The sequence below is a fragment of the Streptomyces sp. NPDC096176 genome (genome assembly GCF_044763255.1).
Classification (GTDB): Bacteria; Actinomycetota; Actinomycetes; order Streptomycetales; family Streptomycetaceae; genus Streptomyces.
Window position 1 is genome coordinate 57,672 of the sequence record NZ_JBIWFV010000008.1, and the last position, 113,541, is coordinate 171,212.

General features: G+C 71.0%; 97 protein-coding genes and 6 pseudogenes (2 of these 103 running past the window's edge). 59 read left to right on the plus strand and 44 right to left on the minus strand.

Annotated features, from left to right (window positions below):
- Nucleotides 1-110, plus strand: the end of a protein-coding gene (locus tag ACIQ7Q_RS22620) for an NCS1 family nucleobase:cation symporter-1 (RefSeq protein ID WP_403864950.1). The gene continues 1,423 nt to the left of window position 1, outside the view; only the last 110 of its 1,533 coding nucleotides appear in the window; its start codon lies off the left edge, out of view; its stop codon occupies nucleotides 108-110.
- Between the two features lie 122 nt (nucleotides 111-232).
- Here the strand turns inward: ACIQ7Q_RS22620 and ACIQ7Q_RS22625 are convergent, their stop codons facing one another.
- Entirely contained in the window at nucleotides 233-1,024 is a 792-nt protein-coding gene (locus tag ACIQ7Q_RS22625; protein ID WP_403864953.1) for an SDR family NAD(P)-dependent oxidoreductase, read from the minus strand.
- 55 nt (nucleotides 1,025-1,079) lie between these two features.
- Here ACIQ7Q_RS22625 and ACIQ7Q_RS22630 point away from each other — a divergent pair, with 55 nt between their 5' ends.
- The 4 genes and pseudogenes from ACIQ7Q_RS22630 (at nucleotide 1,080) to ACIQ7Q_RS22645 (ending at nucleotide 4,279) form a co-directional block, all read left to right on the plus strand.
- A complete protein-coding gene (locus tag ACIQ7Q_RS22630) occupies nucleotides 1,080-2,510 on the plus strand; it encodes an amidase (RefSeq protein WP_403864956.1) in 1,431 nt (476 codons plus the stop codon).
- A 4-nt stretch (nucleotides 2,511-2,514) separates the two neighbouring features.
- Nucleotides 2,515-3,117, plus strand: coding sequence for a TetR/AcrR family transcriptional regulator (locus tag ACIQ7Q_RS22635; RefSeq protein WP_403864959.1), 603 nt, complete (start codon nucleotides 2,515-2,517; stop codon nucleotides 3,115-3,117).
- A gap of 19 nt (nucleotides 3,118-3,136) precedes the next feature.
- Nucleotides 3,137-3,589, plus strand: a pseudogene (locus ACIQ7Q_RS22640) (LuxR C-terminal-related transcriptional regulator); the annotation flags it as partial.
- A 391-nt stretch (nucleotides 3,590-3,980) separates the two neighbouring features.
- Nucleotides 3,981-4,279, plus strand: a pseudogene (locus ACIQ7Q_RS22645) (M15 family metallopeptidase).
- A gap of 152 nt (nucleotides 4,280-4,431) precedes the next feature.
- On the opposite strand, the gene ACIQ7Q_RS22650 reads toward ACIQ7Q_RS22645, so the two are convergent.
- From ACIQ7Q_RS22650 to ACIQ7Q_RS22660, 3 genes are all read right to left on the minus strand, one after another.
- Entirely contained in the window at nucleotides 4,432-4,899 is a 468-nt protein-coding gene (locus ACIQ7Q_RS22650; protein WP_403864962.1) for a winged helix-turn-helix transcriptional regulator, read from the minus strand.
- A gap of 113 nt (nucleotides 4,900-5,012) precedes the next feature.
- On the minus strand, nucleotides 5,013-6,176 hold the full coding sequence (locus ACIQ7Q_RS22655) for a thiolase family protein (RefSeq protein ID WP_403864965.1): 1,164 nt from the start codon (nucleotides 6,174-6,176) through the stop codon (nucleotides 5,013-5,015).
- Between the two features lie 115 nt (nucleotides 6,177-6,291).
- Entirely contained in the window at nucleotides 6,292-7,725 is a 1,434-nt protein-coding gene (locus ACIQ7Q_RS22660) for a DHA2 family efflux MFS transporter permease subunit (protein WP_403864968.1), read from the minus strand.
- Between the two features lie 316 nt (nucleotides 7,726-8,041).
- Here ACIQ7Q_RS22660 and ACIQ7Q_RS22665 point away from each other — a divergent pair, with 316 nt between their 5' ends.
- The 14 genes from ACIQ7Q_RS22665 to ACIQ7Q_RS22730 all read left to right on the plus strand — a co-directional run bounded on the left by ACIQ7Q_RS22665 (nucleotide 8,042) and on the right by ACIQ7Q_RS22730 (nucleotide 22,972).
- Nucleotides 8,042-9,274, plus strand: coding sequence for a cytochrome P450 (locus ACIQ7Q_RS22665; protein ID WP_403864971.1), 1,233 nt, complete (start codon nucleotides 8,042-8,044; stop codon nucleotides 9,272-9,274).
- A 69-nt stretch (nucleotides 9,275-9,343) separates the two neighbouring features.
- Complete coding sequence (locus tag ACIQ7Q_RS22670) at nucleotides 9,344-10,270, plus strand: alpha/beta fold hydrolase (RefSeq protein ID WP_403864974.1); 927 nt, start codon at nucleotides 9,344-9,346, stop codon at nucleotides 10,268-10,270.
- 196 nt (nucleotides 10,271-10,466) lie between these two features.
- Entirely contained in the window at nucleotides 10,467-11,264 is a 798-nt protein-coding gene (locus tag ACIQ7Q_RS22675; RefSeq protein WP_403864978.1) for a thioesterase family protein, read from the plus strand.
- Between the two features lie 73 nt (nucleotides 11,265-11,337).
- Nucleotides 11,338-13,104 (plus strand): fatty acyl-AMP ligase, encoded by a 1,767-nt coding sequence (locus ACIQ7Q_RS22680; protein ID WP_403864981.1) that lies wholly within the window; start codon nucleotides 11,338-11,340, stop codon nucleotides 13,102-13,104.
- Entirely contained in the window at nucleotides 13,101-14,069 is a 969-nt protein-coding gene (locus ACIQ7Q_RS22685; protein ID WP_403864984.1) for an acyl-CoA desaturase, read from the plus strand. The genes ACIQ7Q_RS22680 and ACIQ7Q_RS22685 overlap by 4 nt, the downstream gene beginning before the upstream one ends.
- Nucleotides 14,070-14,072: 3 nt before the next feature.
- Nucleotides 14,073-15,035, plus strand: coding sequence for an acyl-CoA desaturase (locus ACIQ7Q_RS22690; RefSeq protein ID WP_403864987.1), 963 nt, complete (start codon nucleotides 14,073-14,075; stop codon nucleotides 15,033-15,035).
- Between the two features lie 43 nt (nucleotides 15,036-15,078).
- Nucleotides 15,079-15,369, plus strand: a complete 291-nt coding sequence (locus ACIQ7Q_RS22695; protein ID WP_403864990.1) for an acyl carrier protein — start codon at nucleotides 15,079-15,081, stop codon at nucleotides 15,367-15,369.
- Nucleotides 15,370-15,426: 57 nt separating this feature from the next.
- Nucleotides 15,427-16,530, plus strand: coding sequence for a fatty acid desaturase (locus ACIQ7Q_RS22700; RefSeq protein WP_403864993.1), 1,104 nt, complete (start codon nucleotides 15,427-15,429; stop codon nucleotides 16,528-16,530).
- Nucleotides 16,527-17,396 (plus strand): alpha/beta fold hydrolase, encoded by an 870-nt coding sequence (locus ACIQ7Q_RS22705; protein WP_403864996.1) that lies wholly within the window; start codon nucleotides 16,527-16,529, stop codon nucleotides 17,394-17,396. Before ACIQ7Q_RS22700 ends, ACIQ7Q_RS22705 begins: the two co-directional genes overlap by 4 nt.
- Complete coding sequence (locus ACIQ7Q_RS22710; RefSeq protein ID WP_251022369.1) at nucleotides 17,393-17,575, plus strand: rubredoxin; 183 nt, start codon at nucleotides 17,393-17,395, stop codon at nucleotides 17,573-17,575. The genes ACIQ7Q_RS22705 and ACIQ7Q_RS22710 overlap by 4 nt, the downstream gene beginning before the upstream one ends.
- A 159-nt stretch (nucleotides 17,576-17,734) precedes the next feature.
- Nucleotides 17,735-18,922, plus strand: a complete 1,188-nt coding sequence (locus tag ACIQ7Q_RS22715; protein WP_403864999.1) for an acetyl-CoA C-acetyltransferase — start codon at nucleotides 17,735-17,737, stop codon at nucleotides 18,920-18,922.
- Nucleotides 18,923-19,071: 149 nt separating this feature from the next.
- Nucleotides 19,072-20,091, plus strand: a complete 1,020-nt coding sequence (locus ACIQ7Q_RS22720) for a hypothetical protein (RefSeq protein ID WP_403865002.1) — start codon at nucleotides 19,072-19,074, stop codon at nucleotides 20,089-20,091.
- Between the two features lie 233 nt (nucleotides 20,092-20,324).
- Nucleotides 20,325-22,112, plus strand: coding sequence for a gamma-glutamyltransferase family protein (locus tag ACIQ7Q_RS22725; protein ID WP_403865005.1), 1,788 nt, complete (start codon nucleotides 20,325-20,327; stop codon nucleotides 22,110-22,112).
- Between the two features lie 41 nt (nucleotides 22,113-22,153).
- On the plus strand, nucleotides 22,154-22,972 hold the full coding sequence (locus ACIQ7Q_RS22730; protein WP_403865008.1) for an inositol monophosphatase family protein: 819 nt from the start codon (nucleotides 22,154-22,156) through the stop codon (nucleotides 22,970-22,972).
- 682 nt (nucleotides 22,973-23,654) lie between these two features.
- Here ACIQ7Q_RS22730 and ACIQ7Q_RS22735 read toward each other — a convergent pair.
- Nucleotides 23,655-24,455: a nucleotidyltransferase domain-containing protein gene (locus ACIQ7Q_RS22735; protein WP_403865011.1), complete on the minus strand. Its 801-nt coding sequence runs from the start codon at nucleotides 24,453-24,455 to the stop codon at nucleotides 23,655-23,657.
- A gap of 88 nt (nucleotides 24,456-24,543) precedes the next feature.
- On the opposite strand from ACIQ7Q_RS22735, the gene ACIQ7Q_RS22740 reads away from it, so the two are divergent.
- Nucleotides 24,544-25,959, plus strand: a complete 1,416-nt coding sequence (locus tag ACIQ7Q_RS22740) for a phytoene desaturase family protein (protein WP_403865014.1) — start codon at nucleotides 24,544-24,546, stop codon at nucleotides 25,957-25,959.
- A 131-nt stretch (nucleotides 25,960-26,090) separates the two neighbouring features.
- Here ACIQ7Q_RS22740 and ACIQ7Q_RS22745 read toward each other — a convergent pair.
- Together ACIQ7Q_RS22745 and ACIQ7Q_RS22750 are read right to left on the minus strand one after the other, a co-directional pair.
- Nucleotides 26,091-26,366 (minus strand): annotated as a pseudogene (locus ACIQ7Q_RS22745) (aminotransferase); the annotation flags it as partial.
- A pseudogene (locus tag ACIQ7Q_RS22750) lies at nucleotides 26,311-26,699 on the minus strand (oxidoreductase); the annotation flags it as partial. The pseudogenes ACIQ7Q_RS22750 and ACIQ7Q_RS22745, both read right to left, overlap by 56 nt.
- 126 nt (nucleotides 26,700-26,825) lie before the next feature.
- Between ACIQ7Q_RS22750 and ACIQ7Q_RS22755 the strand changes: the two are divergent.
- The 5 genes and pseudogenes from ACIQ7Q_RS22755 (at nucleotide 26,826) to ACIQ7Q_RS22775 (ending at nucleotide 32,288) form a co-directional block, all read left to right on the plus strand.
- On the plus strand, nucleotides 26,826-28,226 hold the full coding sequence (locus ACIQ7Q_RS22755) for an ABC transporter substrate-binding protein (protein WP_403865017.1): 1,401 nt from the start codon (nucleotides 26,826-26,828) through the stop codon (nucleotides 28,224-28,226).
- A 52-nt stretch (nucleotides 28,227-28,278) separates the two neighbouring features.
- Complete coding sequence (locus tag ACIQ7Q_RS22760) at nucleotides 28,279-29,259, plus strand: carbohydrate ABC transporter permease (protein WP_403865020.1); 981 nt, start codon at nucleotides 28,279-28,281, stop codon at nucleotides 29,257-29,259.
- Nucleotides 29,259-30,125, plus strand: coding sequence for a carbohydrate ABC transporter permease (locus tag ACIQ7Q_RS22765; protein ID WP_403865816.1), 867 nt, complete (start codon nucleotides 29,259-29,261; stop codon nucleotides 30,123-30,125). Before ACIQ7Q_RS22760 ends, ACIQ7Q_RS22765 begins: the two co-directional genes overlap by 1 nt.
- Nucleotides 30,126-30,155: 30 nt before the next feature.
- Nucleotides 30,156-31,358, plus strand: a complete 1,203-nt coding sequence (locus ACIQ7Q_RS22770; protein ID WP_403865022.1) for an ROK family protein — start codon at nucleotides 30,156-30,158, stop codon at nucleotides 31,356-31,358.
- Between the two features lie 74 nt (nucleotides 31,359-31,432).
- Nucleotides 31,433-32,288: pseudogene (locus ACIQ7Q_RS22775) on the plus strand (Gfo/Idh/MocA family protein).
- A gap of 53 nt (nucleotides 32,289-32,341) precedes the next feature.
- Here ACIQ7Q_RS22775 and ACIQ7Q_RS22780 read toward each other — a convergent pair.
- The 7 genes and pseudogenes from ACIQ7Q_RS22780 to ACIQ7Q_RS22810 form a co-directional block, all read right to left on the minus strand.
- On the minus strand, nucleotides 32,342-32,941 hold the full coding sequence (locus ACIQ7Q_RS22780) for a DUF4291 domain-containing protein (protein WP_403865025.1): 600 nt from the start codon (nucleotides 32,939-32,941) through the stop codon (nucleotides 32,342-32,344).
- Entirely contained in the window at nucleotides 32,938-33,495 is a 558-nt protein-coding gene (locus ACIQ7Q_RS22785; RefSeq protein WP_403865028.1) for a hypothetical protein, read from the minus strand. Before ACIQ7Q_RS22785 ends, ACIQ7Q_RS22780 begins: the two co-directional genes overlap by 4 nt.
- Nucleotides 33,496-33,508: 13 nt before the next feature.
- Nucleotides 33,509-33,802 carry a hypothetical protein gene (locus ACIQ7Q_RS22790; RefSeq protein WP_403865030.1) on the minus strand — a complete coding sequence of 98 codons (294 nt, stop codon included), beginning with the start codon at nucleotides 33,800-33,802 and terminating at the stop codon, nucleotides 33,509-33,511.
- 116 nt (nucleotides 33,803-33,918) lie between these two features.
- A pseudogene (locus ACIQ7Q_RS22795) lies at nucleotides 33,919-36,907 on the minus strand (RHS repeat-associated core domain-containing protein); the annotation flags it as partial.
- 262 nt (nucleotides 36,908-37,169) lie between these two features.
- The gene (locus ACIQ7Q_RS22800; RefSeq protein WP_403865033.1) at nucleotides 37,170-38,117 is read right to left on the minus strand and encodes a putative T7SS-secreted protein; all 948 of its coding nucleotides are present in this window, start codon (nucleotides 38,115-38,117) and stop codon (nucleotides 37,170-37,172) included.
- Nucleotides 38,118-38,394: 277 nt separating this feature from the next.
- The gene (locus ACIQ7Q_RS22805) at nucleotides 38,395-38,679 is read right to left on the minus strand and encodes a hypothetical protein (protein ID WP_403865036.1); all 285 of its coding nucleotides are present in this window, start codon (nucleotides 38,677-38,679) and stop codon (nucleotides 38,395-38,397) included.
- Between the two features lie 99 nt (nucleotides 38,680-38,778).
- Nucleotides 38,779-39,075: a hypothetical protein gene (locus ACIQ7Q_RS22810; protein ID WP_403865039.1), complete on the minus strand. Its 297-nt coding sequence runs from the start codon at nucleotides 39,073-39,075 to the stop codon at nucleotides 38,779-38,781.
- A 192-nt stretch (nucleotides 39,076-39,267) separates the two neighbouring features.
- Here ACIQ7Q_RS22810 and ACIQ7Q_RS22815 point away from each other — a divergent pair, with 192 nt between their 5' ends.
- Nucleotides 39,268-40,743 carry an AlkA N-terminal domain-containing protein gene (locus tag ACIQ7Q_RS22815; protein ID WP_403865042.1) on the plus strand — a complete coding sequence of 492 codons (1,476 nt, stop codon included), beginning with the start codon at nucleotides 39,268-39,270 and terminating at the stop codon, nucleotides 40,741-40,743.
- A 12-nt stretch (nucleotides 40,744-40,755) separates the two neighbouring features.
- A complete protein-coding gene (locus ACIQ7Q_RS22820; RefSeq protein ID WP_403865045.1) occupies nucleotides 40,756-41,298 on the plus strand; it encodes a methylated-DNA--[protein]-cysteine S-methyltransferase in 543 nt (180 codons plus the stop codon).
- Nucleotides 41,299-41,430: 132 nt separating this feature from the next.
- On the opposite strand, the gene ACIQ7Q_RS22825 is transcribed toward ACIQ7Q_RS22820, so the two are convergent.
- From ACIQ7Q_RS22825 to ACIQ7Q_RS22840, 4 genes are all read right to left on the minus strand, one after another.
- Entirely contained in the window at nucleotides 41,431-42,156 is a 726-nt protein-coding gene (locus ACIQ7Q_RS22825) for an SIR2 family NAD-dependent protein deacylase (protein ID WP_403865048.1), read from the minus strand.
- An 85-nt stretch (nucleotides 42,157-42,241) separates the two neighbouring features.
- Complete coding sequence (locus ACIQ7Q_RS22830) at nucleotides 42,242-43,426, minus strand: hypothetical protein (RefSeq protein ID WP_403865051.1); 1,185 nt, start codon at nucleotides 43,424-43,426, stop codon at nucleotides 42,242-42,244.
- Between the two features lie 152 nt (nucleotides 43,427-43,578).
- The gene (locus tag ACIQ7Q_RS22835; protein WP_403865054.1) at nucleotides 43,579-44,787 is read right to left on the minus strand and encodes a hypothetical protein; all 1,209 of its coding nucleotides are present in this window, start codon (nucleotides 44,785-44,787) and stop codon (nucleotides 43,579-43,581) included.
- Nucleotides 44,788-44,965: 178 nt separating this feature from the next.
- The gene (locus ACIQ7Q_RS22840; protein ID WP_403865057.1) at nucleotides 44,966-45,460 is read right to left on the minus strand and encodes an NUDIX domain-containing protein; all 495 of its coding nucleotides are present in this window, start codon (nucleotides 45,458-45,460) and stop codon (nucleotides 44,966-44,968) included.
- A gap of 172 nt (nucleotides 45,461-45,632) precedes the next feature.
- Between ACIQ7Q_RS22840 and ACIQ7Q_RS22845 the strand changes: the two genes are divergently transcribed.
- The 7 genes from ACIQ7Q_RS22845 (at nucleotide 45,633) to ACIQ7Q_RS22875 (ending at nucleotide 53,395) form a co-directional block, all read left to right on the plus strand.
- Nucleotides 45,633-46,766, plus strand: a complete 1,134-nt coding sequence (locus ACIQ7Q_RS22845) for a glycerate kinase (protein ID WP_403865060.1) — start codon at nucleotides 45,633-45,635, stop codon at nucleotides 46,764-46,766.
- A gap of 1,174 nt (nucleotides 46,767-47,940) precedes the next feature.
- On the plus strand, nucleotides 47,941-48,744 hold the full coding sequence (locus ACIQ7Q_RS22850; RefSeq protein WP_403865063.1) for an ABC transporter ATP-binding protein: 804 nt from the start codon (nucleotides 47,941-47,943) through the stop codon (nucleotides 48,742-48,744).
- Nucleotides 48,741-49,541, plus strand: a complete 801-nt coding sequence (locus ACIQ7Q_RS22855) for an ABC transporter ATP-binding protein (RefSeq protein WP_403865066.1) — start codon at nucleotides 48,741-48,743, stop codon at nucleotides 49,539-49,541. The genes ACIQ7Q_RS22850 and ACIQ7Q_RS22855 overlap by 4 nt, the downstream gene beginning before the upstream one ends.
- A complete protein-coding gene (locus tag ACIQ7Q_RS22860; RefSeq protein WP_403865069.1) occupies nucleotides 49,538-50,428 on the plus strand; it encodes a branched-chain amino acid ABC transporter permease in 891 nt (296 codons plus the stop codon). The genes ACIQ7Q_RS22855 and ACIQ7Q_RS22860 overlap by 4 nt, the downstream gene beginning before the upstream one ends.
- Nucleotides 50,421-51,644 (plus strand): branched-chain amino acid ABC transporter permease, encoded by a 1,224-nt coding sequence (locus tag ACIQ7Q_RS22865; RefSeq protein WP_403865072.1) that lies wholly within the window; start codon nucleotides 50,421-50,423, stop codon nucleotides 51,642-51,644. The genes ACIQ7Q_RS22860 and ACIQ7Q_RS22865 overlap by 8 nt, the downstream gene beginning before the upstream one ends.
- Nucleotides 51,641-52,900: an ABC transporter substrate-binding protein gene (locus ACIQ7Q_RS22870; protein WP_403865075.1), complete on the plus strand. Its 1,260-nt coding sequence runs from the start codon at nucleotides 51,641-51,643 to the stop codon at nucleotides 52,898-52,900. Before ACIQ7Q_RS22865 ends, ACIQ7Q_RS22870 begins: the two co-directional genes overlap by 4 nt.
- 108 nt (nucleotides 52,901-53,008) lie before the next feature.
- The gene (locus tag ACIQ7Q_RS22875) at nucleotides 53,009-53,395 is read left to right on the plus strand and encodes a VOC family protein (RefSeq protein ID WP_403865077.1); all 387 of its coding nucleotides are present in this window, start codon (nucleotides 53,009-53,011) and stop codon (nucleotides 53,393-53,395) included.
- A gap of 207 nt (nucleotides 53,396-53,602) precedes the next feature.
- On the opposite strand, the gene pssA is transcribed toward ACIQ7Q_RS22875, so the two are convergent.
- The 9 genes from pssA to ACIQ7Q_RS22920 all read right to left on the minus strand — a co-directional run bounded on the left by pssA (nucleotide 53,603) and on the right by ACIQ7Q_RS22920 (nucleotide 64,547).
- Entirely contained in the window at nucleotides 53,603-54,460 is an 858-nt protein-coding gene (gene pssA / locus ACIQ7Q_RS22880) for a CDP-diacylglycerol--serine O-phosphatidyltransferase (RefSeq protein WP_403865080.1), read from the minus strand.
- The gene (locus ACIQ7Q_RS22885) at nucleotides 54,447-55,094 is read right to left on the minus strand and encodes a phosphatidylserine decarboxylase (protein WP_356635670.1); all 648 of its coding nucleotides are present in this window, start codon (nucleotides 55,092-55,094) and stop codon (nucleotides 54,447-54,449) included. The genes pssA and ACIQ7Q_RS22885 overlap by 14 nt, the downstream gene beginning before the upstream one ends.
- A gap of 170 nt (nucleotides 55,095-55,264) precedes the next feature.
- On the minus strand, nucleotides 55,265-56,470 hold the full coding sequence (locus ACIQ7Q_RS22890; protein WP_403865083.1) for an acyl-CoA dehydrogenase family protein: 1,206 nt from the start codon (nucleotides 56,468-56,470) through the stop codon (nucleotides 55,265-55,267).
- Between the two features lie 2 nt (nucleotides 56,471-56,472).
- Nucleotides 56,473-56,985, minus strand: a complete 513-nt coding sequence (locus ACIQ7Q_RS22895) for a MaoC family dehydratase (RefSeq protein WP_403865086.1) — start codon at nucleotides 56,983-56,985, stop codon at nucleotides 56,473-56,475.
- Between the two features lie 5 nt (nucleotides 56,986-56,990).
- Complete coding sequence (locus ACIQ7Q_RS22900; RefSeq protein ID WP_403865089.1) at nucleotides 56,991-57,965, minus strand: HpcH/HpaI aldolase/citrate lyase family protein; 975 nt, start codon at nucleotides 57,963-57,965, stop codon at nucleotides 56,991-56,993.
- On the minus strand, nucleotides 57,962-59,974 hold the full coding sequence (locus tag ACIQ7Q_RS22905) for a protein meaA (protein ID WP_403865092.1): 2,013 nt from the start codon (nucleotides 59,972-59,974) through the stop codon (nucleotides 57,962-57,964). Before ACIQ7Q_RS22905 ends, ACIQ7Q_RS22900 begins: the two co-directional genes overlap by 4 nt.
- A 9-nt stretch (nucleotides 59,975-59,983) precedes the next feature.
- Nucleotides 59,984-61,321: a crotonyl-CoA carboxylase/reductase gene (gene ccrA / locus ACIQ7Q_RS22910; protein WP_403865095.1), complete on the minus strand. Its 1,338-nt coding sequence runs from the start codon at nucleotides 61,319-61,321 to the stop codon at nucleotides 59,984-59,986.
- Nucleotides 61,322-61,807: 486 nt separating this feature from the next.
- Nucleotides 61,808-62,668: a TetR family transcriptional regulator gene (locus ACIQ7Q_RS22915; RefSeq protein WP_403865098.1), complete on the minus strand. Its 861-nt coding sequence runs from the start codon at nucleotides 62,666-62,668 to the stop codon at nucleotides 61,808-61,810.
- Between the two features lie 97 nt (nucleotides 62,669-62,765).
- Nucleotides 62,766-64,547 (minus strand): 3-hydroxyacyl-CoA dehydrogenase family protein, encoded by a 1,782-nt coding sequence (locus ACIQ7Q_RS22920; RefSeq protein ID WP_403865101.1) that lies wholly within the window; start codon nucleotides 64,545-64,547, stop codon nucleotides 62,766-62,768.
- Nucleotides 64,548-64,914: 367 nt separating this feature from the next.
- Here ACIQ7Q_RS22920 and ACIQ7Q_RS22925 point away from each other — a divergent pair, with 367 nt between their 5' ends.
- A complete protein-coding gene (locus tag ACIQ7Q_RS22925) occupies nucleotides 64,915-65,484 on the plus strand; it encodes an adenylosuccinate lyase (protein WP_403865104.1) in 570 nt (189 codons plus the stop codon).
- Between the two features lie 589 nt (nucleotides 65,485-66,073).
- On the opposite strand, the gene ACIQ7Q_RS22930 is transcribed toward ACIQ7Q_RS22925, so the two are convergent.
- A complete protein-coding gene (locus ACIQ7Q_RS22930; protein ID WP_403865107.1) occupies nucleotides 66,074-67,108 on the minus strand; it encodes an Rv2578c family radical SAM protein in 1,035 nt (344 codons plus the stop codon).
- A gap of 135 nt (nucleotides 67,109-67,243) precedes the next feature.
- On the opposite strand from ACIQ7Q_RS22930, the gene ACIQ7Q_RS22935 reads away from it, so the two are divergent.
- The 14 genes from ACIQ7Q_RS22935 to ACIQ7Q_RS23000 all read left to right on the plus strand — a co-directional run bounded on the left by ACIQ7Q_RS22935 (nucleotide 67,244) and on the right by ACIQ7Q_RS23000 (nucleotide 83,599).
- On the plus strand, nucleotides 67,244-67,687 hold the full coding sequence (locus tag ACIQ7Q_RS22935; RefSeq protein WP_403865110.1) for an SRPBCC family protein: 444 nt from the start codon (nucleotides 67,244-67,246) through the stop codon (nucleotides 67,685-67,687).
- Nucleotides 67,688-67,899: 212 nt separating this feature from the next.
- A complete protein-coding gene (locus tag ACIQ7Q_RS22940) occupies nucleotides 67,900-70,317 on the plus strand; it encodes an MFS transporter (protein WP_403865113.1) in 2,418 nt (805 codons plus the stop codon).
- A gap of 118 nt (nucleotides 70,318-70,435) precedes the next feature.
- Entirely contained in the window at nucleotides 70,436-71,146 is a 711-nt protein-coding gene (locus ACIQ7Q_RS22945) for a class I SAM-dependent methyltransferase (protein ID WP_403865116.1), read from the plus strand.
- 115 nt (nucleotides 71,147-71,261) lie between these two features.
- The gene (locus ACIQ7Q_RS22950) at nucleotides 71,262-72,506 is read left to right on the plus strand and encodes a hypothetical protein (RefSeq protein WP_403865118.1); all 1,245 of its coding nucleotides are present in this window, start codon (nucleotides 71,262-71,264) and stop codon (nucleotides 72,504-72,506) included.
- Nucleotides 72,503-74,101, plus strand: coding sequence for a substrate-binding domain-containing protein (locus ACIQ7Q_RS22955; protein ID WP_403865120.1), 1,599 nt, complete (start codon nucleotides 72,503-72,505; stop codon nucleotides 74,099-74,101). Before ACIQ7Q_RS22950 ends, ACIQ7Q_RS22955 begins: the two co-directional genes overlap by 4 nt.
- Nucleotides 74,085-74,867 carry a hypothetical protein gene (locus ACIQ7Q_RS22960; protein ID WP_403865122.1) on the plus strand — a complete coding sequence of 261 codons (783 nt, stop codon included), beginning with the start codon at nucleotides 74,085-74,087 and terminating at the stop codon, nucleotides 74,865-74,867. Before ACIQ7Q_RS22955 ends, ACIQ7Q_RS22960 begins: the two co-directional genes overlap by 17 nt.
- A gap of 38 nt (nucleotides 74,868-74,905) precedes the next feature.
- Nucleotides 74,906-75,406: an Lrp/AsnC family transcriptional regulator gene (locus ACIQ7Q_RS22965; protein ID WP_403865125.1), complete on the plus strand. Its 501-nt coding sequence runs from the start codon at nucleotides 74,906-74,908 to the stop codon at nucleotides 75,404-75,406.
- A gap of 68 nt (nucleotides 75,407-75,474) precedes the next feature.
- Nucleotides 75,475-76,125 carry a maleylpyruvate isomerase N-terminal domain-containing protein gene (locus tag ACIQ7Q_RS22970; protein WP_403865128.1) on the plus strand — a complete coding sequence of 217 codons (651 nt, stop codon included), beginning with the start codon at nucleotides 75,475-75,477 and terminating at the stop codon, nucleotides 76,123-76,125.
- A 185-nt stretch (nucleotides 76,126-76,310) separates the two neighbouring features.
- Nucleotides 76,311-77,144 (plus strand): dimethylargininase, encoded by an 834-nt coding sequence (gene ddaH, locus ACIQ7Q_RS22975; protein ID WP_403865131.1) that lies wholly within the window; start codon nucleotides 76,311-76,313, stop codon nucleotides 77,142-77,144.
- Nucleotides 77,141-78,364 (plus strand): ornithine--oxo-acid transaminase, encoded by a 1,224-nt coding sequence (gene rocD, locus ACIQ7Q_RS22980; RefSeq protein ID WP_403865133.1) that lies wholly within the window; start codon nucleotides 77,141-77,143, stop codon nucleotides 78,362-78,364. The genes ddaH and rocD overlap by 4 nt, the downstream gene beginning before the upstream one ends.
- A gap of 126 nt (nucleotides 78,365-78,490) precedes the next feature.
- The gene (locus ACIQ7Q_RS22985; RefSeq protein ID WP_403865136.1) at nucleotides 78,491-79,327 is read left to right on the plus strand and encodes a M55 family metallopeptidase; all 837 of its coding nucleotides are present in this window, start codon (nucleotides 78,491-78,493) and stop codon (nucleotides 79,325-79,327) included.
- Nucleotides 79,320-80,666, plus strand: coding sequence for a M20/M25/M40 family metallo-hydrolase (locus tag ACIQ7Q_RS22990; RefSeq protein ID WP_403865139.1), 1,347 nt, complete (start codon nucleotides 79,320-79,322; stop codon nucleotides 80,664-80,666). The genes ACIQ7Q_RS22985 and ACIQ7Q_RS22990 overlap by 8 nt, the downstream gene beginning before the upstream one ends.
- Before the next feature lie 9 nt (nucleotides 80,667-80,675).
- Complete coding sequence (locus ACIQ7Q_RS22995; RefSeq protein WP_403865142.1) at nucleotides 80,676-82,673, plus strand: LpqB family beta-propeller domain-containing protein; 1,998 nt, start codon at nucleotides 80,676-80,678, stop codon at nucleotides 82,671-82,673.
- Nucleotides 82,670-83,599 carry an LD-carboxypeptidase gene (locus tag ACIQ7Q_RS23000; RefSeq protein WP_403865145.1) on the plus strand — a complete coding sequence of 310 codons (930 nt, stop codon included), beginning with the start codon at nucleotides 82,670-82,672 and terminating at the stop codon, nucleotides 83,597-83,599. The genes ACIQ7Q_RS22995 and ACIQ7Q_RS23000 overlap by 4 nt, the downstream gene beginning before the upstream one ends.
- Nucleotides 83,600-83,712: 113 nt before the next feature.
- On the opposite strand, the gene ACIQ7Q_RS23005 is transcribed toward ACIQ7Q_RS23000, so the two are convergent.
- Complete coding sequence (locus ACIQ7Q_RS23005; protein WP_403865149.1) at nucleotides 83,713-84,672, minus strand: NADP-dependent oxidoreductase; 960 nt, start codon at nucleotides 84,670-84,672, stop codon at nucleotides 83,713-83,715.
- Between the two features lie 92 nt (nucleotides 84,673-84,764).
- Here ACIQ7Q_RS23005 and ACIQ7Q_RS23010 point away from each other — a divergent pair, with 92 nt between their 5' ends.
- Nucleotides 84,765-85,886, plus strand: coding sequence for a GlxA family transcriptional regulator (locus tag ACIQ7Q_RS23010; protein ID WP_403865152.1), 1,122 nt, complete (start codon nucleotides 84,765-84,767; stop codon nucleotides 85,884-85,886).
- Nucleotides 85,887-85,950: 64 nt separating this feature from the next.
- On the opposite strand, the gene ACIQ7Q_RS23015 is transcribed toward ACIQ7Q_RS23010, so the two are convergent.
- From ACIQ7Q_RS23015 to ACIQ7Q_RS23025, 3 genes are all read right to left on the minus strand, one after another.
- Entirely contained in the window at nucleotides 85,951-86,784 is an 834-nt protein-coding gene (locus ACIQ7Q_RS23015; protein WP_403865155.1) for a class I SAM-dependent methyltransferase, read from the minus strand.
- Between the two features lie 128 nt (nucleotides 86,785-86,912).
- The gene (locus ACIQ7Q_RS23020) at nucleotides 86,913-87,980 is read right to left on the minus strand and encodes an adenosine deaminase (RefSeq protein WP_403865158.1); all 1,068 of its coding nucleotides are present in this window, start codon (nucleotides 87,978-87,980) and stop codon (nucleotides 86,913-86,915) included.
- Nucleotides 87,981-88,054: 74 nt separating this feature from the next.
- Complete coding sequence (locus tag ACIQ7Q_RS23025) at nucleotides 88,055-88,798, minus strand: GntR family transcriptional regulator (RefSeq protein ID WP_403865161.1); 744 nt, start codon at nucleotides 88,796-88,798, stop codon at nucleotides 88,055-88,057.
- Between the two features lie 109 nt (nucleotides 88,799-88,907).
- Between ACIQ7Q_RS23025 and ACIQ7Q_RS23030 the strand changes: the two genes are divergently transcribed.
- Complete coding sequence (locus tag ACIQ7Q_RS23030; protein WP_403865164.1) at nucleotides 88,908-89,477, plus strand: GNAT family N-acetyltransferase; 570 nt, start codon at nucleotides 88,908-88,910, stop codon at nucleotides 89,475-89,477.
- Between the two features lie 13 nt (nucleotides 89,478-89,490).
- Here ACIQ7Q_RS23030 and ACIQ7Q_RS23035 read toward each other — a convergent pair whose 3' ends face one another.
- Nucleotides 89,491-89,829, minus strand: a complete 339-nt coding sequence (locus tag ACIQ7Q_RS23035) for a DUF6204 family protein (RefSeq protein WP_403865167.1) — start codon at nucleotides 89,827-89,829, stop codon at nucleotides 89,491-89,493.
- A gap of 234 nt (nucleotides 89,830-90,063) precedes the next feature.
- Here ACIQ7Q_RS23035 and ACIQ7Q_RS23040 point away from each other — a divergent pair, with 234 nt between their 5' ends.
- The gene (locus ACIQ7Q_RS23040) at nucleotides 90,064-92,034 is read left to right on the plus strand and encodes a DUF5107 domain-containing protein (RefSeq protein WP_403865169.1); all 1,971 of its coding nucleotides are present in this window, start codon (nucleotides 90,064-90,066) and stop codon (nucleotides 92,032-92,034) included.
- A gap of 30 nt (nucleotides 92,035-92,064) precedes the next feature.
- Here ACIQ7Q_RS23040 and ACIQ7Q_RS23045 read toward each other — a convergent pair whose 3' ends face one another.
- From ACIQ7Q_RS23045 to ACIQ7Q_RS23055, 3 genes are all read right to left on the minus strand, one after another.
- A complete protein-coding gene (locus ACIQ7Q_RS23045) occupies nucleotides 92,065-92,418 on the minus strand; it encodes a VOC family protein (protein WP_403865172.1) in 354 nt (117 codons plus the stop codon).
- Between the two features lie 138 nt (nucleotides 92,419-92,556).
- On the minus strand, nucleotides 92,557-93,366 hold the full coding sequence (locus ACIQ7Q_RS23050) for a methyltransferase domain-containing protein (RefSeq protein WP_403865175.1): 810 nt from the start codon (nucleotides 93,364-93,366) through the stop codon (nucleotides 92,557-92,559).
- Nucleotides 93,367-93,473: 107 nt separating this feature from the next.
- Nucleotides 93,474-94,976 (minus strand): bifunctional phosphatase PAP2/diacylglycerol kinase family protein, encoded by a 1,503-nt coding sequence (locus ACIQ7Q_RS23055; protein ID WP_403865178.1) that lies wholly within the window; start codon nucleotides 94,974-94,976, stop codon nucleotides 93,474-93,476.
- Nucleotides 94,977-95,142: 166 nt separating this feature from the next.
- Between ACIQ7Q_RS23055 and ACIQ7Q_RS23060 the strand changes: the two genes are divergently transcribed.
- Nucleotides 95,143-96,360 (plus strand): aminotransferase class I/II-fold pyridoxal phosphate-dependent enzyme, encoded by a 1,218-nt coding sequence (locus tag ACIQ7Q_RS23060; protein WP_403865181.1) that lies wholly within the window; start codon nucleotides 95,143-95,145, stop codon nucleotides 96,358-96,360.
- Nucleotides 96,361-96,523: 163 nt separating this feature from the next.
- Complete coding sequence (locus tag ACIQ7Q_RS23065) at nucleotides 96,524-97,552, plus strand: MBL fold metallo-hydrolase (RefSeq protein WP_403865184.1); 1,029 nt, start codon at nucleotides 96,524-96,526, stop codon at nucleotides 97,550-97,552.
- Here the strand turns inward: ACIQ7Q_RS23065 and ACIQ7Q_RS23070 are convergent.
- Together ACIQ7Q_RS23070 and ACIQ7Q_RS23075 are read right to left on the minus strand one after the other, a co-directional pair.
- Complete coding sequence (locus ACIQ7Q_RS23070) at nucleotides 97,532-98,197, minus strand: DedA family protein (RefSeq protein WP_403865187.1); 666 nt, start codon at nucleotides 98,195-98,197, stop codon at nucleotides 97,532-97,534. The genes ACIQ7Q_RS23065 and ACIQ7Q_RS23070 overlap by 21 nt on opposite strands.
- The gene (locus tag ACIQ7Q_RS23075) at nucleotides 98,194-98,976 is read right to left on the minus strand and encodes an MBL fold metallo-hydrolase (protein WP_403865190.1); all 783 of its coding nucleotides are present in this window, start codon (nucleotides 98,974-98,976) and stop codon (nucleotides 98,194-98,196) included. Before ACIQ7Q_RS23075 ends, ACIQ7Q_RS23070 begins: the two co-directional genes overlap by 4 nt.
- Nucleotides 98,977-99,124: 148 nt before the next feature.
- On the opposite strand from ACIQ7Q_RS23075, the gene ACIQ7Q_RS23080 reads away from it, so the two are divergent.
- From ACIQ7Q_RS23080 to ACIQ7Q_RS23090, 3 genes are all read left to right on the plus strand, one after another.
- Nucleotides 99,125-101,269, plus strand: coding sequence for a phage holin family protein (locus tag ACIQ7Q_RS23080; RefSeq protein ID WP_403865193.1), 2,145 nt, complete (start codon nucleotides 99,125-99,127; stop codon nucleotides 101,267-101,269).
- Between the two features lie 84 nt (nucleotides 101,270-101,353).
- Entirely contained in the window at nucleotides 101,354-102,688 is a 1,335-nt protein-coding gene (locus ACIQ7Q_RS23085) for an amino acid permease (RefSeq protein ID WP_403865195.1), read from the plus strand.
- A 17-nt stretch (nucleotides 102,689-102,705) separates the two neighbouring features.
- On the plus strand, nucleotides 102,706-103,746 hold the full coding sequence (locus ACIQ7Q_RS23090; RefSeq protein ID WP_403865198.1) for a zinc-dependent alcohol dehydrogenase family protein: 1,041 nt from the start codon (nucleotides 102,706-102,708) through the stop codon (nucleotides 103,744-103,746).
- A 43-nt stretch (nucleotides 103,747-103,789) separates the two neighbouring features.
- Here ACIQ7Q_RS23090 and ACIQ7Q_RS23095 read toward each other — a convergent pair whose 3' ends face one another.
- From ACIQ7Q_RS23095 to ACIQ7Q_RS23105, 3 genes are read right to left on the minus strand one after another with little or no spacing between them, the layout of a single operon-like run.
- Nucleotides 103,790-105,247: a hypothetical protein gene (locus tag ACIQ7Q_RS23095; RefSeq protein ID WP_403865201.1), complete on the minus strand. Its 1,458-nt coding sequence runs from the start codon at nucleotides 105,245-105,247 to the stop codon at nucleotides 103,790-103,792.
- A gap of 6 nt (nucleotides 105,248-105,253) precedes the next feature.
- Complete coding sequence (locus ACIQ7Q_RS23100; protein ID WP_403865204.1) at nucleotides 105,254-105,745, minus strand: hypothetical protein; 492 nt, start codon at nucleotides 105,743-105,745, stop codon at nucleotides 105,254-105,256.
- A gap of 5 nt (nucleotides 105,746-105,750) precedes the next feature.
- Entirely contained in the window at nucleotides 105,751-106,599 is an 849-nt protein-coding gene (locus tag ACIQ7Q_RS23105) for a glycoside hydrolase family 16 protein (protein ID WP_403865207.1), read from the minus strand.
- Nucleotides 106,600-106,943: 344 nt separating this feature from the next.
- On the opposite strand from ACIQ7Q_RS23105, the gene ACIQ7Q_RS23110 reads away from it, so the two are divergent.
- Entirely contained in the window at nucleotides 106,944-110,807 is a 3,864-nt protein-coding gene (locus ACIQ7Q_RS23110) for a WD40 repeat domain-containing protein (protein WP_403865210.1), read from the plus strand.
- Nucleotides 110,808-110,826: 19 nt separating this feature from the next.
- On the opposite strand, the gene ACIQ7Q_RS23115 is transcribed toward ACIQ7Q_RS23110, so the two are convergent.
- The 3 genes from ACIQ7Q_RS23115 to arsM all read right to left on the minus strand — a co-directional run bounded on the left by ACIQ7Q_RS23115 (nucleotide 110,827) and on the right by arsM (nucleotide 113,374).
- Entirely contained in the window at nucleotides 110,827-111,729 is a 903-nt protein-coding gene (locus tag ACIQ7Q_RS23115) for a hypothetical protein (RefSeq protein ID WP_403865213.1), read from the minus strand.
- Nucleotides 111,730-112,087: 358 nt separating this feature from the next.
- A complete protein-coding gene (locus ACIQ7Q_RS23120; protein WP_403865216.1) occupies nucleotides 112,088-112,411 on the minus strand; it encodes a hypothetical protein in 324 nt (107 codons plus the stop codon).
- 81 nt (nucleotides 112,412-112,492) lie between these two features.
- Nucleotides 112,493-113,374, minus strand: coding sequence for an arsenite methyltransferase (gene arsM, locus ACIQ7Q_RS23125; RefSeq protein ID WP_403865218.1), 882 nt, complete (start codon nucleotides 113,372-113,374; stop codon nucleotides 112,493-112,495).
- Nucleotides 113,375-113,486: 112 nt separating this feature from the next.
- On the opposite strand from arsM, the gene ACIQ7Q_RS23130 reads away from it, so the two are divergent.
- Nucleotides 113,487-113,541: the 5' end (the start) of an ArsR/SmtB family transcription factor gene (locus ACIQ7Q_RS23130; protein ID WP_403865221.1), read on the plus strand. Its footprint extends 323 nt past the window's final position; only the first 55 of its 378 coding nucleotides appear in the window; it begins with the start codon at nucleotides 113,487-113,489; its stop codon lies off the right edge, out of view.

The window sequence follows — 113,541 nt, forward strand, 5'->3', positions numbered from 1 at the left end:
CCTTCCTGAGGCCACTCGCCGACTACGGCTGGGCGGTGGGCCTCGCGGCGTCCCTGGTGCTGTACGTGGCGCTGATGGGGGCCGGGCGGAGCCGGACGACGCCGGCGTGAGGCCGGCTCGGCGCCGGGTGGAGCAGCCCGACGACCCCGGCGTGAGAGCGGCTCGGCGCCGGGTGACCGTGCAGGTGTGAGAGCAGCTCGGCGCTGGGTGACCATGCACGAGCGGGAGCGGCTCAGCGCCGGGCGCGCTGGGCCGCCACCACCTGCCGCAGGGTGCGGTCGCCGGCACCGCCGCGCTGGACGCGCTCGGCGAAGCCCGGGAACTGACCGGCGATCGCGCTCAGCAGCCGCAACTCCACCGGCGCGACGTTGATTTCGGCGACGTCGCGCTCCACGGCCCGTACCACCCCGGCGACGACCTGCCGCGGCGACACGGTCCGCATGCCCGCCGGGGGCTTCGCGCCGGTCGCGGCGAACATGCCGACGTCCCGCACGAAACCGGGCTGGACGATCGACACGCCGACGCCCGTGCCGTGCAGGTCCTGGCGCAGCCCGAGCGCGAAGCCGCGCAGTCCGAACTTCGTCCCGCTGTAGAGGGACGCCGACTTCGTCGCGGCCTTGCCCGAGATGGAACCGACGAAGGCGAGATGACCGCTGCCGGCCTCGACCATGGCAGGCGCAAGCAGGCGCGCGAGCACGGCGGGGGCGCGCAGGTTGACGGCGAAGGCACGGTCGACCTGCTCGGGGGTGTAGTCGAGCAGATCGCCGCTGGAGGGCAGTGCGGCGTTGGCGATCAGGATGTCCGTACCGGCGGCCTCCTCGGCGAGTCGTTCCACATCGGCCGCTTCGGCCAGATCGGCGACGACCGCGCGGGCGCCGTGTCGCTCCGCGAGCGGTTCGAGGGCCTCGGCGCGGCGGCCGCTGACGATCAACTTGGCTCCCCGCGCGGACAGTTCGGCGGCGAGCGCGCCGCCGATACCGCCTGTCACTCCGGTGAGCAGAACGGTTGCTCCGGTGATCCGCATCTGGTTACCCTCCAGTTCTGTTCGTTCGAACGAACAATAGGGAGGCGGTCGCAGCGTGTCCACAGACGAATTCGGCGGACTGGCGGAACACATCAGGGCCTTGGCGGCCGGCGAGACAACGTCGGAGGCGCTCGTCATGGGCGTACTCACCCGAATCCAGGCGACGCAGGGCACCATCAACGCCTTCCGCACCGTCCGATTCGAGCGGTCACTCGAAGAGGCGCGGGACGCCGACCGACGGCTCCTGGCAGGGGAGCGGCTGCCGCTGCTCGGCGTACCGATCGCCGTCAAGGACGACACCGACGTCGCCGGCACGCCCACCTACTTCGGCTGCGCCGGTGACATCCCGGAGGCCACGGCCGACGGCGAGGCCGTCCGCAGGCTGCGCGCCGCCGGCGCCGTCGTCGTCGGCAAGACCAACTCCTGCGAACTCGGCCAGTGGCCCTTCACCGAGGGCCCCGCCTTCGGCGCCACCCGCAACCCCTGGTCCACCGGCCACACCCCCGGCGGTTCGTCGGGCGGGTCCGCCGCAGCCGTCGCCGCGGGTCTCGTGCCCGCGGCCCTCGGGTCCGACGGCGCCGGCTCGATCCGCATCCCGGCCGCCTGGACCCACCTCGTCGGCATCAAGCCGCAGCGCGGCCGCGTCTCCGTCCACCCGTACACCGACTGCTTCCAGGGCCTCACCGTCAACGGGCCCCTCGCCCGAACCGTCGCCGACGCGGCTCTGCTGCTCGACGCGGCGTCCGGCGCGCATCCCGACGAGCCGTACCACCCCGACGCCATCGACGCCTCGGCCGCCGCCCGCCGCGACCCCGGCCGACTGCGCATCGCGCTCGCCCTGCGCCCGCCGCTCACCCTCACCGGTGCCCGCCCGCACCCGGAGGTACGGCGGGCGGTCACCGACCTCGCGGAGACCCTCGCCCGTCTCGGCCACCAGGTCGAGGAGGCCCGCCCCCGCTACGGGCTCATCGGCCTCAGCTTCCTGCCGCGCGCCGCCACCGGCATCGCCGAGTACGCCGACCGGCACCCCGACCCTTCGCTCCTCGACGCCCGCACCCGGTCCTCCACCCGCTCCGGGCACCGGCTCGGCGGCCGTGCCGTGCGAGCGGCCCGCGCACGAGAGGCGGCTCAACACCGGAGGATCGGCGGGTTCTTCGACCACTACGACGTCCTGCTCACCCCCAGCACGGCCACCCCGCCCCCGCGCGTCGGCGCCTTCGACGGACTGTCCGCGCAGCGCACGGACGTCGGCATCGCCGCCGCCTGCCCCTACGCATGGCCATGGAACGTCCTCGGCTGGCCCGGTGTGAACGTGCCGGCCGGCTTCACCCACGACGGCCTTCCCGTCGGGGCCCAGTTGCTCGGGCCGGAAGCCGGCGAGGAGCGGCTCATCTCCCTCGCCGCCCAGCTCGAGGCGGAGCTGCGATGGCACGAGAAGCGCCCGCCCACCCCCGCGACCAGCGAAAGCGTTCCGATGGGACAATGACGGCATGTCCACCGCCGCCCGTTCCGCGCCCACCAGGCAGCGCATCATAGAAGCCGTCCTGCTCATCATCGGCAGGGACGGTGTGGCGGCAGTGACCAACCGGCGCATAGCCAAAGAGGCAGGAGTCTCGCTCGGCTCGGTCACTTACCACTTCGAGACGCAGCACGAACTGCTGCGCGAGAGCCTTCTGCACTTCGTGCGCGACGAGACCCGCCGCTTCACCGAGCTGGCCGACGGATGCCGACGCGAGGGCATCGACATCGCGGGCGCTGCTGCCCTCGCCGGCCAGGTCGCGGGCGGAATCGGCTTCGACAACGGTCACATCGCGACGTTCGAGCTGTACGTCGAGGCCGGCCGCGACGAGCGCCTGCGGGAGGCCGCCGCCGAAGCCTTCGCGGCCTACGACCGGCTGGCCGTGGAGATCCTGACCGGCCTCGGCGTCCCCGGCGCGGAGCGGCTCGCCACGACCACGGTCGCCCTCGTGATGGGCCTTCAGCTGCGCCGGCTCGCCACCGGCGGGCCGGCGGAGGACCTGGTGGACGCGCTGCTGCTGCTCGCGCGTGGCGCGGTCGGCCCCGAGGCGCTCAACCTGCCCACCGGGCAGTGACCAGCCACACCCTCGCCCTTTCGACGCGCTGCGCGCCGGGGCGGCGGGATTCCTGCTCTAGGACGTGGAGCCCGAGGCACTGTTGCAGGCCGTGCGGGTCGCCGCCCGCGGTGACGCGCTGCTGTCGCCGGCCATCACCCGCCGGCTGATCGGCGAGTTCGTCGCCCGCCCACCGGACCGCTCGAGCGCGCCCGGTATGGAGGCGCTCACCCGCCGTGAACGCGAGGTCACGGCGTTGGCGGCGAGGGGGTCGAGCAATGAGGAGATCGCCGCCCACATGGTGATCAGCCCGTTCACCGCCAAGACGCACATCAGCCGCGCGATGGCGAAGCTCGGCGCCAGGGACCGGGCCCAACTGGTCGTCTTCGTCTACGAATCGGGACTGGTCGAGCCGTGCGACCAGCCCGGTCGGGGTGAGCAGCCCCGCCGCGCGGGCGTCGGTGGCGCAGGCCCTCGAAGCGGCGGCCCTTGATGCGCGCCCGCCACCCCAAAATTACCCTGAAAGGGTGCATATCGCTCGCCGGAGCTTCCTGTATGTGCTGGCCGCGGGGCTGCCGCTGGGTCTGCTGCCCGCGCAGGCCTCCGCGACCGCCGTCCCGCGGCTGTCGGCCACCATCAGCGAGGTGTCCGCGGCCCGGCTCGGTGCGAGCCATGAAGCCGGCTGCCCGGTGCCGCCGTCCCGCCTGCGGCTGATCGAGATGAACCACTGGGGCTTCGACGGCCGCATCCATCGAGGCGAGCTGATCGTGCACCAGGACGTGGTCCGGCCCGTGCTGCGCGTCTTCGGCAAGGCCTTCGAGGCACGCTTCCCGATCCACCGCATGCGCAGCATGGCCGAGTACGGCGGCAGCGACACGAAGGCCATGGCGGACGACAACACCTCCGCCTTCAACTGCCGCCGCGTCATCGGTGATTCGAGCCACCTGTCACGGCACTCCTATGGCGACGCCATCGATATCAACCCCGTGGAGAACCCGTACGTGGACCGCGCCGGCGACATCCACCCCCGGCCGGCGAGCAGCACCTGGACCGCGACCGGCACGTCAAAGGCATGCTCAGGCCCGGCGACGTCGTCACCACCGCGATGAACGAGGCCGGTTGGGAATGGGGCGGCCACTGGTCCCCGCCCGACTACCAGCACTTCTCGGCCGACGGCACCTAGGACCGGCGTTGCCCGGCGGCGGTCGGCACTCCGCCCGCGCGCCCGTGGACATGTGCCGGTAGCGTGCCGAGCACGGCGAGCCGGTGAGCCGGTGATTCCGCGGGAGCCGACGGACGTGCCTCGGGCCTGAGGCTGTCGACGCGACCCCGAAGCTACTTCCGCAGACCTGCGTCGTCGGCGGCGAGCACCCCACGACCGGTGGGGGAGTGAACGTTGTTGCGTACGGTGTCGCCGCAGTGCTCGCAGACCACCACCGGTTCGAGGACCTCGCCGCACGCGTGCCGCCAGCGGACGGGCGGGTCGCCGGCGTTCAGATGCCGGTCGCCCCACCGCATGAGTGTCACCAGCACGTCCCCCAACTCCATGCCTGCCGGGCTGAGGTGGTACTCGTATCGGGGTGGACGCTCGCTGTACTGCTTGCGCCAGACGATGCCGAAGGACTCCAGTTTGCGCAGCCGTGTGGTCAGGATGTCGCGGGGAGTCCCGGTGTTGCGGACGATCTGGTCGAAACGGTGCACACCGTGCAGGATTTCGCGGACGGCGAGCAGGGACCAGCGTTCCCCCACCAGCTCAAGGGCGTCCGCGATGGAGCACTCCCGAGGGGCTGTTGACTTCGCCATGGGCCCACTTTAGGTCAGTGAATCTGCTTTTCGAACCTGAAGGGACCGGAGGCGGCGGACGGGGCGCACGTGGTACGTCTCCCGCCCGCCCGCTCCCGGCACGTGGGCGCGTCTCAGAGGCGCTCGATGATGGTGGCGTTGGCCAGTCCACCGGCCTCGCACATGGTCTGCAGGCCGTAGCGGGCGCCCCGGTCCTCCAGATTGTGCAGCAGCGTGGTCATGATCCGGGCGCCGCTCCCGCCCAGGGGGTGACCGATGGCGATGGAGCCGCCGCGCACGTTGAGCCTGTCGATGTCGACGCCGGTCGCCCGCTGCCAGGCCAGGACCACGGAGGCGAAGGCCTCGTTGACCTCGAACAGGTCGATGTCGTCCACGGCGAGCCCTGCCTTGGCCAGTACCTTCTCGGTGGCGGGCATGATGGCCGTGAGCATCATCAGAGGGTCGTCCCCGGCCACGGCGAAGGCCCGGAAGCGGGCCCGGGGCCGCAGACCGAGCCGCTCGGCGACGTCCGAGCCCATGATCAGCAGGGCTGCCGCGCCGTCGTTGAGGGGCGAACTGTTCCCCGCGGAGACGGACCAGCCGATCTCGGGGAACCGCTCCTCCATGTGCGGGTCGTAATAGGCGGACTTGAGGCCGGCCAGCGCCTCAGCGGTGGTCGTCGGCCGTACGGTCTCGTCCCACATGCCGCTCCAGGCGACTTCCCGCTCGAACTCGCCCCGCTTCCAGGCGGCCGCGGCGCGCTGGTGGGAAAGCAGCGCGAAGGCATCCTGCTCCTGGCGGCTGATCTTCCAGCGGGCCGCGATCAGTTCGGCGCTGATGCCCTGGCCGACCAGCCCCTCCGGGTAGCGCTCAGCCAGCTTCGGACCGAACGGATCGCTGCCGGGCAGCACACTGGACCCCATCGGCACCCGGGACATCGACTCGACGCCGCAGGCCACCACCACGTCATAGGCGCCACTCAGCACACCCTGGGCCGCGATGTGGGCGGCCTGCTGGGACGAGCCGCACTGCCGGTCCACCGTCATGGCAGGCACGCTCTCGGGGAACCCCGCGGCCAGCACCGCGTTGCGAACGGTGTTCAACGACTGGTCCCCGACCTGGCTGACGCATCCGCCGACGACGTCGTCGATCAGGGAGGGGTCCACGCCGGTCCGCTCGGCCAGGACGCCGAGCGTCCTGGCGAGCAGGTCCACGGGGTGCTCGCCGTGCAGTGCACCTCCCGGCTTGCCCTTGCCAATCGGCGTGCGAACCGCCTCGACGATCACTGCATCCCGCATGAAAACCTCCTGTGGCGAAACATGGAACATGGAACGTGGTGAGTGGGGACCGCACCCGCCCGGCCCGTAGAGACGCAACGGGGCAGGAACGGCGGCGTGCCGCCTGCGTCGGGTGTCACGACTGCCCGGCGGCGGTCCGCGGTGCACGGCCCGTCAGACCGAGGAAGAGACCGGCCACCGCAGCGGCCCCGGTCGCCAGCAGGGTCATCAGCCAGCCGTTGTCGAAGGCGGCCAGAGCCTCGGTGGTGTCGCGCGGCGTGCCCATGGCGGCGACGAGCAGCGCGATGCCGAGCACCGTGCCGACTTGGCGTGCCATCGTGACCACGCCCGAGCCGGTCGAAAAGCTCTGCGGTGGCAGCGCCGTGACGGCAGCGGTGATCAGGGTCGGCAGAGTCAGGCCGACCCCGACGCCGGTGAGCAGCATGCCCGGCAGCATCCCGGTCACATAGTCCGCGCCGGGCTCCATCTGCACGTACCACCAGCCGATGCCAGCCGCGAACACGGCGCAGCCGGCAACCGCGATCGGACCGGCGCCGATCTTGCGGGCGAGAGGGCCGATGCTGACGGCCAGTACGGGCGGTAGCAGCGTGCCGGGGAAGATCGCCAGTCCCGTCTTGAGCGCCGACCAGTGCCAGACGTCCTGGCACCACAGCACGGCCGAGAGCAGCATGGCTGCGAAGGCCACCGCGAACAGGACGTTGGCGAGCGAGGCCGGGCTGAACCCCGGGATCCTCAGCAGAGGGAGCGGAAGCACCGGCGACCTGTGCCGTGCGGAGCGCGCAACGAACCACGCCGGCAGTACGACCGCGACGGCCATCGATCCGAGGAACGACGCAGAGGTCCAGCCCCAGTCCTCGCCCTTGACCAGGCCGAGCGCGAGGGCCGCGATGGCGATGGTCAGCCCGCCCGCACCCAGCAGGTCCGGCCGCGGCAGATCCCGGGCCGGTACGCGCGGCAGCACACGCACGCCGACGATCAGAGCGGCGAGGCCGATCGGCACGTTCACCAGGAACACCCAGCGCCAGTCCAGCTCGGTGAGCAGGCCGCCCGCGACGGGGCCGAGGGCGCTGGCCACGCCGCTGATGGCCGTCCAGGCGCGGACGGAGGAGACCCGGCGCTCGGGCGGAGCGGTGGCCAGGAGCAGGCCGAGCGACGAGGGGATGAGCATGGCCGCGCCGATCGCCTGCACTACGCGGGCGGCCACCAGGAACCAGACACCGGGCGACAGCGCACACAGCGCGGAGGCCACGGTGAACACCACGATGCCCGCGAGATAGGCGACCCGTGGGCTGGTGCGGTCGGCGAAGTTGCCCGCCGGCACCAGCAGCGCGGCGAAGACCACGGCGTACGCGTTGAGCACCCAGGACAGCGACGCGAGCGAAGAACCGGAGAACTCGCGGCCGATGTCGGGGAGGGCCACGTTGACGATGAACACGTCGAGGTTGGCCATGGCCACACCGGCCGCGATGACGGCGAAGACCGGGCCGAGCTGTGGTCGCGGTCCCGTAGAGGTGGGGGCGGCGGTGGTCTGTTCGTCGGGGAGGCTCATGTTCTTCCCGTCACTGGGTTCGGAATTCCAACTGACCTGGTTGGCGAACGTAGCAACGGGCGATCGAGCGCCGCAACCACCCTGGAGTGCCTGTGACGCAACGCTCAACTGCGCCTGGTGAAAGGGGGGTTGCCAGCCCTGAATCGGCGTTGTTATGGTCGCTCCGCCATGAAGGTTGGATTATCCGACCCACTCGGGGGGCGGCCGTGAGTCGCTGTGCCGTGGACCTCCTGCCGATCTCCAGAAGGGCGCCTTGGCCCGCGTCTTGTACCACTCGCACGGACCCAACGGTTCGAACCGAACACCCGGAGTGAGAGTGAGTCCTACCGAAACCCTGGCCGATCCGCTCGATGTGATGGGCCGTCTCCTGGCGCCCGCGGGCAAACAGGACCCGTACCCCTTGTACGAGGAGATGCGCGCCCATGGACCGGTGGTCGACGTGGGCGGTGTTCACGTCTTCGTCACCGGCCACGCCGAGTGCGCCCGTGCCCTGCGAGACCCGCATCTGCTGTCGACCGACGCGGCCGTCCAAGACGTGAAGTTGCCCGGCTGGCGCGAGCACTCCTCGTGGTACTGGTTGACGAAGAACATGCTGTTCTCCAACGACCCGGACCACGAACGCCACCGGCGCTTCTTCAGTAGCGCCTTCTCCGCCCGGAGCGTGGCGGCATGGCAGCCGATGGTGGAGCGCCGGGCCGAGGACGCCGTGAGCAACGTCGCCGCGCTCGGCGCCGGTGGCGAAACGGTGGACCTGGTACCCGAGTTCACGTTCCGCATGGCCACGGGCGTCATCGGCGAACTGCTCGGCATCCCCGACAAGGACCATGCGGGGCTGCGCGGCATCGTCGGTGACATCACGCTGGCCCTGGAGCCCATCGGTGACCTGGCCCAGCTGGTCCCGGGCGACGGCGCCATGGACCGTCTGGCGGGGTACTTCCACGACCTGGTCGTCCGGCGTCGCGCGGCCCCCGGCCCCGACTTGACCAGCGCTTTCGTCAAGGCCCGTGACGCCGAGGGCGAGCTGACGGAGGAGGAGCTGGTCGCCAACCTGATGCTGCTGCTCGTCGCCGCCGCCGAGGCGCCGCAGGACCTGCTCAGCAACATGGTGCGGCTCGCCCTGGAGCACCCCGTGGAGCGGGCCCGGCTGTGCGGGGACCCGCACTCGGCCGCCGGATTCGTCGACGAGACGCTCCGCTTCGACCCGGCGGTGCAGGCGCTCAACCGGGTCGCCGCGAGGGACATGGACTTCTTCGGGGTGAAGGTCGCCGCCGGAGTCCCGCTGACTCTGCTCATCGCCGCGGGCAACCGCGACCCGCGACGCTTCACCGACCCCGGCGCCTTCGACCCGTCACGGCCGGACAACCAGCCGCTGACCTTCAGCGGCGGTGCCCATTACTGCCTCGGGGCGGCGCTGGCCCGGATGTCCGCAGAGACTGCGGTGCCAAGGCTGCTGAACCGACTGCCCGCCATGGCCCTGGTCGGCCCGCCCACGTTCCGCGACCAGATCGTGCAGCGGGGGCACGACCGACTGCTCGTCACGGCCGGCTGACCCGAGCCTGTTTCCACGGCCGGCCCGCTGGGGGCACACGCCGCGGCGTACGCGCAGCGGAGGACCGCGGTGGAGCCGGCCGCCGAAGTGAGAGGAATGCATATGTCGACCAACACGCCGTCCGGCGACCTGGAACTCGCGGCCTCCCTGGACGGAGACTTCACGAGTGCACACGCCGATGTCAACGGGGTCCGGCTTCACTATGTGGCCGGTGGGCAGGGAGAGCCCTTGGTTCTGCTGCCCGGCTGGCCGGAGACGTGGTGGGAATACCGAAAGGTCATGCCGGCGCTGGCCGAGCGTTTCCATGTGATCGCCGTCGACATGCGCGGAATGGGAGGATCCAGCAAGCCCGCCGCCGGGTACGACAAGAAGTCGATGGCCGAGGACATTCACGCCCTGGCCGGTCATCTCGGTTACGATCGCATTAATGTCGCCGGTCATGGGATCGGCTCCATGGTTGCATTCAGTCATGCCGTCAACCATCCGTCGGCCACCGTGAAGCTGGCGATGCTGAATACAACTCACATCGACGAGAACTACCACGAATTCCGTATCATGCCTCGGCCCACCGATCCGGGACCGCACCGCTGGTGGCTCGCCTTCAACCTGGTGCCCGAATTCCCGGAAAAGGTGCTGGCCGGCCGGTATCGCCACATGATCGACTACATGTTCGGCCTCAGTCTGGTGAACCCCGATGCCATCACCTCACGTGACCGTGACGTCTACGCCCGCGCGTACGACTCGTCGGAGGCCATCCGTGCGAGTCAGGCCTGGTTCCAGGCGTATCAGCAGGACATCGACGACTTCCGTGGGTACGGCAAGGTGACCGTGCCCATGCTGGGGCTCGCATACGGCGGCTTCTTCGAGTACATGCAGAAGGTGCTGCCCACTCAGGGGACCGATGTGCGTGTGGCCGAGGTCAAGGACACCCGGAACTATCTGGTGGAGGAGCAGCCGGAGGCCGTCATATCGGAGTTCATCGAATTCTTCGGCTGACCGGGGCGCGATTCCCGTCGGTCACGGCCGACCGGTGTCGGCATGGTCTTGGCCGCACCTGAACTCGGAATGTTAAGACGCCGTTCGCCGGAATATTTCATTCAGTGCATGACCGGCCAATGATCCCGCTGTTGTGGCACCTGTCACACGAAGATATGCCTGCCGAATGAGCCCCGGAGAGGCTACTGTTGGGTACATGCTGAGTACCCACGACGCAAACGCACCGGGAGCATTACTGGGAAAGCCGGCTGACGGCTGGATCGAAGCGAAAAATCATCTACAGGGGTTCGGTGGATTTCACGGCGGGCTCGCTCTCGCCCTGCTGGCCTCCGCGACGCAGTCGCATGTGCCCGGTCTCGAGTTGCAGAGTATCACCGGGCGCTTCGACCGTCCGATCGAGTCCGGTTTCACCGTTGCAAGTTCCCTCATCCGCTCAGGCAGGACCACCGCCGCCGTGTCTGCCACGGCAAGGAGCGCCAAGGGCCCGCACATCGAGGCATCAGCGGTCTACGGAGTGCCGGGTGAGGCCGCCTGGCAGCCTTTCGCGCCGAGCGCGCCCGTCGCCCCGCCGCCGCAGGACTGCGAAGTGTTCGCCATCCCCCCGGAGTTCGTGCCCATCTCCACCAGCATGGAAATCCGGCCGGTGGGACCGGCTCGCCCGTACGCCGGCGGACCGGAGCCGGAACTCATCGCATGGGTACGCCTCCTGGAGGACGACGACCCGCCGGACGTACTGCGCTCCGTCTTCCTCATGGACGCGCTCGCTCCCTCCTACGCGGCCGTCCTCTCCCAGCTCGTCCTGGTGCCCACCGTCGAGCTGACCGTGAGGCCCGCTGCGGGGCTGGCAACCGCCTCCTCCCCGTGGATCCTCCTGCGGGCCAGGACGCTCGCCGCGTCCGCCGGTGGCTGGATCGACGAGCAGTTGGACGCCTGGGGCCCGGACGGAACACACCTGGCCACGGCCCACCAGCTCCGGGTGGTCCGCGCAGGCTGAGGCGACGCGCACGTTTCGACAGAGAACCAACCCTGAGAGGCCGTTAGCTGTGGAACCGTTGGATCTCTCCGCATTGGATCCTTCCTCCGGGGCATCGCTGGTGCACATCCTCGACCAGCGGGCCCGGGAAACGCCCGATCGGCTCGCCTTCCGATTCCTCCCCGACGGAACGAGCGAGCACCTCGTCGACTGGAGCTACCGCGAACTCGCCGACCGCGTAGAGGCGGTCGCCGTCCGGCTGCACGAGAGCGGCCTCGACAGCGGGCGAGTGGTGCTGGCTCTCGATCCCGGACTCGACTACGTGGCGGGGCTGTTCGGTATCCTCCGGGCCGGATGCACCGCCGTACCCTCTTTCCCGCCCTTCGGGCGACGCGCCATGGCGCGCTTCTTGTCCATCGTGGAGGACTGCACCCCCCGAGCGGTGCTGACCCATGCGCGGTTCTCCGGCCAAGTGGACCAGTTCCACGATCAGTTGCCCGGCCTTCCGGAGAGGCCGCAGTGGATCTTCCCCGATGAGGACTTCTACGTGAGCCGGACCCGGGTCGGCGTACCGTTGCGGGCCGTCGATCCGGCCCTGCTCCAGTACAGCTCTGGCTCCACCGGAGACCCCAAGGGGATCGTTCTCACCCATGACAACCTGGTGAGCAACTGCCGGGTCCTCGACACCCACATGGGCTTCGAGGAGGACCGGATCGGCTGCTCCTGGCTGCCCCCGTACCACGACATGGGGCTGATGGGCACCATCATGCTGGCCGTGCACGGGGGATGGCCGCTCGTCATGATGTCTCCGGTTCACTTCGTCCAGGATCCGTACCGCTGGCTCAAGGCGATCAGCGACCACCGGGTCACCATCACCGTCGGACCGAACTTCGCCTTCGACCTGTGTGCCACGGCCGTCGGCGACGAGGAGCTCGCAACGCTCGACCTGAGCTCCTTGCGCCAGGTCTTCTGCGGAAGCGAACCGGTGTCCGGCGCGACCCTCGAGCGGTTCCGGGGGCGCTTCGGACCGGCCTGCGGCTTCGACGTCGCCTCGGTCATCCCCTGTTACGGACTCGCAGAGGCCACTCTGTTCGTGTCCGGCAAGCCCGAGCGCAGCTCCGCGATCCGGACCGAGTGGCTGAGCAAGGAGGCGCTGGAGCGCGGCGAGGTACGCAGGAGCGGCAGCATGGACGCCGACGAGGCGGTGGGTGTGGTCAGCTGCGGCGTGATCGCGGACGGCCACGACGTCATCGTCGTCGACCCGGAGTCCGGACGTCCGGTGCCGCCCGGCGGAGCAGGGGAGCTGTGGGTCACCGGACCCAACGTGGCCACCGGCTACCTCAACCGGCCGGACCTGACGAAGAGCACGTTCGGCGCACGCCCTCAAGGACGGGGAGACGGCCCCGAGTACCTGCGTACCGGAGATCTGGGCTTCCTGCTCGACGGGGAACTGTTCGTCACGGGACGGCTGAAGGATCTGATCGTCATCAGTGGCCGCAACCTCCATCCCCAGGACATAGAGGCGTCGGTTCTGCAGGCCCACGATGGGCTGCGCAGATCGGCCGCGTTCTCTGTGCGCAGCACAGCACACGACGAGGAGGAAGTCGTGGTCGTTGCCGAGTACCGCGGCACGGGCCGCGAGTTCGCGGCCGAGGAGAGCCGGCTGAGGGAGCTGGTGACCGCGGCGGTGACGGGAGACCACGGCGTCCGGCCGGCCGGCATCCACATCGGCCCGCCGGGTACGGTCCTGATGACCACCAGCGGAAAGATCCGGCGCAGAGCAACACGGGACGCCTACCTTTCGCGAAGCCTCAAGACATTCCCGACGTCCCGCGTGGCCGACCAGGTGGTCGTCGCATGAGCGCCGCCGGTACAGGAGCCGGGGCGGTGCCCGCCGGGGACACGGCGGAGACGACGGCGGGCGGTGTCGACCTGGCCGCGCGCAGGCTCGCCTGGATCACCGTGGGAGTGCCCACCCTTGGCATGGCGGCGGCCGTCGTCTTCTCCTTGCGGTACGGGTTCACCTGGTACGACGGCCTGCTCTTGGTGGTCATGTACCTGATCACATCACTCGGAGTCGAGGGCGGCTTCCACCGGTTCTTCTCCCACCGTTCCTTCTCCGCCGGGCCGGCCATGACCGCCTTCTGGGGAATCACCGGCAGCATGGCGGCTCAGGGACCGGTCATCTTCTGGGTCGCGATCCACCGTCAGCACCACGCCTTCACCGACCGGGACGGCGATCCGCATTCGCCCCGGGCGCTCGGGCCGGGGCGGGTTTCCAAGCTGCGCGGGTTCTGGCACGGCCATGTCGGCTGGCTGTTCACCGTGCGCCGCCAGAACTGGAGCAAGCGCGCCTCGGACCTCGTACGGGACCGGCTGGTCATGCGGCTCAATCAGTACTACCTCGTCTGGGTGCTGGCCGGACTCGCCCTTCCGGCGATGCTCGGCTGGCTGCTCGGCGGCGGCACCGTGCGCGGTGCCGTCGGCGGCCTCCTCTGGGGCGGCCTGGCCCGGATCTTCCTCCTCGACCATGTGACATGGGGAGTGAACTCGATCGGCCACACGCTGGGAAACCGTCCGTATCGCACAAGGGACAACAGCAGAAACGTTGCACCGCTCGCTGCGCTGTCCGTGGGCGGCTCCTGGCACAACAACCACCATGCGCGTCCCGCGTTGGCTCACAACCGGCACGGACTGTGGCAGATCGACCCGACGGGCGCCGTCATCCGCGCCCTCGAGGTGCTCGGTCTGGTCTCCGACGCGCGCTATCCCGACCGCATGCGCAGCGATGAGCAGCGCATACCCGCGGAAGAGAAGAGGAGCTGAGCGATGTCATCGGCCATCTCGGCCACCACCCCCAGCGCCGTCGCGAACGCCGTCGTCACACTCGACCCCGTCAGTCTGCGGATCAAGCGATTCTCCGCGCTGACCACCATGACGCTGCCGCTCATCGGCGCCGCGGCGGCGATCTACTTCCTGTGGAGCGGGCAGTTCACCGCGACGGACCTGTGGTTGTTCGGCGTGATGTACTTCGTCCACATGTTCGGCATCACGGTCGGATTCCACCGCTATCTCGCTCACAAGGCGTTCAAGACATCGGCCGTGTTCGAGGGCATCATGATGATCACGGGCTCCATGGGAGCCCAGGGCCCGCTGATGTTCTGGGTCACCACACACCGCAGGCACCACCGGTTCAGCGACCGGGAGGGTGACCCGCACTCACCCAACCTGCACGGGTGGGACCTCAAGGCCCGCATGCGCGGTCTCTGGTACGCGCACATGCCGTGGATGCTCAGCGCGGAGACCACCAAGTGGTCCGTCTTCGGCCCCGACGTGCTGCGCAGCCGGCGGCTGATGTACTACCACCGCACCTACCCGCTGTGGGTGATCAGCGGCCTGCTGCTCCCGGCCGTCATCGGCTTCGCGATCGAGCAGACCGCGATGTCCGCACTGACCGGTCTGGTCTTCGGCGGCCTGTCGCGCATCTTCGTCGCCAACCAGGCTGCGTGGTGCGTCGGATCGATCTGCCACGCCTTCGGCGGACGCCCCTTCGACAACGAGGACCGCAGCGCCAACAACTGGCCTGTCGCGGTCTTCACCTTCGGTGAAGGGCTGCAGAACAACCACCACGCATTCCCCGGTTCCTACCGGCACGGCGTCACCTGGTGGGAGCCCGACCTGAGCGGGTGGCTGCTCGCGGGCCTCGGCAAACTCCGCGTCGTGTGGAGTCTGCGGGAACCCGACAAGGAGACCATCGCCAAGCGCAAGAAACAGGCACGGGCAGCGGCTTGACCGAGCCGCGCCCACTCGGCACCAACCAGGCAGGAGCGTAAAGGTGTTCAAGAGGAAGAAGACAGTGCCGCACCCCCAGGGGCCGCTGACGGAGGAGTCGCTCAAGCAGTGGCTCACCGACTATCTGGCGGTCCACGCCGAGATCCCGCGGGACACCATCGACACCCGGAAGACGTTCGAGTCCTACGGACTCGACTCCCGGGTGGCGGTCCAGGTGTCAGGAGCCCTCGAGAAGATCGTCGAGCGCCGCCTCTCGCCCGGCCTGCTCTACGAGTACCAGTCCATCGACGCCCTGAGCCAGTACCTGGCCAAGGAGCTCAGGATCACCGCCTGAACCTCCCGTGCCCCTCGTTGGACCACTGGCACCGACCGTTCTCACGAAGGAGACGACATGGGTGCATTTGACTTCCCTTCGGCACCGGACGAAAACTTCCGGACGTTTCTTGCCCAGGCCGAGCAGATCGAGGGTGAACGCCTCGCGAGCGCGATACCGAAGGAGTACTTCGAGCCGCGCGTAGGCCGGGGCATGGCCGGCTTCATCGTCAGCTGGCTGCTCTACGCGGGCGCGATCGTGGGTGTGGCCTGGGCTCCCCACTGGGCGCTCTGGCTGCCTCTGTGGATCGTGGCCGGCCTGGGCGGCTGGGGACTGCACTGCATCGCGCACGACTGCGGTCACGGTTCCTTCTCACGTTCCCGCAAGCTCAATTACGCGATCGGGCACATCTCGCTGCTGCCGCTGATTTATCCGTTCCACGCCTGGCGGCATGTTCACAATATGCATCACAGCAGCACCAACCACCTTGAACTCGACACGGACTGGCGCCCCCTTCCGGCCGGCATGTTCGACAGGATGTCCCTGTGGGGCAAGGCCGTGTACATCTCGACCCGTACCTGGGCGTTCTGGGGCGGCACGGTCAACTACTGGGTGGAGTCCGGGTTCCGCCCGGGGTTCTTCCCGAAGGCAGGGCAGCGGCGCGAGGTACGGCGTTCGATGGCGTTCGTCGCCGCTGTCGCCGTCCCGTACCTGGCGGCGCTGGTGTACTTCGCCGGTGTCCCGGGACTGTTGCTCTACTTCGTCGCCCCCTGGCTGGCCACCCACGCCTGGTTCAGCGCCACCACGCTCATGCATCACAGTGCCAGCGACGTGCCGTACCTGACGGCCGAGTACTGGACGCGCAACGCCAGCCGGCTGCTGGTCACCACGGACTACGCCTATCCGAAGTGGCTGCTGTTCCTCACGCACAACATCTCGATCCATACAGCGCATCATGTGGCCCCGGTGGTGCCGTACTACAACCTGCCCAAGGCGCAGGAGATGCTCAAGCAGCAGTATCCGGGCCTGGTGAGAGAACGCAGGTTCACGTTCGGGCAGATGTGGCGCATCGTCCGTCATCTGCACTTCTACGACACGGAGTCCGGCTACTACTCGGATCTGTCACGGAGCAAGGTGGCACCGGAGAAGCCCGCCCCCGTGGGCGCCGAAGGAACCCGGTGACGGCGCCCCTGCTGCGCAGGTTCGCCCACACCGCTCTCGGGGCGCTGGCTCCGAGAGCGGGTGTGCGGTGGGCCACCGATGTGTTCAGCAGTACGCGCACCCTCGGCCTGCGCCCGGACAACGTGCTGCCCCTCGGGGCCGACCGGTTCACCGTCGCAGGCAACGCCGACGTGCCGAGCGGCTTTCTGTGGGGCGGCGACGAGGCGGCCGAGGGTACCGCGCTGCTCGTGCACGGCTGGGCCGCGGACAGCAGCAGCATGCATTCGCTCGTCCCTCCGCTGCGCGACCTCGGCTTCCGGGTGGCGGCCTTCGACGGCCCTGCCCACGGGGTCCGCGACGGGACCCGGGCGACCATGACGCAGTACACCCGGGCGGTCGGCGCCGTACTGGACACGCTCGGCGACGTACGCGTCGTCGTGGCGCACTCACTGGGCGGCATCGCGGCGATCGGTGCGGCCGTGGAGCGGGCAGAAAAGCCGCTCGACTGCGCTGTCCTCATCGCTCCGGCCTGCACGCTGGGCGGTGTCCTGGACCGGTGGGACGGTGCCGGCCTGCGGCTGACGCCCGCTGTGGTGGAGGGCGTCCACGGCGAGCTGCACCGCCGAAACGGCGTGCCGGTCAGCCACTGGGACGTGGTCGGGCTCGGCGCCTCCTTCGACCGGCCGGTGCTGGTCGTGCACGACCCCGAGGACCCGATGGTGCCGTACTCCGACGCGGTGGCCGTCAGCGCGGGGCTGAAGGACGCAACGCTGGTGAGCAAGCCGGGGACCGGGCACATGGGCATCCTCATGTCGAAGGACGTGATCGCCACCGTCTCCGGCTTCGTCGCCGGGCACATGAACAGGGACAGAGAAGGAATCGTATGAGCGACCGGTCCGGCAAGCGGGCGTGGATGTGTCTCCTCTGCGGCTGGGTCTACTACGAGGAACTGGGGCTTCCCGAGGAGGGATTTCCGCCCGGCACCCGCTGGGAGGACATCCCCGACGACTGGGAGTGCCCCGACTGTGGCGCGGCCAAGGCCGACTTCGTCATGGAGGAGCTGTGACCGCGCGCCTCCCCGTGCCCGCTGCCGGCCGGTACGCCCGCTCGGCTCCTGCCACTCCACGTCGCGTCATTGCTCACATGGCACGACGCCGACGTTACTGATGGGCATCTTCGACGAAGTCGATGAATCAGCCTCCACACCCCTCAATCGGAGGAAAACATGGCACGTTCGGTGATTCTGGGGGGAGCAAGGACCCCCATGGGGAAGCTGCTCGGCTCCCTGAAGGACTTCTCGGCAGCCCAGCTGGGCGCCGTGGCGATCCGCGCGGCCCTGGAGCGGTCCGGAGTCCGGCCGGACCAGGTGCAGTACACGATCATGGGCCAGGTGATCACCGCGGGCGCCGGCCAGAACCCCGCCCGGCAGGCGGCGGTGTCGGCGGGCATCCCGATGGGAGTGCCCGCACTGACCGTCAACAAGGTCTGCCTCTCCGGGCTGGAGGCGGTGGCCCTCGCCGATCAGCTCATCCGCGCCGGTGAGTTCGACCTGGTCGTGGCCGGCGGACAGGAGTCGATGACGCAGGCCCCGCACGTCCTGCCGAAGGCACGCGCCGGCATCAAGTACGGCGAGACGCCGCTGGCCGACAGCATGGAGCTGGACGGGCTGTTCTGCTCCTTCGACGACGTCGTCATGGGCAGCGCGACCGACCGGTACAACACCCGCTACGGCGTCAGCCGAAAGGAGCAGGACGCCTTCGCCGCCGCCTCGCACCGCAAGGCGGCCGCCGCGGTGAACGCGGGCGCCCTGGCCGAGGAGATCGTTCCGGTGTCCGTGACACGCCGGAAGGGCGGCCCGGTGCTCTTCGAGCACGACGAGTCGCTGCGTCCCGACACCACGGAGGAGATCCTCGGCAAGCTGCGCCCGTCCTTCAGCCCGTCCGGCACCATCACCGCCGGCACCTCGTCACCCCTGTCCGACGGTGCGGCGGCGGTCGTGGTGTGCAGCAGGCGCAAGGCCGAGGAGCTCGGACTGGAGTGGATCGCCGAAATCGGCGCGCACGGCACGGTCGCCGGTCCCGACCCGAGCCTGCACGAGCAGCCGGCCAACGCCATCAGCGCCGCTCTCGCCAAGGAGGGCATCGGCGTCGGTGCCCTCGACCTGGTGGAGATCAACGAGGCCTTCGCCTCGGTCGGCGTCGTCTCCATGGCCAAGCTCGAACTCCCCGACGACATCGTCAACGCCGACGGCGGGGCGATCGCGCTGGGCCACCCGCTGGCCGCATCCGGGGCCCGGCTGGTGCTCCACCTCGCCCACGCGCTGGGTCGCCGAGGCGGCGGTACGGCGGTCGCCTCGATGTGCGGCGGCGGAGGCCAGGGCAGCGCGCTGGTGATCCACTCGTCGGCTCCCTGAAACGTCCCTCGGCGCGGCTCCCTTCCGTAAGGCGCCCGGGTGCGGCTGCACGGAGCGGCTGCACGGAGCGGCCGCACGGAAGAGAACGGCCTGCCGATCCGTCCTCGCTCTTTCCTCTCCAACCGACCCGGACAGTGGAAGGCCCATCAGTGATCGTCGTACGCCCCGAGGTCCTGGCCCCGTACCCGGTGGGTGGCAAGCACTTCACCGTCATCGTCGAAAAGCCCTGGGCTCGGGGCATCAGGATCGCGGGGCGCGGCCCCGGCGGCGCGGAGCCGTCCCTGATTCCCGCGGAGCCGTCCGCCTCGCTGGCGGCGCTGCTCGCCACAGAGGTGCCCGCGGAGTCCGACGTGCTGGTCCTCGCCACCCAGGACGGTCTGCTGTCCGCACCGCCCGAAGCCGTAGGGCGGTCCCGGGTCGTGGTGGGCGCACGGCTCTGCGAGGGTCCACTTGCCCAGGAGCGGCTGCGCCGCCTGTTGACGGCCATGGAGCGCACCCGTCCGGACGCGACGGCGCACCAAGGCCGCCGGCTGCTCTCGGCATTGCGGGACCCGGGCGGACTGACCCTCCACGAACCGCTCACCGGCTCGGTGGCGGCACTGGACGGGCACGGCACACCGCCGTCGGCCACGGTGACGGGCGGCGTGCAGATGGCTCCGATCGGCCGGATGCCGGTCCGCTCCACCACCTGCGGCACGCCGCTGACCGGAAAAGTCACCGTCAAGGGGCGACCCGTGGTCGGTGGTGCCCCGCGCGGACGGCAACGCTTGTACGAACGGCTGACCCCGCTGGTCTCCTATCCCATGGTGCTCACCGTCGAAGCGGGCACGGTGCTCGGGCTGAAGTCCGTCGAGAGCGGTTCGGACGCGGCAGCGGCAGCGCTCGCGGAGCTGTTCGGGCAGAACGAGGCGTACCGCACGGTGACCGGTGTGGTGTTCGGGCTGAACACCGAACTGGCTCCACTGCCGTGCAACACAGAGGCCGCCACGGCGAGCGCCGACAGGTCCACTGCTTCTTTCCATGTGGAGCTGGGCGGCGATGCCACGCCGTACCGGGTCACCCTCGCCTGCGCCACCACCGGCGTCTACGCAACCGAGGGGGGCCTTTGGCTGGCGGGCGCGGCGCCCCGGGCATCGGGTCGTTCCGTGTTCCGCCTCGGCCGGCTGTGACCGGCCCGCGCCTTCGGCCACTACGCCACCCTCGGGCCGGGGTCGGGGCCGGTGCCGGTGCCGGTGCCGGGGCATGGTGCGACGGCGTGGGCGAAGGGGTGCAGCAGGATCGGTAGCCTGCTGGGGGATTGGCGGAAGGAGAGCCCCTGGCTCAGCCTCCCTTCTCCCCCAAGACCGGCCCCGGGCGCCGGCCGGGATGGCCGACGCGCACAACAGCGAGGTGAGAAGGCCATATGTTCACGACCCGGCCGACGCTCCAGGGCACTTTCGGGATGGTCTCGTCGACGCACTGGCTCGCCTCGCAGTCCGCGATGGCCGTCCTCGAGCGGGGCGGCAACGCGTACGACGCCGCCGTCGCCGCCGGGTTCGTGCTCCATGTCGTCGAGCCGCATCTGTGCGGGCCCGCCGGGGAGGTCCCGGTCGTCGTCGCACCGGCCGGAGGCGAGGTGCGGGTGCTGTGCGGGCAGGGCGTCGCGCCCGCCGGGGCGACCATCGCCCACTACCGTTCACTCGGCCTCGAACTCGTCCCCGGGACCGGCCCGTTGGCGGCCGCCGTGCCCGGCGCGTTCGACGCCTGGATGCTCCTGCTGCGCGACTACGGCACCCGGTCCCTCTCCGAAGTGCTCGCTCACGCCATCGGGTACGCCGAAGACGGGCACCCGCCCGTCGAGCGGATCGGCCGGACCGTGGAAACCGTGCGGGACCTCTTCGAGACCGAGTGGACCTCGTCCGCCGACGTGTACCTGCCCGGTGGCCGGGCCCCCGTACCGGGCGAACTGCTGCGCAACCCGGCCCTCGCCGCCACCTGGCGACGGCTCATCGCCGAAGCGGAGGCCGCCGCGCCCGACCGGGAGGGGCAGATCGAGGCCGCCCGCGAGGTGTGGCGGAGCGGCTTCATTGCGGAGGCCCTGGTCCGCCAGTCAGGGCGCCCCACCATGGACACCAGCGGCACACGCCACACCGGCACCCTCACGGAAAAGGACCTGGCAGGCTGGTCCGCCGGGTACGAGGCACCGGCGACGTACGACTGGAACGGCTGGACCCTGTGCAAGGCAGGCGGCTGGAGCCAGGGGCCGGCGTTCCTGCAGCAGCTCGCTCTGCTCCCGCCGGAGCTGCCCGCCTACGGCTCGGCGGAGTACGTCCACCTGCTGATCGAGGGCTGCAAACTCGCCATGGCCGACCGGGAGGCCTGGTACGGCGACGCGGCCGAGGTCCCGCTCGAGGACCTGCTGTCCGAGCCGTACAACACCGCCCGCCGAGGGCTCATCGGCGAGAAGGCCTCGTACGAGCTGCGGCCCGGCAGCCCCGGCGGCCGGACACCCGTCCTCAGCCCCCGCGCCACCGACGTCCTCGGCGATGCGCCCGCCCTGGGCGCGGCAGGAGCGGGGGAGCCGACCGTGGCGCGGGACGGCGCGGTACAGGGCGACACCTGCCACCTCGACATCGTCGACCGCTGGGGCAACATGGTCGCGGCGACCCCCAGTGGCGGCTGGCTGCAGTCCAACCCTGTCGTGCCCGACCTCGGCTTCCCGCTGGGCACCCGCCTGCAGATGGCGTGGCTCGCGCCCGGCCTGCCCAACTCCCTCACCCCGGGCCGGCGCCCCCGCACCACCCTGAGCCCCTCGCTGGCGCTGCGCGACGGTGTGCCCGTGATGGCCTTCGGCACGCCCGGCGGCGATCAGCAGGACCAGTGGCAGCTGCACTTCTTCCTCGCCGTCGCCCTGCGCCCGCAGGTCCGCGGCGACTACGACCTCCAAGGCGCGATCGACGCCCCCAACTGGCACAACGACGCCTTTCCCGGGTCCTTCTACCCGCGCGGCATGCGGCCCGGCAGCGTCACGGTCGAGGCGCGCACGGCCCCCGAAGTCGTCGCGGACCTGCGCCACCGCGGCCACGACGTCACCGTTGGCGAGCCCTGGTCGGAAGGCCGGCTCTGCGCGGTCGCCAGGAACCCGCGCACCGGCGTCCTGTCCGCGGCGGCGAACCCCCGGGGAATGCAGGGTTACGCGGTGGGGCGCTGAGCGCCTCCCGCGATGTCGGCGGGGCGTGATTGTCTTGGGACATGATCGATGATTTTCTGACCGGTGATCTGTCCGACGTCGAGGAGGCCGTCCGCAAGGCGGCGGCCACCGAGATCATGCCGCGCCACCGCCGACTCGCCGCGCACGAGGTCGACGAGAAGACCGGCCCGCACGACCTCGTCACGATCGCCGACCGGCTCGCCGAGGAGCACCTGGCCGCATCGCTCACGGCGCTGCTGCCGGGCTCCGTCGTCGTCGGCGAGGAAGGGGTGCACGCGGACCCGGCCGACGCCGACGGGCTGCACGGCGACCCACCGGTGTGGATCGTCGACCCGGTCGACGGCACCCGGCAGTTCGTCCGCGGCGAGGCCGGTTTCTGCACACTCGTCGCGCTCGCCCTGCACGGCGAGGTCCTCGCCTCCTGGACGTACGCACCGGTGCTGGAGGAGATGGCGGTCGCCGTTCGGGGGGCGGGCGCCACGCTGAACGGCGCGCCGGTACGGTCCGGTTCGCCCGCCCCGGACGCGGAGCTCCGGGTCGCCATGTCCCATCCCGACTACACGACCCCGGAGCAGAAGCGCGCGCTGCTCGGACTCGCCGTGCCCGGCGTCGACGCCAGGCCCTGCGGCTCGGCGGGCCTGGAGTACCTGGGCGTCGCGCGAGGAGACCTCGACGCGGTCGCGTTCTCCTGGGAACTGCCCTGGGACCACGCGGCCGGACTGCTCCTGGTCACGGAGGCGGGCGGCGCGCATCTGACGCTCGCGGGTGAGCCGTTCCGGATCACCGGCGGCAACGCCCTCCCGTTCACGGCGGCACGCGACGAGGCCACGGCCCGCCGGATACGCGAACTGCTCAGCTGAGGCAGCCCCCGGCGCGGAGGCTCCGCCACCACGGGCCCGCGCCGGGGGCTTCCGCTGGACTGGCCCCCGGCGCAGGAGGGTCCTGCCACCAGGGACCTGGGCGGGACGGCTTCCGCCGGTATGCCCCCCGGCACGGGAGGCTCTGCCACTCCGGGCCCGGCCCGGGGAGGCAATCGGCACCCTGGGCCCGGCCCGGGGGAGGCTTCCGTGGGAATGCCGGCACGGGGCGGCGCTCCCGCCACCAGGGACCCGGGCCGGGAAGGCTTCGGCCGGTATGGCCCCCGGCACGGGAGGCTCCCGCCACCATGCGCGCGGCCCAGGGAGGCAACCGCTCCCCGGGCCCGTTGCCCGTGGCCGTGCCCGGAGAGGCTTCCGCTGGAATGCCGGCACGGGGCGCTCCCGCCACCATGTGCCCCGCCCAGGGAGGTAACCGGCACCCTGGGACCGGCCCGGGGGCTTCCGCCCGAGTGGCCCTCGGCGCAGGAGGCTCCCGCCACCAGGGACCCGGCGGGAAAGGCTTTCGCCGGAGTGGCCCCCCGGCACGGGAGGCTCCCGCGCCGGAGGGGCCGGCACCTGCCACCCAGGGCCCGGCCCAGGGAGGCTTCCGTCGGAATGCCGGCACGGGGTGGCGCTCCCCCCATCAGGCCCCGGCCCGGGGAGGCTTCCGTGTCCACGGGCAGGCTCAGTCCAACCCGGCCCGTACCTCGCGGACCAGTTCACCCGCCGACTCCACCGCGGCCGCGTCCAGGCCGGCCAGCGACGCCGACACGCGCGCGGCGAAGTCCACCGGGGCGCCGGGGAACGCCGCGGCGGCTGCCAGCGCGCCCTTCTCGTTGAGGCACCACACCCGGTGGTGCGCGTGGAGCGCCTGCACCAGCACACCGAACGCCCGCGACAGGCACAGCGACACGTGCAGCGTGTCCACCGGACACGCTCTCGCCGACTTGGTCGCGGCCACGACCGAGAACTCCGCCTCCCACGCCGCGTCCACCAGCGCTCGGCGCAGCGGCTCCGGGTACTTCTGCGTCTGCTGCCGCAGTCTCGTCAACTCGCCCGCCGGGTCGGCCAGCACCTTGCACAGGGCCACCTCGCCGGGGTACGCGGGCGACCAGAAACCGAGCGGGTGCCCCGGCTGTATTCCTGTCTCGAACCGCCCCGCCAGGCATTCGGCCCATACCCGCTCGACGCGGTCCAGGTCCCGCAGGATCCAGTCCACCTGCACGCCGTCCACCGACAGCCACGCGCCCCCGTTGACCCACGGCCCCCAGCCGCCGGGCCCGGCCACCTCCACCCGGCCGCCGGTCGCCTCGGACGCCAGCGCCGTCAAAGCGGCGACATCCAGGTCCCCCCGGTAGTAGACGCCGAGATCCCAGTCGGAGTCGGGCCTGTGCGCCCCACGCGCCCGGCTGCCGCCGAGCGCGACCGCACGGACCCCGCGTACGCGGGTGAGCCGTGCCGCCATGTCTTCGATCGTGTTGTTCATAGCGACGGGAAGGTACCCCGCCCCGCGATGTCGCTGCCCGGGAATATCCTTGTGTCTCTTGGCCGTCGGCTGACAAAGGAGTCCGAAGGTGCCGTCGATGCTCGATGCCGTCGTCGTGGGAGCGGGCCCCAACGGGCTGACAGCCGCGGTCGAACTGGCCCGCCGCGGCTTCTCGGTTGCCGTCTACGAGGCCACGGACACCGTCGGCGGTGGCGCGAAGACCGAGGAACTGACCCTCCCCGGCTTCCGCCACGACCCGTGTTCCGCCGTCCACCCGCTCGGTATCGGCTCGCCCGCCTTCACCGACATGCCGCTCGACCGGCACGGCCTGACCTGGCTGCATCCCGAACTGCCCCTCGCCCACCCCTTCCCGGACGGGACGGCGGCGGTGCTCAGCCGTTCGGTCGGCGCGACCGCCATGTCATTCGGCGCGGCCGATGCCGGGGCGTACCGCCGGTTGGTCGCCCCGTACCTCGGCCACTGGGACAGCCTCGCCGCGGACTTCCTGCGCACCCCCTGGGACGGGCTCCCGCGCGACCCGTACCGCTTCGTCCGCTTCGGCCTCGACGCGATCCGACCCGCGAGCATGCTCTCCCGCCGCTTCCGCGGCCAGAAGGCGCGCGGCCTGCTTGCCGGACTCGCCGCCCACGCCATCGCCCCCACCAGCGGCCTGGCCACCGGCGGCATCGCGCTGCTCTTCGCGCTGGCCGCGCACGAGGTGGGCTGGCCGATGCCGCGCGGAGGGTCACAGGCGATCTCCGACGCGCTCGCGTCCTACCTGCGTGAACAGGGCGGCACCATCCACACCGGTACCCCGGTCAGGCGGCTCGACGAGCTGCCCCCGGCTCGGGCGTACGTCTTCGACACCTCACCCACCGCGCTCGCCAGGATCGCCGGTCTCGGCCAGGCGTACTGGCGCTACAAGTACGGCGCCTCCGCCTTCAAGATCGACTACGCGCTGTCGGGACCGATGCCGTGGACGGCGGCGGCTGCCCGCACGGCAGGCACCGTCCACATCGGCCCCACCGCGCGCGAGATCGAGAGCGCCCTCGGCGCGGCGGTCGCCGGCCGCGCCCCCGAGGTCCCCTTCCTGATCACCGCCCAGCCGAGCGTGATCGACCCGACCAGAGCACCCGAGGGCAAGCACGTCCTGTGGGCGTACGGCCATGTGCCCGCCGGCTGGGAGGGCGACGCGACCGAGGTGATCGAGCGTCAACTGGAGCGTTTCGCACCGGGCTTCCGCGATCTGGTGCTGGCACGCGCCGTCGCCGGCCCGCCCCAACTCGCCGCGCGCAACGCCAACTACGTGGGCGGCGACATCGCGTGCGGCGCATTCGCGGGACTGCAGAGCGTCATCCGCCCCAAGCTGGCCCGTGTCCCCTACGCCACCGCGCACCCGGCCGTCTTCCTCTGTTCCTCGGCGACACCGCCGGGCCCGGGAGTCCACGGCATGTCGGGCCATCACGCCGCGAAGGCGGTCTGGCGTCGGCTGCGGGCGCGCTGAGCCCCGCTCAGCCGCGCGAGGGCACTGGACGGGACGTACGGGTGTCCGGTGCGACGCGAGAGGGATCCTGGCCCGCGTCCGGCAGCGAGCCGTCGGCACACGCCGGCGGACTCGCACCCTCGGGCAGCGAGGCCCAGGGCGGTGGGCAGCGCGAGCGGCGTCGCCGCCGCCCATGCCTGCGGCGAGCAGGAGTGCGGGTACGGCACCGGGGACGGATGGTCTCCCCTGTCGTAACCGGCCAGCGCCTCCGGCAGTCGCCACCCGTGCCGGGCTGCGGCTTCCACCAGCCCGCCGGCCACCGCACGGGTCTGGGCGAGCCCGAGCGCGATCACGGCGTTGTCGTGCGGCCAGATCGACCCCCGGTGGTAGGTGAGCGGGTGGTAGGGGCGGGATGCCCTCGCTGCGGTGGCCCCAGATCCCGCAGACCAGATCGCCGAGGACCGGGACGCCGGGCGTGCCGACGAGATCGGGGGAGACCTCGGTGACCTCGCCGACCTCGGAGTAGCGCCACCCTGCGACGGGGTACTCGGTGCCCGCCGAGCCGTCCCGGAAGATCCTGGCCTCCGCGTCCACGTACGGGTCGGATAAGGATTTGTCCCTCTATAAGCTGTCAGTTCCGTACCCGATGAAATGCCCGAAAAGTGAGTCCGCGCCCGCAGGTGGCCAGGGGGTAGCGACGCTCGTGCGTGCTCGGCGACTTCGAGCTGTCGAGGGCCGGTGAACTGGACAACGCGTTCCACAGAGTGATCCGAGGGAGGGGAGGTGCTCGACTTACGTCGAAGATATCTTCGAGATGCGTCTTGTCGACAAGCAAAAGTCCCGGTTAGGTGCAGCGCGAAGGAACGAAAGTCGTGAGGACACCCTGCATGCGAACAAAGGCTCGGCGGTCAAGGACGATCGCTGTGGGACTGGCCACCGTGCTCAGTGCCGGCTTGCTGGCAGGCTGCTCGACCGGAGACGCCGCGGCGCCGGACAACCGGATCCTGGTCTGGACGCAGGAGAATCTGCCTCCCCGGATGGCGGCCACGGAAAAGATCCTCGACCGGTTCACGGAAGAGACCGGGGTGGAGGTGGAGCTCGTCGGCGTCGACGAGAACCAGCTGCCGCAGCTGATCATGTCCGCCGCCGCGGCCGGCCGGCTGCCCGACGTGCTCGCGGCCGCCCCCATGGGCCAGGTCTGGCAGATGTACAGCAACGACCTGCTGAACACCGAGGTCTCCACCGAGATCGTCGAACGCCTCGGCAGGAAGACCTTCGACGCCACAGCCCTCGACTTCACCTCCGACGGCGACAAGCGCCTCGGCGTGCCCTCCGACGCCTGGCTGGCGCTCCTCGCCTTCCGCAAGGACCTCCTGGAAAAGGAGGGCCTGCCCGCCCCCGACACATACGAAGGTGTGCTGAAGGCGGCGCGGGCGCTCGACAAGGACGGCCGCAGCGGAATCTCGCTCGCCACCGACCCGGCGGACATCCTCACCCAGCAGACCTTCGAGGGCTTCGCCGTCGGCAACGACTGCCGGCTGGTCGACGACCAGGGCGCCGTCCGCCTCGACTCCCCGGCCTGCCGCACCTCCTTCGACACCTACGACAAGCTGGCCCGCGGCTTTGGACCGCCGGGCTCCCAGAACGTCGACTCCACCCGCGCCACCTACTTCTCCGGCCAGTCCGCCATGCTCGGCTGGTCCAGCTTCCTGCTCGACGAACTCGCCGGCCTGCGCAAGGACGCCCTGCCCAGCTGCCCGGAGTGCAAGAAGGACCCCGGTTTCCTCGCCCGCAACACCGGACTGGTCACCGCCATGAAGGGCCCGGACGGCAAGGAGCCGACGCAGCTCGGCGAGGTCACCTCCTGGGCCGTCACCAGGACCGCCGAGACCGGCGCCTCCCGGACGTTCGTCGAATACATGATGAGCAAGGGGTACGAGGACTGGTTCGGGATGGCGCCGGAAGGCAAGATCCCCGTCCGCACCGGGACCCCCGACGACACGTCCAAGTACCAGCGTGCCTGGCGAGCCAGCAGTCTGGGCGTCGACGAACGCCGGCCGATGGACGAGGTCTACCCGCGCGAACTGCTCGACCAGCTCATCGCAGGCGTGTCCGACATGCAGCGCTGGGGCATCGCCCAGGGCGAGGGAGCGCTCGTCGGCGCCACCAATGGAGAGCTTCCGGTGCCGAAGGCGATCGGCGCCATGACCGGCGGGCAGATCTCGCCCGCCGAAGCGGCCCGAGAGGCCCAAGACGAAGTCGCCGCCCTGCAGGAGTCCCTGCGGTAGCCGGGCCGCCACCAGCCGCCCGCCCGCCCTTTCCCTCTGAGGTACGTACTCCATGAGCACAGCAGAGACCGGCACGACGACCCGCCGGAAGAGCCCGCCGACCGTCAGCGAACGGGAGAACCGGGCCGGACTTGCCTTCGTCTCGCCCACGTTCCTCGTGGTGCTGGTCGTCGTGGTCGTTCCCATCCTGTGGACCGTGCTGCTCGCCTTTCAGTACGCGAAACTCGTCGACATCCAGCAGATGAGCCTCTTCGGCAACTGGTCCCTGGAGAACTTCGACAAGGTCTTCGGCTCACCCGGCTTCTGGACCAGCCTCGGCACCACGCTCGTCTACACCGTGGGTTCCACCGCCGGCTCCCTGTTGCTCGGACTGGTCGCGGCGCTCGCGCTGCGGCGGCCCTTCCGCGGCCGCGGGCTGATGCGCGGCTCGATGCTGCTGCCCTACGTCGCGCCGGTCGTGGCCGTCGCGTTCGTCTGGGAGGTGGCGCTCAGCCCGCAGTACGGCATCGTCAACGAATGGGGCGCACGGCTGCTGGGCTGGGACCGCCCGATCGCCTTCCTCTCCGCCCGGAGCTACGAAGTCAGCCTGTTCGGCGCGCACTTCGACCTTCCGCTGGCACTGCTGACCGTCATCGCCTTCGAGACGTGGCGGTACTTCCCGTTCGCCTTCCTCTTCCTCCTCGCACGGCTGCAGGCCGTCCCGGACGGGATCGAGGAAGCCGCGAAGGTCGACGGGGCAACCCCCAGCCAACGCTTCCGGTACGTGCTGCTGCCGCAACTCATGCCGGTCATCGCCCTGCTGTCGGTACTGCGTTTCATCATGACGTTCAACAAGTTCGACGACGTCTACCTGCTCACCGGCGGCGGAGCCGGCACGGAGGTCGTCGCCGTGCGCGTGTACGACTTCCTCACCTCGCGCTACGACGTGGGGGCAGCGGCGGCGCAGGCCCTCGTCCTGGCCGCGATCCTCATGGTCCTGCTGGGCCTCTACTTCACGTTCTTCGCCAAGAAGGTCGAGGAGGAAGCCTCATGATGAGCCGCACACAGTTCGAGGAGAGGCTCTTCGGAGGTCTCCGGTGGGTCGTGATCGCCTTCCTGGCCGTCGTCACGATCGCGCCCTTCTACTACATGGCGCTGCTGTCGCTGAAGCCCATCGACGCCCTCCTGCTGGACCCGGGATCCCTCTGGGTCTCCGCCAAGGACCTCACGCTGGCGACCTACCAGAACGTCCTGGCGCCGACCGCCGAGGGCGGCCAGGGCCTGCTCGGGATGCTGTTCAACTCGGCGGCCGTCTCGCTCGGTACGGTCGTGCTGACCCTCGCCGCCGCCGTGCCCGGGGCGTACGCCATCAGCCGACTGAAGTTCTTCGGCAACCGCAAGGTGGGCGCGCTGTTCCTGGCGGTCTACCTCTTCCCCGCCACCCTCCTCGCGGTCCCGCTGTTCGTGATGTTCGCGAAGATCGGACTCCAGGGCAGCCTGGTCGGCCTCGCGATCGTGTACATCGCCCAGACCGTGCCGGTATCGATCTACATGCTGAAGAACTACTTCCTCACCATCCCGTACAGCATCGAGGAAGCGGCGGCTCTCGACGGCTGTACTCGGCTCCAGACCGTACGCAAGGTCGTCCTGCCGCTGGCTCTGCCGTCCCTCATGGCCACCGGGCTCTACATCTTCATGATCGCGTGGAACGAGTTCCTGTTCGCCCTGCTCTTCCTTGCCGCAGAGCCGGACCGGTGGACGGTCTCCCTCGGACTGCAGCAACTGGCCAACGGCGTAGAGGTGTCCAAGACCGTGCTGATGGCCGGGTCCGTGGTGCTCACCATCCCCGTGGTACTGCTGTTCTTCGCCGCGGAGCGCCTCCTCACAGAGGGCCTGACCAGCGGCGCGGACAAGGGCTGACATGCACGAGAAGTTGAACGGGGATCGACGATGACAGGCAACCAGGCGAGCGCCGGTCACCTGCTCCGGCTCATCCGCAGCGGTGAGGCGACCACCCGCGGTGAGCTCCAGCACGCGACCGGGCTCTCCCGGTCCACCGTCGGGCACCGGCTGGACCAGCTGTTCAAGGCCGGCTGGCTGCGCGCGGCGACGGGCACGTCCACCGGCGGACGGCCCTCCGCGCGGCTGGAGTTCGACGTCTCGCACGCCGTTGTGCTCGCCGCGGACCTGGAGCCGCGGCACGCCCGCTCGGCCGTCCTCGACCTCGCGGGGAACGTCCTGGCGGAGCACACGGCGCCGATCGTCCTGGAGGAAGGACCCGAGGCCCTACTCGACCAGCTGGCGCGTGGCTTCGGCCCCCTGCTCGCCAAAACGTCAACAGGCCCGGACAAGGTGTGCGGCATCGGTCTCTCCGTCGCCGGCCCCGTCGACTTCGAGATCGGACAGGTCGTCCAGCCGCCGCTGATGCCGCGCTGGGACCGCTTCCCGATCGCCGAGCGCCTCGGCGAAGCGTTCGCGACCCATGTCGGCGGGGTGGCCGCCGGAACTCTGCCCGTCCTGGTCGACAACGACGCCAATCTCATGGCCTACGGCGAACAGCGCCACAGCTTCCCCGACTGCAAGGCCTTCCTCCTGGTCAAGGCGTCCACCGGCATCGGCGCCGGCGTGGTGATCGGCGGCCGGATCTACCGCGGCATCGACGGCGGCGCCGGCGACATCGGCCACATCCGGCTGCACGACCGGCACGACGCGCTGTGCGGCTGCGGCTCGTACGGCTGTCTCGGCGCAGTCGCGGGCGGCGGCGCGCTCGCGGACGAACTCACCGCCCAAGGGCTGCCCACCGCTTCCGGCCCCGGCGTACGGGAACATCTCGCGGCGGGGCAACCGGACGCCGTGCGGCTCGCCAGACAGGCCGGCCGACGGGTCGGTGAAGTACTGGTCACCGTCGTCACCCTGCTCAACCCCGGCGTGCTGATGATCGCCGGCGATCTGGCCTCCACGCCGTTCGTCACCGGAGTGCGCGAACTCCTCTACCAGCGCGCCATGCCGCGCACCACCGCCCACCTGCAGGTGGTCACCTCCACCCTCGGTGACCGCGCCGGCCTCGCCGGCGCCGCCGCGATGGTGGTGGAGCACCTGTACGCGCCCGACCGGACCGACGCCCGTCTCGCAGAACTCGGAGAGACACCGTGAACCGTCCACTGCCGCGGCCCGCCCCTTCCGCTCCTGTGCAGGAAGCCGCAGCATGGACCGGCGCGCCGGTACGAATGGGACTTGTGGGCGCCGGGCCGTGGGCGCGGGCGATGCATGCCCGGATGCTCGCGACCGGTCCCGAGACCGAGCTCACTGCCGTATGGGCACGCCGTGCGACGGCCGCCGAGGGACTCGCGCACTCCCACGGCGCGATGGCGGCCGTATCCCTCTCCGACCTCCTCGAGCGGTGCGAGGCGGTGGCCTTCGCCGTACCTCCGGCGGTGCAGGCCGAGCTGGCGCCGATCGCCGCGCGGGCCGGGAAGGCCCTGCTGCTGGAGAAGCCGCTGGGGCCGGACTGGCCGCCGCCCGGAAGGTGGCCGACGCCGTTGCCGAGGCAGGTGTCGTCTCCAAGCTGGTGCTGACCAAGCGCTGTCACCCGCAGACCCGCCGGTTCCTGCGACTGGCCGCGGAGCTGGAGGTGACGGGTGCCCGGTCGTGCTTCCTCCACGGGGCCTTCCTGGGCGGCGAGTTCGCGACCTCATGGCGACTGGAGCACGGTGCGCTGCTGGACGTCGGCCCGCATCTTCTCGACCTCCTCGACACGGCGGTCGGCCCGATCGCACGCATACGGGGCGCCGGTGACCCGCGTCGATGGATCGAGCTGACCTGCGAGCACACCAACGGCGCGATCAGCCAGGCGTCCCTCTCCGGCTCGGTCCGCCTGCCGCGCGCCCGGACACGCATCGAGCTCTTCGGGCACGGGGACGAGCTCGTGTACGACACGGCGGACATCGACCACGAGGAGTGCCGGCCGGTGCTGCGGCGGGAGTTCGCCCGAGCGGTCCGCTCGGGACTCCCGGCCGAGGTGGACGCGCCGCCCGGGGCCTGCGGCTCCAGGAGCTGATGGCGGGGGCACTGGACGACGCGTGAGGGGGCCGTGTCGCCCCCGTCGGGCCACCGGCAGCCGGTCGAAGAAGGTCCGGTCAGCGCGGCCCGACGCGGCTGACCAGTTCCTCGGGCAGCGGATACACGCGCTCCGGCGGAAGCAGCGCCTCCGCCGTGCGGTGGTCGCCCGCTTTCACCGCCGCGTGGATGTCGTGCGCCAGCGGCGTCACATCGCGGACGCCAATGATCCAGTCGTCCACGTAGCGGTCGACGGCGGGTCCCGAGAGCCCGATCTGGATCGCACGGTGGGGCAGCGGGTTCATGCCGAGGTCCCGCTCGGGATCCCACTGGACCCGGACCGGGCTCGACTTGAGCTCCTCACGCCACTGGGCCTCGGTAGCAAAACGCGCCCGTTCGTAATGGCTGAGGCACGCGTGGGCGAGGGCCCACTCGAAGCCCTCCCGGGTGATCTCGATGGCGAGGACCCGCTCCTGGTCGGGCTTCGTGGCCCACCCGCAGCGGTACATCATCCACAGGAACGACGGCTTGATCCACGTCATCCGGGTCCGCTTGAACGGGTCCACGAAGGTGCCGGCCTTCAGCGCCGGATCCGCGATCCGTGCCGAATACGCCTGGTACACGGTGATGGTCGTGTCGGTGAAGACGGCGCGTACCTCGTGCTTCGCCGCGCCGGTCATACGGACGCCTCCCGTGCCCACACCTCGGGCTTCACCAGCATCGGGTCTGCGACGGACCGCGCCCCGCAGACGTACAGCAGCCAGCGCAGGTCCTCCCAGGAGAAGAAGGCCTCGCCCCAGGTGTCCAGCCACAGCCGCAGCCTGCCCTCGCCCTCGGGCGATCCGGTCAGGTCCCACCAGGCCCAGCCCCGGACCTCGAGATCCGGGTCGAAGCGCGACAGCCAGTCCTGCAGCTCCCAGGGACCGTCCCCGGTCCGCTCTGTGTACCGCTCACGTCCCCGCGCCGCGAACGCCTCGACCGGCCCTTCCCCGTCCTTGCAGACGCCCGCGAACCACGCGGGCACCGTGCCGGTCGGCAGATCGTCGTCGAAGGACTCCGACACGGCGAGGTCTAGGGCGGCTCCCAGCGCCGCACGCAGCCTGCCGGAGTAGTCCGCCGGGTCCCCGTCGACCTCGATCTCGACGAAGGCCAGGACGGGAGGAGCGGAATCGAATTCCGTGCGCTCGAGGACCCGGGACTTCTCGGCCTCGAGGTCCTCGATTTCGTGCAGCATATTTCTTCGACTCCTACTCAAAATCCTGGACGATCTTACCAGAGCCCGGGATGATGGCTTTTCTCATCTTCTCGATGACTTCACCCGGCAGGCCGTAGAGATCCGGCCCCTTGGTCGGGTCGGAGATCTCCGGGTAGTACTTCTTCAGTTCCTTCCATTCCGCCTTGGTGAAGTCGAGGTCGGCCGGCTGTTTCTGCGGTACCGCGCTCTGCCGGATCTCGTCGCGGAAGCTCTTCGGAACTTCGAAGGACACGATCTGGCCGCCGTCGCCACGGAATTCCACCGTGTGCCGGATCTCGTCGCTCATGTTACGTACAGCTGGTTGTTCCCGTTGATCGTGACGTTGCCGTTCTTGTCGATGTGGACGCGCTGGCTCAGCGGATGCTCGGTCTGTTTCCGGTACACGGTGATCGTGCACTCGTCCGGCGCCAGGCCCAGATGGTCGGACCACGTGAGCGGGTTGTGCACGTACGCCGCGGGGTTGGGAGCCGGGGCCAGGCCCAGCGGGTCGGGCGTCAGGTACCGGGCGGTCTCCGGGTCGTAGGTGCGGAAGACGTTGTAGTGCAGCCCGGACTCGGGGTCGAAGTACTGGCCCGGGAACCGCAGCGGCGTATAGGTGGCCGCGTCACGGTTCCAGGACGTCGTACCCCAGAGTGTGGAGCGGGTGCGCCAGGCGATGTCCCCCTGCTCGTCGACGAGTTCGGTGGGCGTACCCACCAGGTCCGTCACGATCGAGAAGAAGCGGCTGTCGATCTCCTCCCGGGACGCCGAGAGGATGCGCTCGGTCTGCGTGAGGGGATGCAGTCCCTGATGATCCCAGGTGAGCGTGACCGAGTGCGGGAACTCCTCCGACACCGTCGTCTGTTCGCAGAGGTTGGCGCCCTCCCAGGTGAAAACCGTCTCCTCCGCCACCTCGCCGTCGGCGGAGAGCCGCTGCTTGGCGATGCGGCGGCCCAGCGGGTCGTACAGGTAGCGCCACTTGGTGCCGTCCGGGGTGGTCAGCCCGACCAGGCGGTCCTCCGCGTCCCACTCGTAGCGCCAGACGTCGGGCTTGCGCGAGAGCCGGACCCTTCGGCGCAGCGTGACGCGGCCCTGCGCGTCGTACTCGAAGCTCACCCTGCCGGCGGTCGTGAGGCGGTTGCCGGTGTAGGTACGGGGCCCGATGGCCGCGTCACGGTCCGACGACATCGCAGGCCACGAGGCGGAGGTCTGGTTGCCTGCGGCGTCGTAGGCGTAGCGCTCGGTCCAGGCGTGCGCCTCCACCGAGGTGACCCGGGCGGCATCGTCGAGGACGAAGGTACGGCGGCCGTTGATCGCGTCGTCGACGGCGGTCAGATTGCCGTCCGCCCGGTAGGTGTAGCCGCGCCGCTGCAGGGTGCGGCCGTCGTGCCCGGTGAGGTGCTGGTCGGTGAGGCGTCCCAGTTCGTCGAAACCGTGCGAGAGGGTCACGGCCGCGCCGACGGTGCGGCTCAGTTCACGGCCCGCCGGGTCGCGCTCGAAGGTGAGGGTGCGGCCCGAGGTGACGAGCCGTGTCGCATTGCCCCTCGCGTCGTGGCTCCACTCGCTGACCGCCCCGGTCGGTGTCGTGCGGCGTGCGGCATGGCCCAGCTCGTCGTAGGCGAAGCTGAGCGTACGGCCGTTGACGGTTTCCGAGCGCAGCAGGCCGGCGCGGTCGCGTACCCGGCTCAGGGTCGCGTCCGGCCCGCTCGCCTGCGCCAGCTGGTCGAAATGGTCGTACTCGTAGGTTGTCACGGCCCCCGCGGCGTTTTTGCGGACGATCTGGCCGAGCTGGTTGTACTCGTAGCGGACCGCCTCGCCCAGCGCGTTGGTCCGGGCCGCCAACTGCCCTGCTTCGTCGTACGTGTAGCCGAGGGTCTTGCCGTCGAAGTCCGTCTCAGAGGCCAGTTGGCCCGCCGGGTCGTATGCGTACGTCCAGCTGAGGCCCTGGGGGTTGGTGACCCGGGTGAGCCGCAGCTCGATGTCGTGCGTGAACTCGTACCGTGCGCCGTCCGGACCCGTCCGGGCCGTCAGCACGTCGAAGTCGCCGTACTCGTACAGGGACCGGCCGCCCGAGGCGTCCGTGTGGCTCAGCACATTGCCTTCGCCGTCGTACTCCCAGGTCTCCTCGCTGCCGTCCGGCGCCACCCGGCGCAGCAGCCGCCCTTCCGTGCTCCACGTCAGCCGGGTGACCCGGCCGAGCGCGTCGGTGATCGCTGTGGGGCGTCCGAAGGCATCGTGCGTGAAGTGGGTGACCGCGCCGTGGACGTCGGTGGATTCGACGACGAGGCCGGCGGCGTTGCACCGGACCGTTGTGGTGTTGCCCTGCGCGTCGGTCGTCGACGCCGGGTGGCCGCGGTGGTCGTAGGGTGAACCGGGTCGTCCTCCCGGAGGGCCCGGTCACCGACGTGCGGTTGCCCCGTTCGTCGTACTCCTGGCGGACGGTGGTGCCGTCGGGGTTGGTGATCCGGACGGGCAGACCGAGCTCGTTGTACTCGATGGCCGTGCGACGGCCGTCGGGACGGGTGACCGAGGTGACCCAGCCGTGGTCGTCGTACTCCATCCGGGTCGTCCGGCCGAGCGGGTCGGTGCGGCCCACGAGCCTGTTGAACGCCGCGCGCTCGTAGCGGGTCGTGGCACCGTTCGCATCGGTCTCCGCGACGACCTGCGCCTTGTCGTCGACGAAGTACCTGCGCCGGTGGCCCAGTCCGCCGGTGACGGTGGTGACGCCGTCTTCGTAGGTGAAGCGGGAGTTGACGTGGCCGTCGGTGCCGGACTGGGCGACGCAGCGGTGCTGCTCGTCGTAGGTGTAGTCGAAGTGGCCGTTGGTGTCGGTCCACGACACGATGCGGGCGTGTTCGTCGTAGCCGAACCGCAGGGGCCGTCCACTTGAGTTGATGACGCCTGTGAGGTTGCCGTCGGTGAACTCGTAGTCGAGGACCTTCGTCCCCTCCGCGAGGGACAGCGAGGTGATCCGGCCGTCGTCGGTGGTGACGCGGACTCGGTAGCCACCGCTGTGGCTGATGCCCGTGGGAGCGCCCTCGGCGTCGTACTCGTAGGCGATCCAGGCGCCGCTGCGGTCCTCCAGCCGGTGGAGCACGCCCTCGCCGGTGAAGTGCCAGGTCCGGCCCGACTCCTGGTCAGTGACGGTGTATTCGCCTTCGGGGGGGCTCGTCAGCGGCATGCGCCGACCGCGGGTCGGCAGCACCGGCAGGCCGGGTGCGGGATGCGAATAGGCGAGGAGGCTGCCGTTCTCACCGATGAGGACGATTCCCTCGGCGTCGATCTCCAGGCGCTGGTCGAACGTGCTCGCCCAGGAGGGGCCGAACCAGCGGCCTGCCCGGTAGGAGGATTCGAAGGTACGCGTGAGCACCAGCGCCAGCGATCCGGGCAGGACCAGGTCCGTCTGCGGCAGGACCATCCGCCCCGTCGCGACGTCGACCGGGTCGTCCACGCAGACCTTGTCCTTCTCGGTGCGCGATGGTGCGTCGGGGCCCTCGGTGTCCAGGTGGGTGCGGCCCGGCGGCTTGAGGTCGTCGGCGTACTTGCCCACCGTTGCGGCCTTCTTCAGCGCGCCCAGCCCCTTGGTGCCGATGAGCTCCGGGATGAGCTTCCCGACGCCCTCCGCCGGGTCCTTCATAAAGGCGTCGACCATGTTCTTGGCCGTGCCCACCGGGTCATTGGCTGCCGTGACCAGGCCCGCGGCCCATCAGGTACTCGGCCGGGTGGGTCAGGTTGTACGGGTCCGTCGGGTTGACGGAGCGCACGAAATTGACCAGCCCGGCCGTTCCCTTGACGACGCCGCCGACGAGGTGGGTGGCGTCGATCGCCATGGCCTGGAAGCCGTCACCGGCCTGCTCGGCGTACGAGGGCTTGGGCGGCGCGGCGTCACGGGCCGCTGCGATGGCCGAACGCGCCGTCGCGGCGGCCTCGTTGCGCTGCTTCCGCGCTTCGATCACCTTGTCGTAGGCGGCCTTGATGCCGGCCTCGCCGGGGTCCGTGAACCCGGACGGGCGGGGCGGAAGGTCGTCCTTCTGGGCCGTGACGGCGTTGTTGTACTCGTCGACCTTCTTGTTGTAGGCGGCGCGAGCGTCGTCCGAGGCCTTCTTCGCCGCCTTGTAGTCGTTGATGGCCTCCTGCGCCCGGCCCTGCGCCCACTCGACCGTGTCGGCGAACCGGGACAGTGCTCCCTGCGCCTCCTCGAAGGCGTCGGCGGCTTTGAACCACCTCGGCGGTTCCTTCGCCACGCTGTCGGCGAAGGCGGCGGCGGTCTCGCCCTTGATGGCACTGGGGTCCAGGCCCTTGATGCCCTTGCCGACCTTGTCGAAGTTCGTCCGGAAGTCGCCGAGGTGCTCGGCGTTCGCCCGGATCTTGGAGACGCTGCCGTAGATGATCTTCTTCGGGTCCTCGGTCTGATCCAGCTCCATTTCGGCGACATCGGCGCCCATGGTGTTGGCGAGTGACCGGCTCTTGTCCCGGATCCAGTCGGCTCCGCTGTCCCACCCGACCTCCTCGGCGAGATCGGCCGTCTTGTCGCCGAGCCATTCGGCACCCTCGCCGATGCCCTCTACCAGGTCCTCGCCGGCTTCCTCGATGAAGTCCGGGGTGAAGTCCCGCCAGCTCATCAGCCCTTGCCCCCGCACCCTCCGCCTGTTGGATCAGATCGTTCAGGGATCCGATCCGGCCGTTGTTCTTGAGGTTCTCCCCGGTCGCCCGCCAGGTTTCCTCGATGCCCGCCTGGGCCTGCTGGAACGACTCGGCGCTGTAGTCCGGCTTGTAGACGTCGGCCCGGAAGATGTCGCCCCAGGCCTTCTTCTCGATCTCGTCCTCGCTCGCATGCGGGTTCCCGTACGCGGCATTGGCAGCGACCTTGAAGGCGCCCTGGATGTACTGGTCCTCTTCTCAGAGGGTTCCCGCGGCGATGCCGAGAGTGCCGGCGAGGGTGCTGGCATCCTGGACCAGGGCGCGTACGCCCCACTCCCAGCGTTCGCAGAAGTCCTCGAAGACCCCGGCCACGCCCCCGTGTCCGGCCTCCATGCCGGTCATCGACAGTGACTCGAGTCCGGCGCCCATGGAGGCACCGCCGTCCGTGCCGACCTCCCGCAGCTCCGCCACGGTCCCGCGCAGTCCCTCGGTGATGTTCTGGACCGCGACCGGGTCCATCACCAGGTCTTTCTCACCGCTCATCCGGTGCCCCCGTAACCGTCACGGCATCGACGGCCGCGGAGTCCGGAACGATTCCTCGCGCCGGCGGGAACAGCATGGAACCGTCCTCGTCCGCCACGTTCACGGCCACGCCTTCGGCCCGTCGAGCGAAGGGATCACCGCGTCCAGGAGCCGTGCCCCGAGCACGGACAGATACTCCAGCTCGGCGGCCGGGTCGATGCCCCGCCGAAGCACGAAGCGCCCCAGGGCCTCCTCGTCGGTGAAGGCGTAGATCCAGCGAACGCCGCCCTGGTCGCCCGACATCAGGCCGCCGTCGCTGATCGGCGCGAGCAGGGCCGTTCTGCGGAACTCGCCCACCAGATGCCCTGGATGACCGTCACCGCCGCGCATCGCGGCGATCTCTTCACGAAGGCTCATTACCGGACGCCCCCCGTATCGCACTCGACGTCGTCCTGCCATCGGCGGCCCCAGCGTATCGTTCAGGCCACTCGGACGGCCAGACAGGCGCCGCGCCGGGTCGCCCAGGACGCTGCGCCGATCCCTCGCAGGACAAACGTCGATGTCGGATTCCCGCCAGTGCGAACGGGTCGGAACCGTCATCCTTGACCCATGCACACCGACACCGAGCGCTGCGTACGCGCCGTCCGGTCCAAGGACGCGCGGTTCGACGGCTGGTTCTTCACCGCCGTGCTGACCACCGGGATCTACTGCCGCCCCAGCTGCCCGGCCGTGCCGCCGAAGGTCGAGAACATGACCTTCCACCCGAGCGCCGCGGCCTGTCAGCAGGCCGGGTTCCGGGCCTGCAAGCGCTGCCGTCCCGACACCAGCCCGGGCTCGCCGGAGTGGAACGCCCGCGCCGACGCCGTCGCGCGTGCCATGCGACTGATCAGGGACGGCGTCGTCGACCGGGAGGGCGTGCCGGGCCTCGCCGCGCGGCTCGGCTACTCCACCCGGCAGATCGAGCGCCAGCTGCTCGCCGAACTGGGTGCCGGTCCGCTCGCCCTCGCCCGCGCACAGCGCGCCCAGACCGCGCGGCTGCTCATCGAGACGACGGACCTCCCCATGGCGGAGGTCGCCTTCGCGGCCGGGTTCGCCTCCATCCGCACCTTCAACGACACCGTCCGCGAGGTCTTCGCCCTCGCCCCGAGCGAGTTGCGCGCCCGCGCCGGCCGGGGCCGCGCCGCCGTGCCACCCGCGACCGGCGTGATCGCGCTCAGGCTCCCGTACCGCGCTCCGCTCAACCCCAGCAACCTCTTCGGGCATCTCGCCGCGACCGGCGTCCCCGGCGTCGAGGAGTGGCGGGACGGAGCGTACCGGCGCACCCTGTCGCTGCCGTACGGGCACGGCATCGTGAGCCTGACACCGCACCCCGACCACATCTCCTGCCGGCTCTCCCTGACCGATCCGCGCGATCTGACCATCGCCATCAGCCGCTGCCGCTGGATGCTCGACCTGGACGCGGACCCGGTCGCCGTCGACGACCAGCTGCGCAGCGACCCGCTGCTCGCCCCGCTGGTCGACAAGGCGCCCGGACGGCGTGTGCCGCGCACCGTGGACGCCGCCGAGTTCGCGGTACGGGCCGTGCTCGGCCAGCAGGTCTCCACGGCCGCCGCCCGCACCCACGCGGGGCGCCTCGTCAGGGCGCACGGCGTGCCCGTGGAGGACACCGAGGGCGGCCTCACCCACGTCTTCCCGACGTCCGAGTCACTGGCCGCCCTCGACCCCGAGGCTCTCGCCCTGCCCCGTAGCCGGCGCACCACCCTGACCACGCTCGTGGCCGCCCTCGCCGACGGGACGCTGAAACTCGACCCGGGCAGCGACTGGGACCGGGCGCGGGGCCAACTCGGCGAACTGCCCGGCTTCGGCCCGTGGACCGTCGAGGTCATCGCGATGCGCGCCCTCGGCGACCCCGACGCGTTCCTCCCCACCGACCTCGGAATGCGCCGCGCGGCGGCGGAACTCGGGCTGCCCGCCACCCCGGCCGCCCTCACGGCGCGGGCGGCGGCCTGGCGGCCTTGGCGCGCCTACGCCGTCCAGTACCTGTGGGCGTCGGACGACCACCCCATCAACCACCTTCCGGCGTAAGGAACCTCGCTCATGAACACGACCACGTCCAGGCGGCACACGGTCGTCGACAGCCCCTATGGCGCGCTGACCCTCGTCGCCACCGACGGCGTCCTCTGCGGCCTCTACATGACCGACCAGCGTCACCGTCCCGCCGAAGAGAACTTCGGCGACCGGGACGAGGCCCCCTTCGGTGAGGCGATCCACCAGCTGGAGGCCTACTTCGCCCGCGAGCTCACCGAGTTCGACCTGCCGCTGCACTTCGCGGGTACGCCCTTCCAGCGCAGCGTCTGGGACCGGCTGCGGCAGATCCCGTACGGCGAGACGCGCACCTACGGCGAACTCGCGGAGGAGCTCGGCAACCGGGGGGCCTCCCGCGCGGTGGGCCTCGCCAACGGCAAGAACCCCATCGGCATCATCGTGCCCTGCCACCGCGTCATCGGTTCCTCCGGCAGCCTCGTCGGCTACGGCGGCGGACTCGACCGCAAGCAGCGACTGCTCGGCTTCGAGCGCGGGGAGTGCGACGACGCGCTCTTCCCGGCCGCCGCCGCAGGCGTCCCGCCGGCCGCTCTTTAGTCCCCCTCCTGGCAAGCTGCGCCCTGTCGCGCCTTCCAGCACGCACGCTCTCCCCCGTGGCCCTCCGGGCACGGGAGGTGCCCCCAGCACCGGACGACGCTCCTTTACGGGCAGACGTTGCCGGTCACGGCACTAGGCGTCCGCGAGCCGCTCCAGGAGCGACGGCAGCGCCGTCCCGATCGGCTCGCGCACGACCTCGTCGGCGAGTTCGTCGTACGGCGTCGGCTCGGCGTTCACCACGATCAGCCGCGCGCCGTGCTCGGCCGCGACACCGGCCAGCGAGGCCGCGGGCTGCACGCGCAGCGTCGTGCCCACGGCGACGAACACCTCGCACGCCTTGGCGATCGCCATCGCCTGGCCCAGCACGACCGGGTCCAGCCGCTCGCCGAACATGACCGTCGCCGACTTCAGGATGCCGCCGCACGTCGTACATGCCGGATCGTCCTCGCCGGCCTCCACCCGGGCCAGCGCTTCCGCCATGGGGGAGCGGGCATGACAGCGGGTGCAGGTCACCGTCCGTGCGGTGCCGTGCAGTTCGAGCACCTTGCGATCGGGCATGCCGCCGAGCTGGTGGAGCCCGTCGACGTTCTGGGTGATGACCCGGACGGCGACGCCCGGACGCCGGTCGAGCGCGGCCACCGCGCGGTGCGCGGCGTTCGGCTCCGCACTCCATGTCGGGCTCTTGCGCCGCATGAGCCACGAGCGCCGCCGGATGTCCGGGTCGGCCATGTAGAAGTCGTACGTGACGAGCTTCTCCGCCTCCGGGTCGCGCCGCCAGAGCCCTTGCGGACCGCGGTAATCGGGGATGCCGGAGTCCGTGGAGATGCCGGCGCCGCTGAGGATCGCGACGAGAGTCATGCATCCGAGCGTACGCAGCCGGTACGACCGGAAGCGAACCGTTTCCGCCCCACTGCACGGTGCTACGGTCCGCCCCCGGCGAAGGTCACGGTCGCGGCTGCGGAATCACAGGGCCGATGCGGGCGAACGGGGTCGGCGCCTCACCCGTCCACCGGTGCTGCACCGCCCTGCCCATCTCCTTGACGGCGTCCCCGTCCTGGACCTTGCCGGCCTCCGCCAGGTAGAAGCGGCCGTCGTCGAGCGAGACGAGCCCGTACTGTCCCGATGACTCCCAGCCGTACGTCCCCGACGGCTCGTGATGCAGTCCCTGCGGCAGCAGCGAGAGCAGCTGCCCGCGCTCCGGCTGCTGCTGGCCGCGGATCGGTCCCCAGAAGGGCCGGCGGTCGCCGTTGACCACGAAGAACGAGTAGTTGGGGAAGGCGGGCTTGGTGCCCTTGTAGGCGGCCATCATCCAGTTGTCGCTGTCCGCGTCGTACTCGAGGTTCTGCACGCCGTAGGTGGTGTTCCCGGTGTACAGGAAGTACTTGCCGTCCGGGGACGACGGGCCGCTGCGGTGCGGCTCCGCCTCGGTCAACGGCCGCTCGTACGCACGCCACTTGCGGACGTCGTACTGCAGCAGCACCTGGTGGTCGTTGTCCTGCCGGGTGGCGTTGGCATACACCCCGTAGGCCACCGTCAGTCTCTGCTGCCCGCCCTTCTTGCCGAACGCCGGCCCGAACGCGACTCCGTCGATGCCACTGCACCCGTACCGGTGGTCGGCGGTCTTGCCCGTGTTGCCGTCGAAGACCCCGTCGCCGTTCATGTCGGCCGTGTAGTCGTCCACCACTTCCTTCAGATGGACGGTGGTGAAGACACCGCTGGTGGCGGCGTCCATGTCCATCCGGTCGATGCGGTCGCCGTCGAGGATCGCGATGTAGAACGCCTTCTCCGCCTTGTACTCCAGCGAGCCGTAGACACGTCCGTCGGCGGTGTTGAAGTCCAGGTCGCCGAGGTGCCCGGTGAATCCGGTGACCGAACCGACGGGCCGGCCACGGAGGTCCGTCTTGACCAGGAGGTTCGTGAAGGAGAAGTACATGAAGCCCTTGCGGCGGTCCAGGGCCATGCCCTGGAGGTGCCCGGACTTCCAGGCCCCGCCGTCGACGGAGAGGGGCGGTCTCGGCGCGGGGCGCGGCGGCGCGGCGCCGGCCGTCGGAGCGAGGGTGCCGATCGTTGCGGCGGCCAGTAGGACGGCAGTCGTCAGCAGGCCGTACGTGTGCGCGTGCCTGTGCATGATCCCTCCGGTGTCCTCGAAGTCCGGATGGTGCTCGGCGGACGTGCACGACCGACCAACTCGACATGAACGCCCATAAGGGCAATACCCATGCTGATTGATGATCTGTCAGGCACCGTGGAGCCTGCGGTGATTGCGCTCCGGCGCGTCGGTCACGGTGCGGCTGCGGCAGCGGGCGACGTGAGGGGGGTGAAGGGCATCGGCGTCCGGCCGGTCCAGCGGTTCAGCACGGCCCTGCCGGTCTGCAGAGTGGCCTTGCCGTCGCGGACCTTGGTGGACTCGCCGAGGTAGAAGCGGCCGTCGTCGAGCGAAACGAGTCCGAACTGTCCCGCCTGGTCCCATCCGTACGTCCCCGACTGCTCGTGGTGTTTTCCTTCGGGGAGCAGCGACAGCAGCATTCCCTGTTCCGGCCGCTGCTGGCCACGGATCTCGCCGGTCACGGGCGGCCGGCTGCCGTCGACGGCGAAGAGCCCGAAGTTGGGGAAGGACGCCTTGGTCCCATTGTAGACGGCCATCAGCCAGTTGCCGCGGTGACCGTCGTACTCGAGGTTCTGCACGCCGTACGTGGTGTTGCCCGTGTAGACGAAGTACTTGCCGTCGGGGGCGGCGGGGCCTCGGCGATGGTGGCGGGACTCGTCGAGCGGTCGCTCGTACTGCCGCCACGTCGTCGTGTCGTACTGGAGCAGCACTTGGTGGTCGTTGTCACGGCGGGTCGTGTTGGCGTACACGCCGTAGGCGACGGTCAGCAGCTGCCGCCCACCCTTCCTGCCGAACGCCGGCCCGAACGAGATCCCGTCGATGCCGGCGTTCCCGTATCGGTGGTCCGCGGTGTCGGCTCGCGGGCCGTCGAAGACACCGTCGCCGTCCATGTCGGCCGTGTGGTCGTGCCGGACCTCCTCGAGATGGACCATGGTCAGGACACCGCTGGTACGGGCGTCCATGTTCATCCGGGTGATCCGGGCACCGTCGAAGACGGCCACGTAGAAGGCCTGCGCGTCGGCGTACTCCAGCGAGCCGTAGACCCGGCCGTCCCGCGGGTCGAAGTCCAGGTCGCCGAGATGACCCCCGATGCCCCGGACCGACCCGAGCGGCCTTCCGCTCAGATCCGTTTTCACGATGCTGTCGGTGAACGAGAAGTACAGGTGACGCCTGCCCGGATCAAGAGCCATGCCTTGGAGGTGTCCGGACTTCCAGGTGCCGCCCGCGACGGAGGCGGGCAGCACGCGCGCGGGTTTCTGGACAGGCAGTTGGGGAGGAGCCGGGGTCTTCTCGTGGGGTGTGGCGGCGGGAGCGGCGCCGGCGATCGTCACCAGCGCCAAGGCCGCGACGGCCGTCAGCCAGCCGCGCAGATGCAGGAACATGGGGCACTCCGGAGTCCTGGGGATCCGGATGCTGCCCGCCGGGTGTGCACGGTCCCGGTCGGCTCGGACAACGTGTCGTGAACGCGCGCCTACGGGCCGTCGGTTACCGGCAAAACGGGGCAAATGCCCTGTTCGAACGGTCAGGACGCCGGTCGAACGGTCAGAACGCTGCCGGAAGTCAGGAGGCAGGCGGCTGCCCGTTCTCCAGCTCGACCGCGCCCTTCCCCGCCGTCAGCGCGTCGAGAGCGGCCAGGACGCGCAGGCCCAGGGAACCGAGCAGATACGCGGACAGGTCCTCGCGTGTGACCAGACGCCAGGACACCAGCTCCTCGTCCTGCAGTCGGATCTGCTTGAACCGGTCCTCCGTCAGCACCCCGCCGTCGTACACGTACGCGGCGATCGGGGGACGGGCCTCGCCGGGCACCCAGTCGACCGCGAGCAGCGCGCCGAGCTCGATGTCCAGGCCGATCTCCTCCAGCGTCTCCCGGCGGGCCGCCTGCCGCGGCGTCTCGCCCCGATCCGACTCGATGGTGCCGCCCGGCAGCGCCCATCCCTTGCGGTAGTTGGGCTCGACCAGGAGCACCCGGCCCTCGCCGTCGCGCACAAGGGCGGCCGCGCCGGCGAGGATGCGGGGGAGGGAGGCGATGTAGGAGGTGTAGTCCGGGGTCGTCACAGCACGCAGCGTAGTGGGCCGCGCGCGCGGCGGTGAGCGCCATGGCCCGGCATCTGTGCTAAACAACCACCTTTGGTACGGATTCTTGGGTGATGCCGGGGTGGCATGCCCTCCGAAGCTGCCGATAGGGTCGGGGCGGCGCGACTGCCTGTTCGATAGCAAGGGATACAAGGTGACGGACGGAGCAGTTACTCAGCCCGCGCGTGTGCTCGTCGCGGCTGACAAGTTCAAGGGCTCGCTCACAGCCGTGCAGGTCGCGGAGCGGGTGACAGCCGGCCTCCGGCGCGTGGTCCCCGACCTGGCGGTGGAGGCACTGCCGGTGGCCGACGGCGGCGACGGCACGGTCGCCGCGGCGGTGGCGGCCGGATTCGAACGCCGTGAGGTACGGGTCACCGGGCCGCGCGGCGAGTCCCTCACCGCGGCGTACGCCCTCCGCGACGGCACCGCCGTCGTCGAGATGGCCGAGGCCTCGGGCCTCCAGCACCTGCCGGCGGGTGTCTTCGCGCCCCTGACCGCCACGACGTACGGCTCCGGGGAACTGCTGCGCGCCGCGCTCGACGCGGGCGCGCGCACGATCGTCTTCGGCGTCGGCGGCAGCGCGACCACCGACGGCGGGGCCGGAATGCTCGCCGCGCTCGGCGCCCGCTTCCTCGACGCGTCCGGCGGACCGGTGGCCCCCGGCGGCGCCGGCCTGCGCGACCTCGCGACCGCCGACCTGTCCGGGCTCGACACCCGCTTCAAGGACGTCGACCTCGTCCTCGCCAGCGACGTCGACAACCCGCTGACCGGGCCCAAGGGCGCCCCGGCCGTCTACGGCCCCCAGAAGGGCGCGACCCCGGAGGACGTCGCCACCCTCGACGAGGCGCTCGCGCACTACGCGTCCGTCCTCGGCCCCGAGCAGGCGGACTCGCCCGGCGCGGGTGCGGCGGGCGGCATCGGCTACGGCGCGCTGGTCGCGCTCGGCGCGAGCTTCCGGCCCGGCATCGAGGTGATGCTCGACGTGCTGGGCTTCGCCCCGGCCCTGTCGAGGGCCACCCTCGTCATCACCGGCGAGGGCTCCCTCGACGAGCAGACCCTGCATGGCAAGGCCCCGGCGGGCGTCGCGGCGGCGGCCCGCGCACGCGGCATCGAGGTCGTCGCCGTCTGCGGCCGCCTGACCCTCCCCCCGGAGGCCCTGGGCCGCGCAGGCATCCGCCGCGCCTACGCCCTCACGGCCCTGGAGCCGGACCCGGAGCGCTGCATGGCCGAAGCGGGTCCGCTGCTGGAACGGGCGGCAGAGTCGATCGCGCACGACTTCCTGCGCTGACGGTCGGGGCCCGGTTGTCCGGGTGCGCTGTCGGGTGCGGGGTCCGGTTGTCCCGGTGCGTTGCCCGGGAGTGGCCCGTTGCCCCGTCTGACGCCCGGGTGCGCTGCCGGGCGGGGCCTGGGGACTTGGGCGCGACCCGGTTCGCTTGACGCCCGGGTGCGGTTCCGGGGGGTCCGGTTGTCCCGGCTGCGCGTCGGGGCGCGGCCCGGTCGCCCGGGTGCGGTGCCGGACACGGCCCGGTCCGTTTCGCTTGGCGTCCGGGTGCGCTGCCGGGCGTGGCCCGGTTGTCCCGGCTGCGCTGTCGGGGCGCGGCCCGGTCCGGGTGCGCTGTCGGGCGTGGCCTGGTCGTTGCCGTGTGGCGTCCGGGTGCCGCTCCGGGGGCATGTCCGGGACTGCTTTCCCGTACTTGCCTCGCCTTAACTCACGATGCCTTACGTCCCGAACACGCCCCCTGCGCGTCCCTTTCCCCCGGCCAACGGCTTCGCTCCCCCCGGTGGGCCACCACACCGACCGCAGCACAGCGGGCGACCGCTCTCTCTCGGTGGACCGGCACCCGCGCTCCATTCCGCCCCAGGTGGTCAGCCGCACCGCCCACAGGCGCCCGTTCCCCCTGGGCAAGCCCGCCCCGGCCGTGGGGACGGCCACCGGCCCTACGGTCCCGCGACCGGCGGGAGGGGGCGGGGTCGTAGGAGGGGGTGAGCGGACGTAAAGCGTCGTTCGATAGGGCGGGGCGAGTACGGGAAAGCAGTCCGCGATCCCCCCTCCGGAGGCCCCGCCCCCGCACCCACCCCCGGCAGGGGCACGGGCACCCCGAGAACGCCGCGCAAGCGCGGCCAACGCCACGCCCCCCGACCGGGCCCAGCACGGGACCCCCGGACCGGGAACAGGGGCGCCCCCTGACCGGGCCAAGCACGAGCGCGCTGCGGCCCCCGCGCCGCATTCGCGGCCCCCGCGCCGCATTCGCGGCCCCCGCGCCGCATTCGCGGCCCCCGCGCCGCATTCGCGGCCCCCGGGCCGCCCACGCGGCCACGTTGTGCTCGCGCACAACCCGCGCCTCGCGCTGCTGGTCAGATGCAGCGCCTGGGGCCGGAGGCATCGACCCCACGTCCGCCCGGTGGTGGTGTTGGGCCCGACAGGCGAGCCGTTCGGAGGCGAGCCGGACAAGGGGTTGCGTATGGCCGCCGCGCTGGAGGTGCGGGCGCTGTCCGTGGGGTACGGGCCCGTACGGGCGTTGCGGGACGTGTCCGTGGAAGTGCCCGACGGCGCCGTCGTCGCCGTGCTCGGCGGCAACGGCGCCGGCAAGTCGACTCTGCTGAGGGCGGTGTCCCGCACCCTGCCGTTCCAGCGCGGGCAGGCCACCGCCGGAAGCATCCGGTTCGAGGGCCGCCCGCTGGACGGTCTCAGCCCGGCCCGCGTCGTCGCCGCCGGGGTGGTGCAGGTCCCCGAGGGTCGGCAGGTCTTCGCCCGTATGACGGTGGCGGACAATTTGCGGGCGGGCGCGCTCGGCGTGCGTGGTGGGCGGCGCGAGGCCGCAGCCGCGCTCGCCCGGGTGCACGAACTGTTTCCCGTGCTGGCCGACCGCGCCCGTCAGAAGGCCGGTCTCCTGTCCGGCGGCGAGCAGCAGATGCTCGCCATGGGGCGGGCGTTGATGGCGAGGCCCAGGCTGCTGCTCCTCGACGAGCCGTCGCTCGGTCTCGCGCCGCTGATGGCGGCGCGGATCGCGGAGACGGTCCAGGAGATCAACGCGGCCGGTACGTCCGTCCTGCTCGTCGAGCAGAACGCGGCGATCGCCCTGCACCTGGCGTCCGCCGCGTACGTCCTGGATGTCGGCGAGGTCGCGCTCGAGGGCCCGGCCGACGAACTCGCCGCCTCCGACGAGGTGCGGCGCCGCTATCTCGGCGTCGTCGACGAAACCGCCGCAGAGGACGCCGGACGGGCGGAGCATGTCGCGCCCGCCCTGCGGAGGTGGTCAGCATGAGCGCGAAAGCGACCACCACCGCGAACAACGCACCGCTCGTCGTCGAGGAGGTCACAGTCCGCTTCGCCGGCCTCACCGCTCTCGACGGTGTGTCGTTCACCGTCGAGCCGGGCAGTGTCCACGCCGTCATCGGGCCGAACGGCGCCGGCAAGTCCACCACGTTCAACGTGCTCTCCGGTGTTTACCGGGCGACGGAAGGCAGCGTCCGTTTCGGCGACGACGAGCTCACCGGGCTGCCGCCGCACCGCATCGCGGCTCTCGGCGTGGCCCGCACGTTCCAGAACCTCGCCCTGCCGCCCCACGCCACGGTCGCCGACAGCCTGCTCCTCGGCCGGCACCGGCTCACTCGGGCCGGGTTCGTGGCGGCGGGGCTGCGGCTCCCGTCGGCGATCCGCGAGGAGCGCAGGCACCGTGAACGGATCGTGGAAATAGCCGATTTTGTCGGGCTCGCAGGCGACCTGGACCGGCCCGCCGGTCAACTCCCCTACGGAAAACAGAAGCTCGTCGAGCTGGCCCGCGCCTTGTGCATGGAACCGCGGATCCTGCTCCTCGACGAGCCCGTCGCGGGCATGACCGCCGACGAACGCCGGCAGACCGCCGCCGTCGTCGCGGGCGTACGGGACAGCCTCGGCATATCCATCGTGCTCGTAGAACATGACATGGGGGTGGTGATGCGGCTCGCGGACGCCGTGACCGTGCTCGACTTCGGGCGCCGTATCGCGGGCGGCACGCCCGCCCAGGTGCAGAGCGACCCGGCGGTCGTGCAGGCGTACCTCGGTACGGAGGCCACGCCATGACCACCTTCACCGAACTGCTCCTCGGCGGGCTCTCCATCGGCTCGGTGTACGCCCTGATCGCTCTCGGGTTCGTCGTCATCTTCAAGGCGACGGAGGTCGTCAACTTCGCCCATGCCTCGCTGCTCCTCGCGGGCGGCTACATCACCGCCGTTCTCCACGACGACCTCGGCTTCTGGCCGGCGCTCGCCGTCGGCATCGCCGGCGCGGCGGTGGTCGGCTCTGCCGTCGACTTCCTGGTCATGCGCCGCTACCGCGGCTCCGACCACAGCGTGCTCGCCATCGTCACCATCGGCGTCGACATCCTCCTCACCACCGAACTGACGCGTCTGATCGGCACGGACGTGCTGGCGCTCGGCGACCCGTGGGGCGACCGGGTCGTGAACCTCGGCGAGATCACGATCGCGCAGACCCGTATCGCGGCCTTCGTTGCCGCGGCGCTGCTCATCACGGCGTTCCTGCTCGCGTTCCGCTACACCTCGTGGGGCGTGGCGATGCGAGCGGCGGCCGAGAACCCACAGACGGCCGCGCTGATGGGAGTGCGCCTGGGCCGGGTGTCGCTGGCCGCCTGGGCGGTCGCCGGGGCGCTCGCCGCGGTCGCGGCGCTGTTCCTCACGGTCTTCCCGACACCCGGTCTTGAGCGGGCCACATCACTCGCGGCTCTCAAGGCCTTCCCCGCCGCGATCCTGGGCGGGCTGGACTCGACGACGGGGGCGCTGGCAGGCGGCCTGATCGTCGGGGTGACGGAGTCGTTCGCGACGGGCTACCAGAGCGAACTGACCTTCCTGGGCGGAGGGATCGGGGATCTCGCCCCCTATCTGGTGATGCTGCTCGTGCTGTTGGCGAGGCCGGCCGGACTCTTCGGAACGAAGGAGCTCGCCCGTGTCTGACACCTACCGCCCGGCCCCGGCGTCGGAGGCCGATCCCACGCCCGTTCCCGGCGCAGGCACCGGCCGGACGGCCGACTCCGAAACCCCCGAGCCGACGGCGCCACCCGCCGCCGAGCACCCGACGGCCGAGCCGCCGAAGCCCCCGGCGGCCGCGCGGCCGGCATGGCGCAGGCCCCGCCCGCGGGCGTACGCCTGGACCGCTCTGTCGCTTCTCCTGCTCGCACTGCCCTTCTACCTCGACCGATTCTGGCTGCAGGCCGGCCTGTTCGCCATGGCGGCGGCCATCGGCGCCATCGGGATCAACCTGCTCACCGGCGCGACGGGGCAGCTGTCCATGGGGCACGCCTTCTTCCTGGCCGTCGGCGCGTACGGCTACTGCGTCCTCGCAGGCGGCAACGACGTCGAGAGCGGCCACCGGCTCGCCGGTCTCGGCCTGCCGACCTGGCTCGCGGCCGTGCTGGCCGTGTGTCTGGCGGGGCTGGCGGGCGGCCTGTTCAGCCCGATCGCCGGCCGGCTGCGCGGGGCGTACCTCGGCATCGCCACCCTCGCCCTGATCTTCGTCGGCCAGCATGTGCTGTTCAACGCCCGTGATCTGACGGGCGGTTTCAACGGCCGGGCCGTGCCCCCGCTCTCCCTCTTCGGGCTGGACTTCGACGACAGCGAGCTCCTCGTCGCAGCAGTCCCCTTCCAGTCCATGGAGAAGCTCTGGTACGCCGCGCTCGTCGCCCTGCTCCTCTGCGGGCTCTTCGCGCGCGGGGTGCTCCGCGGCCGTCCGGGCCGTGCCATGAACGCCCTGCGCGACCACCGGATCGCCGCCGGAGTGATGGGCGTTCCGGTCGCCCGCTACCGGGCCGCCGTCTTCGTACTGTCCTCGATGTACGCGGGCCTCGCGGGCGTTCTGCTCGCCCTGGTCTTCCAGCGCACGGTGCCGGAGTACTTCGGCATGATCCTGTCCCTCGAGTTTCTCGCCATGATCGTCATCGGTGGTCTCGGCTCGGTCGCGGGCGCGGTCGTCGGCGCGATCTTCGTCTCGCTGCTGCCCCAGGTCCTCACCCGCTGGAGCGACACCCTGCCCCTGGTCTCCGCACCGGGTACCGGCGGCGTCTCCCCGGGAGAGGCCTCCCGCTATCTGTACGGCGCGGCGGTCGTCGCGGTCGTGCTGTTCCTGCCCGGCGGTCTCACCCGCCTCGCTCCGTCCCTTCGGGAGAAGAAATGAAGCCAAGAACGTACCCGGCGGTCCTCGCCGTCCTCGCACTGGCGGTGACGGCCGGCTGCAGCTCCAAGGCGACCAGCGGCGGCGGCGACACCAAGGGCGCCGGGGGAGTGAAGACCGGGGAGGGCGTCACCGACAAGGCGATCACCCTGGGCGTGCTGACCGACATGACGGGCGTCTACGCGTCCCTCGGGAAGAGCGTCACACAGGCCCAGCAGCTGTGGGCGAAGCAGACCAACGCCGCGGGCGGCATCTGCGGCCGGCAGATCGAGATGACCGTACGGGACCACGGCTACGACCCGCAGAAGGCCGTCGCCGCCTACACCGAGCTGGAACCGCAGGTGCTCGGCTTCGCGCAGTTCATCGGCTCGCCGTTCGTCGCCGCCGTCAAGCAGCGCATCGACGGCCAGGACAAGGGGCTGGTGCTGCCCCAGGCCTGGTCGGCCAACCTGCTGGGCAGCCCGTACGTCCGCGTCGTCGGCGCGACGTACGACATCGAGACGATCAACGCCGTCGACTACCTCCTCGCCGAGAAGCGCATCGCCAAGGGCGACAAGATCGGTCACGTCTACTTCGAGGGCGACTACGGCGAGAACGCGCTGGCCGGCTCCACCTACGCGGCCGAGAAGGCGGGCCTCACCGTCGTCGAGCAGAAGATCAAGCCGACGGACAACGACATGTCGGCGCAGGTCGCGGCTCTGAAGAAGGCGGGCGTCAAGGCGATCCTGATCAGCGCGGGGCCCCGGCAGGCGGCGTCCTTGGTGGGTGTGGCGGCGGCAGGCGGTTTCGACGTGCCCGTCGTCGGCAACAACTCGGCGTTCGCGCCGCAGCTGCTGGCGACTCCCGCGGGGCCGGCCCTGATGAAGGACTACTACGTGGCAGCCTCCACGCTGCCCATCGGGGCGCCCGACGCGGGCCCGGCGAAGCTGGCCGAGGACTATGCCGCCACGTACCCGAAGGACGGCCTCGACAATGGTGTGGTCGCCGGGTACACGGCGGCGACCGTGTTCGGCGAGGCGCTGAGGAAGGCGTGCGCGGAGAAGGACCTGACGCGGGAGGGCGTCGACAAGGCGCTACTGACGCTGAACGAGTACAAGAGCGACTTCGGCATCACGCACGACTTCTCCGACCCGGCGGCACCGTCGACCCGCCACAGCCTGATCATGAAGCCGGACAAGTCCGTCCCTGGCGGTCTGAAGGTCGTCCGTCCTGCGACGGCCTCGGAGGCGGCGGAGTCCTACCAGCCGCCGGCCGGCTGACGCTCAGCCCTGTCCACCCCCGCCCCCGGCGCACCGCGTCGGGGGCGCGGTGTCTTCCGGGCCCGGCCTGCGGTCCCGCACGGTGCCGAAGTCGCTACGCTCTGCCGCATGGTGCATGTACTGGGCAGCAGGGTGCTGCTGAGCCCGACCGATCCGCAGCGCTCGCGCGACTTCTACGGCCACGCTCTGGGCCTGGCGGTCTACCGCGAGTTCGGGACCGGCAACGAGCGCGGAACGGTGTACTTCCTCGGCGGTGGCTTCCTCGAACTCTCGGGCCGCTCGGACACCCCGCCCTCGCCGTCTGTGCGGCTGTGGCTTCAGGTTCCCGACGTGCGGGCCGCCCACGACGGACTGCTGGAGCGGGGTGTGGAGGTGCTACGGGCTCCGCAGAAGGAGCCGTGGGGTCTGATCGAGATGTGGATCGCGGACCCGGACGGCGTGCGTATCGCCGTGGTCGAAGTGCCGGAGGACCACCCTCTGCGCCATCGCCCGTGATACGGCCTCGCAGGCAGCCCGGGGCGTGGCCCGGGCCGTCGCGCCCGTGAGGCGGCCGGGTGAAGCCTGGGACGAGAACGCCAGAAGCCGGGGCGTGGCCTGGGCCTCGCCCGTGGGCGCGGCCGGCGCAGGCCCGGGACGGGAAACGGCGAGGGCCCCGGAGTGATCCGGGGCCCTCGCCGTTAACGTCTGCGCGCCGGTGGCGCGCTACGGCGTCTGCGCCGCCCGTGCCTCGCGGCTTTCGCGGCGGTTGCCGCGGAACGTGTTCACGCGACGGGCTGTGGCGAAGAGGGGGATCGTCGCCGCCATCACGATCTGGAGCGCGCAGCCCATCTGCAGCAGCACCTGGCCGCCGGGCGCGTCGAACGCCCACGCCGCCAGCATGCCCATGGCCGCCACGATCCAGCAGAGCACCGCCACCGCGAGGATGCCCCGCGGCTTCGGGTACTCGACCCGGCTCACCATCAGCCACGCGGTACCGACGACCGCCAGCAGTGTCGCCTCGAACGGCAGCTCGAGCAGCACGATCGAGACGACCGTGAGTGCACCGAAGGGGGAGGGCATGCCCTGGAACGTGCCGTCCTTCACGGTGACGCACGAGAAGCGGGCAAGCCGCAGCACCACCGCCAACAGCACAACGATCGCGCCCACCGCCGCGACCCGCTCATGCGCGTCACTCGCGACCATGCCGTACACGAGCACGAAGTACGCGGGTGCCAGACCGAAGCTGATCAGATCGGAGAGATTGTCCAGCTCCGCACCCATCGGTGACGACCGCAGCTTGCGGGCGACGAGGCCGTCGAACAGGTCGAAGACGGCCGCGCACAGCATCAGTATCACGGCCGTGGCCGCGCTGTTGCGGGCCATGCCCGACTCGTCGCCCGAGAGGTGCGGGATGAGGATTCCGGTGGTGGTGAAGTACACCGCCATGAATCCGCAGGTGGCGTTACCGAGAGTGAGGGTGTCCGCTATCGACAGCCGCAGCGACAGCGGCATCTCCTCCGCGTCGTCCTCGTCGGACTCCGCCCAGGTGGACGCCTGTGTGTCGGGATCAATCACGGTCAATGCGAGTCACCCCCGCGGTAGTGGTCTGTCCGACCTCGACGGCGACGTCCACACCTTCCGGAAGGTAGATGTCGACGCGCGAGCCGAAGCGGATCAGACCGATGCGCTCGCCCTGCTCGACCTTGGTGCCCTGAGGGATGTAGGGCACGATGCGCCGCGCGACGGCGCCGGCGATCTGCACCATTTCGATGTCGCCGAGTTCGGTGTCGAAGTGCCAGACAACGCGTTCGTTGTTCTCGCTCTCCTTGTTGAACGCGGGTACGAAACCGCCCGGGATGTGCTCGACCGACGTCACGGTGCCGGCCAGCGGCGCGCGGTTGACGTGGACGTTGAGCGGGCTCATGAAGATCGCGACGCGGGTGCGTCCGTCCTTCCACGGCATGATGCTCTGCACCACACCGTCGGCGGGCGAGATGACCCGCCCCTGAGCGATCTCGCGCTCGGGGTCGCGGAAGAACCACAGCATGCCCGCCGCGAGCGCGGTGGTGGGCACGGCGATGGCCGCGGCGCGCCGCGAGCGGCGGGCGCGGACCAGGCTGAGTGCAGCGGTGGCGACGGTCGGCAGAAGCCACGGCGATGCTCCGCGCGCGATGCTGACGCGGCCGCGAGGTGCAGAGGTTTGGCTGTGGGGCATGGATGACCTTCGTAGCGGATGATGCCGCGCTGGCAACAGGGGGACGGCGGCTTTCAAGCGATCGTATCGGTTACGACCCGCAACTGGGAAAGCCGGCAGCCGAGTCGGAGGCCGGAAGATGATGACAGGGTGTGATCATCTTCCGGCCTCAACCGACTCAAAAGCGACAATCAACCCTGAAGTCGGTACTCCTCGAGGAGCCGACGACCAATGATCATTTTCTGGATCTCGGCGGTACCCTCGCCGATCAGCAGCATCGGGGCCTCGCGGTAGAGGCGCTCGATCTCGTACTCCTTGGAGAAGCCGTAGCCGCCGTGGATACGGAAGGCGTCCTCGACGACTTCCTTGCAGTACTCGGAGGCGAGGTACTTCGCCATCCCTGCCTCCAGGTCGTTTCGTTCCCCGGAGTCCTTTTTGCGAGCTGCGTTGACCATCATCGCATGCGCGGCCTCGACCTTGGTGGCCATCTCGGCCAGCTTGAACGAAATGGCCTGGTGCTGGGCGATCGGCTTGCCGAAAGTGTGACGCTGCTGGGCATATGACACGCCCAGTTCGAAGGCACGCTGCGCGACACCGCAGCCACGGGCCGCGACGTTCACACGGCCGACCTCGACGCCGTCCATCATTTGGTAAAACCCTCGGCCGGTGGTTCCGCCGAGCACCCGATTGGCCGGAATGCGCAGTCCGTCCATGATGAGTTCGGTCGTGTCGACGCCCTTGTAACCCATCTTGTCGATCTTCCCGGGAATGGTGAGACCGGGACGGACCTCACCGAAGCCGGGCTTCTTCTCGACCAGGAAGGTCGTCATCGACTTGTGCGGGGCGGTGCCCTCGGGGTGTCCTTCGTCACTCCGGCACAGGACGGCGACCAGAGTGGACGTGCCACCGTTCGTCAGCCACATCTTCTGGCCGTTCAGGACGTACTCGTCGCCGTCCTTCACACCCTTGGACGTGATGGCCGACACGTCCGAGCCGAGACCCGGCTCCGACATCGAGAACGCGCCACGCACCTCGCCCAGCGCCATCCGCGGCAGGAAGGTGTCCTTCTGCTCCTGCGTGCCGTGCTGCTTGAGCATGTACGCCACGATGAAGTGCGTGTTGATGATGCCCGAGACGGACATCCAGCCACGGGCGATCTCCTCGACGCACAGCGCGTACGTGAGAAGGGACTCACCCAGGCCGCCGTACTCCTCCGGGATCATCAGGCCGAACAGGCCGAGTTCCTTGAGGCCGTCGACGATCTGCTGCGGGTACTCGTCCTTGTGCTCCAGCTGGGTGGCGACAGGGATGATCTCCTTGTCGACGAAGTCCCGGACGGTGGACAGAATCTCCTGCTGGACGTCGGTGAGACCAGCGGTCTGGGCGAGTCGGGCCATGACTACTTCTCCTGCGCCTTCAGCTCCGGGCGGCCGGGCTGCTCGCCGCCGCGCTCCTTGATGTACGTCTCGGTCGGGACCATCACCTTGCGCCGGAAGACGCAGACGAGCGTGCCGTCCTGCTTGTAGCCCTTGGTCTCGACGTAGACGATCCCTCGGTCCGCCTTGGACCTCGACGGCGTCTTGTCGAGGACGGTCGTCTCGCCGTAGATGGTGTCGCCGTGGAAGGTCGGCGCCACGTGCCGCAGCGACTCGATCTCCAGGTTGGCGATGGCCTTGCCAGAGACGTCCGGCACGGACATACCGAGCAGCAGCGAGTAGATGTAGTTGCCGACGACGACGTTCCTGCCGAAGTCCGTCGTCTTCTCCGCATAGTTCGTGTCCATGTGGAGGGGGTGGTGGTTCATCGTCAGGAGACAGAAGAGGTGGTCGTCGTACTCGGTGACCGTCTTCCCGGGCCAGTGCTTGTAGACGGCCCCGACCTCGAACTCCTCGTAGGTGCGTCCGAACTGCATGTGGCTCAGGCCTCCGGGATCTCGAACTTGCTGGTGCGCTGCATGCCGGCGGCGCGGCCCTTGCCGGAGATGACCAGCGCCATCTTGCGGCTGGCCTCGTCGATCATCTCGTCGCCGAGCATCGCCGAGCCCTTCTTGCCGCCCGCCTCCGACGTGTAGTAGTCGTACGCGTCCAGGATCAGCTCGGCGTGGTCGTAGTCCTCCTGGGAGGGCGAGAAGATCTCGTTGGACGCCTCGACCTGGCCGGGGTGGAGCACCCACTTGCCGTCGAAGCCGAGCGCCGCGGCGCGCCCGGCGACCTCGCGGTAGCCGTCGATGTTGCGGATCTGGAGGTAGGGACCGTCGATCGCCTGGAGGTTGTTGGCGCGGGCGGCCATCAGGATCTTCATCAGGATGTAGTGGTAGGCGTCGGCCGGGTAGCCGGGCGGCTGCTCGCCGACGACCAGGGACTTCATGTTGATGGAGGCCATGAAGTCGGCCGGGCCGAAGATGATGGTCTCCACGCGCGGGGACGCCTGGGCGATGGCGTTCACGTTGTTCAGACCCTGCGCGTTCTCGATCTGCGCCTCGATGCCGATCTTGCCCAGCTCGAAGCCCATCGTCTTCTCGATCTGGGTGAGCAGCAGGTCCAGTGCGACGACCTGCTCGGCGGTCTGCACCTTCGGCAGCATGATGCAGTCGAGGTTCTGGCCGGCGCCCTCGACGACGGTGACGACATCGCGGTAGGTCCACTCGGTGGTCCAGTCGTTGACGCGCACGACCCGCGTCTTGCCCGTCCAGTCGCCCTCGTTGAGGAACTTCACGATGGTGTGCCGGGCCTCCGGCTTGGCCAGCGGCGCGCAGGCGTCCTCGAGGTCCAGGAAGACCTGGTCGGCCGGCAGACCCTGGGCCTTCTCCAGGAAGCGGGGGTTGCTTCCCGGCACCGCGAGACACGAGCGGCGGGGACGAAGCCGGTTCACAGGGTGCACGGGCGTGGTCATGCGGGGACCTCCAGAGGGTCGAGCTTGTTCGCTTTACGGATCTCGTCGACGATACGGCCGATGATCTCCGTGATACCGAAGTCCTTCGGGGTGAATACGGCGGCCACTCCCGCCGCCTTCAGGTCGGCCGCGTCGGCGTTCGGGATGATCCCGCCGACGATCACCGGTATGTCGGCCGCGCCGGCCTCGCGCAGCCGCGCCAGGACGTCCGGCACCAGCTCGGCGTGCGAGCCGGACAGGATCGACAGGCCCACGCAGTGGACGTCCTCCGCGAGGGCGGCGGAGACGATCTGCTCCGGGGTGAGCCGGATGCCCTGGTAGACCACCTCGAACCCGGCGTCGCGGGCCCGTACGGCGATCTGCTCGGCGCCGTTGGAGTGCCCGTCGAGGCCCGGCTTGCCGACCAGCAGCCGCAGCCGGCCGCAGCCCAGCTCGTCGGCGGTGCGCGACACCTTCTCGCGCACGACGGCGAGCGGCGTGCCGGCCTCGGCGGTGACAGCCACCGGGGCGCTGCTGACGCCCGTCGGCGCACGGAACTCGCCGAAGACGTCACGCAGCGCCCAGGCCCACTCGCCGGTCGTGACGCCCGCACGCGCGCACTCGACGGTGGTCGCCATCAGGTTCTCGGTACCCGCCGCGGCCTTCTTCAGGGCTGCGAGGGCTTCTGCGGCACGGGTCTCGTCACGGTCCGCGCGCCACTCGTGGAGCTTCGCCACGACACGGGCCTCGTTGGCGGGATCGACCGTCATGATCGCCGTATCGAGGTCCGCCGTGAGCGGGTTCTCCTCGGTGGTCTCGTAGATGTTGACGCCGACGATCTTCTCGTCGCCCGCCTCGATCCGCGCCCGCCGCTCGGCGTGCGACGAGACCAGCTGCGACTTGAGGTAGCCGGACTCGACGGCCGCCATCGCGCCGCCCATCTCCTGGATCCGGTCGATCTCTGCCAGGCACTCCGTGACGAGCGAGTCGACCTTCGCCTCTATGACGTGCGAGCCCGCGAAGATGTCCTCGTACTCGAGAAGGTCGCTCTCGTGCGCCAGCACTTGCTGGATGCGCAGCGACCACTGCTGGTCCCACGGCCGGGGCAGACCCAGCGCCTCGTTCCAGGCGGGCAGCTGCACGGCACGCGCGCGGGCGTCCTTCGAGAGTGTCACGGCCAGCATCTCGAGGACGATGCGCTGGACGTTGTTCTCCGGCTGGGCCTCGGTCAGCCCCAGGGAGTTGACCTGGACGCCGTAGCGGAAACGGCGCTGCTTCTCGTTCTCGATGCCGTACCGCTCGCGGGTGACCTTGTCCCAGATGCGGCCGAAGGCGCGCATCTTGCACATCTCCTCGACGAAACGGACGCCCGCGTTCACGAAGAACGAGATACGGGCGACCACGTCGCCGAACTTCTCGGCCGGCACCTGGCCCGAGTCGCGGACCGCGTCGAGCACGGCGATCGCGGTGGACATCGCGTACGCGATCTCCTGGACCGGCGTGGCCCCCGCCTCCTGCAGGTGGTAACTGCAGATGTTGATCGGGTTCCACTTGGGGATGTTGGCCACCGTGTACGTGATCATGTCGGTGGTCAGGCGCAGTGAAGGACCGGGCGGGAAGACGTGCGTCCCGCGCGACAGGTACTCCTTGACGATGTCGTTCTGGGTCGTGCCCTGGAGCCTGGTGATGTCCGCACCCTGCTCCTCCGCGACCACCTGGTACAGCGCCAGCAGCCACATGGCGGTGGCGTTGATGGTCATCGAGGTGTTCATCTGCTCCAGGGGGATGTCCTGGAACAGCCGGCGCATGTCGCCCAGATGGGAGACCGGCACGCCGACCCGGCCGACCTCGCCGCGGGCGAGGACGTGGTCGGGGTCGTAACCGGTCTGTGTCGGCAGGTCGAAGGCGACCGACAGTCCCGTCTGGCCCTTGGCGAGGTTGCGCCGGTACAGCTCGTTGGACGCCTCGGCCGTGGAATGGCCGGCATACGTCCGCATGAGCCAGGGCCGGTCCTTCTTACGCTCTGTCATCTACGGACCTCAGACATTCCTGAAGCGGTTGATCGCGTCGAGGTGCTTCTCGCGCATCTCGGGGTCGCGCACGCCGAGGCCTTCCTGGGGCGCCAGCGCGAGGACGCCGACCTTGCCCTGGTGAAGGTTGCGGTGCACGTCGTACGCGGCCTGGCCGGTGTCGTCGAGGGAGTAGACCTTCGAGAGCGTCGGGTGGATCTTGCCCTTGGCGATCAGGCGGTTGGCCTCCCACGCCTCGCGGTAGTTGGCGAAGTGCGAGCCGATGATGCGCTTCAGCGACATCCACAGGTAGCGGTTGTCGTATTCGTGCATGTAGCCCGAGGTCGAGGCGCAGGTGGTGATGGTGCCGCCCTTGCGGGTGACGTAGACGCTCGCGCCGAAGGTCTCGCGGCCCGGGTGCTCGAAGACGATGTCGATGTCCTCGCCGCCGGTGAACTCGCGGATGCGCTTGCCGAAGCGCTTCCACTCCTTCGGGTCCTGGGTCTGCTCGTCCTTCCAGAACTTGTAGCCCTCGGCGCTGCGGTCGATGATCGCCTCCGCGCCCATCTTCCGGCAGATGTCGGCCTTCTGGTCGCTGGAGACCACGCAGATGGGATTGGCGCCGCCGGCCAGCGCGAACTGCGTGGCGTACGAGCCGAGTCCGCCGCTCGCGCCCCAGATCAGGACGTTGTCGCCCTGCTTCATGCCGGCGCCGTTGCGGGAGACCAGCTGGCGGTAGGCGGTGGAGTTGACCAGGCCCGGGGAGGCGGCCTCCTCCCAGCTCAGGTGCTTGGGCTTCGGCATCAGCTGGTTGGACTTGACGAGTGCGATCTCCGCCAGGCCGCCGAAGTTGGTCTCGAAGCCCCAGATCCGCTGCTCGGGGTCGAGCATGGTGTCGTTGTGGCCGTCGGATGACTCGAGCTCGACGGACAGGCAGTGGGCGACCACCTCGTCACCCGGGTTCCAGGCGTTGACGCCGGGGCCGGTGCGCAGGACGACGCCCGCGAGGTCGGAACCGATGACGTGGTACGGCAGGTCGTGGCGCTTGGTGAGCTCGGACAGCCGTCCGTAGCGCTCCAGGAACCCGAAGGTGGAGAGCGGCTCGAAGATCGAGGTCCACACCGAGTTGTAGTTGACCGAGCTGGCCATGACCGCGACGAGGGCCTCGCCGGGGCCGAGCTCCGGCACCGGGACGTCCTCGACGTGGAGGGACTTGCGGGGGTCCTTCTCCCGGGTCGTGAGGCCCTCGAACATGTCGACCTCGTCCTTGTGCACGGTCACCGCGCGGTAGGACTCGGGGATGGTCAGAGCGGCGAAGTCGGCGGACGTGGACTCCGTCGACTGGATCGCGTCCAGGATTTCCTTCACGGTGATGCCTCCGGCGAATGCGATGTCCCCGGCTCGTCGGGACCGAGCGAGGGAGGCGTCCGTCAGGACGCCGAGGGGTACGGCGGTTGGTGCTGCTGCTGTGGAGGTGTTGCCGTCGGTTCGGCGGGTGGTGCTGCTGGCGGCGCTGGTGGGCGCTGAAGGTGCCTGTGACGCAGGCGTCCGGGCGCGCAACGCGATCGTTGCGGGGACAGCCGGCGTACGAATGGTCTCTGCACGCCGGCCGCCCGGACAACATCAACGTATGGCACCCCGTGCCAGGTGACAAGACACTGCGTGCCAAGAATTTCTCTCAGATGAAATTCTCCCGACACATTTGAGCGATGATCGATCGAATGCCGCCCTGAGCAGCAAAAAACGGCCGCCCCGAGGGGGCGGCCGTTACCGTTCGTGTGCCTGTATGAGGTATCGGTGAGGCGGCCCCCGTGGTCCCAGGTACCGCCGAACGGGTGAATCTGCCGGAGGGGCTCAGTTGTCTCTGAGCGCCTGCTCGATGGTGCGCATGACCTCGCTCAGCGGAGCGTCCGTACGGGCCACGGCCACCAGCACCTCGCCGTGGGCGCGGGCCGTCGCTGCGGGCTCCTCGTGCCCCGAGGCTTCGGCCACGACGGCCCCGTGCTTGCGGCCCGCCCCTATGCCCGTGCCGAAGGTGTCGCGCACGATGGCGAACGCGTGGTCCAACTGGGCCTCCACGTCGCCCTGCCCGCCGGCCCGGAGCCAGCGGCGCAGCACATGGTTGTGCGCGGTGACGACCGCGGAGGCCGCCACCTCCGCCAGCAGCGGGTCGTCGTTGCCGTCGTGGTGGTCCCGCTCGTCGAAATGGCCCAGCAGATAGCGCGTGAACAGCCGCTCGTAACGGGCCACCGACGCGATCTCGCGCTCCCGCAGCGTCGGCACCTCGCGGGTCAGCCGGTAGCGCTCGACGGCGACCGCGGGGGAGGAGGCGTACATCCGCATGACCTCCTTGATGCCCCGGCACACCGTGTCCAGAGGGTGCTCGTGGGGGGGAGCGGCGTTCAGCACCGCCTCCGCGCGTACCAGGGTGTCGTCGTGGTCCGGGAAGATCGCCTCTTCCTTGGAGCGGAAGTGACGGAAGAAGGTACGCCGTGCCACGCCCGCCGCGGCCGCGATCTCGTCGACGGTCGTCGCCTCGTAGCCCTTGGTCGCGAACAACTCCATGGCCGCCGCCGCGAGTTCACGGCGCATCTTCAGGCGTTGCGCGGCGGCGCGGGAGCCCGCGGCGCTTTCCGGAGCGTCGATCGTGGCGCCGGAGCGGCCGGGGCGGCGGGAGGGGTCAGCGGGCTGGGGCATGATCTGAACGTACTGCATTCGAGCAGCTGAATGCGCCTGCGGGTCGGGGCTCAGGTCGCCGGACGCCGGGGGCGGGCCGCCCGGACCGAGCAGCCCGCCCCAGCCGGCGTCGACTTCAGCGCCGGGCATATTCGCGGAAGCCGCGACCCGTCTTGCGGCCGAGGCACCCGGCGGCCACCAGGTGCTCCAGCAGCGGTGCCGGAGCGAGGCCCGGGTCGCGGAACTCGCTGTGCAAAACCTTCTCGATCGCGAGGGAGACGTCGAGGCCGACGACGTCGAGCAGTTCGAACGGTCCCATCGGATAGCCGCCGCCCAGCTTCATCGCGGCGTCGATGTCGTCGAGCGTCGCGTAGTGCTCCTCGACCATCTTGATCGCGTTGTTGAGGTACGGGAACAGCAGCGCGTTCACGATGAATCCGGCGCGGTCGCCGCAGTCCACCGGATGCTTCTTGATCTTGGCGGTGACCTCGCGGACCGTGGCGTGCACGTCGTCGGCGGTGAGGACCGTGCGGACCACCTCGACCAGCTTCATCGCCGGGGCCGGGTTGAAGAAGTGCATACCGATGACGTCCTGCGGGCGCGACGTGGCGCGAGCGCAGGCGACGACGGGCAGCGAGGACGTCGTGGTGGCGAGCACCGCGCCCTGCTTGCAGATCTTGTCCAGGGCGGCGAACAACTGCTGCTTGATCTCCAGGTCCTCCGCCACCGCCTCGACAGCCAGGTCGACGTCGGCGAAGGCGTCCAGCGATCCGGCCGGGGCGATCCTGGCGAGCGTCGCCTCGCGGGCCTCCTCCGTCATACGGCCCTTGGACACCGAGCGGGCCAGCGACTTGCCGATCCGGGCCTTGGCCACCTCCGCCTTCTCCGGGCTGCGGGCGGCCAGCACCACGTCGTAACCGGCCTTGGCGAAGACCTCGGCGATGCCGCTCGCCATGGTGCCCGAGCCGGCGACGCCGACCGAGCGGACCTCGCGGCCCCCGGCCGCCTCTGCGGACGCCTGCGGCGTGAGGGCGTCGGGCACCACCTCCGCGGTGCCGGTGGCGGCGTAGGTGTAGAAGCCGCGGCCCGCCTTGCGGCCCGTCAGGCCGGCCTCGCTGAGCTGCTTGAGGATGGGCGCGGGCGCGTGCAGCCGGTCGTGCGACTCCGCGTACATCGCGTCGAGCACGGTGCGGGCGGTGTCGATGCCGATCAGATCGAGCAGCGCGAGCGGTCCCATCGGCAGACCGCAGCCGAGCTTCATCGCGGCGTCGATGTCCTCGCGGGAGGCGTAGCGCGACTCGTACATCGCCGCGGCCTGGTTGAGGTAGCCGAACAGCAGTCCGTCCGCGACGAATCCGGGCCGGTCGCCGACCGCGACGGGTTCCTTGTCGAGTTCGCGGGCGAGCGCGGTGACGGCCTCGACGGCCGCCGGGGCAGTCAGCACGCAGGAGACGACCTCGACGAGCTTCATCGCCGGCGCCGGGTTGAAGAAGTGCAGACCGAGCACGCGCTCCGGGTGCTCCGAGTCGGCGGCGAGCCGCGTCACGGAGAGGGCGTTGGTGCCGGTGGCGATGATCGCCTCCGGGCGGACGATCGAGTCGAGCGCGCGGAAGACCTGCTGCTTCGCCTCGTACGACTCGGGCACGACCTCGATGACCAGGTCGGCCTCGGCGGCCGCCTGCAGGTCGGAGAAGGTGCGGAAGCGGGCGAGGATGTTGCGGCGCTCCTCCTCGGTGATCCGCTCGCGCTGCACGGCGCGGGCGGTGGAGGCCTCGAGGGCGACGACAGCGGTGCGGGCCGCGGCGTCGCTGACGTCGATGCCGATGACCTCACGGCCGGCGCGGGCGAGGACCTCGGCGATGCCGGTGCCCATGGTGCCGAGGCCGACGACGGCAATGGTGTGGAGAGGGGTGTCCATCAGGGGACTCCAGGGTGAGTGACGACTGATGAGGAGCGCGCGCGGGGCGGAATGGAGGGCCGAATGCGCGCGGGCCGGACGCCCCGAGGGCGTGCGGCGCGCGAGAACCGCGTGTCGTGGTGCTGGGCCGACGGGCCTGTCCCGGGCCACGCCGTACTTCGTGCTTCGCGCCCCGAGAACCTCGAAGGCGCCGAAAGCCGAACCGACAACCTCTCGGCGGCTGCGTCACCAGGCCACCGGGAGTCGCGGGGGTAACCCGCTCACCTGAGGTTAACTCGTGGGTAACGAGCGCGCCAGCCCCGGAGTGATGTGATCTGGATCGCCCGACCGGCGCCGCGGGACGGTAATCCGCCGATACCCTGCCTGTATGGACGAGGAGTTACGCTCGCTCGCGAGTCGGCTGCGGGACGAATCGGGCGGCGGCCCGGCGTACGAGCGCCTGCTGGTCACCGCCGACCACGACGAACTCGCCGCGGTCCTCACCGAGGACCAACGCCCGCTGTGGGCCCGTGAGATCGCCGCGTTCCGCCTCGGCTGCGCCGGCGACCGCCGCGCCTTCGAGTCCCTGGTCCTGCTCCTCAACCACCGCGACCCGGAGCGCTGCGTCTCCGCCGCGCACGCCCTGCTCCTGCTCGCCGACCCCCGCACCCCCCGCGCGGCCGCGGCCCTCGCCACCAACGAACTCCGCGTCGCCTACGCCCTGACCCCGGTCCGCCTCCTGACCCGTCTGCGGGCCCCGGAGTCCGCCCCCGCCCTGATCACCGTCCTCCGCCGCCGCCTCACCCCCGGCGACCCCCACTGGCGCGTGGCCCTGGCCTGTGTGGAGGGCCTCGGCGCACTGGGCGACACACGCGCGGCCGACGTCCTGCGCGCGTCCCTCCCGCACCCCCGCCTGACAGCGGCGTCCGCGGCGGCCCTGGCCCGACTGGACTGCTGAGCCCGGCCGACGGTCACGCGGATCCCGGGGTTCCGCCGTCGCGGCCCGGCGACGGCGCACGACCGCAGATCCGGCCGAGCGCGGCCCGAACCAGAGGCACGTCGATCGCGGGGACGGCGAACTCCCGGGGTTGTCCTCCCGCGCTCACGGCGAGCAGGCTGAAGAGGTCCCGCTCGATGTTCCTTCGACGGCGTACGGCGTGGGCAGAGCGAAGCCGCTCCCCCGGCGAGGACGCCGGACGGGTTCCACACGGCGGGTGCGTCCGTGCCGAGCCGGAGGACGAGCATGCCCTGCCGGAAGCGGGACCCGGTCCGCAGGAACGCGCTCACAGCCACGCCCTCACCTGTCTCGAACGCCCCCGCATCGGCGGCAGCGCGCTCGGGCGCGGAATCTCGCAGTGCCTCCCCCAGCCGGGAAGGGTGGGCGACGAGGTCGCCGAAGGTGAGTGTGCCGGCGGCCCGGCGGACTTGTTCAGCCATCGATGGCTCCCGTGCCGTGACGCATTCCGCGGTGCCGAACCTCTCGCCCTGCGAGGACGGGACAGCGCGACCGTCGCCACCCGCCGTGGTGCGCATCGGTCCATTTTCGCTCAGAGCAAGGTCAATTGGGTCGGCTCCGGCGGCGCGGGGGTGGGCTCGGGAGCAATGGGCGGATGGCGGTGGTCGCCGCGGTCGGAGGGGCCGATGCCGAACTCGGTGGCCAGTTCGTGCACATGGCGGGTGATCCTGCGCTGGTACCACTTGGGGGCGTAGGCGCCCTCCGCGTACAGCCGCTCGTACCGTGCCACCAGGTACGGGTGGTGTTCGCGCAGCCACGCCATGAACCACTCGCGGGCGCCGGGCCGCAGATGCAGGACGAGCGGGGTGACGGACGTGGCGCCCGCCGCGGCGATGGCGCGGACGGTCGCGCGCAACTGGTCCGGGCTGTCGCCGAGGAAGGGGATCACGGGGGCCATCAAAACGCCGCAGCCGATGCCGTGTTCGGTGAGGGTGCGGACCACGTCCAGGCGCCGCTCGGGGGAGGGGGTGCCCGGTTCGACCGTGCGCCACAGCTCGCGGTCGGTGAAGCCGACGGAGACCGATATGCCGACCTCGGTGACCTCTGCGGCCTGCCGCAGCAGATCCAGGTCGCGCAGGATCAGCGTGCCCTTGGTCAGGATCGAGAACGGATTGGCGTGATCCCGCAGGGCCGAGATGATGCCCGGCATCAGCCGGTACCTGCCCTCCGCCCGCTGGTAGCAGTCGACGTTCGTGCCCATGGCGACGTGCGCGCCCTGCCACTGCCGGGAGGCCAGCTGCCGGCGCAGCAGTTCGGGGGCGTTGACCTTGACGACGATCTGGGAGTCGAAGCCGAGGCCGGTGTCGAGGTCCAGATAGCTGTGGGTCTTGCGGGCGAAGCAGTAGACGCAGGCATGCGTACAGCCCCGGTAGGGATTGACCGTCCATTCGAACGGCATCCGTGACGCGCCCGGCACCCGGTTCAGGATCGAGCGGGCGCGGACCTCGTAGAAGGTGATGCCCCTGAACTCGGGTGTGTCGAACGTCCGCGTAGTGACCGCCGAGGTGCCGAACAGGGCGGTCGCCCCGCTTGTGGCAGGGCTGTCGACCAGATTGTCCCAGCGCATGGGGTGCCTCCTCGCTGCCGTGTCCCCAGAATAGAACATCTGTTCCCTTGATCGCCGCAACCCCGATTTTGGGGGCCGCGCCCGAGGTGGTTGGCTGGGCCCATTCCCGTCGGAGCGAGTGCTGGAGGAACAGGAATGGCGCAGGTCGAAGCCACCACGGAGCGAATCGTCGCGGCGAACGCGGAAACGGTGTTCGACGCCGTGGCCGACTACGAGGGCACCCGCGCGAAGCTCCTGCCCGAGCACTTCAGCGAGTACGAGGTCCGCGAGGGCGGCGACGGCGAGGGCACTCTCGTCCACTGGAAGCTCCAGGCCACCAGCAAGCGGGTCCGCGACTGTCTGCTCGAGGTCACGGAGCCGACCGACGGGCGGCTGGTGGAGAAGGACCGCAACTCCTCGATGGTCACCACCTGGACCGTCACCCCGGCCGGCGAGGGCAAGTGCAAGGTCGTCGTCAACACCGTCTGGAACGGCGCGGGCGGCATCGGCGGCTTCTTCGAGAAGACTTTCGCCCCCAAGGGCCTCGGTCGGATCTACGACGCGGTGCTCGCCAACCTGGCTGCTCACGTGGAGAAGTAACCTCACCGGTTCGAGTGGTCTTTTCCGTGGACACGCGGCGCGCCCGGCGCGCGCCGCGTCGCGGGAAAGCCCCTGATGAGCGCCGCAAGTGCGCCCCCTGTGAGGCCTGTTGAGGCCGCACCGGCAGCCTCCCGGACAACCGCCCGACTTGCTCCCTCTTCGCGCCCAATGCGAAGAATGACGCCGCGCAGCGCGACGAGGGGAGCAGACACGTGGGCGGCATCACCTTGGTGAAGGACGAGCAGGCCGCACCGGTCCCCGCCGGTCCGGCGGACCCGCCTCCGCCCGTCGCCGGGGCGGCCCCTGCCCCGCTCAGCCCGCGCCGCGTACGGCTCGTCTTCATGGGGCTGATGCTCGCGCTGCTGCTCGCCGCGCTCGAGCAGATGATCGTCGCCACCGCGCTGCCGAAGATCGTCGGGGAGCTCCAGGGCCTGGACCGGATGCCCTGGGCGATCACCGCCTATCTGCTCACCGCCACCATCGGCCTGCCGGTCTACGGCAAACTCGGTGATCTCTACGGCCGCAAGGGCGTCTTCCAGTTCGCCATCGTCGTCTTCGTCGTCGGCTCAGCCCTCGCCGGCTGGTCGCGCACCATGAACGAACTCATCGCGTTCCGCGCCGTCCAGGGTGTCGGCGCCGGCGGGCTCATGATCGGCGTCCAGGCGATCATCGCGGACATCGTCCCGCCCCGGGAACGCGGCCGGTTCATGGGACTGATCGGCGCCGCCTTCGGTCTCGCCTCCGTCGCGGGCCCCCTGCTCGGCGGCTTCTTCACCGACCACGCCTCCTGGCGCTGGTGCTTCTACTTCAACGTCCCGTTCGGGCTCGTCACCCTGCTCGTGGTCAGCGTCGTGCTGAAGCTCCCCAAGCCCGAGGTCCGGGGCCGGCTCGACGTCCTCGGTGCGCTGTTCCTCGCCGCCGGCTCCACCTGCCTGGTCCTGCTGACCAGTTGGGGCGGCACGGAGTACGAGTGGGACTCGCGCGTGATCATCGGCCTGGGCGTGGGAGCGGCGGCCAGTACCGTGCTGTTCCTGGTCGTGGAGCGCTTCGCACCCGAACCGGTCATCCCACTGCGCCTGTTCCGCGACTCGGTCTTCAACATCACCTCCCTCGTCGGCGCGGTCGTCGGCGTCGCCCTCTTCGGTGCCGCGAGCTACCTGCCGACCTACCTCCAGATGGTCGACGGGGCCAGCGCCACGGAGTCGGGCCTGCTGATGCTCCCGATGATGGGCGGCATCGTGGCCGCCTCGATCGTCTCCGGCCAGCTCATCAGCCGCACCGGCCGCTACAAGGTGTACCCGGCACTCGGCTGCGCGATCTCCGCCGTCGGCATGTGGCTGCTGTCCCGGCTCGAGGTGGACACCCCGCGCCTGGAGTACAGCATCTGGCAGGCCGTGCTGGGCGTGGGCATCGGACTGGTGATGCCGGTGCTGATCCTCGCCGTGCAGAACGCCGTGCCGCCCGCCGACCTCGGCACCGCCACCAGCGCCAACAACTACTTCCGGCAGATCGGCGGCAGCGTCGGCGCCGCCGTCTTCGGCACGCTCTTCGCCGACCGGCTCACCGACGCGCTCGCCGACCGCCTTCCGTCCGGCACCGGCCTGCCCGACCCCGCCTCCATCACTCCGCAGCTGGTGCACGCCATGCCGCCCGCCGTGCGCGACGGGTACGTCCAGGCCTACGCCGACGCCATGCCGCGGATCTTCCTGTACCTCGTGCCGGTGCTGGTGCTCGGCCTGCTCATCGCCTTCTTCCTCAAGGAGAAACCGCTGGTGTCCCACAACGCGTCCGCCGAGTCCACCGCAGTGCCGCACGCCCGCACCGCCCCGTCCCCCGTGCAGGCCGCCTCCCGACCCGCCGTGCCGTACCTCGCCGGGGTGCCCGTCTGCGGCACCGTCCAGCACCACGACGGCAGCAGCGTTCCCCGCGCCGCCCTCACCCTCATCGACGTGCAGGGCACCCAGATCGGCCGCGGCGCGAGCGGCGAGGACGGCCGCTACGCGCTGAGCGTCCCCGGGCCGGGGTCGTACGTGATGATCGCGGCCGCAGGAGGCCACCAGCCGCAGGCCGTCACCGTCACCGTCGGCGAGCGCCCCGTCGAGATGGATGTCGTCCTCGGTGGGGCGGGACGGCTGGCCGGCGTGGTCGTCACGGCGGACGGCAGCCCGGTACGGGACGCTGCCGTCACCCTCACCGACGTACGCGGCGAGGTCGTGGCCACCACCCGCAGCGGGCGGGAGGGCGGCTACGTGATCTCGGAGCTCGTCGCGGGGGAGTACACCCTCGCCGCGAGTGCTCCCGCCTTCCGGCCCGCCGCGCATCCCGTGAGTGTCCAGCCGTCCCGTGAGACCCGGCAGGACATCGAGCTGGCCGGGGGGGCCGTACTGCGCGGCACCGTGCGGGCCGGGGACGGGCGGCCGGTCGACGACGCACGCGTCACGCTGCTGGACGCGGCCGGCAATGTCGTCGACACCCTCACCACCGGGCCGGACGGAACGTTCCGCTTCGTGGACCTGTCCTCCGGCGAGTACACGGTCATCGCGTCCGGCTACCCACCGGTCGCGACCGTGCTCCAGGTCGCCGGCGGCGGGCGGACGGAGCGCGACCTCCAGCTCGGGCACGCCGACTGACCCCGGAGGGCAGGTGGCAGGGTTCGAACTTCCCCTCGCGCTGCCTTCGGACCGGAACGGGCGGTGAACGTATGCGCCGTGGTCCTTGTGGTGACAGAAGGCCGGCGGTAGACCGACCTTGACGTCCGGTCGTGCCTGGGAAGCCTTCTGGAGGGACACCGGCGACGAACCGGGGGAGGTTCTCTGGGACGCCGCGCCGGCGCTGACCGCAGGTGTGCACCTTGCGCTCTTCGAACCGCACATGACGGATCCGGCCCTGACCCTCGTCGACCTCGGCTGCGGCAACGGCACCCAGACCCTGTTCCTCGGCGACCGCTTCACGTCGGTGCTCGGCGTCGACCTGTCGGCCGCCGCGATCGAGCACGCCCGACGGCAGGACAAGGCGGGCGAGGCCCGGTTCCGTGAGCTCGACGCCACCGACGAGGCCCTGGTGGCCCAGCTGCACGCCGAACTGGGCGAGGCCAACGTCTACATGCGCGGGGTGCTGCATCAATGCGCCCCCGAGGACCGGCAGGCGCTGGCCGACTCCGTCGCCGAACTCGTCGGCCTGCGGGGCCGTGCGTTCGTCGTCGAGCTGTCGGAGGCGGCCGGCCGGCAGCTGATGGAGCTGGCCCACCGCCCCATGGGCCCGCCGCCGAAACTCCGGCCCGTCCTCGAGCACGACATCGTGCCCGGTGCGGTGGCCGACGCCGAGTTGCCCGAGTTCTTCCGCACGGCCGGGCTCACCGTCCTCGCGAGCGGCGATCTGCCGCTGACCACCACCGAGTACGCACCGTCCGGCGAGCGGATCGAGTTGCCCTCCAAGTGGCTTGTTCTGGGCCGCAGTTGAGTTGTTCACGGTGAGTTGGCCGAGCCGTACTCGTACGGACATCCGGGCGCGCAAGACTGTTACGGACGCGTATGGCAGTTCCACGAGGTGACGCGGGGGACAAGGGGGAGCGCGCGTGGCTGTGGGGGAGAGACAGGTCGCGGCGGAACCGCGACTCACCGTCAGACGTGAGTCGCGCTCGTCATGGTCGCGTCGCGGATTCCTGGTCGTCGTCCTGCCGCTGCTCGCGGCCGTGCTGGCCGGGGTGGGTGTGCTGACCGTCTCGGGGAACATCCTGCTGCCCTTCCAGGGGGTCATCACCCTCGAAGGGAAGATGGCGTCCAAGCGGGACTTCTTCGAGGACGAGGAGGTCCAGCGGATCCTGATGAAGCATCACATCAGGGTCCACATCACCAGCTCCGGATCGCGCGAGGTGGCGATCCGGGACATCTCCTCGTACGACTTCGTCTTCCCCTCCGGTCAGCCCGCCGGAGACCTGATCACCGCGGAGCGCGCCAGGCACAACCAGTACGCCAAGGTGCACCGCCCGTTCGTCAGCCCCATCGTGCTCGCCACGTACCGCGAGTACGCACGGACCCTCGAGGACGCGGGGATCGCACAGGAGCAGCCAGGGCGGGCCGACGGACAGCCCTACCACTACGTCCTGGACATGCCGAAGTTCCTGCGCCACATTCACGACAAGAGCCGCTGGAACGACATCGGCATCCAGCGGCACGGCATCACCAACGCCAACCGCATCGTCGCCCAGACCCCCGACGTCTGCGGCTCCAACTCGGCCGGTACCTATCTGGCGCTGGTGGCCTTCACCTGGCGCGGCGACGGCGACGAGGTCCCCGACACGGACCAGGAAGCCGACCGGCGCGGGCGCGAGATAAAGCACCTGATGGAGCAGGGCCTGCCGGCCGCCGACGTGTTCCGGACCTACCTCTCGCCGGAGGGCAAGAACATCGCTCCCGTCGTGGTGGCGTACGAGCACCAGTACCTGGCCTACCAGTTGCACTACCAGGCCGGCGCGAAGAAGCTCGACGAGCAGCGCGTCCTGCTCCATCCCTCGGGGCAGTTCGTCACCCAGCCCCAGTTCATCTCGCTCAACAAGGACGGCGACCGGCTGGGTGAGCTCATCACGCACGATCCGGAGCTGCGCAAGCGAGCCATGGAGCTGGGTTTCCGGATCCTCGACCCGACGGGCCAGGTCTCCGGCGACCAGCTGAGCCGTTTCCTCGAGGAGCGCGGCGTCCCCGCCCCCTCCATGGACGGCGACGACACCAGGGCGGCCATGCCGAGACTCCGGTACCTGGAGAGGATGATCTCCGTAGTGGGCGACTGCCCCACGGCCGACGTCCTGCCCGGGCAGCCATGATGAGGTCCCCGCGCCGGCTGACCGGACTCATCGCCCTGTGCGTGGCGTGCCTGTGGCTCGCCGCAGCCACCGCCTGTGCACCGGGCGGCCCTGAGCCGGTCACCCTGCGGGTGCTGGCCAGTTCCGAACTCGCCGACATGGGCCCGCTCCTCGGCGACCTGCGCCGCGAGACCGGTATCACGCTGGAGATGGACCACCGGGGCACGGTGGACGCGAGCAACGAACTGGCAGGGCCGGGACGCCACCGCCACGACCTCGCCTGGCTCTCCTCCGATCGCTACTACCTGCTCAAGTCCAAAGCGAGTGGCCACACCGGCGAGAAACCCCTGGCCACCAGCATCATGCGGTCGCCGGTCGTCATCGGCATGAAAAGGGCCACCGCCGAGCGGCTGCGCAGAACCGCCCCCGGCGGCCAGATCTCCTGGGCGGACGCCGCGGACGCCGCGGCGGACGGATCGCTCCGCTTCGGGATGGCCGACCCGCGGCACACCAACAGCGGCCTCGCGGCCCTCGTCGGCGTGGCGACAGCCGCCGCCGGCACCGGGACCGCGCTGCGTCCGGAAGACGTCTCCTGCGAACGGCTGCGGGGCTTCTTCGCCGGCCACACGCTCACCGGCGACGCCTCCGGCAAGCTCGCCGACGGGTACGCGGCACGCCAGGACCAGCTGGACGCGCTGATCACCTACGAATCCGAATTGCTGGCGCTCAACAGCAGCGGCAGACTCCGCGAGCCGCTGGAGATCGTCTACCCCAGGGACGGCATGGTGCTGTCCGACTATCCCGTGCTGCTGCTCGACCCCGCCAAACGCGCGGCGTACGACCGGCTCGTCGACTGGCTGCGCAGCGGACCGGTGCAGCAGCGGATCATGGAGCGCACCCTGCGGCGGCCGATCGATCCGGCCGTGCCGCGTATCGACCGGCTGCGCGATCCCGTCGGCAACGCCCTGTACTTCCCCGACCAGCAGAAGGTCGTCGACCGGCTTCTCGCCGACTACGGCGACCCGGGGCGCGAGCGTGCCGCCGAGGTGATCTTCCTGCTCGACTTCTCCACCTCGATGCGTGGTGAGCGCATCGGCCGGCTGCGGTCGGCCTTCGACGGCCTCGCGGGGGACGACGACTCGCACTCGGGGAAGTTCGTCCGCTTCTACCGGGGCGAGTCGTTCACCGTGATGCGCTTCGGCGGCAGCGTTATTGACGAGCGCAGCGTCACCTACGAAGGGCAGCGGGATCTCGACCGGCTGCGCGGCTTCGTGGCGGCCGACGACTTCGCCGGCTCCACCGCCATCTGGTCGTCCCTCGACCACGCCTACCGCAAGGCCGCCGGCATGCTGCGCGAGCGGCCCGGCCGGGACGTCTCCATCGTCCTGATGACGGATGGCGAGAACAATGCCGGAATGGACCTCGACGCGTTCGTGCGCAGTCACGCACGGCTGTCGAAGGACGCCCGCGCGATCCGTACGTTCACGATCCGCTACGGCGAGGCGGACACCGAGGAACTCGACCGAGGGGCACGGGCGACGGGCGGCCGCATGGTCGACGCGACGGACCGGTCCCTCCTCAGCGCATTCAAGGAGATCCGTGGGTGTGTTCACTGAGGCGTGGTGGGGCGTGTGGTGGCCCTGGATGCTGCTGTGGCTTCTGACGGCGGCAGGGGCGGTGGCGCTGCTGCTCCTCGCCGCCGTGCGGCTGGCGGCGCACACCGGACGCAGCGGCGCCAGGAACCTGACCTACAGCATCTGCTTCTATCTGCACGACCGGACCGTCATGGACCACTACCAGATGCGCGGCTACGCGGCAGCGCTGCGCAAGGAAGTCGAGCAGCGGACCAGCGACAGCAAGGACGGCACGATCAGGGCGACCGTCTTCGGACTGAGCGCCGGGGGCGGCCGACGCGACAACAGCGAGATCGTCAGCAAGTACATGCAGGTCGCCGAACCGATCTCGGTGATCGGCATCATCATGGACGTCCTCGAGGAGAAGGACGTCATCGTCCACGTCGACCTCGTCGGCGAGACGGTCACGAGAAACGCGGCGCTCACCCGGGCGATGGCCGATCACCCCCGTGGGACGGGCACCTCCTCGCAGACGGATGTACGGCTGCGCGACATCGAGGACTTCGTGCTCATACGCGGCCGGTTCCGCAAGATCGACGAGTCACCGGAGAGCACAGTGTTCCTCGCGCCCTACGGGGATCCCGACGATCCGGCTCTCGGGCCGCGTGTCCGGGTCACCTGTGCCACGGAAGGGCTGCGCAACGAGGTTCCGCGGGGCACCTTCTCCGCCCGCTGCCTCGGCAAGGTCCAGGACTGGAACAGCGACGACGCGGTCCTGGAAGTGCAGGCCATGGCCATCTTCAGGTAAGGTCCGCGCGCGACAGGGCCGTCCGAAGGATCACCGAAATGACCAACAAATCCGCGCCGTTCGACGAGCTGGACCGCAAGATCGTTGCCGCCCTCGTCGCGAACGCGCGGACGAGTTTCACGGAGATCGGCGCCGCGATCGGACTCTCGTCCACGGCCGTCAAACGCCGCGTCGACCGGATGCGTGAGAACGACATCATCACCGGGTTCACCACCACCGTGCGCCCGGCGGCGCTGGGCTGGCGGACAGAGGCGTACGTGGAGGTGTACTGCGACAGCGCCGCCCCGCCCCGGCGCCTCGCCGAGGTCGTGCGCAACCATCCGGAGATCACGGCCGCGATGACGGTGACCGGCGGCGCGGACGCCCTGCTGCACGTACGGGCGACGGACGTCGAGCACTTCGAGGAAGTGCTCGAACGCATCAGGTGCGAGCCGTTCATCCGCAAGACGATCAGCTACATGGTCCTGTCGCACCTGCTGACCGGCAGCCCGGAGGCCGGCGCCGGGCGCGCCGCCACCTCGGGGGACGCGGACATGTGACGGCCCCCGGTCCGGCCCCTGGCGGCCCGCCCGACCCCCGTACGGCGGCCCGCGTTAGCGTTCCCGGCATGTCGCCAACAGCCGCAGCAGACCGCCGCCCCGTCACCGCCGACGACCTCGACCGAACCGTTCAGCTCGCCGTCGCCGCCCTCCGCGCGGTTCCTCCGGCCTCCTGGGACGGCAAGGCCGGCTCGCTGGAATGGACCTGCTGGGAGACGATCGAGCACCTCGCCGACGATCTCTTCGCGTACGCCGTCCAGCTCGGCCCCCGCACCCCGCCGCAGGACCGCGAGGTGCCGTTCCACTACGAGAGTCGTCGGCCGGGCGGTCCCGCCGTCTCCGTCCAGGCGAACCGTGCCGCCGGACCCGACGGGCTGCTCCAGGTGCTGGAGGCGAGCGGCGCGCTGCTCGTCGCCATGGTCCGCACGACAGGCCCGCATGTGCGCTCCCACCACGTCTTCGGGGCCTCGGACGCGGAGGGCTTCGCCGCGATGGGCATCGTGGAGACCCTGGTGCACACGCACGACATCGCGGAAGGGCTCGGCCTGGTCTGGGAGCCGCCCGCCGACATCTGCGCGCGGGTGCTCTCCCGGCTGTTCCCGGGCGCGCCTTCGGCCGCCGCTCCCTGGCCCGCCGTGCTGTGGTGCACAGGACGCTCCGACCTGCCGGAACGCGCCCGCCCCGACACCTGGCGCTGGTACGGCACGCCCGCCCAGTAGCCCGAAAGGGTGGTGTGAGCCGACGGGCGACGCAAAACGCCGCCGAACGGCTCTACGACGCAGCATTCCTGCGTATACGCGCAGCGCTTGTTCCTTGTCGCCCGAACCTCCCGATTCCTACCGTTGAGGCGTCACCGGTCGTCACCGGTCGTCACCGGCCATCTCAGGAAGCGGGAGGATCCCGGGTGCCACCCAGCCGCGTGCCTCGCCCCAGGCGTTATCTGCTCTGCGAACCCCGTTACTTCGACGTGAAGTACGCCATCAATCCCTGGATGAGCGAGAACACAGAGGTCGATCTTGATCTCGCCCGGTCCCAGTGGACCGTACTCGCCGACACCTATCGCGCCCTCGGCCACACGGTCGAGACCGTCGAGCCGCATGCCGAACTGCCCGACATGGTGTTCGCCGCCAACTCGGCCCTCGTCCTCGACGGCAAGGTCTTCGGCTCCCGCTTCCACGCACCGCAGCGCCGGCCGGAGGAGGAGGCGTACGCGGCCTGGTTCAAGGTCGCCGGGTTCGACGTCCACCGGCCCGAATCCGTGGTCGAGGGGGAGGGCGACCTCGTGCCCGTCGGTGGCTACGTGCTCGCGGGCACCGGCTTCCGCACCTCCGTCGAGGCACACCGTGAGGTGCAGGAGTTCTTCGGCGTGCCGGTGATCGGCCTCCAACTGGTCGACCCGTACTTCTACCACCTCGACACGGCCCTGTTCGTCCTCGGCGACGGGGACGAGCACGGTGACAAGGCGAACATCGCCTACTACCCGGAGGCCTTCTCACCGGGCAGCCTCGCGGTTCTGCGGCGGCTCTTCCCAAAGGCCGTCGTCGCCACCCGCGACGACGCCATGGCCTTCGGTCTCAACTCCGTCTCCGACGGCCGTCATGTCCTCGTCGCCCCGCAGGCCGAGGCCCTCGTCGAACAGCTCGCCGCGCACGGCTACGAACCCGTCCCCGTCGACATGTCCGAATTCCACAAGTCCGGCGGCGGCATCAAGTGCTGCACTCAGGAGATCCGCGCATGACGCTCACCCCCGTTCACACCCAGCGCTCCTCCGAGGAGCTGATCCGCGCCGAAGACACGGCGCTCGCGCACAACTACCACCCGCTGCCCGTCGTCGTCGCCCGCGCGGAAGGCGTATGGGTCGAGGACGTCGAGGGCCGCCGCTACCTCGACATGCTGGCCGGCTACTCGGCGCTCAACTTCGGCCACCGCCACCCCGGCCTCATCGCCGCAGCCCACCAGCAGCTCGACTCGCTCACCCTCACCTCGCGCGCCTTCCACAACGACAAGCTCGCCGGCTTCGCCGAGGGCCTCGCCGAACTCACCGGCCTCGAGATGACCCTGCCGATGAACACCGGCGCCGAGGCGGTCGAGAGCGCCGTCAAGGTCGCCCGCAAGTGGGCGTACGAGGTGAAGGGCGTCGCCCCGGACCGGGCGACGATCATCGTGGCCGACGGCAACTTCCACGGCCGCACCACCACCATCGTCAGCTTCTCCACCGACGAGACGGCGCGCGGCGGCTTCGGACCGTTCACCCCCGGCTTCCGCATCGTTCCGTACAACGACCTGGCCGCCCTCGAGAACGCCATCGACGAGACCACGGCCGCCGTGCTCATCGAGCCGATCCAGGGCGAGGCCGGCGTCCTCATCCCCGACGACGGCTACCTGGCCGGCGTCCGCGACCTGACCCGCCGGGCCGGCTGCCTGTTCATCGCGGACGAGATCCAGTCCGGTCTCGGCCGCACCGGAACGACCCTCGCCGTGGACCACGAGTCCGTCCGGCCGGACATGCTGCTGCTCGGCAAGGCGCTCGGCGGCGGCATCGTCCCGGTCTCCGCGGTCGTCGCCAGGCGCGACGTCCTCGGTGTGCTGCGTCCCGGCGAGCACGGCTCCACGTTCGGCGGCAACCCGCTGTCCGCGGCGGTCGGTTCGGCCGTCGTGGATCTGCTGGCGACCGGCGAGTTCCAGCGCAGGGCCACCGAGCTGGGCGTGGTGCTGCGCGAGGGCCTGGCCGCACTCGTGGGCAAGGGCGTCGTCGGCTTCCGCGCGCGGGGCCTGTGGGCGGGAGTGGACGTGGACCCGGCCATCGGCACCGGCCGGGACATCAGCGAACGGCTGATGGCGGAGGGCATCCTCGTCAAGGACACCCACGGCTCCACTATCCGCATCGCCCCGCCGTTGACCATCACCCGTGAGGAACTCGAGTCGGCCCTCGCCTCCTTGGAGAAGATCCTCGGCTGACCACCCGCCCGCCCCGGCCTCTCGTGAGGAGCGGCCGGGGCGCGCCTCAACCGGCCCTCCGGTCCACGGTCACGCTGTCGTAAGGTGCACTTCTGGCAGCGTGGCCGAGGCGGAACGGAGAGAGCTGTGAAGATCCTCATCAGCGCCGACATGGAGGGCGCCACGGGGGTGACATGGCCCGCCGACGTGCTGCCCGGCACACCCCAGTGGGAGCGCTGCCGGTCCATGTTCACCTCGGACGTGAACGCGGCCGTCCTCGGGTTCCTCGACGGCGGCGCCGACGAGGTGCTGATCAACGAGGCGCACTGGACCATGCGCAACCTGCTCCTCGAAGAACTCGACGAACGCGCCCAGATGCTCACCGGCCGTCACAAGTCGCTGTCCATGGTCGAAGGCGTCCAGCACGGAGACGTCGACGGCATCGCCTTCGTCGGCTACCACACCGGTGCCGGCACGGAAGGCGTCCTCGCCCACACCTACCTCGCGAACTCCATCACGGGCGTCTGGCTGAACGGTGTCCGCGCCAGTGAGGGCCTCCTCAACGCGCGTGTCGTGGCCGAATACGGCGTCCCCGTCGTCCTCGTCACCGGCGACGACCTGACCTGCGAGGACGCGCTCGGCTACGCGCCCGGGGCGCTCAAGGTCGCCGTCAAGGATCACGTGTCCCGTTACGCGGCCGTCTGCCGCACGCCTGCCCGCACCGCGGCCGACATCCGGGCCGCGGCGAAGGAGGCCGCCGCGCTCGCAGTACGCCACGATCCCGTCGACGGCGGTCCCTTCACCGTGGAGGTGGAGTTCGACGCCGAGCACCTCGCCGCCGCCGCCACCGTCGTCCCGGGAGTGGCCAGAGCGCGGGGCGAGCGGCGGGTCGTCTACACCAGCGGGACGATGTACGAGGGCATTCGCACATTCAAGGCGGTCACGACGATCGTCTCCGCCGCCGTGGAGGAGCAGTATGGCTGACGTGACCGAAACCCCCATCGACGCCCGTGCCCTCGACGAGGTGGTGACGTTCACTTCCGAACTCATCCGCATCGACACCACCAACCGGGGCGGCGGCGACTGCCGGGAGCGGCCCGCAGCCGAGTACGTCGCGGAGCGGCTGGTCAACGCCGGACTCGAACCGGTCATGCTGGAGCGCACCCCCGGCCGCACCAATGTGGTGGCCCGCTACGAGGGCTGGGATCCGGGAGCCGACGCGCTGCTCGTCCACGGCCACCTCGACGTGGTCCCCGCGGAACCCGACGACTGGACCGTGCACCCCTTCTCCGGCGAGGTCCGCGACGGGGTCGTCTGGGGCCGCGGCGCGGTCGACATGAAGAACATGGACGCGATGATCCTCTCGGTCGTCCGGGCGTGGGCCCGGCACGGCATCAGGCCCCGTCGGGACATCGTCATCGCCTACACCGCCGACGAGGAGGCCAGCGCGGCCGACGGCTCGGGCTATCTCGCCGCCGAGCACCCGGAACTCTTCGAGGACTGCACCGAAGGCATCAGCGAATCCGGCGCCTACACCTTCCACGCCGGACCCGGACTGGCCCTGTACCCCGTGGCGGCCGGCGAGCGGGGCACGGCGTGGATGAAGCTCACCGCGGACGGCAGGGCCGGACACGGCTCCAAGGTCAACCGCGAGAACGCGGTGACCAGGCTCGCCGCCGCAGTCGCCCGGATCGGCGAGCACCGGTGGCCGGTCCGGCTCACCCCGACGGTGAAGGCGGCGCTGCTCGAGCTCGCCGCGCTGCACGACATCGACCTGACCGCGGACACCCTGGAAGCCCGCGGTTTCGACGTGGACGAACTGCTCCACAAGCTCGGCCCGGCCGCCAAGCTGGTCGAGGCGACGGTACGCAACAGCTCCAACCCCACGGTGCTGGAAGCCGGTTACAAGGTCAATGTGATCCCGGGGAACGCCACCGCGTTCGTCGACGGCCGGATCCTTCCCGGCACCGACGACGAGTTCCGCGCCACGATGGACGCGCTGACCGGCCCGGACGTCCACTGGGAGTTCGACCACAACGAGATCGCCCTCCAGGCGCCGGTCGACTCCCCGACGTTCGCCAAACTGCGCGCCGCCCTCGAGGCGTTCGACCCCGACGCGCACGTCGTCCCGTTCTGTATGTCGGGCGGCACCGACGCGAAGCAGTTCGCCCGCCTCGGCATCACCGGCTACGGCTTCTCGCCGCTGAAACTGCCGCCCGGCTTCGACTACCAGGCCCTCTTCCACGGGGTCGACGAGCGCGTCCCCGTCGACGCGCTCCACTTCGGCGTCAGGGTCCTCGACCACTATCTGCAGTCCGCCTAGGGGGCGAGCATGGTACCCACCGGCGCCTACGGAACCTGGCCGTCGCCGATCGACGCCGCACTCGCCGCCTCGCACGACGGTCACCCGGAGTATCTCGGCGTGGTCGGCGACGAGGTGTGGTGGACCGCCCCGCGCCCCGTGGAAGGCGGCAGACGCGCGCTGGTGCGGCTGCGGGCCGACGGCGGCGAGGAATCGGTCCTCCCCGCGCCGTGGAACGTGCGCAGCCGGGTCATGGAGTACGGCGGCATGCCGTGGGCCGGCGCCCACCGCGAAGGGCAGGGCCCGCTCGTGGTGTTCGCGCACTTCGCCGACCAGCGGCTGTACGCCTACGAGCCCGACCTGCCGGGCGCCGAGCCCCGCCCCCTGACGCCGGTGTCCGCGGTCGGCGGGGGACTGCGCTGGGCCGACCCCCAGCTGCGGCCGGAGCGTGGCGAAGTCTGGTGCGTTCTCGAGGAGTTCACCGGCCCGGCGTCCACCGACGTACGACGTGTGATCGCCGCCGTACCCCTCGACGGCTCGGCTGCCGGGGACCGGTCGGCAGTACGGGAGCTCAGCGACGACCGGCACCGATTCGTCACCGGGCCGCGGCTCTCGCCCGACGGGACCAGGGCGGCCTGGATCGCCTGGGACCATCCCAGGATGCCGTGGGACGCCACGGCCGTGATGCTCGGCGAGGTCACGGAGAACGGCCCGTTCGCCGCCGTCCGGCCGGTGACCGGCGGGAGCGACGAGTCGGTCGCCCAGGTCGAATGGGCCCCGGACGGCTCGCTGCTGTTCACCGCCGACCGCACCGGCTGGTGGGAGCTGCAGCGCATCACATCCGACGCACTGGACTTCGACGCGCGCACCCCGCTGTGCCCGGGCCGCAGCGAGGAGTTCGGCGGGCCGCTGTGGAAGGTCGGCTCCCAGTGGTTCCGGCCGCTGGAGAGCGGACTCATCGCCGTCATCCACGGCACGGGCGCCACCGCGCTGGGCATACTCGACCCGGAGACCGGCGAACTCGTCGACGCCGCGGGGCCGTGGAGCGAATGGACGCCGACGCTCGCCGTGCACGGCGACCGGGTGATCGGCGTCGCGGCCAGCCCGCGCAGCGCCTACGAGATCGTGGAACTCGACACCCGTACCGGCCGTACCCGCGTGATCGGCAGTCCGCACGACGACCCGGTCGACCCGGCGTACTACCCGGAGCCGCAGATCCGGATCTTCACGGGCCCCGACCATCGCGAGATCCACGCCCACATCTACCCGCCGCACAGCCCCGACCGGGTGGCGCCCGACGACGAGCTGCCGCCCTACGTGGTGTGGGCGCACGGCGGCCCGACCGGCCGGGCGGGGCTCGTGCTGGACCTGGAGATCGCGTACTTCACCTCCCGAGGCATCGGCGTCGCGGAGGTCAACTACGGCGGCTCCACCGGTTACGGCCGCGAGTACCGCGAACGGCTGCGCGAACAGTGGGGCGTCGTCGACGTCGAGGACTGTGCGGCCGTCGCCCAGGCGCTGGCCGACGAGGGCACGGCGGACCCGGACCGGCTCGCGATCCGCGGTGGCAGCGCCGGCGGCTGGACCGCGGCCGTCTCCCTCGCCACCACCGACGTGTACGCCTGCGGAACGATCATCTACCCGATCCTCGACCTGCGCTCCTGGGCCACGGACGAGACGCACGACTTCGAGTCGCAGTACCTCGAGTCGCTGGTCGGCCCGCTCGCCGAAGTGCCGGGCCGCTACCGGGATCGCTCGCCCATCACCCACGTGGACCGCATCACCGCGCCCTTCCTGCTGCTGCAGGGCCTGGACGACGTGATCTGCCCGCCGGTGCAGTGCGAGCGGTTCCTCGAGCAGATGGCGGGCCGTCAGGTCGCCCATGCCTACATCGCCTTCGAGGGCGAGGGCCACGGATTCCGCAGGGCCGACACGATGATCCGCGGCCTGGAGGCCGAACTGTCCCTCTACGCACAGACCTTCGGTATCGACCGCACCGACGTGCCGCAGCTGGAGCTGAGGAAATGAAGCCACTGACCAGACCACCGCGGCTGCGGGCCGGGGACCGGGTCGCCGTCGTCGCGCCCAGCGGTCCCGTACCCGACGAGCGCCTCGACGCCGGGCTGGACATCCTGCGCGGCTGGGACCTCGAGCCCGTCGTCATGCCCCACGTGCGCGAAACCCACCCGGAGCTCGGCTACTTGGCAGGGGCGGACGAGGCCCGCGCCGGCGACCTGACGCAGGCCTGGTGCGACCCGTCGGTGTCCGCCGTGATCTGCGCCCGCGGCGGATACGGCGCCCAGCGCATGGTCGACCTGGTCGACTGGACCGCGATGCGGGCGGCCGGCCCCAAGGTCTTGGTCGGCTACAGCGACATCACCGCGCTCCACGAGGCCTTCGCCGTACGCATGGGCCTGGCCACTCTGCACGGCCCGATGATCGGCGCCCTGACCTTCCTGAAGGATGCCGAAACGCAGCAGTCGCTGCGGGCCACGCTCTTCGAGCCCGAGTCGGTGATGTCCCTGGCCGGTCTGGCGGCCGCTCGCACGATGGCGCCCGGCCGGGCGAGCGGCGTCACCTTCGGCGGCTGCCTCAGTCTCCTCGCCGCCGACCTGGGAACACCGCACGGCCGCCCGTCGGGACGGGGCGGGCTGCTGCTCATCGAGGACGTGGGTGAGGAGGAATACCGCCTGGACCGGACCCTCACCCAACTGCTGCGCTCCGGATGGCTGGACGGTGTCGCGGGTGTGGTGCTCGGATCGTGGGCGGAGTGCGGTCCGTACGAGCAGGTGCGGGCGGTGCTGTTCGACCGGCTGGGCGGTCTCGGTGTGCCGGTCGTGGAGGAGTTCGGCTTCGGGCACGGGGAGACGGCGCTGACGATGCCGCTCGGCGTGCCGGCCGTCCTGGACGCGGACGCACGAACGCTGACGCTGGCCGCCCCGGCCCTGGCCTGAGGCGGACCAACACCGGTCCGACGCTTCGGCCGGTGACGCGCCGGCCGGCGCGTCACCGCTCTCGGGGCGGGCCCGCCCGGTGTGGGGCGGGTCCGTGCCGGCCGGCCGTTCGTTCAGTCCGTCGTCACCGAGAGCACGATCTTGCCGCGCGTGCGGCCGGTCTCGCCCAGCCGGTGGGCGTCGGCCGCGCGTTCCAGCGGCAGCACCGTCTCGACGACGGGCCGCAGCCTGCCCTCCTCGGTCAGCCGGGCGAGCGCTCGCATCCCGGTGGAGTCGGGTTCCACCAGCGTGAACCCGGTCCGGATGCCGTGCGCGTCGGCCTCCTCGGCGGCGGGCACGTCGTCGGGGGAGGGCAGGGTGACGAGGACGCCGCCGGCACCCAGCACCTGCAGCGAGCGGGCCCCGTAGTCGCCACCGATGGAGTCGAGGACCACGTCGACGCTCCGCCCGAGCCGTTCGGTGAAGTCCTCGCGCGTGTAGTCGATCACCTCGTCGGCGCCCAGTTCCTTGAGCAGCGCGTGCTTCTCCTCCCTGGCGGTCGCGATGACGAACGCGCCGCGGGCTGCGGCGATCTGCACCGCGAGATGCCCGACACCGCCCGCGCCGGCGTGGATCAGGACCCGCTGACCGGCGTCGAGGCCCGCGGTCTCCACCAGGGCCTGCCACGCCGTGAGGCCGGCCAGCGGCAGTGCGGCGGCCTCCACATGCGTGAGGTGTGCGGGCTTGTGGGCGAAGTGCCGTGCCGGTCCGGTGACGTACTCCGCGTAGCCGCCCGCCTGGCGCGGGAATTCCGGCATCCCGAACACCTCGTCGCCCGGCCGGTACAGCGTCACGCCGAGGCCGACGGCTTCGACGACACCCGACACGTCGTATCCCAGCACCGGCGGCTCGCCGTGCATCCCGAAGCCTCCCGTGGACCGCGTCTTCCAGTCGACGGGGTTGACGCCCGCCGCGTGGACCTTGACGAGGATCTCCGTCGGTCCGGGCACGGGGCGGGGGAGCTCGACGGTGGTGAGCACTTCCGGGCCGCCCCAGGAGACGGGAGTGATCGCGCGCATCGTGATGTCGTTCATGAAAGGTCCTTCCGTTTCGGGTACGCCCACCTTCCGTGCTCTCCTGAAGCTGGAGAACTGGCCTGATGGCCATGATGTGACAGAATCTGGCCATGGCAGTGGTGAAGGATTCGCAACAGGTCGCCGAATGGAGCGTGCACGACGGCTGCGTCGTCCCTCCCGGACCCGACCCGCACCGCGTCGCGGTTCTCGCCCTCGACGGGGTGATGACCTTCGAGCTGGGCATCCCCGCCCGCATCTTCGGCACCGCCCGCTCAAAGGACGGTCGGGCGCTGTACGAGGTGGTCGTCTGCACCCCCGACGGGCAGCCGGTGCGCGCCGAGGCGGGCTTCCGCGTCGAGGTGGAGCACGGCCCCGAAGCCCTGGAGCAGGCGGACACCGTGGTCATCGCTCCGACGCACCGGCTGGGAACGGTCGGCGAAGACGGTGTGCTGCCCGAACAGCTGGCTTCGGCCCTCGCCCGAATCCGGCCGGGCACCCGCACGGTGTCCATCTGTACGGGCGCCTTCGTGCTCGCGGCGGCCGGGCTCCTCGACGGCCGCCCCGCCACCACGCACTGGGCGGAGGCCGGGCACTTCCGCCGGCTCTTCCCTCGGGTGCGCTTCGACGAGGACGTCCTCTTCGTCGACGACGGTGATCTGCTCACCTCGGCCGGCGCGGCGGCCGGCGTGGACGTGTGCCTGCACCTGGTGCGGCGTGACCACGGCAGTGCCCTCGCCAACCAGGTGGCCCGGCGCTGCATCGTCCCGCCGTGGCGCGACGGCGGCCAGGCCCAGTACATCGAGCGTCCCGTGCCCTCCCCGGGGGCCTCCACCACCGCCCCCACCCGTGCCTGGGCGCTGGAGCGTCTGGACCGACCGCTGACGCTGGGGGAACTGGCCGAGCACGCGCGGATGAGCGTGCGGACCTTCACCCGCCGGTTCCGCGACGAGGCGGGCGTCACGCCTGGCCAGTGGCTCATCGGCCAGCGGGTGGAGGTGGCCAAGCAGCTGCTGGAGACCAGCGATCTCTCCATCGATCTGGTCGCTGACCGGTCGGGATTCGGCAGTGCCAACTCGCTGCGCCAGCACATGCGCGACGTTGTCGGTGTCTCACCCGCCGCCTACCGGCGGACGTTCCATGCCGCGGCGGCGGGTCGGGGCCCGGACGGCGGACGCCGGGGCACCGCCGCCCCGGCGTCCGCGCGGGCCGACGTCGCCGCGTCACCCGCGTGACGGCCGTGGCCGGTGCGCGGTCGGAGCGCTGTCGAAGCTGACGGCGCGCCCGAGGGGAGTGACGTCACGGCCGGACTTCCGGCCGGTGTCCCCAGGCGCTGAGCATGCCGGGTGAATGGCCGCAGAAGCCGGGTGCGGCGAGGGAGCGCACGGCGTCGTCGATCGTGGTGTCGTCCACCAGTCCCGTGGCGATCATCGAGTCACGGGCCCGGTCCCAGGTGTCGACCCAGAACCGGCTGATGGCGCTGCCGGGCAGGAGCGGCGGTACATGGATCTCCGCTGCGACGGACTCCAGCGAGGCCGCCTCCAGCAGCCGCGGGGAGTCCGGCACCCAGGTGACGTCGGTGCCGATGGTGTCGTGCAGGCCCTGCCACATGGCGCGCATGGCGGAGGTGAACGAGGTGACGGGGGCGTCGGCCGTCGTCAGGTCCACCGCGTCGGAGACCACCAGGACGCCTCCCGGCGCGAGCATCTCCGCCAGCCTGGCGACCATGCGCCCGGGCTCACGCAGGTGCATGAGGACGAACCGGGCATGCACGAGGTCGAAGGTTCCGGGTGCGAAGCCGTCCGTGGTGATGTCCGCTTCGAGCACGGTCAGGCCCGGGGGCGGGTCGGCGGCCAGGAACCGTACGTCCCGGTCCGCGGCCACCACCTCGTCGGCTCCCGCCTCCAGCAGCGCCCGGGCCACCGTGCCGGTACCGGCGCCGACGTCGAGACAGCGCCATCCCGGACCGGCCCCCAGCTCGCGCAGCCGGGCCATGGTCGTGGTGTCGTAGGCGAGCGCCCCGAGGTCGATTCGATCGGCCTCTCCCCGGTCCTGGGGGCGGAAGACCTGCTCGCCGTAGCGTGACGCGCCCAGGGCCGGCGCATCGCTCCCGGAGGAGGCGCTGTGTGCCATGACCTCATTGTCGCGCCGGGCGTACCGCCCGGCCTGCCGACCGTTCCGACCGCGCCGACCGCCCCGGCAGCCCCCCGGCTGACGGGACCGACGGAGCGGCCGGCGCGGACGCCCGAGGGCGACGGTGGTCAGTCGCGCAGGGCCGCGTAGCCCGGGCGGATCACCTCGTCGATCAGGCGCTGCCGCTCCGGCAGGGGCAGGAACGCCGACTTCGCCGCCGCGACCGTGAACTCCTCGAACACCTCGGATCCGTAGCCGAAGGCGTCCACCATGTGCGCGAACTCCTGGCTCATGGTGGTCCCGGAGACCAGACGGTTGTCGGTGTTGAGGGTGACGCGGAAGCCGAGCCGGCGCAGCAGCTCCACGGGGTGCGTGTCGTACGACTTCGCCGCGCCCGTCTGGAGGTTGGAGGTCGGGCAGACCTCGAGGGCGATGCGGTTGTCGCGTACGTACGAGGCGAGGTGGCCGAGGGTCGCCGTGCCGTCGTCGTGGACCTGGATGTCGTCTGTGATACGGACGCCGTGGCCGATGCGCTCGGCGCCGCAGACCTGGACCGCCTCGTGGATCGACTCGGCGCCGACCGCCTCGCCGGCGTGGATCGTGAAGTGGCAGTTGTGACGCTTGAGATGCTGGAACGCGGCCAGGTGACGGGCCGGCGGGTTGCCGATCTCGCCGCCCGCGATGTCGAAGCCGGCGACCCCGCGCTCGCGGTGGGCCACCGTCAACTCGGCTATCTCGAGGGAGCGTTCGGTGTGCCGCATGCCGGTGAGCAGCGCACGCACGGTGATTCGCCCGCCGGTGCGCAGCTCGCCCTCGCGCAGGCCCGCGTTGACCGCGTCCACGACTTCGTCCAGGGTGAGCCCGCGCTCCTGGTGCTGCTCGGGCGCGTACCGCACCTCGGCGTACACGACCCCGTCGGCCGCCAGATCCTCCGCGCACTCGGCGGCGATGCGCTCGAGGGCCTCGCGGGTCTGCATCACGGCACACGTGTGTGCGAAGGTCTCCAGGTACCGCTCCAGCGACCCGGAGTCCGCGGCGTCCCGGAACCACACCGCGAGCGCGTCCGGGTCCTCGGTGGGCAGTCCCTGATAGCCGCAGTGACGGGCGAGCTCGATGATGGTGGCGGGGCGCAGACCGCCGTCGAGGTGGTCATGCAGGACGACCTTGGGGGCGCGCAAGATGTCAGACAAGTGCATCCGGGGAGTGTACGGCACGGAAACGCCCCCCGAGCCGGGGGCGCTGCCTCCGGGTCACGCCTCGCCCCACCCTGTCAGTGCGAGAGCACCGGCAGCGCCGCCGCTCCCGTCGGCAGCATGTGCTTCGCCGCCAGCACCGGCGTCTCCCCGACGCGCACCACCTGCGTCACCAGCACCGCCGGTGTGTCCGCCGCCCGGCCCAGTTGTTCTCCGCGCCGGCGCCCCAGCATCGTCGCGCTGATGCCGCTGTGCGCGGTCAGGGGCACGCCCCGGGACGCGGCGGTCAGGACCGACAGCATCGACGCGGCGGGCGGCGCGGCCCTCAGAGCGCCGGCGAACGACGGGTGGACCGCCTCGAGGGTCTCCTCCGCGGCCGCCCACTCATGGCTGAGCGCCGCCGCGGAGCCGTCGCCCGTCAGCAGCGACTCCCAGAACCGAAGCTCGGCTCCGGCAGCGGCGAGCAGATGCTGGGCGGTGAAGTCCGTCGGTTCCTCCGTTGTCCGCAGCAGCGGACGCACCCGTAGCGGTGCACCGTTGGACAGCAGGTGCTCCAGCGGCTGGATGTTCTCGTAACCGCGGCGGAGCGGACGGTCGTTGACGGTCCGGCCGACGCCGCGGCGCACCGACAGTAGTCCGTCCTCCTGGAGCAGCAGCAGCGCCTCGCGCAGCGCGGGGCGGCTGACTCCCAGGTCGGAGGCGAGCCGGGGCTCCGAGGGCAGGGTGGACCCCGGCGGGTAGACGCCGTCGCGGATGGCGTCCGCGATCCGCTCGTACAGGACGACGACCGGTCGGCGCTGCTGCCCGCTGACTGCTGCCACTGGCTCTCCTCGGCTCATTGATCAGCACCGTAAGCGGCCGATACTTGTCTGACAAGCTGGGGGCTGCCGGTCTGGTGCAACGACCCCCTTGAAGCCCTAGGCTGGCGGGATGTCCGGAACAGCCACCCCCTGCCTTGTCGCCGGCGAACGCGTCGGGCTGCGTTCCTTCACCTACGAGGACGGCGCGGAGTTCACCGCGCACGCCCGGCGGAGCACTGCGCACCACCACCCGTGGCTGTTCCCGCCGCTCACCGACAAGGACTACGCCGTCTACGCCCAGCGGCTCATCGACGACCCCGCCAAGGCCGGCTTCCTCGTCTGCGAGCGCCCCGGCGGCAGGATCGCGGGGTTCATCAACGTCAACAACATCGTCGAGGGCGCCTTCCTCAGCGGCACCCTCGGCTACGGAGCCTTCGCCCACGCCATCGGGCGCGGGCTGATGGGTGAGGGCCTGCGGCTGCTGCTCACCCATGCCTTCGCGTCGACGGGCCTCGGTCTGCACCGGCTGGAGGCCAACATCCAGCCCGGCAACGCGGCCTCGATCGCACTCGTACGCGCGGCCGGCTTCCGGCTCGAGGGCTACTCGCCCGACTTCCTGTACATCGACGGCGCATGGCGCGACCACGAGCGCTGGGCGATCACCCGCGAGATGACGGGAAGGGGATCTCCCACGAGCTGACGGAACGGGCCGGTCAGCGACGACCCTTGTAGTTGATCTTCATGGTGTCCATGTCCGTCGCGGTCGACTTCAGATCGCGGTAGCCGTGCCCGAGCGACGCCAGCGCCCGCTCCGCACGGTCCTCGGCGATCGCAGCGGCCATCTCCTCGCCGTCCGCCGCGTCCGAGACGACGACGAAGCGGTACGAGAAGTGCTGGAGCCGGCTGTCGTAGGTGAGCGATCCCTCCTCGGTGAACCGCATCTGCTCGAGCCCGTGCTCCGCCACCTGCGCGAGCAGCGCCGCGCGCCCCTCGCCGGTCAGCCCGTCCCAGGTGCCGCGCACGATCACCCGGTACGTGTGCTGTGTGCTCATCTCCGCCGCCCTATTCGTCGTCACCATGTCGACGATCGAGACTACGGCGGCTGACGCACCGTTCCCACCGGATATGGCCTCGCCCCAGCGGCGTCCGCCCGTGAGGGACGGCCTTTGCCGAAGCCTGGCGTGCGAAGCCCCTGGCCCGCGCGGGCACTTGGCGCTTCGATGGTCGCACGGGACGCGTCGGCCGGACCGGGTACCGACCGCCCGCGCGAGCGAAGCGAGGTTGCCTTGGCCACCACTGTGCGCCGTACCGTACTGACCCTGCTCGCCGCCCCCCTGGGCGCGCCGAACCCACTGCCCGCGCTGCGTCCCCTCGACGAGACGCACACCCTGGACGAGCGTGCGAAGCGGGATCTGCCGAAGGACATGGCCCGTCAGATCGGCTACGAGCCGCTGCGCACGGTGCTGCCGGTGCAACTGCTCGACGGATACGGGCGCGAGCGAACCCCGACCGCCGTCGACGCTGTCGTCATCGAGAACGAACGGCTGTGCGCCACGGTGCTGCCCGGCCTCGGCGGCCGGATCCACTCCCTGCACCACAAGCCGACCGGCCGCGAACTGCTCTACCGCAACCCCGTCCTGCAGCCCGCCGACTTCGCGCTCAACGGCGCCTGGTTCTCCGGCGGCATCGAGTGGAACATCGGAGCCACCGGCCACACCACTCTCGCCTGCGCACCGCTGCACGCCGCGCTCGTGCCCGCACCGGACGGCGGCGTGATGGTGCGCCTGTGGGAGTGGGAACGGCTGCGTGACCTGCCGTTCCAGGTCGACCTGTGGCTGCCCGCCGACTCCGACTTCCTCCATGTCGGCGTACGGATCCGCAATCCGCACGAGCGTCCGGCACCCGTCTACTGGTGGTCCAACATCGCCGTCGAGGAGCACGAGTCGACGCGGGTGCTCGCGCCCGCCGACGAGGCATTCCACTTCGGCTACGAACGCAGCCTGCGCCGCGTTCCGGTGCCCGTCCACGGCGGGGTGGACCGCAGCTACCCACTGCGCAGCGAGTACCCGGCCGACTATTTCTACGACGTGCCCGTCGGAGCCCGGAAGTGGATCGCCGCGCTCGACGCGGAAGGCCACGGGCTCGTGCAGACGTCCACGGACACGCTGCGTGGCCGCAAGCTGTTCCTGTGGGGATCGGGCCGCGGCGGACGGCGCTGGCAGCAGTGGCTCACGGAGCCGGGCACCCCCGGTTACGCCGAGATCCAGGCCGGCCTCGCCCGCACCCAGCTCGAGCACGTACGTCTGGACGCCGAGGGGGAGTTCAGCTGGCTCGAGTCGTACGGTCCGCTCGCAGCCGACCCGGCCGTCGTGCACGGCGACGACTGGCGCGCGGCGCTGGCCGAGGCGGAGACCCGGCTGGCCGGCGCCCTGCCCCGCGCCGATGTGGACGTCGCCTACCGGGCGTGGCTGCCGTTCGCGGACGCCGAGCCCGGTGAGCGGCTCGCCACCGGCTCCGGGTGGGGAGCCCTCGAAGTGCTGCGGGCCGGGTACAAGCTGCCCGGCACCCCCTTCGACGAGGCGACCCTCGGTGACGAGCAGTCGCCCTGGCGGGAGTTGCTTGCGACGGGCCTGCTTCCCACCCCGCGCAAGGTCGTGCCGCCCGGCCCCTCGCTCGTCGCACCGCACTGGCGCGACATGCTGGAGACGGCGCCCGCCGAGCCGCTGACCGAGTACCACCTGGGTGTCGCCCAGTGGCACGCGGGCGACCTCGCACAGGCGGTCCGCAGCTGGGAGCGCGGTCTGCGACTCGCCCCCTCGCGCTGGCCGCTGCTGCGCTGCCTCGCCGTCGCGGACCAGCACGGTGAGCACACGGTGCGCGCCGCGGAACGCTACGCCGAGGCCTTCGACGACCTGTGTGCGGAGCGCCGTGACGACGGCGAGGCATGGACGGCCGCGACGGCCGCGCTGGGGCGCGAGGCCATCGAGGCCCTGCTCGACGCCGGCCGTACCGCGGAGGCCCGCGGCGTGTGGGACCGACTGCTGCCCGCCGTACGCCGACGCGGCCGGTTCCGGCTGCTCGATGCCCGCCTGCTCATCGCGGAGAACCGCGCCGATGAGGCCCGGACGATCTTCACCGAGGGCTTCGAGGTCGCGGATCTGCGCGAAGGCGCGGAGATCCTCGGCGAGGTGTGGGCCGAGCTCACCGACGACCGCCTGCCGGACGCCTACGACTACCGGATGCGTCCGCAGGAATGACCGGGAGCGTCGCGGGGAACCGGCAGTGCGTCAGGCTGCCGGCTTTCGGTCGACGTACTCGAAAACGGAACCGTCGGGATGGACGGCGATCAGGTTGCGGCCCACCGGGGTCTCCACCGGACCGGCGAGGATCCGAGCGCCGACCTCGGTGAGCGTGGCGCGCGCGTCCTCGATGTCCTTGACGGCGATGGTCGCCGACACCTTCCGGAGGATCTCCAGCTCCGATTCCGGTCCGCTCATCAGCAGAAAGCAGCCGACAGCGGCCACCGAGACCCCGCCGCGCTCGAAGCGGAGCGGCGGGGCGCCGGTGAGGCGTTCGTAGAAGACGGCGGAGGTGTCCAGGTCGTCGACGCAGATGCGCAGGGTGGTTCCGAGGATCTCCATACGGGCGAGGGTAGTTGGCGCATGCCAGGGAGGACATCGGCGGTCGCGGACCTGATCCCCGGGCGGGCGGTCGCGGAGCTGGCCCCCGGGCGGGCGATCGCGGAGCTGGTCCCCCCGGCGGTCGATCTCAGGGGCGGGTCACACCCGGCAGAGCACCTCGCCGTGCGGAACCATGAACCAGGCGTCCTCGTGCTCGCCCCACGCCCGCCAGGCGTCGGCGATCTCGTCCAGCTGTTCCTGCGTGGTGTGGCCTCCCTCCACGGCGAGCTTCGCGTACACCGACGCGACCGTACGGTCGGCCCACAGGCCGCTCCACCATGCGCGGTCGGCAGGTGTGGCGAAGCACCATGTGGCGGCGGTGGAGGTGATGTCGGTGAAGCCGGCCGCCCGCGCCCAGGACAGCAGCCTGCGGCCGGCGTCGGGCTCGCCGCCGTTGGCGCGGGCGACGCGCCGGTACAAGTCCTGCCATGTGTCCAGCGCCGGTGACTGCGGATACCAGGCGAAGGACCCGTAGTCACTGTCGCGCGCCGCGACGACCCCGCCCGGGCGGCACACCCGCCGCATCTCGCGCAGCGCCTGCACCGGGTTCCCCACGTGCTGGAGCACCTGATGGGCGTGGACGATGTCGAAGGAGTCGTCCCGGAAGTCCAGGGCGTGGACGTCGGCGACCGCGAAGCGGACATTGTCCAGCCCGCGTCGGTCCGCGTAAGCACGGGCCTGGTGCAGTACGCCCTCTGCCGCGTCGACCGCCGTGACCCGGCCCGGCGCCACCAGCTCCGCCAGGTCGGCGGTGATGGTGCCGGGGCCGCAGCCGACGTCCAGGACATCCAGGCCGGACCGGAGTTCGCCGACCAGATACGCCGCCGAGTTCGCAGCGGTGCGCCAGGTGTGCGAGCGCAGCACGGACTCGTGGTGCCCATGGGTGTAGACGGCGGTCTCCTGCGGCATGACGTCTCCTTCTGCTGAGGCGAGTAACGTCACCGTACGCCGCTGTCCCGGATTTCGAGACCCACTTCTCAGGATATGGACACGCTCGGCCCTTCGCCGGCGCGCCCCTACAGCAGCTCCTGCGGCCGGTAGACCGTGAGCGCCTCGACCACCTTGTCCACGACCAACTCCTCCGGTGCCCTTGCCACTTCGCCGTCGTAGGCCAGCAGCGTCCCCGGGGCCAGTCCGCCGATCCGCAGCTGCCGCAACTGCCGGGCGGCGTGGACGGGGGAGCGGTTCAGCTTGCCGGCGAGGGCCGCGCCGATCAGCCGCAGGCCCGGCGCGCGGCCGCCGTGCACCACCCGTACGTCCAGCAGGCCGTCCACCAGGTTGTGGCGGTGGCCGGGTGTCGGGCCGACGCCCTTGTAGATGCCGTTGCCCGCGAACAGCAGCCACATCGGACGCCGCTTGCCCTCGACGACCGCCTGCAGCGGATGACGGCCGCGCAGCACCCTCGCCGCCGCCAGCACACCGGCCGGCCAGCCGCCGATCCGCGGCGACCAGCGTTCCCTGATGCGCACCAGGTCCGGGTACACACCGAGGCTGAACGTGTTGAGGAAATGGCCGGGCTCCGAGCTGCCGCCCGGGCCCGGCGTGAACCGTCCCAGGTCGACGCGGACCGCATCGCCCGCCGCCAGCGCCCGGCAGGTGTCCTGAACGGTCTCGATGCCCAGGTCGTACGCGAAATGGTTGAGCGTGCCTCCCGGGAAGACCGCCAGCGGTACGCCGAGCCCGGCGGCCACCGTGGCCGCCCGGTTGATCGTCCCGTCACCGCCGAGGATGCCCAGCGCCCGCCCGCGCCCCGCCGCCTTCTCCAGCTCGGTGTTCAGCTCTGCCGGGTTGCACTCCACCACCTCGGCGAGCGGCAGTGCGTCCCGGAGCAGGGGCGCCATGTCGGCGGACCCGGACTCCTTGTTGACGACCACGACCAGGCCCTCACCGTCCGGCAGCGCAGGCGCGTCCGTGTGCGGCCGGCCGGGCGCAGGCAGTTGCGACCGCGTGGGAACCGCGCCGCGCACCGCGAACGCCGCGCCCACCCCGAGCGCCATGCCGACGAGCACGTCGCTCGGGTAGTGGACGCCCGTGTACACGCGGGAGAAGGCGACCGACGCGGCGACGGGCGCGACGGCCGCACCCCACCCCTTCGACTCCAGTGCGACACCGGTTGCGAACGCGGCGGCCGAGGCGGCGTGCCCGGAGGGGAAAGAGGTGGTGAACGGCTGCCGCTTCAGTTGCCGTATCACCGGAACCGCGTCGAGCAGCGGCCGCGACCTGCGCACCGCGCGCTTGCCGACCGTGTTGATGACGGCGGAGGCGACGGCGAGGGACGCGACGCCTCGCACCGCCGCTCGGCGCGAGCGGGCGCCGCGACCAAGGACCGCGATCCCGGCGGCCGTGCCGAACCAGAGCAGCCCGTGGTTGGCGCTGCGGCTCAGCCTCGGCAGCACCGGCTCCGCGGCCGGCCACTCCCGCCTCGCCACCTCGTGCAGGATCCGCCGGTCCCACCCGCTGAGCAGGGGCGTGACCCGCCCGCGGAGCGTCTGCTTTCCCTGTGCGTGCGCGTCAGACATGTTGCGCGAATACCCCGCGACCGCCCCCACCACGCAGGCCGTCGTCCACGCGTGTCGTGCCTCACGGCGTACGGGCCGCCCGCGCGGCGCGCAGGGCGGATCCTTCGTATAAAGGGCTCGTGGGCCGGGCAGATGATCCGGGGCGAGAGCGGCGGAGGTGGTCGGGATGGCGGGGTCGGATCCGGAGGGCCGGGGGCCGGTCCGTTACGGGCCGCCCGCACCCGACATGGGGCTGCCGGTGCTGCCCTCGCTCGCTGCCGTCGTCGCCGCGGCCGCCGACGAGGCTTCGACCGGACCGCCCGGTGGCGGGCCGACGCTGCGCGAGGCCGCCTGCGGCTACTGGTGGCGGCGCGGACTGCGCAGCCGTCCCGGAGAGGTGATCGCGGCCTCCGGCGCCCAGACCCTGCTCTTCGCACTGCTCGGCGCGTACGACGGCGACGTCCTCATGCCCCGCCCCTGCCCCGCATGGTGGACTCCTCAGGTCCGGCTGCTGGGCCGGCCCGCCTATCACGTGCCGGTCCCGGCGGAGTGCGGCGGCGTGCCGGACCCCTTCGCGCTGCTGGAGACCGTACGCCGGGTCCGTGTGGAAGGCGGCCGCCCGCGGCTGCTCCTGCTGTCCGTCGCCGACGACCCGACCGCCACCGTCGCCCCGCCGGAGATCGTGCGCGAGGCATGTGAGGCCGCGGTCGGCGAGGGGCTGCACATCATCAGCGACGAGACCTGGCGCGACACGGTGCACGAGCCGCACGAGACCGTGCTGGTCAGCCCGGCCGAGATGTGCCCCGAGGACGTGACGGTCATGAGCGACCTCACGGGTGCGCTCACCCCCTCCTCCTGGCCGGTCGCCGTCGCCCGTTTCCCGCAGGGCGAACGGGGCGCGGCCCGGCGCGCGAGGACACTCGACATCCTCACCGCGCTGGGAGCCGTCGTGCCGGCGCCCGTGGCCGCCGCGGCGGCGCATGCGCTCGACGAGCCCCCCGAGGTCACGGACCGGGCGACGAACGCGGCCGCGCTGCACGCCCGCGTGGCCGCCGCCGTGCACCATCTGGTGCTCGAGGCCGGCGCCGTCTCCAGGCCACCACAGGCCGGCCGTCATCTCTACGCGGACCTGGGCCCGTTGCGGGGACGCCTCGCGGAGCTGGGCGTCGGCGACTCAATGGAGCTGGAGGACCACATGACCGACCGACTGGGCATGCCGGTGCCCGGCGGCCACCGGTTCGGCGACGAGCTGGGCGCCCTGCACGTACGGCTGGACACGGCGCCGTTCCTGGGGGCCGGCGCGGCGGAGCGGATCGAGGCGCTCGCCTCTCCGGCGCCGCTCGAACTGCCCCAGGTGGCAGAGGCGTTGCGGAGGCTCGGAACGGTTTTCGACAACCTGCGCTGAGACGGACAGCAGGGAGACAGGCCCGAGAAGGACGGCACCGAGAAGGACGGCACCGAGAAGGACGGACCCGAGAAGGACGGCACCGAGAAGGACGGCACCCAGAAGGACGGCACCGAGCAAGACGGACCGCGTCAAGACGGACCTGCGTGGAACGGAGACCCGGATGGCGGAACAGACGGAACGACGCACGGAGCAGACCTCACCGGCAGTGCACCCGCCGCAGCACCGCTCGCGCCCTCGCCCGCTCTACGAACACCGCACATGGTCGAGGTCCTTCACCGACCGGCTGACCGCCCCGTTGCCCGGCGTCCGCGCCATGGCCAGGTTCGCCAGGGAGGGCGCCGTCCGCCCCGGTCCCGACGGGATGACGGACATTCCGGCTCTGCCGTTCGAGCCGGGCCCGCTGCCCGAGGTGGACGCGACGACGCTCGCCGTCACCTGGGTGGGTCACGCCAGCTGGGTCCTGCGCATCGGCGGACTCACCGTGCTGACCGACCCCGTCTGGTCGCGCCGCATTCTCGGCACACCCGTACGGATCACCCCGGTGGGCGTCCGCTGGGAGGATCTGCCGCCCGTCGACGCGGTGGTCATCAGCCACAACCACTTCGACCATCTCGATGCCCCCACCCTCAAACGTCTGCCCCGCGACACGCCGCTGTTCGTCCCCGCGGCGCTGGGCCGCTGGTTTCGGCGCCGGCGCTTCACACACGTGACGGAGCTGGACTGGTGGGAGGGCGCGGAACTCGGCGGCGTCCGGTTCGACTTCGTCCCGGCGCACCACTGGTCCAAGCGCACCCTGCTGGACGCCTGCCGCACTCTGTGGGGCGGCTGGGTCCTCACCGACGCCGGCGGCCAGGCTGTGTACTTCGCGGGAGACACCGGTTACGGCCACTGGTTCGAGGAGATCGGCCGCCGGCACCCCCGCCTCGACCTGGCGCTGCTCCCCATCGGCGCCTATGCGCCGCGCTGGTGGCTCGAAGACGTGCACACCGATCCCGAGGAGGCCGTGCGCGCCTTCATCGACCTGGGGGCGAGGAATATGGCGCCCATGCACTGGGCGACGTTCGTGCTCTCCGCGGAGCCGGTGCTGGAGCCGCTGGTGCGGCTGCGGGCCGCTTGGGAGCGCACCGGCCGCCCCCGCCACGAGCTGTGGGACCTGCCGGTCGGCGGTTCACGCGTGCTGACTGTCTGACCCGCCCGCGCCGCGCAGTCTGCGCCACAGCGCCGGTGCCCCGCTGACGAGCACCGTCAGCACGACCGCCGCGACGACGCCCTGCCAGGGCTCCGCGAAGAGCGAGCCGCCGAGGATGCCGATCAGCCCGTAGGTCGCTGCCCACGCCAGGCAGGCCGGGACGTCGCCGCGGACGAACCGGTGCAACGGCATCCTCGCCAGCAGGCACGCCAGCATGACCGGGACGCGTCCGGCGGGCATCAACCGGGAGAGCACCAGCACCGTCACTCCGCGCTCGTCCAGCTTCTGCTGTGCCTGAGCCAGCAGGTCGGGCGCGGCGCGGCCGCGCAGGGCGGCGAGCCAGCGCGAACCGTTCTTGGAGCGGACGCCGCGCCGACCCAGCCAGTAGAGCGCCACATCGCCGACGAACGCGGCCGTCGAGGCCACCAGGAAGACGAACAGCAGGGCGAGCGGAGCGGTCTGGTGGAAGGCCACCACGGCCGCGGAGCTGACGACCGCGCCGGTCGGCACCACGGGCACCAGCGCTCCGAGTGCCACCAGAAGGAACAGCGACGGATAGCCGACGGCCTGCTGGGTCGACTCCGGCGGCAGTTCACGCGCGAACTCCGACAACTGGCCGAGGACGGCGGGGAGTTCCGCGGTCACCGCGTCTCCTCCGGTCTGACCCGCTCGCAGTGCCCGAGCCGGTGCACCGTCACCTTCGGCGCCAGCTGCGCCGCTTTGCGCACGAACTCGTCGCCGGGCGCGTAGAACTCGTGCGGCCGGATGCCGTCCATCCCGATCGGCCAGTACGTGCCGTAGTGCACGGGCACCGCCGCCCGCGGCGAGAGCGCCGCCAGTGCCTGCGCCGCACGGCCCGCGTCCAGGTGGCCGTGGCCCAGGAACGGGCCCCAGCCGCCGACCGGGAGCAACGCCACGTCGACCGGGCCGACTTCGTCGGCCATCGAGTCGAACAGCCCGGTGTCCCCCGCGAAATACGTGCGCGACTCGCCGCTCACCACGAAGCCCAGCGCCGGGGACCGATGCGGTCCCAGCGGCAGCCGCCGCCCGTCGTGCCGCGCGGGCACAGCCCGTACGAGCAGTTCGCCCACCCGCACCCCGTCGCCGGGCACGACCTCCGTGATGCGCAGCCCCGCCGAGCCGACGAGCCGCCGCAGCCCCGGCACGGACCGTGCGGCGCCGTGCGGCACGATCAGCCGTGTGCCGCGCGCGAGCCTGGCGAGCGACGCGAGATGGAGGTGGTCGGAGTGCAGGTGGGAGACGAGGACCGCGTCGGCGACGGCGGCCTGCGCGGGCGGCAGTGCACCACGGCGCCGGCGCAGGTGCGCCAGCCTCCGGACGAACAGCGGGTCGGTCAGCACCCGGACCCCGGAGTCCTCGATCGTGCAGGTGGCATGACCCCACCAGGTGACCTCCACCGGCACGCGATGCCTCCTCGTTGCGGATCCCCCTACGGTACGAGGGTAGTGGCGGTCCCCGTCCTGTTCGGGCGGGACCGGGATGCCGCCCAGCCGGACGGCATCCCGGTCTGTGCCACGCTGGAGGCCTGCTCCAGGGGTGAGGTGAACGGGCGTGGTCCAAGGGCGGTGGCGTACGGCCGGCAGTGCCCTGGTGCGTGTGGTCGTGGTGTGGGCGGTGTCGACCCTGACGATGCTGGCGCTCGCCGGGCTGCTGCCCGACTTCCGGCTCCAGTCCGGCGACGGCGACAGCATCACGCGGACCGCGATCACGGCCGTATGGGGCGCGGGCGCGTTCGGTCTCCTCACCGGCCTGGTGTGGCCCGTCGTCGTACGGGCCCTGCTGCTCGTGCCTGCCCTGGTGCTCGGCCTGCTGGTGTTCTTCCTCAACGGCTCGCTGCTGCTGATCGCCTTGTGGCTGATCCCCGACGACCGCGGCACCGCCAACCCGGAGACCGCGGTTGTCGTCGCCGCTGTGATGTCCGCGGTCGCCTCCGCGACCTCCACCGCCCTCGCCGTCCGCGACGACAACGCCTACCGGCGCCGGCTCTACCGGCTCGCCCACCGGCGCGGCCGCGGTTCGGCATCCCCGGAGGGCAGGTCGGGCCCGCCCGGCACGCTGTTCCTGCAGCTCGACGGCGTCGGCCACGAGGTGCTGCGCAGCGCCGCGGAAAGCGGCGTGATGCCGACCGTCGCCGGCTGGACCGGCGTCACACACCGGCTGACCGCGTGGCGCACGGACTGGTCGAGCCAGACCGGCGCCAGCCAGCTCGGCATCCTGCACGGCTCCAACCACGATGTGCCGGCCTTTCGCTGGTACGAGAAGGACAGCCGCCGGATCATGGTGAGCAACCGGCCGGCGAGCGCGGTGGAACTGCAGCGGCGGGCCATCGAGCACACCGGCGACGGCGGGCTGCTGACGCTGGACGGCGCGAGCCGGGGCAACCTGTTCAGCGGTGGTGCGGACCAACTGGCGCTGGTGCTCTCGATGGCGGCGAGGCGCGGCAGGGCCAACCGCTCACGGGCGGGCTACTTCGCGTACTTCTCCGATCCGGCGAACGCGGTGCGCACCGCGGTGTCCTTCGTCGCCGAAGTGGGCCGCGAGATCGGGCAGTCGACCCGTGCCAGGCTCCGCGGGGACACACCGCGCGTCGGCCGTGGCGGGCTCTACCCGTTCATCCGGGCGTTCGCGACCGTGGTCGAACGCGATGTGGTGGTCGCCGCGGTGATCGGGGACATGCTCGCCGGGCGCAGAGCCGTCTACGCCGACCTGGTCGCCTACGACGAGGTGGCGCACCACTCAGGGCCGCACAGCGCGGACGCGCAGGCGGTGCTCGAGCGGCTGGACCGCTCCATCGCGCTGCTCGCCAAGGTCGCCGAGCACGCGCCCCGCACCTATCGGATCGTGCTGCTGTCCGATCACGGCCAGAGCCCCGGCGAAACCTTCGAGGGGGCGTACGGGCTGACCCTGAAGGACCTGGTGCGCGCGGGGTGCGGGCTGCCGGTGCCGCGGAGGGCGGAGCGTTCCAAGAGCGGCGCCGAGGCGCGCGACGCGGCGCGTGACGCGTTGCGGACCGCGCTGCACCGGCAGCCGGCCCCGTCCGGCGAGGAGGAACGTCCGGCGTCGGGGTCCGACCCGATCGTGCTGGCCTCGGGGAACCTGGCCCTGATCTCCTTCCCCGACGTGCCGTACCGCATGAGCCGTGAGGAGATCGGCCGACGTCACCCCGCTCTGCTGACGACTCTCGCCAATCACCCGGGCATCGGATTCCTGCTGGTGCGCAGCGAGGAGCACGGCTCGGTGGTCCTCGGCGCGGACGGCGCCGAGGTACCCGTGGATGCGCTGAAGGACGACGACGGTCCGCTGGCTGGCTTCGGCCCGGGCGCGGCCGAAGCCGTGCGCCGTACCGACTCGTTCCCGCATGCCGCGGACATCATGGTGAACTCGATGCACGACCCGAGGACCGGTGTGGTGCATGCCTTCGAGGAGCAGATCGGGTCGCACGGGGGGCTCGGCGGCGAGCAGTCGCAGGCCTTTCTGCTGTCGCCGTCCGAGTTGTCGCCGCCGACCCGGCCCGGTGTCGAGCTGATCGGCGCGGAGCAGGTGCACCAGGTGCTCAGGCGCTGGTTGCGGGAGGGCGACGGGCCGCAGGTCCCGATCGGTCCGGCGCGGCTTTCCCGGCCGACGCAGGTTTGCCGGTCGGAGAGCGAAACGGAAGAAGAAATTCCGATTGAGGGCGGCGCGACGCCGGACAAATAGATGTGATTTTGTACAGCCTCTCCCGTGCCGGAACATGTCCCGGTCCCCGACACCGCCGTGCACGACAGAAGAGGCCGCACCCCCATGACCACGCAAGAAGTACAGAGCCGGCATGCCCGCAGGTTCGGGCTGCCGATCGCCACCGCTCTGGTCATGGGCAACATCATCGGCGGCGGCATCTTCCTGCTCCCCGCCTCCGTCGCCCCGTTCGGCACCGTCAGCCTCGTCGCGTTCGTGGTCCTCACTGTCGGGGCGATCGCGCTCGCCCTGGTCTTCGGCCGGCTCGCCGAGAAGCACCCGCACACCGGCGGCCCCTACGTCTATGCCCGCGAGGCGTTCGGCGACTTCGCAGGCTTCCTCGCCGCCTGGTCGTACTGGATCACCACCTGGGTCTCCAACGCGGCGCTCGCCGTCGCCGCCGTCGGCTACCTCGACGTACTGATACCCGTGCAGGACTCCCTGACGGCCACCATCGCCGCCGCGCTCGTCCTGCAGTGGCTGCCCGCGTTCGCCAACCTCGCCGGCACCCGCTACGTCGGCGCTGTCCAGCTCGTCGCCACGGTCCTGAAGTTCCTGCCGCTGATGCTCGTCGCCGTCGGCGGCCTGTTCTTCTTCGACGCTGACAACCTCGGGCCCTTCCAGGCCGGTGACCACGGCGTGGCGGGCGCCGTCTCGGCGTCGGCGGCGATCCTGCTCTTCAGCTACCTCGGGGTCGAGTCCGCGGCCGTCAGCGCCGGCGAGGTACGCGACCCCGCACGCAACGTCGGCAGGGCCACCATCCTCGGCACCGCCGGAGCCGCCGCCGTCTACCTCCTGTGCACCCTCTCCGTCTTCGGCACGGTCCCCCACGACGAACTGGTGGGCTCCACCGCTCCGTTCACCGACGCCGTCGACGCCATGTTCGGCGGCACCTGGGGCGGCGCGGCCGTCGCCTGCGCGGCCCTGGTCTCCATGGTCGGCGCGCTCAACGGCTGGACGCTGCTCAGCGCCCAGACGCCGTACGCCGCGGCCAGGGACGGGCTGTTCCCGAAGGTCTTCGCCACCAAGCGGCGCGGAGTGCCGACCGTCGGCGTCCTCGTCACCGTCGTCCTCGCCTCGCTGCTGACGGTCTACAACTACACCGCGGGCACCGAGGGCGTGTTCGAGATCCTCGTTCTCGTCACCACCTTCACCGCCACAGTGCCCTACCTGCTGGCAAGCGCCGCCCAGATCTTCTTCCTGGTGTCGGGCCAGACCCACCGGGTGAACCGCGGCCGCCTCGTGCGCGACTCGGTCCTCGCGGTCGTCGCCTTCGCCTTCTCCATGTGGCTGGTCGCCGGCTCCGGCTACGCAGCCGTCTACCAGGGCGTGCTCTTCCTCTTCGCGGGTGTGCTGGTGTACGCCTGGATGTCGGCCCGCAAGATCAGGGCGGCCGACTAGGACAGGGAGATGGGCGCATGCGCGCGGTGGTGTTCGACGAGTTCGGCAAGCGGCCCGGGATACGGGAGATTCCGGAACCGGAACCGTCCCGCGACGGCGTCGTCATCAAGGTCGAGGCCACGGGCCTGTGCCGAAGCGACTGGCACGGCTGGATGGGACACGACGCCGACATCACACCGCCGCACGTCCCCGGCCACGAGCTCGCCGGCGTGGTCCACGCGGTGGGCGCGGGCGTGACCTCCTGGCGCGGGGGAGAGCGCGTCACCGTGCCGTTCATCTGCGCCTGCGGGCGGTGCGCCGCGTGCGCACGCGGCGCGCAGCAGGTCTGCGAACGCCAGGAGCAACCGGGCTTCACCCACTGGGGCTCGTTCGCCGAGTACGTTCCCGTCCATCACGCCGACACCAACCTCGTGGCGCTGCCGGACACGATGCCGTTCTCCACCGCCGCGAGCCTCGGCTGCCGCTTCGCCACCGCGTTCCGGGCCGTCGTCGGCCAGGGCCGGGTGCGGCCGGGCGAGTGGGTCGTCGTCCACGGCTGTGGCGGAGTGGGCCTCTCCGCCGTGACGATCGCCGCCGCGAGCGGTGCCAGGGTCGTCGCCGTCGACGTCTCGCCGACGGCTCTCGAGTTGGCCCGGACGCTCGGCGCGGAGCTGTGCGTGGACGCCTCCACCCTCCCGGAAGGCGGAGTCCCGGCGGCGATCCGCGATGCGACGCAAGGCGGCGCCCATCTCTCCATGGACGCCCTGGGTGCGCCGGTGACCTGCGTCAACTCCGTGCAGTGCCTGCGCAGGCAGGGCCGTCATGTGCAGGTCGGCCTCCTGCCGACGGGCGTCCACCTGCCCATGGACCGGGTCGTCGCACTCGAGTTGGAGATCCTCGGCAGCCACGGCATGGCGGCGCACGCCTACCCCGAGATGATGGCCATGGTCGCCTCCGGGGCGCTGCGGCCGGATCTTCTTGTCACGAAGGAGATCGGCCTCGACGAGGTGCCGGACGCCCTGATGGCACTCGGAGCGGCCACCGGCACCGGAGTCACCGTGATCATGCCGGGCGCGTGACCGGCCCCGGCCGAGGGCCGGGGCCGGCGGCTCAACGACGTGGTCACCGTGTGACGACCGACCGGAAGGCGTCCCGCACGTCGGACTTGGCGGTGGAGACGAACTCCTCGCCGCCCGGCCCGAGGGCGGTCGGGCCGTAGTACTCGTAGTACAGGACGCTCGGGCAGCTCTTGCCGCTGATCTGCACCTCGCGCGCGTCGAGGCGCTTGCCGGTGCGCAGTTCGTAGACCTTGAGCGGGATCTTGACCTTGTGGAAGGTCACTGAGTGGGGGAGGTACTCGGACAGGTCGTTCTCGTAGTAGCACGTCTCGACGGCTGCTCCGTTCTCGGCCGCGTCCGCGCAGACCACGAGCGCGGCCTTGGCCGGGTCGCCGGTGCGCCAGTCACCGGGGAGCCGGTCGGTGTACTCGGTGTCGCCGAGGAACAGCGCGCGGTTGACCCCCTTGCGGTACGGCGGGGCACCGCTGTACTTGGCGGGCGTGTCGCAGTACCCGGACTCCGCGTCGATCGTGTCGTCGACCAGACCGCGTACCTTGTTCAGTTCGATGGCGCGGGTGGCCTTCTCCACACCGCCGCGTGCCTCGCCCGAGCGTGCGTCGTCCGGGTACACGTCGAGGAAGCGCTGGTAGTGCGCCCGCGCCTGCTGCCAGTCGTCCTCGTCCATCAGATCGTCGCCGCAGCCCACCAGCGCGGCGGGATGTGTACGCGTCGCGGTGTCGGCGGACCGGTCCAGTACGTCACGGGAGGGCTCCCGGTCGCGGAGCCAGCCGGTGATGTCGGCGGTGTCGCAGGAGTCCTTGGTGGGCAGAGCGCGGAGGAAGGTGTCCAGGACAGCCTTGACGGTCTGCTCGTTGCCGGGCTCCTTCAGGACGCCGGCGAGGATGCCGAAGCCCCGCTCCAGGTCTTCGGTGTTCCCGTTCCATCCGGCGTCGGCGAGCGTGGACGCGGCCCGCTCCAGCCGGTGGCACGCCTCCACCACCGCGTCGCCGGGTTCGACCACCGGTGCGCCCGCCAGGCGGTGGCCGAACCACACCTCCTCCTGCGCGGCCACGGCCGCCTCGCAGTCGCCGCCCTCGCGGGCCTCGTTCACGCGGTCCTCGATCCCGTATGCGTCGACGCGCAGCAGCGCGGCGGTGAGCAGCACCGTGACCGTGACGGTGAGCGCGCCCGCGCGCTGCCCGCGTCGTACGGCGTGCTCCGCGCGCCCGCGTGCCAGGAACCAACCGTGGGTGATGCCGGCCGCCCACCACAGGAGCAGCAGAAGCTCGCACCAGGTCGCGGCGGCCGAGGCGGTGAGGTCGAGGAGCACGGCCGTGCCGAGCACGGCGAGCGCGGCCAGCCGCCACTGGCCCAGCAGCAGATAACCGATGCCGAGCAGAGAGGCGTTGCCGAGTGCCGCCGCCACCGGGTCGCACGGCGCCGGTGCCCTGGGCGGCTCGGGGGCCCCCGGCGGCCCGTCGGGCGGCCGGTACGGGTCGTGTTCGTACGTCGGGTGGTCCATGGGTGATCACCCCTGCGGTGAAGTGGGTGCCGGGCCGCGTACGGAGAACCAATGGCGGCCTCGCTCGCCGCACACCACCCACAGGGCCGCCACATCGATGCCGGCGATCACGAACACCGCGAGGCTGGGCGCCCCGGCGGCCAGCGAGCCGAGGAAACCGACGACCGTCGAGAACGCCACGAAGGCCAGGCACACGATGAGCACCACACGGACCCAGGTGCGGCGCTTTCGAGCCAGTACGACGCAGACGACCTGGAGCGCCGCCAGCCCCCAGCAGAACAGCGCCACGAACCAGGCCACGCCCATCGGCATGAGCAGGTCCTGCCCGTGCTCCTGTTTGCTCTGGTTCTCCTCGAGGATCGCCCAGCCGCCGAAGACCGTGCCCACCGCGTGGGCGGCGACCACCACGAGGACGAAGATGAGGGCCCCGGGCATGCGAGCCGGCTCGGACGTCTCCGGCGGACCGGACGGACCGGGCTGATACGGAGAACTCTGCATGGCGATCACCTCACGCTTTTGTTGTCCGGCAGGTCATAGACCCGGGCCCAGTCCACTTCGTAGACAGCGCTCTGCAGGTCGTCACCATGGAAGTTGTCGAGCTGGATGGTCTGGTGCATGGACGGGGCGCACTGGATGCAGTCCCGGTCCGCGTTCGCACCCCCGGCGAAGCGGAACCACTCCTCGCCGTCGATGAAGCCGCGCAGGTGGGCCGGGGTCCACTCGACGGCGACGTTGTGCCACTGCGACAGGTCCACTCCGCACTTCCGCGCGAACTCCTGCTGCACGGGCACACCCTCGGGGTGCGGGTAGTGCAGGAATGCCTCGGCGCACTGCTCGCCCGGGGCGCCGTTCTCCAGGTAGTCGTACTCGCCGTCCTGAGGGTGCTCGCCCGAGTCCGGCCACAGGATCAGCAGCGGATGGTACGGCCGCCCGTTGTCGGGGGCGGTGGCCCGTGAGCGTACGCGGGCCTCCCACCGGCCGTACTGCCGGCCGTGCGGCGAGGCGAGCCAGCCTGTGTCGCCGTCCGCCTCGCCCGTCATGCGCAGCACGTCGCCGACGACCCGCGTGTTGACATCGCAGCGGCGGCCGTTGTCGCTGTGGCCGGGCCAGCACTTGCCGGGGCCGCCGCCCGCCAGGCGCCACTTGTCGCGGTCCGGTACGGCGGGCTCGGCCTCGGAGCCGTAGTCGAACTCGTCCGACCACTCCGGCAGCGGGTCGCCCCAGCCGTACCGTTCGGCGGCGGTCGTCGGACGGTCGGGGGCGGCGTTCACCGTGGTCGCCGTAAGCGTCATCGTGAGTGCCGCCGCGCCCGACCCCACGGCGAGCTGCCGGGCGCGATGTCGTCCATACATGACTCTCCTTCAGCCTGTCGCGCTGTGCGGATACGGGCGGCGGTCCGAGCCCTCCCCCGTTCGCCGGGCTCGGACCGCGCCATGGCCCGTCCCGGCCATGTCCCTCGGCTATTCGACCGCCCTACACCGTTGTTCAGCAGGTCCTCTCCCGGCGCTGAACAACTCGAACCGAACGAACTGGTCGGGAGGAAGCGTGGAGATCGAGTGAACTCCCCTGCCCCGCCTGCCGATACACCGGAAGTTCGATTGCGGCCCTCCCCGCCACTACCTACCGTGGGCGTCCGGGTGCACGCGCTGGGTGATGGCCCGGCGGCGACTTGGGTGAACGAGAATGGGGCGGGCACGTGTCGGGACAACCAGGACCGGGGCGCACCGAAGGCGAGCTGGACCCGGAGGCAGGACCGGTGCCGCGGTTCGCGGCCGCCCTGCGCGCGCTGCGCGAGTCCGCGGGGAAGCCCACGTACCGGGCGATGGCCCAGCGGGCACAGTACGGGGTGACGACCCTGTCGCAGGCGGCGGCCGGGAAGCACTTGCCCACCCGCGCGGTGACACTCGCCTACGTGAAGGCATGCGGCGGCGACGTGATCGAGTGGGAGCGGCGCTGGCGTGAGGCGTCGGCCGAGTCGGCCGCCGAGGCCGCCGCCGACGAGACCTCCCGGCCGCCGTACCGCGGCCTGACCCGGTTCGAACCGGGCGACGCCGAACTGTTCTTCGGTCGGGGACGGCTCGTGGAGCGGCTGACCGAGCTGAACCGCAAGCACCGGTTCACCGCCGTCTTCGGCCCCTCCGGCAGCGGCAAGTCCTCGCTGCTGCGCGCCGGCCTGATCCCCCGGCTGCGGACGCCGCGTGCCGGCGAAGGCGGCGGGGACCGTGACGCCGCTCCCGCGGCCGTACGGATCCTGACGCCCGGAGCGGACCCGCTGCGTACGCACGCCGACCGGCTCATACCCGTATCCGACACCGACGCCGACACCTGGCTGATCGTCGACCAGTTCGAGGAGGTGTACACCCTCGGTGCCGACCCGGCCGAGCGGGACACCTTCATCGACCGCCTCGTCGCCGCCACCGACGCCGACAGCCGTCTGCGCGTGGTGCTCGCGGTGAGAGCCGACTTCCTCGGCCGCTGCGCCGAACACGCAGGCCTCACCGCATCCTTGCAGGACGCCACGCTGCTCGCCGGGCCGATGAGCCGCGCGGAGCTGCGGGAGGCCATCGTCCGCCCGGCTGCCGCGGACGGACTGATCGTCGAACGCGCCCTGACCGAGCGCCTCCTGGACGAGGTCGAGGGCGCACCGGGCGGGCTGCCGATGATGTCGCACGCCCTGCTGGAGACCTGGCGCCACCGCAGCGGCCGCGCCCTGACCGTGACCGCGTACGAGGCGGCCGGCGGGCTGCACGGCGCCGTCGTCCGCACGGCAGAACAGGTGTACCGCGAACTCACCGCGCCTCAGGCCGAGCTGGCCCGCCGCATTCTGCTCCGCCTCGTCGCCCCCGGCGACGGCACACCCGACACGCGTCGCCCCACCGAGCATGCGGAGCTCGACTTCGGTGGCCCCGCCGACACCGGAGTGGTACTGGAACGCCTGGTCCGCGCCCGCCTCATCACCTTCGACGACGGCACTGTCGACCTTGCCCACGAAGCCCTCATCACCGCCTGGCCCCGACTGCGCCAATGGATAGACGCCGAACGCGACCGGCTGCGCGTCCACCGCTCGCTCTCCGAGGCCGCCCGCACCTGGCAGGAACTCGGCAGGGAGAACGCCGCGCTCTACGCGGGCTCGCGTCTGGACGCCGCCCGCGACGCCTTCCCGCCGGACGCTGCCCCTGGGGGCACCGCGAGGTCGCGTCGTGCGGCTCCGGAGGACCGACGCGGCAATGAACTCACCTCGCTGGAGCAGCAGTTCCTCACCACCTCGCTCCGGCGTCGGCGCCACGCCGCGCTACTGCGCCGTGCGGTCGTGGCCGTACTCGCCGCGCTCAGCCTGCTCGCCACCGGCACCGCGGTCGTCGCGCTCCAGGCCCGTGCCACCGCGCAGGCCGAACGGGACGATGCCGTCTTCGGCCGGCTCACGTCCGAGGCCGACCGGGTCCGCGACACCCGGGCCGGGGTGGCCGCTCGGCTCGACGTGGCCGCGTACCGCATGCGCTCCACCCCGGACCTGCGGACCCGGCTGGCCTCGGACGCGGGGCGGATGCTGGCCACCCGGCTGCAAGGCCACGACGGCATCGCCAGCTCCGTGGCGTACGCGCCCGACGGCCGCACCCTCGCGAGCGGCGGCCATGACGGCTCGGTCCGGCTGTGGGACACGGACACGGGCAGGCCGCTGGGCGAACCGCTGCGCCTGCGTACAGGACCAATCAGCGCGGTCTCCTTCTCCCCGTCGGACGGTGAGCTGCTGGTGGCCACCGGGAAGGGCGGCGGCGCCCAACTGTGGGACATGCGCGACCGATTGCGTCCTCGAGCCCTCGGCCGGCCGCTCGTGAGCCATGACGAGGAGAACGTCGTCTCCGCCGCGTTCGCCCCCGACGGCAGGACGCTCGCCACGGCCGGCGACGACGGCACCGTACGGTTGTGGAACGTGACCGACCCGGCCCGCCCCGCGCCGATCGGCGAACCGGCCGCGGCCGACGCGCGCAGTGTCCGCGCCGTCACGTTCGCCCCGGACGGGGAGACCCTGGCCACGGCCGGCTACGACGGCACCGTACGGATGTGGCGGTTCGGCGAGAAGGACGGGACCGGGATCGCACCGCTCGGCAAGCCGCTGCGTGAACACGCCGCTCCCGTCTGGACGCTGGCCTTCGCCCCGGACGGCAAGACGCTGGCGACGGCCGGCTTCGACGAGACCGTACGGCTGTGGGACGCGTCCGACCCGGGCCGCGTGCAGCCGCTGGGCGAACCGCTCACCGGGCACACCGCCCCCGTCATGTCGGTGGCGTTCAGTCCCGACGGCGAGACTTTGGCGACCGCGGGCGAGGACGACCGGCCCCTCCTGTGGAACGTGGCCAACCCCGCCTACCCGCAGCAGCTCGGGGAGCCGCTGACCGGCCATACGGAGGCCGTGTGGGAGGTGGTCTTCAGTCCGGACGGCCGCACCCTCACCAGCGTCGGCGCCGACGGCAGCATCCTCCTGTGGCACCGGCCGCCGACCGTCCTCACCGACTTCACCAACCCGCTCACCGCCGTCGCCTTCAGCTCCGACGGCCGCCTGCTCGCGGTTGCCAGCACCGATGACGGGCTGATCCGGCTGTGGGACGTACGCCGACCGGACCACCCGCGCCGGATCCCGCGGACGCTCGGCCACGAGGAAGCGGTGCAGGCCGTCGCGTTCGCCCCGGACGGCCGAACGCTGGCCGGCGGTTCGAGGGACGGAACCGTACGCCTGTGGGACGTCTCCACGCCCGAACGTCCCGCCCCGCTGGGCGAACCGCTGCGCGCGCACGACGACGGCGTCCTCACGGTCGCGTTCTCCCCCGACGGCCGCACGCTGGCCACCGGCGGCGAGGACGACACGGCGCGGCTGTGGGACGTACGCCGACCGGACCGCCTACGGCCGCTCGGTGAACCGCTGCGCGGCCATACGGACTTCATCGCCTCCGTGGCCTTCAGCCCCGACGGCCGTCTCCTCGCCACCGGCGCCGAGGACGGCACGGCACGGCTGTGGCACGTGGCCGGCGCGGGCGACGGGACCCGGGCACGGCCCGCGGGTGACGCCCTCACTCGGCACGACGAGCAGGTCAACGCGGTGGCCTTCGCCCCGGACGGGAAGACCCTGGCGACCGGCAGCGACGACCGTACGGCCCGGCTGTGGGACGTGCGACGGCCGGACCGCGCCCGTCCGCTGGGGGAGGAGCTGGCGGAGCACCGCGGGGCGGTCAGGGCGTTGGTCTTCGCCCCGGACGGCAGGACGCTGGCGACCGGCAGCGGCGACCACACGGTCCGCCTGTGGGACGTGACCGACCCGGCCCGCGCCGAGCCCTACGGCCAGGAACTCACCGGCCATGTCGACACCGTCACCTCCGTGGCGTTCAGCCCGGACGGCGACACCCTCGCCTCCGTGGGCTACGACCTGACGGCCCGGGTGTGGACCCTGGACGCGGACCGCGCGGCAGCCCACGTCTGCGATCGTACCGGCGGCGTCCTCACCCGCGCCGAATGGGAGGAGCACCTGCCGCAGCTCGGGTACCAGGACGTGTGCGAGGGGCGCTAGGAGGGGTGTTCACGCCGACTCAGGGGGTGGTGAACTTCAGCACGGCGCCGTCCTTGTCGTGCGCGACGACGGTCGCCTTCAGATCGTCGCCGAACCCGGCCTCACCGCCCGCGCCACCGAGCTGCATCAGGGTGCCCGCCGTCTGGAAGGTGACGAAGTCGTCGCCCACGGAGACATGCACGTTCACGTTGTTCGCCGTGATGTCCGCCGTGGAGGTCACCAGTACCTCGCACTCGCCGTCCGAGCACGCGGCGACGTTCCTGCCGTCCGCCGCCTTGGGCAGCGGGCCGGTGGGGTCGGGCGCGGGCGAGGCCGTGTCCTCGTCGGGCGTCCAGCCCGGCGCGCACTGCTCGGCGCGCTTGTACGCGGCCGTGAGCTGCGGATCCTTCTTCGTCAGCGCCGACAGGTCGGGCTCAGGCGGTGTGAGGGACTGGACGAGCCTGTCGACCTCCGCGGCACTGCCCTCGGCGTCATCCATGGCCGCGGTCGGGGACACCTCGTCGAGTTCGGCCGCGACGCCCTGCACCTTCTTCAGCAAGGCGTCGTGCAGCCGGTCGGCCGCGGGAACGCCCGACGGGGCGAGTTCCGTCAGACCGCTCTCCACGTCATCCACCGCCGGCGGTGTCCGGGCGAGGTAGCTGACGGCGAGGAGTTGGGCGGACGGACCGACCTCGTCCGGGTTCCGGATCTCCTTCAGATCCGCCGCGCTGTCCGTCCGAAGGTCCTCGAGCGCGCTCGTCGACACGCACATCTCACCGACCCACTTCACCAGTTCCTGGGACGGCGTCCGTGCCGGCGTCGGCTCGGCCGACTCCTTGCCCGACGCGTCCGCCTTCTCGTCCGCCCCGCCCCCGCCCGCGCAGCCGCCGACGGCCAGTACCAGCCCGGCGGCCACCACGGCGACGCTCCTCCTCTTGAACATCCAACAACCCCTCTCCGCGCTGTGACCCCTTCTTCGCGGGCCGACGCCGGCACCGTAGGACCAGTTCAGCGCGCCACGGTTTGTTCGGTCACCCGGTCCGCAGCCGTGAACAACGCCCGGTGGCGTGGGTGAACGTGCTCGGGCCGCGGTGTTCCGGCGGAATCGGTCGGCGTTCTCGGCGGCCCATTGCCGGAACGGTCCGGCCGGGGAGCCGGTGATCTGCGAAACCGTGTCCCGGACCGCCGACAGCTCGTCGTGGACGTCTCCGCCCATGACATCCGGCACCGCATCCGTTCCAGAAGCCCCTCGCGGGTCACGCTGCACCGCTCGTGCGCACCCGGCTGAGCACTTCGGGACATCAGCTCCCGCTCAGCCGGACACCGAGCATGAAGACCCCCGCAGCCATTACGGCTGCGGCGAAGACCGAGGCGAGCATCCGGCTGCGGCGCAGCAGCGAGCGGATCGCGGCGACGAACTCGAAAACCGCGATGACGGCACCGGTCACGCCGAGGGTGGCGGCGGCCCAGTAGACCCAGGTGACCTCGCCCCAGAAGCGCAGTAGGAGGAGTGCGGGTCCGATGAGCAGCAGCGACAGGGTCGAGGAGAACACCGATGCCTCGGGCTGGTCCTGGACCTGTGCCTCCGTCTGATCTTCGGCGTGTGCCGTTGTCTGCTCCCGCATGATTCCCCCGTGTGCATGATCAAGGTCCGTTGCCTTCTGGGATGACGCCGAACCCTGATCATTGGTTGCTCCGGCGAGTGTTCAGCGCCCACAAGAGCAGCCGGCTGTTGCCTTGCCCTCACTGACGGTGGTGTCCGGGTCGGTCACTTCCTCGGCCTGGGTGCAGCAGGCGGTGACCTCGCAGCACGCGTCCCGGGTGGCGGAGGCGGACGCCCCGACAGGCTTGACCGCTCGAACGATGGCGGAGTGCATGCTGTCGGCGACCGAGTGGGTCGGGGTGATCTTGATGTCGGTGAAACCCGCGGACCGGAGGCCGTGGCTGTACTCGGCGAAGGAGAGGGCGCCGGCGATGCAGCCGACATAGTCCCCGCGCTCGGCCCGCTGCCCGGCGGTGAGTGTGTCGTCGGCGACGACGTCGGAGACGCCGATGCGGCCCCCGGGCTTCAGGACGCGGAATGTCTCGGCGAAGACGGCAGGCTTGTCGGTGGACAGGTTGATCACGCAGTTCGAGATCACGACGTCGATGGTGTTCGCAGGCAACGGGATGGCCTCGATGGTGCCCTTGAGGAACTCGACGTTGGTGGCGCCTGCCTTCGCCGCGTTGGCGAGGGCCAGGGTCAACATCTCCTCGGTCATGTCCAGGCCGTATGCCCTGCCGGTGGGACCGACCCGTCGGGCGGAGAGAAGAACGTCGATGCCTCCGCCGGATCCCAGGTCGAGAACACGCTCGCCCTCGTTCAGCTCGGCGACCGCGGTGGGGTTCCCGCAGCCGAGGGAGGCGGCGACGGCCTCGGCAGGCAGCGCCTCGCGCTCGCCGGCGGCATAGAGGGCGCCGCCGAAGTTGTCGTCGACCTCGACGGCCTGCGGCCCGCAGCAGGCGGTGCCGCCCTCGGTGACCTGGGCGGCCGCCGCGGCATAGCGGCGGCGGACGGTCTCACGAAGGTCGGTGGAATGCTCGCTCATGACGATGACTCCCAGCGGTTGAAGGCCCTGCCCGCGCGGCGGCAGATGAGTTTGTATTGACGTTTCTCGATACAACCTTGCGCCCTGAATCGAAGAACGTCAACATAGGGGCATGTCGAAACAAGAGCTGGTGGTGCTCGACCAGGCCGCCGACGGCGCCTGCTGTG

Bases quoted from the DNA above. Each gene is read 5' to 3' on its own strand.
- ACIQ7Q_RS22625 (WP_403864953.1), bottom strand. From the start codon at position 1,024: ATGCGGATCACCGGAGCAACCGTTCTGCTCACCGGAGTGACAGGCGGT.
- ACIQ7Q_RS22635 (WP_403864959.1), top strand. From the start codon at position 2,515: ATGTCCACCGCCGCCCGTTCCGCGCCCACCAGGCAGCGCATCATAGAA.
- ACIQ7Q_RS22650 (WP_403864962.1), bottom strand. From the start codon at position 4,899: ATGGCGAAGTCAACAGCCCCTCGGGAGTGCTCCATCGCGGACGCCCTT.
- ACIQ7Q_RS22655 (WP_403864965.1), bottom strand. From the start codon at position 6,176: ATGCGGGATGCAGTGATCGTCGAGGCGGTTCGCACGCCGATTGGCAAG.
- ACIQ7Q_RS22660 (WP_403864968.1), bottom strand. From the start codon at position 7,725: ATGAGCCTCCCCGACGAACAGACCACCGCCGCCCCCACCTCTACGGGA.
- ACIQ7Q_RS22675 (WP_403864978.1), top strand. From the start codon at position 10,467: ATGCTGAGTACCCACGACGCAAACGCACCGGGAGCATTACTGGGAAAG.
- ACIQ7Q_RS22685 (WP_403864984.1), top strand. From the start codon at position 13,101: ATGAGCGCCGCCGGTACAGGAGCCGGGGCGGTGCCCGCCGGGGACACG.
- ACIQ7Q_RS22690 (WP_403864987.1), top strand. From the start codon at position 14,073: ATGTCATCGGCCATCTCGGCCACCACCCCCAGCGCCGTCGCGAACGCC.
- ACIQ7Q_RS22700 (WP_403864993.1), top strand. From the start codon at position 15,427: ATGGGTGCATTTGACTTCCCTTCGGCACCGGACGAAAACTTCCGGACG.
- ACIQ7Q_RS22710 (WP_251022369.1), top strand. From the start codon at position 17,393: ATGAGCGACCGGTCCGGCAAGCGGGCGTGGATGTGTCTCCTCTGCGGC.
- ACIQ7Q_RS22715 (WP_403864999.1), top strand. From the start codon at position 17,735: ATGGCACGTTCGGTGATTCTGGGGGGAGCAAGGACCCCCATGGGGAAG.
- ACIQ7Q_RS22725 (WP_403865005.1), top strand. From the start codon at position 20,325: ATGTTCACGACCCGGCCGACGCTCCAGGGCACTTTCGGGATGGTCTCG.
- ACIQ7Q_RS22730 (WP_403865008.1), top strand. From the start codon at position 22,154: ATGATCGATGATTTTCTGACCGGTGATCTGTCCGACGTCGAGGAGGCC.
- ACIQ7Q_RS22735 (WP_403865011.1), bottom strand. From the start codon at position 24,455: ATGAACAACACGATCGAAGACATGGCGGCACGGCTCACCCGCGTACGC.
- ACIQ7Q_RS22755 (WP_403865017.1), top strand. From the start codon at position 26,826: ATGCGAACAAAGGCTCGGCGGTCAAGGACGATCGCTGTGGGACTGGCC.
- ACIQ7Q_RS22760 (WP_403865020.1), top strand. From the start codon at position 28,279: ATGAGCACAGCAGAGACCGGCACGACGACCCGCCGGAAGAGCCCGCCG.
- ACIQ7Q_RS22765 (WP_403865816.1), top strand. From the start codon at position 29,259: ATGAGCCGCACACAGTTCGAGGAGAGGCTCTTCGGAGGTCTCCGGTGG.
- ACIQ7Q_RS22770 (WP_403865022.1), top strand. From the start codon at position 30,156: ATGACAGGCAACCAGGCGAGCGCCGGTCACCTGCTCCGGCTCATCCGC.
- ACIQ7Q_RS22780 (WP_403865025.1), bottom strand. From the start codon at position 32,941: ATGACCGGCGCGGCGAAGCACGAGGTACGCGCCGTCTTCACCGACACG.
- ACIQ7Q_RS22785 (WP_403865028.1), bottom strand. From the start codon at position 33,495: ATGCTGCACGAAATCGAGGACCTCGAGGCCGAGAAGTCCCGGGTCCTC.
- ACIQ7Q_RS22790 (WP_403865030.1), bottom strand. From the start codon at position 33,802: ATGAGCGACGAGATCCGGCACACGGTGGAATTCCGTGGCGACGGCGGC.
- ACIQ7Q_RS22800 (WP_403865033.1), bottom strand. From the start codon at position 38,117: ATGAGCTGGCGGGACTTCACCCCGGACTTCATCGAGGAAGCCGGCGAG.
- ACIQ7Q_RS22805 (WP_403865036.1), bottom strand. From the start codon at position 38,679: ATGAGCGGTGAGAAAGACCTGGTGATGGACCCGGTCGCGGTCCAGAAC.
- ACIQ7Q_RS22810 (WP_403865039.1), bottom strand. From the start codon at position 39,075: ATGAGCCTTCGTGAAGAGATCGCCGCGATGCGCGGCGGTGACGGTCAT.
- ACIQ7Q_RS22815 (WP_403865042.1), top strand. From the start codon at position 39,268: ATGCACACCGACACCGAGCGCTGCGTACGCGCCGTCCGGTCCAAGGAC.
- ACIQ7Q_RS22820 (WP_403865045.1), top strand. From the start codon at position 40,756: ATGAACACGACCACGTCCAGGCGGCACACGGTCGTCGACAGCCCCTAT.
- ACIQ7Q_RS22825 (WP_403865048.1), bottom strand. From the start codon at position 42,156: ATGACTCTCGTCGCGATCCTCAGCGGCGCCGGCATCTCCACGGACTCC.
- ACIQ7Q_RS22830 (WP_403865051.1), bottom strand. From the start codon at position 43,426: ATGCACAGGCACGCGCACACGTACGGCCTGCTGACGACTGCCGTCCTA.
- ACIQ7Q_RS22835 (WP_403865054.1), bottom strand. From the start codon at position 44,787: ATGTTCCTGCATCTGCGCGGCTGGCTGACGGCCGTCGCGGCCTTGGCG.
- ACIQ7Q_RS22850 (WP_403865063.1), top strand. From the start codon at position 47,941: ATGGCCGCCGCGCTGGAGGTGCGGGCGCTGTCCGTGGGGTACGGGCCC.
- ACIQ7Q_RS22855 (WP_403865066.1), top strand. From the start codon at position 48,741: ATGAGCGCGAAAGCGACCACCACCGCGAACAACGCACCGCTCGTCGTC.
- ACIQ7Q_RS22860 (WP_403865069.1), top strand. From the start codon at position 49,538: ATGACCACCTTCACCGAACTGCTCCTCGGCGGGCTCTCCATCGGCTCG.
- ACIQ7Q_RS22870 (WP_403865075.1), top strand. From the start codon at position 51,641: ATGAAGCCAAGAACGTACCCGGCGGTCCTCGCCGTCCTCGCACTGGCG.
- ACIQ7Q_RS22875 (WP_403865077.1), top strand. From the start codon at position 53,009: ATGGTGCATGTACTGGGCAGCAGGGTGCTGCTGAGCCCGACCGATCCG.
- ACIQ7Q_RS22885 (WP_356635670.1), bottom strand. From the start codon at position 55,094: ATGCCCCACAGCCAAACCTCTGCACCTCGCGGCCGCGTCAGCATCGCG.
- ACIQ7Q_RS22890 (WP_403865083.1), bottom strand. From the start codon at position 56,470: ATGGCCCGACTCGCCCAGACCGCTGGTCTCACCGACGTCCAGCAGGAG.
- ACIQ7Q_RS22895 (WP_403865086.1), bottom strand. From the start codon at position 56,985: ATGCAGTTCGGACGCACCTACGAGGAGTTCGAGGTCGGGGCCGTCTAC.
- ACIQ7Q_RS22900 (WP_403865089.1), bottom strand. From the start codon at position 57,965: ATGACCACGCCCGTGCACCCTGTGAACCGGCTTCGTCCCCGCCGCTCG.
- ACIQ7Q_RS22905 (WP_403865092.1), bottom strand. From the start codon at position 59,974: ATGACAGAGCGTAAGAAGGACCGGCCCTGGCTCATGCGGACGTATGCC.
- ACIQ7Q_RS22915 (WP_403865098.1), bottom strand. From the start codon at position 62,668: ATGCAGTACGTTCAGATCATGCCCCAGCCCGCTGACCCCTCCCGCCGC.
- ACIQ7Q_RS22920 (WP_403865101.1), bottom strand. From the start codon at position 64,547: ATGGACACCCCTCTCCACACCATTGCCGTCGTCGGCCTCGGCACCATG.
- ACIQ7Q_RS22925 (WP_403865104.1), top strand. From the start codon at position 64,915: ATGGACGAGGAGTTACGCTCGCTCGCGAGTCGGCTGCGGGACGAATCG.
- ACIQ7Q_RS22930 (WP_403865107.1), bottom strand. From the start codon at position 67,108: ATGCGCTGGGACAATCTGGTCGACAGCCCTGCCACAAGCGGGGCGACC.
- ACIQ7Q_RS22935 (WP_403865110.1), top strand. From the start codon at position 67,244: ATGGCGCAGGTCGAAGCCACCACGGAGCGAATCGTCGCGGCGAACGCG.
- ACIQ7Q_RS22955 (WP_403865120.1), top strand. From the start codon at position 72,503: ATGATGAGGTCCCCGCGCCGGCTGACCGGACTCATCGCCCTGTGCGTG.
- ACIQ7Q_RS22965 (WP_403865125.1), top strand. From the start codon at position 74,906: ATGACCAACAAATCCGCGCCGTTCGACGAGCTGGACCGCAAGATCGTT.
- ACIQ7Q_RS22970 (WP_403865128.1), top strand. From the start codon at position 75,475: ATGTCGCCAACAGCCGCAGCAGACCGCCGCCCCGTCACCGCCGACGAC.
- rocD (WP_403865133.1), top strand. From the start codon at position 77,141: ATGACGCTCACCCCCGTTCACACCCAGCGCTCCTCCGAGGAGCTGATC.
- ACIQ7Q_RS22990 (WP_403865139.1), top strand. From the start codon at position 79,320: ATGGCTGACGTGACCGAAACCCCCATCGACGCCCGTGCCCTCGACGAG.
- ACIQ7Q_RS22995 (WP_403865142.1), top strand. From the start codon at position 80,676: ATGGTACCCACCGGCGCCTACGGAACCTGGCCGTCGCCGATCGACGCC.
- ACIQ7Q_RS23000 (WP_403865145.1), top strand. From the start codon at position 82,670: ATGAAGCCACTGACCAGACCACCGCGGCTGCGGGCCGGGGACCGGGTC.
- ACIQ7Q_RS23005 (WP_403865149.1), bottom strand. From the start codon at position 84,672: ATGAACGACATCACGATGCGCGCGATCACTCCCGTCTCCTGGGGCGGC.
- ACIQ7Q_RS23010 (WP_403865152.1), top strand. From the start codon at position 84,765: ATGGCAGTGGTGAAGGATTCGCAACAGGTCGCCGAATGGAGCGTGCAC.
- ACIQ7Q_RS23015 (WP_403865155.1), bottom strand. From the start codon at position 86,784: ATGGCACACAGCGCCTCCTCCGGGAGCGATGCGCCGGCCCTGGGCGCG.
- ACIQ7Q_RS23020 (WP_403865158.1), bottom strand. From the start codon at position 87,980: ATGCACTTGTCTGACATCTTGCGCGCCCCCAAGGTCGTCCTGCATGAC.
- ACIQ7Q_RS23030 (WP_403865164.1), top strand. From the start codon at position 88,908: ATGTCCGGAACAGCCACCCCCTGCCTTGTCGCCGGCGAACGCGTCGGG.
- ACIQ7Q_RS23035 (WP_403865167.1), bottom strand. From the start codon at position 89,829: ATGAGCACACAGCACACGTACCGGGTGATCGTGCGCGGCACCTGGGAC.
- ACIQ7Q_RS23045 (WP_403865172.1), bottom strand. From the start codon at position 92,418: ATGGAGATCCTCGGAACCACCCTGCGCATCTGCGTCGACGACCTGGAC.
- ACIQ7Q_RS23050 (WP_403865175.1), bottom strand. From the start codon at position 93,366: ATGCCGCAGGAGACCGCCGTCTACACCCATGGGCACCACGAGTCCGTG.
- ACIQ7Q_RS23055 (WP_403865178.1), bottom strand. From the start codon at position 94,976: ATGTCTGACGCGCACGCACAGGGAAAGCAGACGCTCCGCGGGCGGGTC.
- ACIQ7Q_RS23060 (WP_403865181.1), top strand. From the start codon at position 95,143: ATGGCGGGGTCGGATCCGGAGGGCCGGGGGCCGGTCCGTTACGGGCCG.
- ACIQ7Q_RS23065 (WP_403865184.1), top strand. From the start codon at position 96,524: ATGGCGGAACAGACGGAACGACGCACGGAGCAGACCTCACCGGCAGTG.
- ACIQ7Q_RS23085 (WP_403865195.1), top strand. From the start codon at position 101,354: ATGACCACGCAAGAAGTACAGAGCCGGCATGCCCGCAGGTTCGGGCTG.
- ACIQ7Q_RS23090 (WP_403865198.1), top strand. From the start codon at position 102,706: ATGCGCGCGGTGGTGTTCGACGAGTTCGGCAAGCGGCCCGGGATACGG.
- ACIQ7Q_RS23095 (WP_403865201.1), bottom strand. From the start codon at position 105,247: ATGGACCACCCGACGTACGAACACGACCCGTACCGGCCGCCCGACGGG.
- ACIQ7Q_RS23100 (WP_403865204.1), bottom strand. From the start codon at position 105,745: ATGCAGAGTTCTCCGTATCAGCCCGGTCCGTCCGGTCCGCCGGAGACG.
- ACIQ7Q_RS23105 (WP_403865207.1), bottom strand. From the start codon at position 106,599: ATGTATGGACGACATCGCGCCCGGCAGCTCGCCGTGGGGTCGGGCGCG.
- ACIQ7Q_RS23115 (WP_403865213.1), bottom strand. From the start codon at position 111,729: ATGTTCAAGAGGAGGAGCGTCGCCGTGGTGGCCGCCGGGCTGGTACTG.
- ACIQ7Q_RS23120 (WP_403865216.1), bottom strand. From the start codon at position 112,411: ATGCGGGAGCAGACAACGGCACACGCCGAAGATCAGACGGAGGCACAG.
- arsM (WP_403865218.1), bottom strand. From the start codon at position 113,374: ATGAGCGAGCATTCCACCGACCTTCGTGAGACCGTCCGCCGCCGCTAT.